The organism is Caulobacter sp. P1_D6 (genome assembly GCF_056406095.1).
Genome location: NZ_JBFUAW010000019.1, coordinates 1 through 113162 on the forward strand (window position 1 = coordinate 1; position 113162 = coordinate 113162).

Consider the following 113162-nt stretch of genomic DNA (forward strand, 5'->3'; position numbering starts at 1 on the left):
GGCCGCGCCTGGGAGACCGGCGACGGCAACCTGGCCGCCACCCTGCTGTTCGCCACCGACAAGCCGCCGGCCGAGGCCGCCCAGGTCTCGTTCGTCGCGGCCCTGGCGGTCGCCGACCTGCTGGCCGCCTACGTGCCCGCCAGCCTGGTCAGCCTCAAATGGCCCAATGATCCGCTGCTGGGCGGATTGAAGGTCAGCGGCATCCTGATCGAGTCCGGCGCCCGTCCGACCGGCGGCCTGTGGATCGCCGTCGGGGTGGGCGTGAACCTGGCCCGCAAGCCGATCGACAGCGAACGTCCCGCCACCGCCCTGACCACCTACCGGGACGCCCCGCCGCCGTCGCCGATCGAGGCGATCGAGATTCTGTCGGCCGCTTTCGCGCGCTGGGAGGACGTCTGGATGCGCCTGGGCTTCCCCGCCATCGCCGACGCCTGGACCGCCCGCGCCCATGGCCTGGGCGAGCCCTGCGTCGCCCGCCTGGGGACCGAAACCCTGGAAGGGATCGCCGAAGGGCTGGACGGCGACGGCGCGCTGCGTCTTCGTCTGGCGAACGGCCAACTTCGGCGGGTCACCGCCGGCGACGTCTTTTTCGGAGAGGCCTCCTGATGCTGCTGGCCATCGAACAGGGCAACACCAACACCATGTTCGCCATCCATGATGGCGCCGAGTGGATCGCCCAGTGGCGCGCCGCCACCGAGAGCACGCGCACGGCCGACGAATACGTCGTCTGGCTGTCACAGCTGCTGTCGATGCACGGCCTGGGTTTCCGGGCCATCGACGCCTGCATCATCTCCAGCGTGGTGCCGCAGTCGATCTTCAACTTGCGCAATCTTTCGCGCCGCTATTTCAACGTCGAGCCGCTGGTGATCGGCGAGAACGCCAAGCTGGGCGTCGACGTGCGCATCGACAAGCCGTCCGAGGCCGGGGCCGACCGCCTGGTCAACGCCGTGGGCGCGCACATGATCTATCCCGGCCCGTTGATCGTCATCGACAGCGGCACGGCCACCACCTTCGACATCGTCGCCGCCGACGGCGCGTTCGAGGGCGGCATCATCGCCCCCGGCATCAATCTTTCCATGCAGGCCCTGCACGAGGCCGCGGCCAAGCTGCCGCGCATCGCCATCCAGCGTCCCGCCCGCGACCGCGTCGTCGGCACAGACACCGTCAGCGCGATGCAGTCCGGCGTGTTCTGGGGCTATATTTCACTGATCGAGGGCCTGGTGGCCCGCATCAAGGCCGAACGGGCCGAACCCATGACCGTGGTCGCCACCGGCGGCGTCGCCTCGCTGTTCGAGGGCGCCACCGACAGCATCGATCACTTCGATTCAGATCTGACCATCCGTGGTCTCCTCGAAATTCATCGCCGTAACACCCATTTAGAGACTCAATGACCAAATATACCGACAAGCCTTCCCCCAAAGACGAGCTCGTCTTCCTGCCGCTAGGCGGGTCGAACGAGATCGGCATGAACTTCAATCTGTACGGCTATGGCCCGGCGCACGACCGCAAGTGGATCGTCGTCGACCTGGGCGTGACCTTCGGCGACCAGACCACGCCGGGCGTCGAGATCATCCTGCCCGACCCCGAATTCATCGAGGCCTACAAGGACGACATCATCGGGATCGTCCTGACCCACGCCCACGAAGACCACCTGGGCGCCGTGCACTGGCTGTGGCCGCGCCTGAAGGCACCCGTCTACGCCACGCCGTTCACCGCCTTCCTGCTGCGCGAGAAGCTGCGCGACGCGCGCCTGCTGGACGAGGTGCCGATCACCGAGATCCCGCTCAGCGGCAGCTTCGACCTGGGTCCGTTCCATCTGGAAATGATCACCCTGACCCACTCGATCCCCGAGCCGAACGGCCTGGCGATCAAGACGCCGCTGGGCACGATCCTGCACACCGGCGACTGGAAGATCGACCCTGATCCCCAACTGGGCGGCCCCACCGACATCGAGGCCATCCAGCGCCTCGGCGACGAGGGCGTGCTGGCCATGGTCTGCGACAGCACCAACGTCTTCGTCGACGGCGTGGCCGGCTCGGAAGCCGACGTCCGCGTGGCGATGAACCGGCTGATCAAGGGCCTGACAGGCAAGATCGCCGTGGCCTGCTTCGCCTCGAACGTGGCCCGCATGGACACCGTGATCCGCGCCGCCCAGGCCGCCGGCCGCAAGGTCTGCCTGGCCGGCCGCTCGATGCACCGGATGAGCGCCGCCGCGCGGCACGTCGGCCTGCTGGAGGGCCTGGAGCCCTTCATCACCGACGACCAGGCCAAGTACCTGCCCGAGAACGAGGTGCTGTTCCTGTGCACCGGCAGCCAGGGCGAGGCCCGCGCTGCCCTGGCCCGGATCGCCGAAGGCACCCACCCGCACGTCAAGCTCTCGCAGGGTGACCACGTGATCTTCTCCTCGAGGGTCATTCCGGGCAACGAGATCCCGATCCGCAACCTGCAGAACAAGCTGGCCGACCGCGGCGTGCGCCTGCACACCGAACGCGACACCCCCGGCATCCACGTCAGCGGCCACCCGTGCCGCGACGAGCTGAAGCAGATGTACCAGTGGGCCCGGCCGACGATCGCCGTGCCGACCCACGGCGAGCGCCGCCACCTGATCGAGCACGCCGCCTTCGCCAAGGACCTGCAGGTGCCGCACGCGGTCAGCCCGCGCAACGGCGACATGGTGCTGCTGGCCCCCGGCCATCCGCAGATCATCGACGAGGTCCCGTCGGGCCGCCTCTATGTCGACGGCGGCGTGGTGACGCCCGAGAACGGCGAGGCCCTGCGCGAGCGGCGTCACGCCGCGTTCAACGGCATGCTGGCCGTCTCGGTCGTGCTGGACGGCCGCAACAAGATCGTCTCTGGCCCGCAGGTCCGCGGCCTGGGCCTGGCCGGCGACGCCGAGTATCCGCTCGACGACGCCCTGGACGACCTGGCGGAGGAGGCCGAGACCGCCTTCAAGCGCCTGAGCGGCGACCAGTGCGAGATCGACGAGGCGATCGAAAGCGCCCTGTCCAAGGCCGTGAAGAAGGCCGCCTTCCGCATCTGGGAACGCAAGCCCGTGGTCGAAACCACGGTCCTGCGGATCTAGCCCCACGATGAGCGACGGACGGACCTCCGTTCCCGAGACCCCCCAGGATGCCCCGCGTCGCGAGACGATGTGGGGCAGGGGGCCGTCCATGCTCTGGTTCGAGGCCTGGCCTGTCCTGGTGATGACAGGCCTGCTCTGGCTGGTCTTCGCGGGCCAGCTGCTCGCCGACGCCTACGGCCAGGGCGACGCGGTCTTCGTGTTCGGCGCGCTGTCGAAGGTCGGGCTGGACTATGGCCTGTGGTGGACGCCGCTGACCCACATGTTCCTGCATGCGGGTTGGCTGCACATCGCCATGAACAGCGCCGCGTTGGTGGCCTTGGGGCCCGCGATCGCCCAGCGGCTGGGACGCGACGCCCTCGGCGGTCTGCTGTTCCTGGTCTTCTTCCTGGTCTGCGGCTTGGCCGGCGGAGCGGCCTTCCTGCTGCTGGCCCCGGCGAACGTTCCGGCGGTCGGCGCCTCGGGCGCGATCTTCGGCCTGTGGGGCGCCGTCGCCCGGCTGGCCGCTCCGGGACAGATCAAGCTGACGCCGCTGTTCTCACGCGGCGTCGCCCAGCAGGTCGGCTCGGCGATCGTCTCCAACCTGCTGGTCGTCGGTCTGGGCGCCGCCTATGGCCTGGCGTCGAACCAGGGGATCATCGGCATCGCCTGGCAGGCCCACCTGGGCGGGTTCGTCGCCGGAATCCTGCTGATCCAGGTCATGCCGGTGCGCTTCCACTGGCTGAAGGGCCTGCCCAAGGGCTCGCAGCCGTTCTGATCGGCTGCTAAGCTGTTTCCGTCGAAAAGGAGCCGGCGGGTCAGGTAAGCCCCGCCAGGCCGCAAGGCCCTCCGTCCATCCGGACCCTCGGCAAGCCCAGGCGCTCACGCGTCGCCGGGCTTGGCGAGGCCGTGTCCGGGCAGGAATCCGGCCGTCTCTCCAGGCCCCATTCCAGACCCATGTCGGAGAGACCACCATGCCCAGGATCATCGCCAATCTCGGCGTCGTCACCCAGATCAACGTCTTCACCGCGCCGCAAGGCGGACAGGACGCCCTGATCGACTTCCTGAAGGACGCTGCCCAGGCCGCCAGCGGCGTCGACGGCTGGCTGTCGGCCAGCCTGCACCGCGAGCTCGGCGGAAGCCGCGTCGTCAACTACGCGCAGTGTACGGACCAGGCCGCCATGCGCCGCGTCTTCCAGGCGTTGGACGCAGGCGGCTGGATCGACGGCAACAGGCGCCTCGGAAACGCCTCGCCGGGGCTCTATGAAGTCGTCTATACCCTCGAAAAATAGAACAGGGTCGCGCGGTCCTCACCGGACCGCGCAGCCTTCGCAGGACAGACGAACGCGCATGATCGGCAAGCTCAACCACGTCGGCGTGGCCACGCCCTCCATCGACGAGTCGGTGAAGATGTACCGCGACCTGCTGGGCGCGACCTCGCACACCGAGAAGTGGGCCATGCCCGAGCAGGGCGTGTGGGTCTGCTTCGTCAACCTGCCCAACAGCCAGATCGAGCTGATCGAGCCCTATGGCGAGGCCTCGCCGATCCACGGCTTCCTGGCCAAGAACCCCAAGGGCGGCCAGCACCACATCTGCTTCGAGGTGGAGAACATCTTTGAGGCCCGCGACAGCCTGGTCGCCAAGGGCGCCACGGTGCTGGGCGAACCGCGCATCGGCGCCCACGGCACCCTGATCATCTTCGTTCACCCGAAAGACATGGGCGGCATGCTTGTCGAGCTCATGGAAACCCCTAAGGAAGCCCACTGATGGGTCCCGTCACCTGCATCGCCGTCTATCTGACCATCTGGTGGACCACGCTGTTCGCCGTGCTGCCGCTGGGCAACCGCACCTTCAAGGAGATGGGGATCGAGCCGCCGCCCGGCGCCGACCCCGGCGCGCCGGTCAATCCGAACCTGAAGCGCAAGTTCTTCACGACGACCTGGGTGTCGGCCCTGGTCATGGCCGCGCTGCTGCTGGTCATCCACTTCGGGCTGATCCAGCTGCCGGCTCTGCCCGCCACCTATTGATCACAGGAATGGCGCCCAAGCCTTGGGCGGGCGACGTCATATTTGCCGGCATTCGCCCAATCCGTGGGCGAACTTCGCCAACTGGTCAGGCCAGACGCAATCGGGCGCCCCGAACAGTCGTTCGGGGCATAACCTCAGACTCACGAGGCCGGCTTTTCCGACCTTGCTCTGTGGCGTCTTCCCCGACGATGACTTGAAAGGCCGCGCGAGGACCGCGCGGCCTTCTTTTCTTTGTCCACAGCATTGGCTCAGCCATCTTTTMGCCGCGCGCGTTGCCAAGCTGACGCCCAAGCGGCTATCTCAACGCCTCGAATTACCCGGAGACGTCTCGTCCATGCGCCTGTCGCGCTATTTCCTGCCCGTTCTGAAAGAAGCCCCCTCCGACGCCCAGATCGTTTCGCACCAGCTGATGCTGCGCGCGGGCATGATCCGCCAGGAGGCGGCGGGCATCTACGCCTGGCTGCCGCTGGGCCTGAAGGTGCTCAAGAAGGTCGAGCAGATCGTCCGTGAAGAAATGGATCGGGCCGGCGCGATCGAACTGCTGATGCCGACGATCCAACTGGCCGACCTGTGGCGCGAGAGCGGCCGCTACGAGGCCTATGGCGACGAGATGCTGCGCATCACCGATCGCAACAAGCGCGATCTGCTCTACGGCCCCACCGCCGAGGAAGTCGTCACGGACATCTTTCGGGCTCACGTGCGGAGCTACAAGGAACTGCCCAAGAACCTCTACAACATCCAGTGGAAGTTCCGGGACGAGACCCGTCCGCGCTTCGGCGTGATGCGCGGCCGCGAGTTCCTGATGAAGGACGCCTACAGCTTCGACCTCGACGCCGAGGGCGCGCGCAAGGCCTACAACCGCATGTTCGTGGCCTATCTGAACCTGTTCTCGCGCATGGGCCTGAAGGCCGTGCCGATGCGCGCCGACACCGGCCCGATCGGCGGCGACCTGTCCCACGAGTTCATCGTCCTGGCCGACACCGGCGAAAGCGCCGTCTTCTGCCACAAGGACCTGGTCGAGATGGCCGCGCCCGGCCCGGACGTCGACTGGTTCGGCGACCTGCAGCCGCTGGTGAACCAGCGCACGGCGCTCTACGCCGCCACCGAGGAAATGCACGACGAGGCGGCCTTCGACGCCATTCCCGAGGGCGACCGCCTGTCGGCGCGCGGCATCGAGGTGGGCCACATCTTCTCGTTCGGGACCAAGTATTCCGAGCCGATGAAGGCCCTGGTCACCGGACCGGACGGCAAGGACGTGCCGGTCCAGATGGGCAGCTACGGCGTCGGCGTTTCGCGCCTGCTGGGCGCGATCATCGAGGCCAGCCATGACGAGGGCGGCATCATCTGGCCCGAGTCCGTCGCTCCGTTCGACGTGAGCATCATCAACATGCGCCAGGGCGACGCCGCCTGCGACGAAGCCTGCGAGACCGCCTACCAGGCGCTCAAGGCCGCCGGCCGCGATCCGCTCTATGACGACACCGACACCCGGGGCGGCGCCAAGTTCGCGACCGCCGACCTGATCGGCGTGCCGTGGCAGCTGATCGTCGGTCCCAAGGGCATCGCCGAGGGCCTGGTCGAGATCAAGAACCGCAAGACCGGGGAGCGCCACAGCGCCCCGCTGGCCGATGTGATCGCTCAGCTCTCTGGCCCCAAAACGGACCGGGCCGCCTGATGGCTCTCGGCGCCGGCCCGTTCGGAACCTGGGAACGCACCGTCGCCTGGCGGTACCTGCGCAACAAGCGCAAGAACGGCGGCGTGGCGCTGATCGCCATCATCTCGTTCGCGGCGGTGATGCTGGCGGTCTTCGCCCTGATCACCGTGATGAGCGTGATGAACGGCTTCCGGGCTGAGCTTCTGGGCCGGCTGCTGGGCTTCAACGGTCACGTCTATGCCCAGGGCCCGCTGCTGAACGGACCGGACCGCGACGGCGTCATCGGCCGCATCAAGGCCGTGCGCGGCGTGACCCAGGCCGCGCCGATGGTCGAGGCCCAGGCCATGGTCATCGGCCCGAGCCAAGTGTCCGGCGCCATCGTGCGCGGGGTCACCCCGGCCGACCTGCGCGGCATGAAGATGATCTCGACCAACATCAAGCGCGGCTCGCTGGCCGGGTTCGGCGAAGGCGAATACGGCGGCGACATCGTGCTGATCGGCGACCGCATGGCCCGCAACCTGGGCCTGTCGGTTGGTGACGCCATCACCCTGATCTCGCCCTCCGGCCCGGCCACGGCGTTCGGCACCTCGACGCGCGAGAAGGACTATACGGTCGGCGGCATCTTCAGCGTGGGCATGAGCCAGTTCGACGAGAGCTTCGTCTATATGGCGCTGCCCCAGGCCCAGCTGTTCTTCGGCCGCGACACCTCGATCGACTATGTGGAGATCAAGGTCACCGACCCGGACAAGGCCAAGGAGATCAAGCCGATCATCGAGCAGGCCTCCGGCCCGGGCGCCTTCGTCCAGGACTGGATGGACAAGAACTCCAGTTACTTCAACGCCCTGCAGGTCGAGCGCAAGGTGATGCGGCTGATCCTGTTCTTCATCGTCGCCATCGCCACCCTGAACATCATCTCGGCCCTGGTCATGCTGGTGAAGAACAAGGGCCGCGACATCGCCATCCTACGGACCATGGGCGCCAGCCAGGCTTCGATCCTGCGGATCTTCGTCATGGCCGGCGCCTCGATCGGCCTGTCGGGCACCCTGGCGGGCCTGCTGCTGGGCACGCTGTTCTGCGCCAATATCACCGCCATCCAGAACTTCGTGGAGTGGGTGACGGGTACGGCGGTGTTCAGTGCCGACATCTATTTCCTGGCCCACATCCCGGCCAAGATCGACTGGGCCGAGGTGGCCAGCATCGTCGGCATCTCGACGGCCATGAGCATCCTGGCCACCCTGCCGCCCGCCATCCGCGCCTCGCGGCTCGATCCGGTCGAGGCCCTTCGCTATGAGTGATCCCACCCAGCCCGTGGCCAGCCCCGTCCTGGCCCTGCGCGGCGTCGAGCGCACCTATGTCACCGAGGCCGGGGCTCTGAACGTGCTGCGCGGCGTCGACCTGGACGTCTATCCAGGTGAAGTCGTGGGCCTGATAGGACCGTCCGGTTCGGGCAAGTCGTCGCTGCTGCACGCGGCCGGCCTGCTGGAAAAGCCCAACGCCGGCTTGATCGCCCTGGACGGCCGCGACTGCTCCAAGCTGTCCGAGCGCCAGCGCACCAAGGTGCGGCTGTCGACGGTGGGCTTCGTCTACCAGTTCCACCACCTGCTGCCCGAGTTCAGCGCCGTCGAGAACGTGGCCATGCCGGCCATGATCGCAGGCAAGAGCCGGGGCGAGGCGCGGGCCGCCGCCACCGAGATGCTGAACCAGCTCGGCCTGGCCGAGCGGCTCAACCACCAGCCGGGCCAGCTTTCCGGCGGCGAGCAGCAGCGCGTGGCGATCGCCCGGGCCCTGGCCAATCATCCCAAGCTGCTGCTGGCCGACGAGCCGACCGGCAACCTCGACCCGACCAATTCGGCGGCGGTGTTCCAGGCGCTGTACGAGCAGGCCCGCCAACGTGGCGTCGCGGCCCTGATCGCCACGCACAACATGGAGCTGGCCCGCTATATGGACCGGGTCTTCGCCCTGAAGGACGGACACCTAGTGCCCCAGACCTTCTAGCTAGAACAGGTACCGCAGCGCGGTCTGCACCACCGTCTGGGTCTGCTGGGGCGCCTCGCCCAGGCGGACCCGTTCGGGCCGGTCGCTGTCGATGTGCAGGCCCTCGAACACCAGGTGGACGTCCGGCCGCACGTCCCAGCGATAGGCGACCAGCGCGGCCCAGCCGTGCTCGGCGTTGTTGTCGACCGCCTTGTTGGTGCGGTCGGTGGTCGAGAACTGATCCAGCCGCCCGGTCAACGAACCGGGCCCCAGATCCCGGGTCACCGAGACATAGGTCGCCTGGAAGCCGACATCGGTCCAGACGCCGTAGGCGGTGGACTTGCCCATCAGGGTCTCGCCCTGCATCGCCTGGGCGCGCAGGTGGGTGGCGGCGTCGATGTCCCAGCGGGCGCCCAGGTTGAAGAACCGCGTCTCCCAGGACCATTCGTGATTGTCGACGGTCGTCCGGTCGCCGTCGTTGTCGTAGGCGAACAGGTCCAGCATCAGGTTCGGGCTGGGCCGCCACTCGAGGCGCGCGTAGACGCCGGCGCGGCCGTCCAGCTCGCGCACCGGGGTCGTGAACGGCGCCTGCCGCTTGGCCATGAACGGGCTGAGCGGCGGCAGCGGGAAATCGCCCGTGGCGCTGGACTTCAGGTCGTGCAGCGCCCAGCCGCGGAAGGTCAGCAACGTGCCCGAGGTGTCGCCGTGGGTGAAGACGCCGACCGTCGCGGCCAGTTTCTGGCCGGCGAGCGCGCCGCGCGCGGTGGCCTCCAGCCCGACGACCTTGATCTCCTCCGCCACCCAGCTGTTGATCGCCGAGGGGGTGATCGTGTCGGGCACGGACCATTCCAGCCCGTCGTGCTCCAGCGAGATCGGCGGGTACATCAGGCCGGCGCGGGCGTTCAGCCTCACGCTGCCGGCCGTGTCGCCGCGATAGGTCAGATAGGCTTCGCCGGCGTCGACCACGCGGTCCTGGGCCTGCTGGCTCTGGGCGATGATCACCGCGCCGAGGCGGGAGGAGAAGCGCGGGTTCCAGACGATCGAGGATTCGCCGAGCGCGACCTCGCCGCCGTCCCCGAACCGCCCCTTGCCCAGGCCGCCGTCGATCCACGAGGTCTCGCCGTCGGCGGCGCCCAGGCGCAGGTCGATCAGGCCCGAAACGGTCTGGCGCGAGAACAGGTCGGCCTCGGCGCGGGCGTCGATCGCCGCCGACAGCCCGACGGTCGCGGCCATGAGCGCGACGAACTTCCGCAATGATTTCTCCCCCAACGGAGGAAAGCTAGTCCGACGCGTGCTGAGATTGAGTTAAGCGCCGCGGGTCAGAGCAGAGCGCGGCGCAAGGCCGCATGGAAGCCCGCCTGATCGATCTTCTTGATCACCCGCGCATTCGGCGCCCGGCGTTTCAGCGCCGGATCGGCCACCTCGATGTCGGGCAGGATCGTGTGTGAAACGCTCAGATAGCCGCGCGTCAGCTCGCCCATCGTCTCGACGTCGACCACGGCCATCTCGGCCTCCAGGATCAGGCTCTCGTCCAGCGCCACGGCGCAGGTCAGGGCGTCGGGGTGCAGGCTGCCGTCCAGGTGCTGGGTCTCCTGGGCGAAGGCCAGGGAGGTGCGGTTGACCTGGGTGAAGAACCTGGCGCGCGGCGTGCCCAGGGCGTCCAGCGCCGCCAGTTGCTCCAGGTCCAGCAGACCGTCGCGCAGGGTCTCCGTCCAGGTGACGATGGTCATCGGGAAGCCGGCGTTGATGACGATCTTGGCCGCCTCCGGATCGACATAGAGGTTGTACTCGGCCGCCGGGGTGACGTTGCCGACGCCGTTGTCCGTGCCGCCCATGATCCACAGGTGCTTGACGGCCTGGGCGATGCGCGGCTCGCGCAGAAAGGCCAGGGCGATGTTGGTCAGGGCGGCTTGGGCGATCAGGGTGATCTCGCCGGGCGCCGCCATCACCCGCCGCACGATCTCGTCGGCGGCGTGGCCGGGGGAGGGGCGCTGGACCGCTTTCGGAAAGCCGCTATCGCTCATGCCGTCGGCCCCGAACACATAGATCGCGTCCAAAGGCGCGCGGGTGAACGGCCGCTGGGCGCCCAGATAGACCGGAACTTCGCCGCCGCGCTCGCAGGCCTCCAGGGTGGCCAGGGCGTTCTCGGCGTGCTGCTCGAAGCCGACATTGCCGTGGGCGATGGTGATGGCCTCGACGCTCACGCCGGGACGGCGCAGGGCGAGCATCAGGGAGAACACGTCGTCCCCGGCGGTGTCGGTGTCGATGATCAGGCGCATGGGGCGATCTGCGCCGATCCGCCCGCCAAATCCACCGGAATCGCCGTTCTGGCCCGTTGGCGCGAGGCCGCGACAAAAAAGCTCGCAATCGAACAAGGGTCTCTTGCGCATGAGAACAAAAGTGGAATATAGAACAAACAAGCAACGACCGCAGGAGGGTTCCCATGGTCCGTATCGCGCGTGAGTCTTTGGCGCTTGTATCTGTCGCCAGCTTCGTCTGGATGATGTGCCAGGTCGCCCAGTTGGTGGCCTGAGTCGTGTAGCCATGAGGTGCGGTGATGTCGGGCAATGAAGGGCAGGGGTTCGTCCACCTTCGCGTGCGCTCGGCCTATTCGCTGCTGGAAGGCGCCATCAAGGCTGACAAGATCCCGGGCCTGGCCGCAGCGGCCGGCATGCCGGCGGCGGGTCTGGTGGATCGCAACAACCTGTTCGGGGCGCTGGAATATTCCGTCTATTCCAAGGACTACGGGGTCCAGCCGATCATCGGCTGCGCCCTGGCGGTCTCGGGGGTAGGGGCCGGGCCGACCGAACGCTGGGCCCGCACGCCGACCATCACCCTGCTGGCCCAGAGCGAGCGGGGCTATCTGAACCTCTCGGAACTTTCGTCCCTGGCCTATCTGGAAAGCGGCGAGATGGCCGAGCCGGTGGTGCCCTGGGCCAAGGTGGTCGCGCACGCCGAGGGGCTGATCCTGTTGTCGGGCGGCACCGACGGTCCGGTCGACGCCCTGCTGGCCGCCGGCAAGACCGCCGAGGGCGAGGCGGCCCTGGCCGAGATGCAGCGGGTGTTCGGCGACCGCTTCTATGTCGAGCTTCAGCGCCACGGCCTGCCACGCCAGGCCGCCGCCGAGCCGGGTCTGGTCCAATGGGCCTATGAGAACGACGCGCCGCTGGTCGCCACCAACGACGTCTATTACGCCAAGCCCGCCCTCTACGACGCCCACGACGCCCTGCTGTGCATTTCCGACGGCGCGTTTGTCGGCCAGGACGAGCGCCGGCGGGTGACGCCCGAGCATTGGTTCAAGCCGGCCGAGGACATGCGCAAGCTGTTCGCCGACCTGCCGGAAGCCTGCGACAACACCCTCGACATCGCCCGCCGCTGCGCCTTCATGGTGCAGAAGCGCGACCCGATCCTGCCCAGCTTCCCCACCGGCGACGGCCGCAGCGAGCCCGAGGAACTGACCCACCAGGCCCGGGAAGGCCTGAAGATGCGCCTGGCCGCCCTGGATAAGCTGGCGGTCGAGGAGCAGGTCTATTGGGACCGGCTGGACTTCGAGCTCTCCATCATCATCAAGATGGGCTTCCCCGGCTACTTCCTGATCGTGTCGGACTTCATCAAGTGGGCCAAGGAGCACGGCATCCCCGTGGGTCCCGGGCGGGGTTCGGGCGCCGGGTCGCTGGTCGCCTGGGTGCTAACCATCACCGACCTCGACCCGCTGCGCTTCGGCCTGCTCTTCGAGCGGTTCCTGAATCCCGAGCGGGTTTCCATGCCCGACTTCGACATCGACTTCTGCCAGGAGCGGCGGGAAGAGGTGATCGTCTACGTGCAGGAGAAGTACGGCCGCGACCGCGTGGCCCAGATCATCACCTTCGGCTCCCTGCAGGCCCGCGCCGTGCTGCGCGACGTCGGCCGGGTGATGCAGCTGCCGCTGGGCCTGGTCGACCGGCTCTGCAAGATGGTGCCCAACAACCCGGCCGCGCCGGTGACCCTGGCCCAGGCCATCGACATCGAGCCGCGCCTCAAGCAGGCCCGCGACGAGGACGGCAACGTCAAGGCGTGCCTGGACGTCGCCCTGCAGCTGGAAGGCCTGTTCCGCAACGCCTCGACCCACGCCGCCGGCGTGGTGATCGGCGACCGGCCCCTGACCCAGCTGACCCCGCTCTACAAGGATCCGCGCTCGGACCTGCCGGCCACCCAGTTCAACATGAAGTGGGTCGAGAGCGCCGGCCTGGTGAAGTTCGACTTCCTGGGCCTGAAGACCCTGACGGTGCTGGACCGGGCTGTGAAGCACCTGGCCAAGCGCGGCGAGATCATCGACCTGGGCAAGCTGCCCTTCGACGACACCAAGACCTACGAGCTTCTCGCCTCCGGCCAGACGGTCGGCGTGTTCCAGCTGGAAAGCCAGGGCATGCGCGACACCCTGCGCAAGATGCGCTGCGGCTCGATCGAGGAGATCACCGCGCTGATCTCGCTGTACCGCCCGGGTCCGATGGACAACATCGACACCTTCGTGGACTGCAAGTTCGGCCGAAAGCCCGTCGACAACCTGCACCCCTCGCTGGAGGTGGTGCTGAAGGAGACCTACGGCGTCATCGTCTACCAGGAACAGGTGATGCAGATCGCCCAGATCCTGGCGGGCTACAGCCTGGGCGAAGCCGACCTTCTACGCCGGGCCATGGGCAAGAAGAAGAAGGAGGAAATGGATCTCCAGAAGATCCGTTTCGTCGCTGGGGCCAAGGACAAGAACGTCCCCGAGGAGCAGTCCGGCTCGATCTTCGAACTGGTGGCCAAGTTCGCCGGCTACGGCTTCAACAAGTCGCACGCCGCCGCCTACGCCCTGATCGCCTATCAAACGGCCTGGCTGAAGGCCAATACGCCGGTCGAGTTCCTGGCCGCGTCGATGAGCCTGGATCTGTCGAACACCGACAAGCTGGCGGTCTTCCACCAGGACGCCCGGCGCTTCGACATCACCGTGCGGCCGCCGGACGTCAATCGCTCGGGCGCCGACTTCGAGGTCGAGAACGGCGAGGTGCTGTACGCGCTGGGCGCCGTGCGCAACGTCGGCCTGGAGGCGATGAAGCACCTGGTCGCCATCCGCGAGGAGGGCGGTCCGTTCCGCGACATCTTCGACTTCGTCGAGCGGGTCGATCCCAAGCTGGTCAACAAGCGGGCGATCGAGAACCTGGCGCGGGCCGGGGCCTTCGACTCCCTGTCCAAGAACCGCGCCCAGATCTTCGCCTCGGCCGACGTGCTGATCGCCCACGGCCAGAGCATCGCGGCCGATCGCCAGGGCGGCCAGCATGCGCTGTTCGGCGGCGACCCGGCCGCCGGCCGTCCGCGCCTCAAGAAGACCGAGCCCTGGAGCCAGGTTGACCTGCTGGACGAGGAGCTGGCCGCCGTCGGCTTCTACCTGACCGGCCACCCGCTGGACGACATGGTCGGCGTGCTGCGCCGCCGGCGCACCCACATGCTGACCGAGGTGATCCCGCGCGCCGAGGCCGGCATGGAGGCCTTCCGGATGTGCGGCGTGGTCCGCCGCCGCCAGGAGCGGGCCTCGCAGAGCGGCGAGCGCTTCGCCTTCGTCTCGCTGTCGGATCCCAGCGGCGAATACGAGGTGCTGTTCCCGCCCGAGGCCCTGCGCAAGTGCCGCGAGGTGCTGGAGCCCGGCAAGGCGGTGTCGATCAAGGTTCGCGCCAAGGCCCGCGACGGCGAGGTGCGGTTCTTCGGGGACGACGCCGAGCCCATCGAGAAGGCCATCGAGAACATGGTGGCGGGCCTGCGCCTGCACCTGTCGCCTTCGGCCACCGAGATCGAGGCCTTGCGGAAGCGGCTGGAACCGGCCGCTTCGCCGCGCGGCGGCGAGGTCAGCCTGATCGCCGCCCTGGGCGGCGGCCGCGAGATCGAAATGAAGCTGCCCGGCCGCTACACCCTGGACGCCGCCCTGCGCGGCGCCCTGAAGACCGCGCCGGGCGTGGCGCTGCTGGAAGACGTCTAGGATGGCCGCCCGACGGCGCTTGGGAGCGGGCTTCCGGCCCTTGGCGTTGACTGCGCTTGAGATCGGTTGGCCTGGTGTCGGTTCGGGCCGCTTTCTTACGTCTTGAAGAGAAGGCCGGGTCCACCGGCTCGCGTTCACATCACGCGCCGGGCTTTGGCGCGACTATCAGGGAGAGAGGCCATGGCCAGACACGAAGGCGGCTGCCAGTGCGGCGCGGTGCGATACGCGGTCGAGGTCTCGCTCGACAACCTGATCACCTGCAACTGCTCGCGGTGCGGCAGGCTGGGATCGGTGCTGGCCTTCGCGCCGGCCTCGGCGTTCGAGCTGAAGCAGGGGCAGGACGCCCTGACCGAATACCGCTTCAACACCCACAAGATCGCGCACCTGTTCTGCAAGACCTGCGGCATCGAGTCCTTCGGCCGCGGCGTCGGGCCGGACGGGACGGAGATGGCGGCGATCAATGTCCGCTGCCTGGACGACGTCGACGTGTTCGCGCTGGAACCGCACAAGTTCGACGGCAAGTCGCGCTAGGGCGATTCATAGTCGAGCCTGATCCCCGAGTTTGCTGTCCGCCACGAACACGTCTGTCGGCCGCCACCGACAATCGGTTCGCGCCATGATCCACGGGGCAGGTTTCGGGCTGGACGCCGGTGGCCGTTTCCGCCCCCTTCCGGTCCTTGGCGGGGTCGGTTTCTGGCACCTGCTGGAACCCTAGGCGATGTCCGAGACACCCGTTAGATGGCGCGCCAGCGGGCTCCCGCCGGATCGGTCATTTCGCCCCGGGCAATTTGATCCCCAGCAGGACCAGTCGGTCGCCAGTGATCCCGAACCAGTGAGGTACGCCCGCGGGGATCAGAATGACGTCGCCTGGGCCGAGTGTCCGTGTCACACCGCCCTCGATCTGGCTTCCCTCGATCAAGTTGGCGTTTTTGACCTTTGAATCGGCCATGGCCCCGCCCGAAACAAGCGTGCCAGAACCTTCCAGGACGATTGCGTATTCCGCTTCGGCGGGGTGAACGGCGGGGCGGCCCGGCTTCTTCCATATTTCGATCGCCGCCACGGTCGCGCCATCGCGAACCAGAGGGCGCCACATGAACCCCTGGTCGGGTTTCATCGTGGCGAGCATCTCGCGTAGTTGAGCTTGGACATCCGCGCCGCTCGCGAAACCGGAGGGGCCGGTTGCTTGAGCAGGGCTCGTCTGCGCGCAAGCGACGCCTGACGAGAGCGCAAGCAGCAACGACGTCGCGCAGATCGTGAAGGCTCTAGCCATTGTCTTCACCGCAGCTCTCCCTGGGTCGTGAACCATAAACGCGAATGGCCGCTTCCGCCTACGTTAGCTGCTCCCCCTCGGGGGGAGTGTCGCGGAGCGACCGAGAGAGCCATCGCCGCCGATTCAAAGCTAGCCCCGTCCGGCCCGCCAGGCCACCTCCGCCAGACGGTGAGGATTTGACCGCGTCGGCTAACCATCCCTGAGGGTCAAGCCGCCCCTACCAGGCCATGGCGCGGCAATTGGGCAGGCGGGCGCGGCTGAGGCGGCGATGGGCGGCCTTGCCGCAGCCGACGATCATCGGCGCGTCGGCCCCGCGCAGCAGCGGCAGGTCGTCGAGGCTGTCGGTGTAGGCATAGGCCCAGCGCTTGCCGTGGCCCGCCTCGGCCAGGGCCTGGCACTTGCGTTGGTTGCGGCAATGGACGTCGGCCACCCAGCCGCCGGCCCGGCGCTTGAGCGAGGTGCCCAGCACCACGATGGGCCGGTTCAGCGGGGTGATCAGGGCCTGGGCCAGCACGGTCGGCGCGGCGGTGACCACCACCACCTCGTCGCCATGGGCCAGATGCTCGTCGAGCGTTTCCATGCCCTGCCCGCGCCAGCGCAAGGGCAGGGTCTTGGCCTGGAACTGGCCGGCGAAGTCCGCGCAGGACTCGCGCAGCTTGCGCTCGCACAGCCCGACCGTGGCGATCCACAGCAGGATCGAGGCCCCGGCCCGGCGGGTGCGGGGCGCGATCACCATCGGAATGGCGACCGGGGCGACCAGCAGCGTGGCCAGAAGTCGGGGAACGGAGCGGCGAACCCGGCCCCACAGCCACAGCGCCGTGGAATCGCCATCCAGCAGAGTGCCGTCGAGATCGAAGACCGCGAGCATGGCCTTCTCCTAGCGTCCGAACCTGTCAGGCATGTGTCACGCCTGTGGGCAGGGTGTGTCGGTCTGTGGATAAAACGCGGTGAAAGCCGGTTTCGCCTCAGGGCGGGGAGGCGGCCGCCCGGCGCGAAATCGCCTTCGAAAGCGACCGCACGGGGCACGAACCCGCGCGTTGGGGCTTGCTTTCTGGTCCGTTCACGCCTATTTGCGCGGCCATTCCACACGTGGACGTGCGGCGACGCCGGGGAGACATCCCGTCGTTACCGTTCCGGTCCCGGTCCGAATCGTCGGAGCGGGGGTGTCCACGGAGGTTCAACCGGAAGAAGGAGACCTATCATGGCGCTTCCCGAATTCTCCATGCGTCAGCTCTTGGAAGCTGGCGCCCACTTCGGCCACCAGACGCACCGCTGGAACCCGAAGATGGACCGCTACATCTTTGGTTCGCGTTCGAACATCCACATCATCGACCTGTCGCAGTCGATCCCGCTCCTGCACCAGGCTCTGGTGAAGGTGCGTGAAGTCGCCGCCGCCGGCGGCCGCGTGCTGTTCGTCGGCACCAAGCGCCAGGCTTCGGACCCGGTCGCCACCGCGGCCAAGCGCTGCGCCCAGTACTACGTCAACCACCGCTGGCTCGGCGGCACCCTGACCAACTGGCGCACCGTCTCGGGCTCGATCGCGCGTCTGCGCGAACTCGAAGGCATCATGGGCGGCGAAGGCCAAGGCCGTTCCAAGAAGGAACTGCTGCAGCTGACCCGCGAGCGCGACAAGCTGGAGCTGTCGCTGGGCGGCATCAAGGACATGGGCGGCATCCCCGACATCATGTTCGTGATCGACACCAACAAGGAAGCGATCGCGATCCTGGAAGCCCGCAAGCTGAACATCCCGGTCGTCGCCATCCTCGACACCAACTGCGATCCAGACGGCATCACCTATCCGATCCCGGGCAACGACGACGCCGCCCGCGCGCTGCAGCTGTACTGCGACCTGATCGCCGACGCCGTCCTGGACGGCCTGGCCGCCGGCCAAGCCAACTCGGGCGTCGACCTGGGCGCCTCGATCGCTCCGATCGAACCGACCCTGGCTCGCGAACTGACCCCGGAACCGGTGGCTGAAGCCGCCGCCGCCCCGGTCGCCGCCGAGGAAGTCGCTGCACAGGAAGCGGCGTTTGAAGCCGCCGCTGCTCCCGAAGCGGCCCCGGCCGTCGAAGCCGCTCCGGAAGCCGCTCAAGAAGCGACCGCCGAAGCGATCGAAGCCGTCGCCGAAGAGCCGGCCGCGAGCTGATTTTCCGATCGCCGGGTCGGGATTTCGGTCCCGATCCGGTCTTCGTGAACCTGACATGCGACCGGGCTATCAAGCCCGGTCGTAATTTTGTTTCACGCGTTTCCTAAAAGGCGACCCGGTCGCGGTGGGAAACGCTCCGATATTCAATGGAGGAACTCATGGCTGAAGTGACCGCTGCGCTGGTGAAAGAGCTGCGCGAAAAGTCCGGCGTCGGCATGATGGACTGCAAAAAGGCCCTCGTCGAAAACAACGGCGACATCGAAGCGTCCATCGACTGGCTGCGCGAGAAGGGCCTGTCCAAGGCCGCCAAGAAGGCCGACCGCGTCGCCGCTGAAGGCCTCGTCGGCATCGCCGTCCGCAACGACGGCGCCGGCATGACCGCCGCCGCCGTCGAAGTGAACGCCGAGACCGACTTCCTGGGCCGCAACGAGCTGTTCCAGAACGCCGTCCGCAAGATCGCGGCCGTCGGCCTGGACAACGACGGCGTGGACGCCATCAACGCGGCCAAGACCGCCGACGGCGACGTCGTGTCCGACACCCTGACCAACCTGATCGCCACGATCGGCGAGAACATGGTCCTGCGCCGCGCGGCCAAGTTCACCGTCGCCCAGGGCGCGGTGTCGTCCTACATCCACAACGCGACCGCTCCGGACCTGGGCCGCATCGGCGTGCTGGTGGCCATCGAAGGCGCCGGCGACCAGGCCAAGATCCTGGAGCTGGGCCGCAAGATCGCCATGCACGTGGCCGCGACCGCCCCGCTGTCGCTGTCGCCGGACGACCTGGACCAGGCCGCCATCGAGAAGGAGCGCCAGATCTTCACCGCGCAGGCGCTCGAGTCGGGCAAGCCCCCGGCCGTCGTCGAGAAGATGGTCGAAGGCCGCATCCGCAAGTTCCTGGAAGAAGTCGTGCTGCTGAAGCAGGCCTTCGTCATGAACCCGGACCAGACCGTCGAGCAGCTGGTCGCCGAGACCGGCAAGGAACTGGGCTCGCCGCTCACCGTGAAGGGCTTCGTTCGCCTGGCCCTTGGTGAAGGCGTGGAGAAGGCTCCGGAAGGCGATTTCGCCGCCGAAGTCGCCGCCATGGCCGGCCAAGCCTAAGTCTCTTCCGCCGCCTTCAGGGGCGGCGGACTGGACCGCCTATGAAAAGGCGCGGCGCGCATCGAGCGCGCGCCGCGCCTTTTTTGCGCCCGGGTCGCGCATCTGCACGCGATCTGGCCGGTTTCAGCCCGGAAAACCGATCCCACTTTTTCGGAACGCGCACTATGTTGCGTCCCGACGACTCAGGAAGAGCCTCCGCATGTCCGAACCTCAGCACAGACCCTACCGCCGCGTGCTTCTGAAGGTTTCGGGCGAGGTGTTGATGGGCGACACGCCCTACGGCATCGACACCAAGACCGTCGAATCGGTGGCCGAGGACATCCGCGAGATCGTCCAGTCCGGCGTCGAGCTGTGCCTGGTGATCGGCGGCGGCAACATCTTCCGCGGCATGGCCGGCGCGGCCAAGGGCATGGAGCGCTCCAGCGCCGACTACATGGGCATGCTGGCCACGGTGATGAACGCCCTGGCCATGCAGGACGCCCTGGAGCGCATCGGCGTCTCCACCCGCGTGCAGTCGGCCATCCCGATGGCCACGGTCTGCGAGCCCTACATCCGCCGCCGGGCCCAGCGTCACCTTGAAAAGGGCCGGGTGGTGATCTTCGCCGCCGGCACCGGCAACCCGTTCTTCACCACCGACACCGCCGCGGCCCTTCGCGCCGCCGAGATGCAGTGCGACGCCCTGTTCAAGGGCACCAGCGTCGACGGCATCTACAGCGCCGATCCCAAGAAGGACCCGGCCGCCAAGCGCTACGACACGCTCAGCTACATGGACGTCCTGGCCAAGGACCTGCGGGTCATGGACGCCTCGGCCGTGGCGCTGATGCGCGACAACAACATTCCGATCGTGGTCTTCTCCATCAAGGGGCGCGGCAACCTGCTGAACGTCTTGAAGGGGCAGGGAACGCACACCGTCGTTTCCGGTGACCGCGCCGCTTAAACTTCCAGCGAAGAGAGCCCAAGCCATGGCCACCGCCGAAAAACCCGTCCTATCCGGTTACAAGGACCGCATGGACAAATCCGTCCTGTCCCTGAAAGAGGACTTCGCCGGTCTGCGCACCGGTCGCGCCTCGTCCAGCCTGTTGGACCAGATCATGGTCAACGCCTACGGCTCGATGGTGGCGCTCAACACCGTGGCCTCGATCAGCGTGCCCGAGCCGCGCCAGATCAACGTCAACATCTGGGACAAGGGCGTTGTCGCGGCGGTCGAGAAGGCCGTGCGCAATTCCGATCTGGGCCTGAACCCGGTTGTCGAGGGCAACAACCTGCGCATCCCGATCCCGCCTCTGACGGAAGAGCGCCGGAAGGATCTGTCGAAGATCGCCGGCAAATATGCCGAGGCCCAGAAGGTCGCGGTCCGCAACATCCGTCGTGACGCCAACGACGACCTCAAGAAGGCCGAGAAGGCTTCCGTCATCAGCGAAGACGAGCTGAAGAAGATGGAGACCGAGGTCCAGAAGATGACCGACGAGGCCATCAAACGCATCGACGAGGCCTTGAAAACCAAAGAACAAGAGATCATGCAGGTTTAGCATCGACCTGCGTTGTGGGGGGCGATGAGGGAAGGCTGAAGCGCATGGCGCCGACGACCGGCCTGCAGAATGTCTCGACGCGCCCCGGGGGCGCGAAGTCGGGGCAATCTCTGCATGTGGCCATCATCATGGACGGCAATGGCCGATGGGCGAAGCGGCGCAACCTGCCGCGCGTCCTGGGCCATCGGGCCGGCGTCAACGCCCTGAAGCGGACCGTCGAAGGCGCCGCCGACCTGGGCGTGGGCGTGATGACGGTGTTCGGTTTCTCCACCGAGAACTGGAGCCGGCCGCCGCAGGAGGTGTCGGAACTGATGGGCCTGCTGAAGGCCTATCTGGAGTCCGATCTCGAGCGCCTGGCCCGCGAGGGCGTGAAGGTTCGGATCATCGGCCGCCGCACGGGCCTGGCCGCCGACGTGCTGGCCGTGATCGATCGGGCCGAGAGCCGGACCAGCCACAACAGCGACTTCCTGCTGCAGGTGGCGTTCAACTACGGCGGCCGCGCCGACATCGCCGACGCCGCCCGCGCCTTCGCAGAGGCCGTGGAGCGCGGCGAGGCCCGGGCCGCCGACATGAACGAGGCCGTGTTCGAACAATACCTGTCCACCGCCGGCGCGCCGGCCCCGGACCTCATCGTGCGCACCAGCGGCGAGCAGCGGATCTCGAATTTCCTGCTTTGGGAATGCGCCTACGCCGAACTCGTGTATCAGGACGTTCTGTGGCCGGACTATGGGCCCGAACACCTGGCCGCCGCGTTGACGGAGTATCGCAGCCGCGACCGTCGCTATGGAGGTATCGCCGTCGATGACGTCGCCGTCGCCGGCTAAACGTTTTAACTGGAGCAACCTGCGGATCCGTGTCGCTTCGGCCACGGTGCTGGTGCCTACGGTCGTGGCCGCCGTGTGGTTCGGGAACGTCTGGTTCCTGGGCCTGATCCTGGTCGGCGTGGCGCTCCTGGCCCGGGAGTGGGCGGAGATGAGCGCCCGCCGCGCCGCGCTGGGCGTGGCGGTGGCCATCGGCGCGGCCGTGGCGATCTCGGTGATCGTCGCCTTCCTCGGCCACTACTACATCACCTGGCCCGTGGTGATCGCCGGCGCCCTGGCCGCGGCCCTGATGGCGCGCGGCGCCGTCGAGCGCCGGGCCGACGCCGCCTATGGCGTGATCTACATCGCCCCGGCCGTCATCGCGATGATCTGGCTGCGCCGCATGGACGCCGGCCTCAGCTGGACCCTGCTGCTGTTCACGGTGACCTGGTTCGCCGACATCTTCGCCTTCGCGGTCGGCAGCCTGCTGAAGGGCCCCAAGCTGTGGCCGCGCTATTCGCCCAACAAGACCTGGTCGGGCTTCTTCGGCGGTCTGGTCGCCGCCTCGCTGGGCGCGGTCGGCATCGTGGCCCTGTCCCAGGCGCTTCCGGCCTTGCCCGACCTGCATCTGCCCTGGCCCGTCGCGGCCGCGATCGGCCTGCTGGGCGGCTTGGCCACCATGGCCGGCGACCTCTGGGAATCGATGCTCAAGCGCCGGTTCGGCGTGAAGGATTCGGGCGACCTGATCCCCGGCCATGGCGGCATGCTCGACCGCGTCGACGGCCTGATGTTCGCCGCGATCGTGGTCGCCGGCGCGCGACTGCTCGACCAGTGGGGATGGCTGCCTTGACCCCCACAAGCGAGGGTAGGGCCCGCAAGGTGGTGGTGCTGGGGTCGACGGGGTCCATCGGCGTTTCGACGCTGGACCTGTTCGAACAGGCCGAGGTCGCCGTCGAGATCCTGGCCCTGACAGCCGGCCGCAACGTCGAGAAACTGGCCGAGCAGGCGCTGCGCTGGAAGCCGCAGGTCGCGGTCATCGACGACGAGACGTGCCTGCCCGAACTGCGCGAACGCCTGGCCGGTTCCGGCGTGCGGGCCGCCGCCGGCGCCGCCGCCGTCTCCGAAGCCGCCGCCATGGGCGCGGACTGGGTGATGTCGGCCATCGTCGGCGCGGCGGGCCTGGCCCCGACCCTTGCCGCCGCCCGCACGGGCGCGGTCATCGCCCTGGCCAACAAGGAAAGCCTAGTCTGCGCCGGTCCGGCCCTGCTGGCCATCGCCCGCCAGGCCGGCGGCTCGGTGATTCCCGTCGATTCCGAGCACTCGGCGATCTTCCAGGTGCTGCAGCGCGATTGTATCGACCAGGTATCGCGCCTGATCCTGACGGCCTCGGGCGGACCCTTCCGCACCTGGGACAAGGCGGCCATGGCCCTGGCCACGCCGGAGCAGGCGGTGGCCCATCCCAACTGGTCGATGGGCGCCAAGATTTCGGTCGATTCCGCGACGATGATGAACAAGGGCCTCGAGATGATCGAGGCATCGTACCTGTTCGAGACCCCGCAAGAGCGCATCGACGTCGTGATCCACCCGCAGTCCGTGATCCACAGCCTCGTCGAATACGCCGACGGCTCGACCCTGGCCCAGCTGGGCCCGCCGGACATGCGCAGCCCGATCTCCTGCGCCTTCTCCTGGCCCCAGCGCCTGTCCTGGCCCGCCAAGCCCCTGAATCTGGCCGCCTACGGCCAGCTGACGTTCGAAGAACCGGACCTGGACCGCTTCCCGTCGATCGCCATCGCCCGCGAGGCCCTGCGCCTGGGCGGAGGGGCGCCGGCGGCGATGAACGCCGCCAACGAGGTGGCCGTCGCGGCCTTCCTTGACCGCCAGATCGGCTTTCTGGATATTGCCGGCGCGGTGGCGGGGACTCTTGAGCGCATGAACGGCCTAGGAAATTTGGCTCAGAGCGACGACAACGCCCTCGAGAGCGCGATGATGACGGACGCTTCGGCTCGCCGCATTGCGGCCGAGGTTGTCGGTCAAGTTCGCCGTCCAAACTGAAGACGAGAAGAAATCCGACATGCTCGGCTTCATCCAGTCCGCCGCGACCTACCTTATCGCCTTCCCGTTGGTGATCCTGCTGGTCGTGACGATTCACGAACTGGGACACTTCTGGGCGGCCAAGGCCTGCGGCGTGGCCATCGACCGATTCTCGATCGGGTTCGGCAAGCCGATCGCCAAGTGGCGCGACAAGGCGGGCGTGCAATGGCAGCTCGGCTGGCTGCCCCTGGGCGGCTACGTGCGCTTCTCGGGCGACGAGAACGTCGCCAGCGTGCCTGACCAGGACGACCTGCAGGCCTTGCGCGCCGAGATCGAGCGCCGCGAGGGCCGGGAAGCGGTCGCCCGCTACTTCCACTTCAAACCGCTGTGGCAGCGCGCGATCATCGTCGCGGCGGGCCCTGTCGCCAACTTCATCCTGGCCATCGTGCTGTTCGCGGCCCTGGTGGGCGTTTTCGGCGACGTCATCCGCCGGCCGATCGTCACCGGCGTGAACGCCGGCAGCCCGGTCGCCGAGGCGGGCTTCCGGCAGGGCGACGTCATCCTGTCGGTCGACGGCCGCAAGCTGAAGGACTTCACCGACCTGGATCAGTACGCGATGCTTCGCAGCGCGGTGCCGATCGATTTCGAGGTCAAGCGCGGCGACCAGACTCTGGCCCTGACGGCGACGCCGGCGCTCGCCGAGATCCCCGACGGCCTGGGCGGCAGCCAGAAGGGCGGCGTCCTGGGCTTCGGCGTTCCGGCGGTCGTCGACGAGGTGCAGCCGGGCGGCGCCGCCGAGCGGGCGGGCTTCAGGCGCGGCGACGTCGTGCAGCGCGCGGACGGGACGGCGATCAACAGCTTCGAGGACCTGACGGCCTTCGTGAAGCGACGCGGCGCGGTTCCGATCACCTTCGACGTCTATCGCGGCGGACAGACGATCCAGCTGGTGGCGACCCCGGCCCTGGGCGACGCGCCCATGGCCAACGGCAAGACCGAACGCCGCCTGATGCTGGGCCTGAGCCGGATGATGCCCCGCCAGTACATCGAACGGGTGCGCTACAATCCGATCCAGGCGCTCGGCTTCGGAGTCACCCGCACCTGGGGCGTGCTCGACACGACCGTCTACTATCTGGGCCGCATGATCCGCGGCGAGGTTTCGGCCGACCAGATCGGCGGCCCCATAGGCATCGCCAAGACGTCGGGGCAGATGGCCCAGATGGGCGCGGCGGCCGGCACGAATCTGCCCACCATGCTGCTCGGCGCGGGGGTCAATCTTCTCCAACTCGCCGCGTTCCTGTCGGTGAGCATCGGCTTCATGAATCTGCTGCCGATCCCCGTTCTGGACGGGGGCCATCTGCTGTTCTACGCCTACGAGGCGGTCGCGCGGCGACCTCTGGGGGCGCGGCTGCAAGCGGCCGGTTATCGGGTTGGCCTTGCACTGTTGATGGGTTTCATGTTGTTCGCGACCTGGAATGATCTGCAGCGCTTGAGCGTGTTCAAATTCTTCGGCGGTCTGTTCTCTTGAGCGGTCGCCTTCCGTCCATGATTGGTCCCATGAGCAAAATTCGCGCCCATAGCGCCGCGTTCGCCACCGGCGTTGCGCTCCTTCTCGGTTCCACGGCGCTGACCGCGCCGCAGATCGCCTTCGCCCAGGCCCAGATGACGGGCGTGGTCCAGCGCATCGTGGTGCAGGGCAACGAGCGGATCGAGCAGGGGACCGTGCTGTCCTACCTGCCGATCCAGCCGGGCGAGACGGTCGATCCCCAGCGCCTCGACCTGGCGCTGAAGACCCTGGCCCGCACCGACCTGTTCGCCGACGTGAAGATCGAGCTCCAGGGCGGCGACCTGATCGTCAAGGTCGTCGAGAACCCGATCATCAACCAGGTGGTCTTCGAGGGGAACTCGGCGCTCAAGGAAGACAAGCTGAAGGACGAGGTGCAGATCCGTCCGCGCGGCATCTTCACCCGCGCCAAGGTCCAGGCCGACGTCCAGCGCATCATCGAGCTCTATCGCCGTTCGGGCCGCATCTCGGCCACGGTGACGCCCAAGGTGGTCGAACTGCCGCAAAAGCGCGTCGACCTGGTGTTCGAGATCAACGAAGGCCCCAAGAGCGGCGTGCTCGGCGTCAACTTCCTGGGCAACAGCGAGTTCTCGGACAACGACCTGAAGGACGTCATCGTCACCAAGGAGTCGCACTGGTACAAATTCCTGACCAGCAACGACAACTATGACCCGGACCGGATCGAGTACGACCGCGAGCAGCTGCGCAAGTTCTATCGCAACCGCGGCTATTTCGACTTCCGCGTCGTGGCCTCGGTCGCCGAACTGGCCACCGACAAGAACGGCTTCGCGGTCACCTACACGATCGAGGAAGGCCCCAAGTACAAGTTCGGCAAGATCACCGTCGAGACCGAGCTGAAGAAGCTGAACGGCGACCTGCTGGCCCAGATCCTGCCGGTCCGCACCGGCCAGCTGTACGAAGACGAGAAGATCGAGCAGGCCACCGACGCCCTGACCTTCGCGGCGGGCGCCGCCGGCTTCGCCTTCGTGGACGTGCGTCCGCGCTACGTGCCCAACCACGAGACCAACACCGTGGACGTGGTGTTCTCGGTGCGTGAAGGCCCGCGGGTCTACGTCGACCGGATCGACATCGTCGGCAACACCCGCACGCTGGACTACGTCGTGCGCCGCGAGCTGGAAGTGGCCGAAGGCGACGCCTACAACCGCGTCCTGGTCGACCGCTCGAAGAACAACGTCCGCGCGCTGGGCTTCTTCAAGGACGTCGACATCGAGGAAGTGCCGAGCGACCGGCCCGACCGCACGACCCTGCGGGTCAAGACCGAGGAGCAGCCGACGGGCGAACTGTCGTTCAGCGCCGGCTACAGCTCGGTCGACAAGCTGGTGCTGGACGTCGGCATCACCGAACGCAACTTCCGCGGCCGCGGCCAGAACCTGCGGGCCCGCGTCTCGGTCGGTTCGCTGCGTCAGCAGATCGACTTCGGCTTCACCGAGCCGCGCTTCCTGGGCCGCGACCTGCGCGCCGGCCTGGACCTGTATTCGTACCGCTACGACCTGAGCGACTACGCCGCCTACGACACCCAGTCGACCGGCGGCACGCTGCGTCTGGGCTTCCCGTTGACCTCGAACGCTTCGATGAGCCTGCGTTACCAGCTCCGTCAGGACAAGGTCAGCGTCGAGGACAATCTCTGCGCCAGCGGCCAGGTGTCGGACATCCTCTGCCTGCAGCGCGGTTCCTACATCACCTCGCTGTTCGGCTACGGCATGCGGATCGACAAGCGCAACGACCCGATCCAACCCACCCGCGGCTGGTTCGCCGACCTGAGCCAGGATCTGGCCGGCTTCGGCGGCGACGTGAAGTATCTGAAGACCGAGACCGACGGCGGTTGGTACTGGGGCTTCAACAAGGACTTCATCTTCAGCGCCACCGGTTCGGCGGGCTATATCGAAGGTTGGGGCGGCGACAACATCCGCATCAACGACCGCTTCTACAAGGGCGGTTCGACGTTCCGCGGCTTCGAGATCGCCGGCATCGGTCCGCGCGACACGACGACGCAGAGCAGCGCCCTGGGCGCCAAGCTCTATGCGATCGGCACGTTCGAATTGACGGTTCCGACCTTCCTGCCCGAGCAGTACGGCATCAAGGCCGCAGTCTTCTCCGACTTCGGTACGGCCGGCCAATTGGACGACATCGATCGTCTGAACTCGGACGGCACCATCAACCCGAACATCAAGGACAACCTGGCCTTGCGTGCTTCGGCCGGTCTGAGCATCGACTGGAAGTCCCCCATGGGTCCCATCCGGTTCGATTTCAGCCATATTCTCGCTAGAGAAGACTACGACAGAACCGAAACCTTCCGGTTCTCCACCTCCACAAGGTTCTAACCAACATGACCTCCAAGTTCCTCGCCGCGACCGTCTCGGGTCTGGCCGCTCTCGCCACGGCGTCGGGCGCTTTCGCCCAGGCCGCGCCGCCCGCCGCCGCTCCGGCGGTCACCCATGGCGCGCCGATCGCCGGCGTCTGCATCTTCTCGAGCCAGCGCGCCGTGGCGACCTCGCTGGTCGGCAAGGCTGTCGATGCTCGCCTGAAGGCCATCATCGCGCAGGTCAACGCCGAGCTGGGCGGCGAGCGCACCAGCCTGGACAACGACGCCAAGGCCCTGGAAGCCAAGAAGGCCACCCTGGACCAAAGCGCCCTGGAGCAACAGGCCGCCGCCCTGCAAGTGCGCGCCAACGCCTGGCAGCGTAAGGGCCAGCTGCGCCAGCGCGAAGTCGAGGCCACCGAGCAGAAGCAACTGGCTCGCGTGTATCAGGAACTCGACCCGGCCATCCGTCAGGCCTATCAAGCCAAAACCTGCGCGATCCTGATCGAGCGGGAATCGGTCCTGCTGGGCAATCCGGCCATGGACATCACCGACGGCGTCGTGGCGGCCGTGGACGCCCGCATCAAGACCCTGACCTTCGACCGCGAACGTCTGGACCAAGCGGCTCCGGGGGCTCAAGCTYTCCAACCGACCCCCAAGAAGCCGTAGTTGAGTCGGCTCGGGCCTAACGCCCGGGCCGCTCCCCCGAGAGGACCAATGCCGGACCCGCGCTTTTTCGAAGACATGGGTCCGGCGACCCTCACGGAACTGGCCAGCCTGAGCGGTGCTCGGCTGGCCGATCCGGCCGACGGCCACCACCTGATCTCGCACGTCGCTCCGCTCGAGAGCGTCGGCGCGGGCGCCGTCACCTTCCTGTCCGATCCCAAGCGCCTGGCCGACCTGGCCGGCCTGAAGGGCGCGGCCTGCTTCCTGCGGCCCGAGCACGCGGCCCAGGCTCCGGCCGGCTGCAGGCTGCTGCTGACCAGCCATCCGCAGGCCTCATGGGCCGCCGCGGCCGAAAGGCTGCACGCGCCGCGCCGTCACGACGGTTCGGTGCAGTCCATCCATCCCGATTGCGAACTGGAGGATGGCGTCAGGCTGTCTCCGGGCGTCGTGATCGGGCAGGGGGCCAGGATCGGTCGCGGGACCTATCTGGCGCCTGGCGTGGTGATCGGACCGGGCGTGGCGGTCGGCCGCGACTGCCGGATCGGCGCCAACGCCGTGATCGGTTTCGCGCTGGTCGGCGATCGGGTGTCGATCCACGCCGGGGCGGTGATCGGCGAGGCGGGATTCGGCGCGGCCGGCGGTCCTAAGGGCGTCGTCGACCTGCCGCAGCTGGGGCGGGTCATCCTGCAGGACGGGGTGACCATCGGCGCCAACAGCTGCGTGGATCGGGGCGCTTTCGGCGATACGACGATCGGCGAGAACACCAAGATCGACAATCTCGTCCATGTCGCCCACAACGTCCGGCTCGGTCGTAACTGCGTCGCCGCCGCCTTCACGGGCATTTCCGGCAGCACCGTGGTGGGCGACGGAGTCGCGTTCGGCGGCAAGGCCGGCGTGGCCGATCACCTGACGGTCGGCGCGGGCGCCCAGATCGGAGCCTCGGCGTCGGTCTTCAAGGACGTGCCGGCCGGCGAAACATGGACTGGGTTTCCGGCGCGACCGCTGAAGCGGTGGCTCCGAGAAACCGCATGGCTGTCGCGCAAGGCGGGCGGCCGGGGAATCAAGGGGCCAGAATGAGCCAATCCAAGACTGAAGAGCCCCAAGCCAGCGAGGGTTCGGCCAATATCGACATCGCCGAGATCCTGAACCGGATCCCGCATCGCTACCCATTCCTGCTGGTCGACCGGGCCGAGGCCTATCGCGCCCACCAGTCGATCGTCGGCATCAAGTGCGTGACGATCAACGAGCCGTTCTTCCAGGGCCACTTCCCGGGCAACCCGGTGATGCCCGGCGTGCTGATCATCGAGGCCCTGGCCCAGACCGGCGCGGTGCTGATGAGCAAGTCGCTCGAGGTCGACACCGACGGCAAGACCATCTTCTTCATGTCGGTCGACAACGCCCGCTTCCGCAATCCCGTGCGCCCCGGCGACGTGATCCGCATGGAAGTCGAGGTGGTCCGCGCGCGTTCGAGCATCTTCAAGTTCAAGGGCGTGGCCAAGGTCGGCGACAAGGTCGCGGCCGAGGCCGAGTTCGCGGCCATGGTGGTGGAGACGCCCAAGGCATGAGCCAGATCCATCCGACCGCCATCGTTTCGCCCGGCGCGCAGCTGGGCCAGGACGTCGAGATCGGCGCCTTCTGCACCGTGGGCCCCAAGGTCCAGCTGGGCGACGGCGTGCGGCTGGTCTCGCACGTGGTGATCGAGGGCGCGACGCAGATCGGAGCGGGTTCGACCATCTATCCGTTCGCGGTGCTGGGCGGCGCGCCGCAGCACCTGGCCCACAAGGGCGAGGACACCCGGCTGGTGATCGGCGAGCGCAACATCATCCGCGAGCACGTCACCATGCACACCGGCACGATGGGCGGGGGCGGGGTGACCAAGGTCGGCTCCGACAGCCTCTACATGGTCGGCGCCCACGTCGCCCACGACTGCATCGTCGGCGATCGCGTGACCTTCGCCAACAACGCCACGCTGGGCGGCCACGTGGTGATCGGCGACTTCGTGTTCATGGGCGGACTGTGCGCCGTCCACCAGTTCACCCGCATCGGCCGCTATTCGTTCGTCGGCGGCGGCGGCGTGGTGACCAAGGACGTCATTCCCTACGGCTCGGTGTGGGGCAACCACGCCCACCTCGAGGGGCTGAACCTGGTGGGCCTCAAGCGCCGCGGCTWCAGCCGCGAGGCGATCAACGCCCTGCGCGCGGCCTACCGCCTGCTGTTCGCCGACGAAGGCACCTTCCAGGAGCGCCTGGACGACGTGGCCGAAGCCCATGCCGACACGCCCGAGGTGATGGAGATCGTCGAGTTCATCCGCTCCGAGGCCAACAGGCCCCTGTGCCTTCCCGAGCGCGAAGTCTAGGAGGGCGACCATGCGCAAGCTTGGTCTGATCGCCGGAGGCGGCTCCCTGCCGGTGGAGCTGGCCCAGCACTGCGAGGCGGCCGGCCGGCCGTTCGCGGTGATGCGCCTGCGGTCGTTCGCCCAACCGGTCCTGGCCCGCTATCCGGGCGTCGAGGTCGGGCTGGGCGAGTTCGGCAAGGTGTTCAAGGCGCTGCGGGCCGAGGGCTGCGAGGTGGTGTGTTTCGCGGGCGTGGTCGATCGGCCCGACTTCGCGGCCATCAAGCCCGACCTGCGCGGCCTGACCGTGATCCCGGGCCTGGTCAACGCCGCCCGCAAGGGCGACGACGCCCTGCTGCGCCGCCTGCTGGCCGAGTTCGAGAAGGAAGGCTTCGCGATCGAGGGCGCCCACGAGGTGCGGGGCGAGATGACGCTGCCGCGCGGGGCGCTGGGCAAGCATGTTCCCAAGGACAGCCACGTCGCCGACATGGACCGCGCCCTCGACGTGGCCCGGGCCATCGGCGCGCTGGACGTGGGGCAGGGCGCCGTGGTCTGCGACGGCCTGGTGCTGGCCGTCGAGGCCCAGGAGGGCACCGACGCCATGCTCCGCCGGGTGGCCGACCTGCCTCAGGCCATCCGCGGCAACGCCGAGGCGCCGCGCGGCGTGCTGGCCAAGGCGCCCAAGCCGATCCAGGAGACCAAGGTCGACCTGCCCACCATCGGCGTCGCCACCGTGCAGCGCGCGGCCCGCGCCGGCCTGGCCGGCGTGGTCGGCGAGGCCGGACGCCTGCTGATCGTCGATCGCGAGCAGGTCATCGCCTGCGCCGACGACCTGGGCCTGTTCGTGTACGGGGTCGAACCACGGGCCGACGCATGAGCCCCGAGAGCCTCCCGAAGTCCGGACCGCTGACCGTGATGCTGGTGGCGGCCGAGGCCTCGGGCGACGCCCTGGGCGCCAAGCTGGCCCGCGTGCTGCGCGACCGGCTCGGCGCAGACAAGGTGCGCTTCGTCGGCGTCGGCGGGGCCAAGATGGCGGCCGAGGGCGTCGAGAGCCCGTTCGACATCGCCCAGCTGTCGATCCTGGGCATCGTGGAGAGCCTAAAGGCCTATCCCAGGGCCATGGCGCGCCTGAAGGACACCCTGGCCCTGGCGGCCCGCGAAAAGCCCGACGTGGCGGTGCTGATCGACAGCTGGGGCTTCAACATCCGCCTGGCCAAGGCGCTGCGGAAGCAGGATCCCGACCTGCCCCTGGTCAAGTATGTCGCCCCCCAGGTCTGGGCCTATCGCGCCAGCCGCGCCAAGGACCTGGCCGGGGCGGTGGACCTGCTGCTGTCGATCCAGCCGATGGACAAGCCGTTCTTCGACGCCGTCGATCTGCCCAGCGTCTTCGTCGGCAACTCTGCCCTGGCCCACGATTTCAGCCACGCCGATCCGGCCAGGCTGCGCGCCGCGATCGGCGCGGCGCCCGGCGAGCCGATCCTGCTGGTGCTGCCCGGCAGCCGTCCGTCCGAAATCCAGCGGGTCATGCCGCCGTTCGAGGACGCCGTGCGCCGGTTGAAGGCCGAGCGGCCGAACCTGCACGTCGTCGTGCCGGCCGCCTCGACCGTGGCCGCAAGCGTCAAGGCCCGGGTCGCGGCCTGGCCGTTCCGGGCCCATGTCATCGAGGGCGACGACCTCAAGGACGACGCCATGGTCGCCGGCACGGTCGCCCTGGCGTGCAGCGGCACGGTGACCACCGAACTGGCCCTGGCCGGCTGTCCGATGGTGGTCGGCTACGTCACCGGCAAGATCACCTACGCCTTGCTGAAATCGATGTTCAAGCCGCACTGGGTGACGCTGTTCAACATCGCCGCCGACGACACGGTCGCGCCCGAGCTGCTGCAGGAGGCCTGCACGGGCCGGGCCCTGGCCGCCGAGGTCGCCAGGCGGCTGGACGCCCCTTCGCTGCGCGAGTCCCAGATCGCCGCCCAGAGCGCGGCCCTGGACCGGATGGGGCGCGGCATGCCCGACCCTTCGGAAGCCGCGGCTTCGGCCCTGCTGGACTTCCTGAGGGCGCGCGGATGGGCCGTCTAGGCGGCCGCGGTCCCGAAGGCGTTAAGCAAGCCTTTAAGATACGCTTCACGGCTCTCCGCTAGGTTGGAAGCTCTGGCGATCCTCTCGTCGCCGGCTGGAGCCCTGGCGTGACGATCTTCCCGGTCGCCCCTTTGTCGCCCCTGGCGCCGTCCACTCCGGTGAACCAGGCGGCCGACGCGCTTGCCCGACTCGCCGTCATCCAGACGGTCGAGACCCTGGGCGCGATGATCGACCAGTCCGATTCCCAATCTCAAGAGGACCCGGTCAACCTGGCCAAGAACGCCGTGGGCGAAGGCGAGGCCAGCCGGGCCCGGTTGGCCGAGGCTCGAAGCGTCGCCGGTGGTCCCGAGGTTCTGGCCGACACGCCCGCCCGCGCCGTCGCGGCCGCCGCCGGCCGCGCCGCCGGCCGCCAGGCGGGCCTCGCGCCGCTGATGGCCGACATGGCCCAGGCCGCCGCCGAACCCGACACCCCGCGCCAGGTCAAGGCGGCCATCGCCCAGGTCATGGCGCTGAGCGCGCGCATGGACGGCCAGATCAGCGGCCCCGAGATCCGCCAGGCCTTGCAACGCTCCGGCCTGTTCCTGGAGGCCCGCCTGGCGTCCAGCGGCCAGGCCCAGCGCCAGCAGACCGGCACCCTGACCGCGCCGCCCAAGGCCGTCCCGACGCCGACGCCCAACAGCGACATGAAGGCGGCGCTGCTGGTGTTCCGCGAGGTGGTCAAGGCCTGGGCCGGCGGTCTGCCGCCGACCTCGGCCCAGGCCGGCCCCGTGCCGAGCGCCCCGCTGAACGCGCCGCCAGGCCCCGCCGCCACGGCGGCGGCCTCCGCGGCCCAACTCGCCGATCGCGGCACGCCCCACGCCCTGATCGCCACGACCACGTCGTCGACGAGCGCGTCGGTCGACCCGGTCGTCGCCGATCCGGAGACGCCGGTCCCGCCGCCCGCCGACGACGGCGCGCCCGCGCTGGCCAAGCCGGCCGGCGGCTGGCCGAACGTCAACGCGCCCTGGCAGGCCGTCCGTCCTCCCCCCGCGCCGCCACAGCCCCCGCCCTTGCCGGCCTTCGGGGCCATCGTGGCCGAGGACTTTCCGCCGACGCTCCTGGCCATGCCGCGCACGGCCTCGGCGGCCATGGCCTATGGCGGACCCGAGGCCGCGCCCGCGCCGCCGTCCCAGACCCCGCCGCCCTATGCCGGGGCCCCGACCCACGCCCAGGCGGCCGCCCAGCCGGGCCTGCCGACCGGCGCGGGCCCCCACGCCGTCGCCCAGCGCCTGTTGACCGAGACCAGCGCGGCCTTGGCCCGCACCGAGCTGCTGCAGATCGCTTCGCTGCCCGAGCCGCCGGCCGCCGGCCGTCCGGTGGACGACCACGCCCAGCGCTGGGTGTTCGACATGCCGTTCATGACCCCGCAGGGGCCCGCCGCCGCCCAGTTCGAGATCAGCCGCGACGGCGGCGGCTCGGGCGGGGAGGGCGGCCACGCCCTGGGGCGCACCTGGCGCGCCCGCTTCTCGCTGGACGTCGAGCCCATGGGTCCCGTCCACGCCCAGGTGGCCCTGACCGGCGACCGGGCCCGCGTGTCGCTGTGGGCCGAGCGCCCGTCCGCCATGGCCCGCCTGCGCACGGGCGAGGAGCGCCTCAACAGCGCCCTGCGCGAGGCCGCCCTGGAGCCCGAGGTGGCCTTCCACACCGGCCAGCCGCGCGCCTCGGCCGCCGCTCCCGGGCAATTCCTGGATCAAGCTACATGAGAGGGGCCACATGACCGGCCCGATCCGCTCCACCGGACCGCGCATCGCCGTGGCCCTGCAGTACGAGGAGCCGGGCGCCCCGCGCGTGGTGGCCTCGGGCCGCGGCTGGGTCGGCGACAAGATCATCGAGACCGCCCGCGAGCATGGCGTGCCGATCGAGGAGAACCCGGCCCTGGCCCAGGCCCTGTCGACCATCGAGCTCGACGAGGAAATCCCCGAGGCGCTCTACGTCGCCGTCGCCGAGATCCTGGGCTTCATCCTGCGCAGCGCCGAAGGGCGCTAAGAAAAAGGCCCCGCTTTCGCGAGGCCTTTTCCATTCAGCGATGCCGACGCGCTTAGCCGCGCGTTTCGACCGCCACGTAGTCGCGTTGCGTGGCGCCGGTATAGAGCTGGCGCGGACGGCCGATCTTGCGCGAGGGATCCTCGAACATTTCCTTCCACTGGCTGATCCAGCCGACGGTGCGGGCCAGGGCGAACAGCACGGTGAACATGTTGGTCGGGAAGCCCATGGCGCGCAGGGTGATGCCCGAATAGAAGTCGATGTTCGGGTACAGCTTGCGGTCGATGAAGTAGGGATCGCTGAGGGCGACCTTTTCCAGCTCCATGGCCACGTGCAGCAGCGGGTCGTTGATGCCCAGTTGCTCCAGCACCTCGTAGCAGGTCTTCTGCATGACTTTGGCGCGCGGGTCGAAGTTCTTGTACACGCGGTGGCCGAAGCCCATCAGCTTGTACTTCTTGTCCTTCACGCCCTGCACGAAGGCGGGGATGTTCTCGACCGTGCCGATCTCTTCCAGCATCTCCAGGGCTTCCTGGTTGGCGCCGCCGTGCGACGGGCCCCAGAGGCAGGCGATGCCGGCGGCGATGCAGGCGAACGGGTGAGCGCCCGACGAACCGGCCAGGCGGACGGTCGAGGTCGAGGCGTTCTGCTCGTGGTCGGCGTGCAGGATGAAGATGCGGTCCATGGCGCGGGTCAGGACGGGATTGGGGACCCAATCCTCGGCCGGCACCGAGAAGCACATGCGCAGGAAGTTCTCCGAGTACGACAGCTCGTTGCGCGGCGTCACGAACGGACGGCCTTGCGAGTACTGGAAGGCGCGCGCGGCGATGGTCGGCATCTTGGCGATCAGGCGATGGGCGCTGATCTCGCGTTGCTTGGGATCATCGACGTTCAGGCTGTCGGCGTAGAAGGCCGACAGAGCGCCGACCGCGCCGGTCATCACGGCCATCGGGTGGGCGTCGCGGCGGAAGCCCTGGAAGAAGCTGTCGAACTGGGCGTGCAGCATCGTGTGGTAGGTGATGTTGCGTTCGAACTTGGTGAATTCATCGGCCGTCGGCAGTTCGCCGTTCAGCAGCAGGTGGCAGACTTCCAGGAACGAGGACTTCTCGGCCAGCTGGTCGATCGGATAGCCGCGGTGCAGCAAAATGCCGGCGTCGCCGTCGATATAGGTGATCTTGCTTTCGCACGACGCGGTCGAGGTGAAGCCCGGATCGAAGGTGAAGTGGTCGGAGTCGGCGTAGAGCTTACGCACGTCCAGCACGTCCGGACCCGTGCTGCCCTTGAGGATCGGCAGGTCGTAGTTCTTTTCGCCGATCGTCAGCGTGGCTTTGTCGGTCATGCGAGAGACCCCTTCAAGAGTGGAACGGTCAGTCCAGTTTTCGATTTCGCGGTTGCGTTATAGCGCCTCATGCGCGCGACGCCAGGGCGTCGTCAAGTCGCCCCAGAGACTCGTCGCGGCCGAGGGCGGTCATGATCTTGTTCAGGTCGGGCGCCTGGGAGCCGCCGGTGAGGATTCCGCGCAGCGACGGACCGAACTTGCCAAAGCCCACGCCCTCGGATTCCGCGAAGGATTTCAACAGGGTTTCCAGCTCCGACACGCCCCAGACCGGCGCCGCGCCCAGCTGGGCGCGCAGGCGGATCAGCCGCTCGACGGTCTCGTCGGTCAGTTGCTTGACGGTCTTTTCCTCCAGCGCCAGCGGACGCACCTTCAGCGCGAAGGCGCAGTGCTCGGCCAACTCCAGGATGGTCTTGGCGCCTTCCTTGACCTGCGGCACCACGGCCAGCAGGCGCGCGGCGGCGTCGGCCGGCAGCTCGGCCTTCTGGGCCTGCAGCGCCTTTAGCGTCAGGTCGGCCAGGCGGCCGTCCTCGGCCACGCGCAGGTGCTGGCCGTTGATGAAGTTCAGCTTGGCCCAGTCCAGGCGGGCGGGGGCCTTGACCACGTCCTTGACGTCGAACCAGCTGATCGCCTGTTCGTCGCTGAACACCTCGTCGTCGCCGTGGCCCCAGCCCAGGCGGGCCAGGTAGTTGCGCATGCCCTCGGGGATGTAGCCCATGTCGGCGAATTCGCCGACGGCCTGGGCGCCGTGGCGCTTGCTGAGCTTGGCGCCGTCCGGGCCGTGGATCAGCGGGATGTGGCCGAAGGCCGGCAGGGTCCAGCCGTTGGCCTGGTAGATCAGGGTCTGGCGGGCGGCGTTGTTCAGGTGGTCGTCGCCGCGGATCACGTGGGTGACGCCCATGTCGTGGTCGTCGACCACCACGGCCAGGTTGTAGGTCGGAGCCCCATCCGCACGGAGCAGGACCAGGTCGTCCAGGTCGGCGTTGTTGAAGGTCACTGGGCCCTTGACCAGGTCGTCGACCAGGGTCGTCCCCTCGGTCGGACCCTTGAAGCGGATGACGTGCGGCAGGCTCGGGTCGTTGGGGGGCGGGGCGTCGCGCCAGGGCGAGCGCAGGGCCGGCCCGCCGGCCCGGGCGGCTTCGCGGGCGGCGGCCAGTTCCTCGACGGTCATCCAGCAGCGATAGGCGCGGCCGGCGGCCAGCATCTCTTCCACCACCGCGCGGTGGCGGTCGGCGCGGCTGTACTGGAAGACGACCTCTTCGTCGGATTTCAGGCCCAGCCAGTCCAGGCCCTCGAAGATGGCGGCGACGGCCGCCTCGGTCGAGCGCTCGCGATCGGTGTCTTCGACGCGAACAAGGAACTTCCCACCCGTATGGCGTGCATATAACCAGTTGAACAGCGCCGTGCGCGCGCCGCCGATGTGCAGGAAGCCGGTCGGCGACGGGGCGAAGCGGGTGACGACGCCGGAAGCGGTCGTGCCGGAAGTGGTCGGGGGGGAATTGGTCATAGAGATCAAGGCTGACGGACTGGAGGCCGGTGGAACGGCTAGGACCGCGACATCGGATAGATCCGCTGGCGGCTGGGCGGGGCGTCTTAGCACGCGTCTTCGCGCGCTTCCTAGCCTGGGAGCGGTAACAGCTTCGCTGATCGGTGAGATCGCCGCCAATCGCGAGCGCTGGATGCTGTGGTCGCCCGTGGCGCTCGGCCTGGGCGCGGCCGGCTATCTGGAACTGAAGGCCGAACCGTCCTGGGCGCTGCTGGTCGGAACGGCGGCGGGATTGGCGCTTCTGGCGTGGCTGGTCGGGCGACGCTCGGCCAGCGGCCTGTCGGTCTTGCTGGTGCTGGCGGCCTTCCTGGCGGCCGGGGCGGTGGCGGGCAAGGTCCGCTCGCATGCCGTCGCCGCGCCGATCCTGGCGGGCGAGCGGACGGTCATGACGATCGACGGCTTCGTGGTCGACGTGGTCAGCCCCGGCGCGGGCGGGCCGCGCCTGCTGATCGCGCCGGTCCAGATCAGTCGTCTGGCGCCCGAAGACACGCCCAAGCGGGTGCGGGTGACCGTCGAGGCCGAGGACATTCCCGCGCCGGGCCAGGCGGTCCGCCTGCGGGCCATGCTGGGACCGCCGCCGCCGCCGGCCGCGCCGGGGGCCTACGACTTCGCCCGCGACGCCTGGTTCCATGGCGTGGGCGGCGTCGGTTTCGCGATCGGCCAGTCGCGGCCCACGGCGCTGGACTCGCCGCCCTGGCGGCTGCGCGTGGCCATGGCGGTCAACGCCTTCCGCTGGCGGCTGGCAAGCCGCATCGTCGACGACATGGGCCCCGAACGCGGCGGCATCGCCGCGGCCATGGTCACCGGCCACGAGGCCTGGATCACCAAGGATCAGACCGAGGCCATGCGCGCCTCGGGCCTGGCGCACATCCTGTCGATCTCGGGCCTGCACATGGCCATCGTCGGCGGCTTCGCCTTCGGCCTGGTGCGCCTGCTGATCGCCGCCTGGCCGTGGGCGGCGCTGCGGGTTCCGGGCAAGAAGGTCGCGGCCCTGGCGGGCCTCGCCGCCGTCGGGACCTATCTGGTGATCTCCGGCGCGCCGCCGCCGGCCATGCGAGCCGCGATCACCGCCACCGTGGCCTTCGCCGCCATCCTGTTCGACCGCCAGGCCATCACCCTGCACGGCCTGGCGATCGCGGCGCTGATCATCCTGCTCGTCCAACCCGAATCCGCGGGCGCGCCCGGATTTCAAATGTCGTTCGCGGCCACCGCCGCTCTGGTGGCCTTGGCCGAGGCCTGGCCGCGCCCGGTGCGCGAGATCTCGGCGCCCTGGTGGATCCGGGCCATCCAGGGCTCCCTGAGCTGGCTGGCGGTCAGCGTCGGGGCCAGTTTCGTGGCGGGCATGGCGACGGGACCGTTCGCCATGCAGCACTTCAACCGCGTGGCCGTCTGGGGCTTGCCGGCCAACCTGGCGGTCGCGCCGCTGTCGTCGTTCGTGATCATGCCGTTCCTGGCGCTGGGCGCGGCCTTGGAGGGCTTCGGCCTGGGCGAGCCGTTCCTCACCGTGGCCGGCTGGGGCATCGGCGCGATGATGTGGATCGCCGAGGGTTTCGCCAACGCCGGCGGGGCCCAGCACGTGGTGGCCAGCGGCCCGCCGTTCACCCTGGCCCTGGCCTTCGTCGGATTGATGCTGCTGTGCCTGTGGCAAGGCCGCCTGCGCTGGCTGGGCGTGCCTCTGGCTCTGGCGGTGGCGCTGTGGCCGCGCGCGACGCCGCCCGATGTCTGGATCGCCCCGGACGGGACCACGGCGGCGGTGCGTCAGGGCCGCGAGGCGGTGTTGCTGCGTCCCGACGCCCGCCGCTTCGGGGCCGAGCTGTGGGGCCGCCGCCGGGGCCTGATCGTGCCGGAAAGCGCCGCGCCCAGCCCGCTCTACGTCTGCGAGCGGCGGTCCTGCGCCCCAGCCGCCGATGCGCTCGTGGCCTTGGCCCTGTCGTGGAGCAAGTCCGCCCCGGACTTCGAGACCCTGGCGACGATGTGCGCCGAGGCGGAGATCGTCGTCCTGCGCGGGGCCGCGCCGCCCATCCCGCCGGCCTGCCGCGATCGGATCGTGCTCGACGCCGACGACTTCGCGGCCGGCGGTGCGGCCGAGCTCTATCGGCGCGGCGGCGAATGGTGGATCGTTTGGGCCCAGCCGTTGCGAGGCGTCAGGCCCTGGACCGGTGTTTCGGAGCGCTAGACATGCTCGAGGCCAGATGTTGAGAGTTTGGGGCCGGCGCAGTTCGGCCAATGTCCAGAAGGTGCTGTGGCTGGTCGGCGAGCTGGACCTGCCGCATGAGCATATCCCGGCCGGCGGCGACTTCGGCGGGCTGGACGAGCCGGCGTTCCGGGCGATGAACCCGCACGGCAAGGTTCCGGTGATCGCGGACGGCAAGGTCATGGTCTGGGAGTCGCACGCCATCCTGCGCTACCTGGCGGCCGCCCATGGCGCGGACCGGTTCTGGGCCGCCGATCCGGCCGCCCGGGCGGCGGTCGACGGCTGGATGGACTGGGCGCAGACCGCGCTGCAGCCGGCCTTCCTGAGTGGCGTGTTCTGGGGCGGCTATCGCACGCCGAAGGCCCAGCGCGACGAAGCCGCCGTGGCCAGGGCCCTGGATCAAACCGCTCGTTGCCTGAGCCTGGTCGACGCACAGTTGGCGGACCGCCCCTTCGTCGTCGGCGAGACCCTGTCGCTGGCGGACATCGCCATCGGCGCGCACCTCTACCGCTATTTCGAGCTGGAGATCGAACGACCCGCCTTGCCGGGCCTCCAGGCCTGGTACGAGCGCCTGCGGGCCCGTCCGGCCTACCGGGAGCATGTGATGGTCCCGTTCGGCGAACTGAAGGGCCGGCTGGCTTTCTGAGCCCGAAGGCGAGGTCGGGCGTTAGGCCTGGAACGAACGACGGAGGCGATCATGGAGCGGCAAGGCGGCTGCGCCTGCGGGGCGGTGCGATACGTGGCTGAGGGCGGACCGCTGCGGGTGGGGCTGTGCCACTGCATGACCTGCCGCAAGCGCCACGGCGCGCCGTTCAACGCCTTCGCGGCGTTCCGGACAGACCGGGTGCGGATCGAAGGTTCGCCGGCGATCTGGGCCGGCGCCGAGCACGGCCTGCTCCACGGCTGTCCGACCTGCGGCTCGCCGCTGTTCTGGACGGCGGAAGGCGAGGGCGACGGCGAGATCGAGATCCATCTGGGCGGGCTGGACGACACCGGCCAGTTCACGCCGCAGTACGAGGTCTGGGTGAAGCGGCGCGAGCCGTGGCTGCCGCCGCTGAACGTGCCGCAATATGTGGAGAACCGGCCGGCGGGGATGGCGTCTTGAATGCCAAACCCCCGCTCATCCCGGCGAACGCCGGGACCCAGATGGGATGGCGGAGCGCTCAAATAGAAAGGCGCTGAGTCCGTCCAATCAGACTCAGCGCCTTACGATCTGGGTCCCGGTGTTCGCCGGGATGAGCGGATCGAAAACCTAATGATAGCGCCGGATCAGGCCCACCAGCTTGCCCTGCACCTCGACCTGGTCGGGGCCGAAGATGCGGGTCTCGTACTTGGGATTGGCGGCTTCCAGGGCGATCGAGCCGCCCTTCTTGCGCAGGCGCTTGAGGGTGGCTTCCTCGCCGACCAGGGCCACGACGATCTCGCCGCTGTTGGCGGTGTCGCCCTTCTTGATGATCACATAGTCGCCGTCGAGGATGCCGGCCTCGATCATCGAGTCGCCCTGGACCTCGAGCACATAGTGCTCGCCGCTGCCCAGCATGGTCTCCGGCACCGGCAGGCGCTCGCGTTCGTGCTGGATGGCGTCGATCGGGGTGCCGGCGGCGATGCGGCCGAGGATCGGCAGCTCGCGGGTGGTGTCGGCGGCGATCGGCGCGCCCGGCGCCGACGGCGGCTGGCCGCCGCCTTCCAGCACCTGTGGCTTGAAGGTTCCTCGACCCTTCGGCGGCGCGGCCGCCGTGGCCTGCTGGGGCAGCTTGACCACTTCCAGCGCACGGGCCCGGTGGGCCAGGCGGCGGATGAAGCCACGCTCTTCCAGCGCCGTGATCAGCCGGTGGATGCCCGACTTCGACGCCAGGTCCAGCGCCTCCTTCATCTCGTCGAAGGAGGGGGAGACGCCGGTCTCCTTGATCCGCTCGTGGATGAACATCAGCAGCTCGTGCTGCTTGCGCGTGAGCATGTCCGGCCTCGCCAGTCGTCGCGGAACAAACCGCAAACCTCTGTGAATGTTCTCTAGGTGTTCTTCGTTGATGTCAAGTTAACGGTGTTCGCCGGGAGGGCGGGCGAATTCCCGAGGAAATACAGAGGCCGGACTGGGGCGAAGCGGGGCGAACGGGTGATCAAGGCCGCCCCGGAGGGAATCAGGCGGCGTTGACCCCGCCTGGTGGGACCTGTCGCGGATTGCGGACCCTGACGGAGTCCGGCTACGGAGTCGGAACGCGCGGCAGGTTGGAGAACCGGATGGCGACGGGCGAGACGATCACGCTCAGGCTGACGATCCAGGACCCCGTTCCCGGATGCGCTTACAGCCTGCAGGACAAGAAGAGCCAGGCCGTCGGTCAGGTCGTCGCCGGCGGCGGACCACTGTCGTTCGACGTTCCCGTGCGCGTCGCGCCGGGACCGAAGTTCCTGGGGGAGTTCGTCCGCAGCGAAGGACCGGAACGGCGCTTCGTCTACATCGCCATCGGAGGCCAGGCGGGCGCGGGGGCGTCGCCCTGGAGCCGGCGCGCCAAGATCGACATCCACACGCTGCCGACCGACCTGCTGGATCAGGCGCTGGCCGGCAAGGTCTTGGAGGCCTGCTTGCCCGGAAGGGACAAGGACGGCGGTCCGGCCTGCGCGACGGTGCGCCCGCTACGACCCTGGCGGGTCGCGGACTGACCGGGTCCTAGCCCAGCAGCGCCTTCGTCGCCGACGCCACGTCGGCCTGGCGCATCAGGCTTTCGCCGACCAGCATGGCCTTGGCGCCGGCCGCTTCCATGCGCACCGCGTCGGCGGCGACGAACAGGCCGCTCTCGGTGACCAGCAGGGCGTCCTTGGGAGCCTGGGCGGCGAGGCGTTCGGTGACGGCCAGGTCGACCACGAAGCTCTTCAGGTCACGGTTGTTGATCCCGACCAGGGTCGAGCCCAGCTTGCCGGCCCGGTCCATCTCGGCCTCGTCGTGCACCTCGACCAGGGCGTCCATGCCCAGGCGCGCGGCCTCGGCCATCAGGTCGGCGGCCAGGGCGTCGTCGATCATCGCCAGGATGACCAGGATGGCGTCGGCGCCCAGGGCGCGGCTCTCGGCCACCTGCCAGGGGTCGACCAGGAAGTCCTTGCGGATGCAGGGCAGGGCGACCGCCGCGCGGGCGTCGATCAGGTAGCCGTCGGCGCCCTGGAAGCTGGGGCCGTCGGTCAGCACGGACAGGCAGGCCGCGCCGCCGGCGGCGTAGGCGCGGGCCAGGGCCGGCGGATCGAAGTCGGCGCGGATCAGGCCCTTGGACGGCGAGGCCTTCTTGATCTCGGCGATCAACGACAGCTTGCCGGGCGCGTGGTGCGCCTCCAGCGCGGCCTTGAAGCCGCGCGGGCCGTTGGCGGATCGGGCGGCGGCGTCGACCTGGGCGAACGACCGGCGACGCTTACGATCGGCCACGTCCTCGCGCTTGTAGGCGGCGATCTTGGCGAGGATGTCGGTCATGCGGTCACTACTTCGGTATTGGTGGCGGCGACCAATCCGGCCAGGGCGGCCTGGGCGCGGCCGTCGTCGAGCACGGTGCCGGCCAGTTCCACGCCTTCGCGCAGGGTCTCGACCCTGTCGGCCACCAGGAAGGCGGCGGCGGCGTTGAGCATGACGATGTCGCGATAGGCGCTCTTTTGGCCGCCCAGCAGGGCGGTCAGGGCGGCGGCGTTGAAGGCGGGATCGCCGCCGGTGATGTCGGCCAGGGCCGCGCGCGGTAGACCGACGGCTTCCGGGGTGATCGTGAACAGCCGCAGGGACCCGTCGCGCCATTCGGCGACCTCGGTCTCGCCGGTTGTGGTCAACTCGTCCATGCCGGCCCCGTGCACCGACCAGGCCCGCTCGGCTCCGAGCGCACCTAGGGCCTTGGCCACCGGTTCGACGAAGCGATGGGCCGAGACGCCCACCACCTGGCGCTTGGCGCCGGCCGGATTGGTCAGCGGGCCCAGCAGGTTGAAGATGGTGCGGAAGCCAAGCTGCTGGCGGATCGGCGAGACGTGCTTCATCGCGCCGTGGTGCGACTGGGCGAACAGGAAGCAGATGCCGGCCGTATCGAGCGCGTGGCGCTGCTGGGCCAGGCTGGCGTCGATATTGACCCCCAGGGCGGCCAGGACGTCGGCGGTGCCCGACTTGGAGGTGATCGCCCGGTTGCCGTGCTTGGCGACCTTGAGGCCGCCGCCGGCGGCCACGAAGCCCACGGCGGTGGAGATGTTCAGGGTGTGCAGGCCGTCGCCGCCGGTGCCGCAGACATCGATGACGTCATACGGGTGCTCAAGGTGGATGGCCGCGCGGCGCATGGCGCGAGCGCAGGCGGTGATCTCGCCCACGGTCTCGCCGCGCAGGCGCATGGCGGTGACCGCCGCGGCCACCTGGGCCGGGGTCGGCTCGCCGCGCAGGCAGGCGGCGAAGAAGATCTCGGCGTCGTCCTCGTCGAGGGTCTGGCCGTCGGCGAGCTTGGCCAGCAGAGGCTTGAAGGCGTCCGACATGATCTAGACCCAGATCGCCGCGTCGCGCTGGACCTTGGCCAGGTCCAGGAAGTTGGCCAGCAGCTGGTGGCCGCCCTCGGTGGCGATGGACTCGGGGTGGAACTGCACGCCGTAGACGGGACGGGTCTTGTGCTGCACGCCCATGATCTCGCCGTCCTCGGTCCAGGCCGTGATCTCCAGGTCGTCGGGCAGGGTGGCCTTGTCGACCGCCAGGCTGTGATAGCGGGTGGCGATGAACGGGTTGGGCAGGCCTTTGAACACGCCCTGGTCGTTGTGGAAGATCTTGCTGGTCTTGCCGTGCATCACTTCCTTGGCGCGGATCACATCGCCGCCATAGGCCTGGCCGATGGCCTGGTGGCCCAGGCAGACGCCCAGGATGGCCAGGTCGTCGGGCGCGCCGCGCAGCAGCGGCAGGCAGATGCCGGCCTGGTCGGGGGCCTTGGGGCCGGGCGACAGCAGCACCGCGTTCGGCCGCAGGCCCAGGGCTTCCTGCACCGACAGGTCGTCGTTGCGGTGCACGACGGTGTCCGCCCCCAGCTCGTTCAGGTAGTGGACGAGGTTGTAGGTGAAGCTGTCGTAGTTATCGATGACCAGGATCATGACGCCGCCAAGCTCTTGAATGGACCGCCCGAACGCTGCGGGCCCTGCGCGGTCGTGGACGCAGGGTACATCGTTCAGTTCAGCTCGGGTTGCAAGGCCTAGGGCTCGGACCTGGGCCAACGGGACGGCGGCGTGACGCCGCCCGCTGGCGGTGGTGATCCGGCGGCCGACCAATCAGGCCGGCAAGCCCTCGACATGGCGCGCCAGCTTTTCGAGCGTCTGATAGCCGTATTCGACGGCGCCGAAGCCGATGCCCGCGTCGCGCTGCGCCTTGGTCGGATGGATCTGACGCAAGGTGATCACGGTCTTGCCGTCGTCCTGTTCGTCGAACGTGATGGTCGTCCGGAAGCGGCCCGGATCGTCGTCGGTGTCCAGGCCGTGATCGAACTCGATCAGGGTCGGTCGCTCGATACGGAGGAACTGCATCCGGCTGGACCAGCACTGGCCGTCCGGCGCGGTCATGTCGAAGCGCCACAGGCCGCCGACACGGATGTCGATCTCCTTGGTCTCGATCTCAAAGCCGGCGGGGCCAAACCAGTGCGGCAGATGTTGCGGGTCGGCCCAGGCGGAAAACACGATGTCGCGCCGCGCATCGATGACCCGCGAGAGAACGATTTCGCGATCGAGCGCCCATTGCGAAAGCGCGGCGTTGGTGGACGAGGTCATGATCGGATCCTTCGATTGGGATGGATGTGTTGGGGCGTCGATGACGCTTTCGAACCCCGGAGATCGTGGTCGCGGCGAGCCCGCCGTTCGTGGAGCTCGATCGTTTCAGCCTTCGCTTCCGGGCTTCTTCTCGATTGTCTTCACATAGGCCTCGAGCTGATCCAGGCGGGCCTCCCAGACCGCACGGTGCTCGGCCAGCCAATGTTCGGCCTCGGTCATGGCGGCCGGCTTCAGGCGGCAGGTGCGGACGCGCCCGCTCTTCCGGGATTCCACGAGGCCGACGGCCTCCAGAACCCGGACGTGCTTCATCAGGCTGGGCAGCGCCATGTCGAAGGGGCGGGCGAGTTCGCCGATCGAGGCGTCGCCCTCGCCCAGGCGCGCCAGGACGGCTCTCCTGGTCGGGTCGGCGAGGGCGCCGAACACAAGGTCGAGACTCGATGATAAGTTATCCATGTGGCTAACTATCTGTGCGTGTCGACGGTTGTCAATAACAGTTATCTGATTGGCTAACTAAATCGCGCGGAGCGAGGCGGCCGCCTAGCCGCCTAGCCGCCTAGCCGCCTAGCCGCCAACCCGCTTCGCCAGAGCCGCCGCCATCGCCGCCACGACGCTGTCCCAATCGCCGTGCGTGGGCTGTCGGAACTGACGCAGGTCCGCGTACCAGGGGCTGTCCTCGCGCCCCAACTCCCACCGCCAGCAGGTGTCGAAGCGGTTCAGCAGCCAGACCGGCGTGCCGATGGCCCCCGCCAGGTGGGCGACGGCGGTGTCTACGGTGATCACCAGGTCGAGATTGGCGACCACGGCGGCGGTCTCCACGAAGTCGGTCAGGTCGTCGCAAAGGTCGAGCAGGGCCATGCCGGCCGGCGGGATCCTGGCCTGGGCGGCGGGGGCGTCCTTCTGCAGCGAGACGAACGAGACGCCGGGAACGGCGGCCAGGGGCGCCAGGGCCGCCAGGGTGACCGAACGCTTGCGGTCGATGGCGTCGGCGTGCGGCTCGCCCGGGCGCAGGCCGCCGGCCCAAACCAGGCCGACCTTCAGGCCCTTCAACGAGGTTAGGCGCTGCGCCCAGGCCGCCACGCGGTCCGGATCGGGGCGCAGGTAGGGCGCGCCGTCGATCGTCTGGTGGTTCTGGTCCAGCACGCCGGCCAGGCTGAGCAGCGGCAGGTGGGCGTCGAAGGCGGGCAGGGGATCGCCGCGCCCGATGACCTCGATCCCCGGCCATTGGCCGCGCAGCAGGGAGACCAGCGGCCCTTGCGTCTCGAAGACCAGCCGCGCGTCGGGCGCCAGGCGGGCGGCGGCCAGCGGAACCAGGCGGCAGAACTGCAGGGTGTCGCCCAGGCCCTGTTCGGCGTGGATCAGCAGGACGCCGCCGGGCAGGGACGAGCCGTCCCATTCGGGCTGGGCGAAGCCGCGCAGGCGAACCCGATAGCCGTCGGACTTCCAGCGCCAGTGATATTCCGCCCAGCCCTCCGGCAGCCGGCCAGCCAGCAGCAGGATCAGGCCCAGATTATAGTGCAGGTCGGCGTCGCCGGGCGTCAGGGCCAGGGCGGCGCGATAGACCCTCTCGGCGTCGGCGATCCGGCCCAGCGCGTGCAGCAGCACGCCCAGGTCGTTCATGATCCTGGCGTCGTCCTGCCGGCGGCGCAGGGCCTCCTGCAAGGCCTGGCCGGCGTCTTCCAGGCGCCCCTGAGCGTGCAGCGACTTGCCCAGATTGTGGCAGGCGTTGACGTAGCCGGTATCCCGGGCGATCGCGGCGCGGAAGCAGGCCTCGGCCTCGGCGTGTCGGTCCAGGCCGTCCAGGGCGATGCCGAGGTTGTCCAGGAACACCGGCGAGTCCGGCGACAGCGCGACGGCCCGCTGATAGGCGGCCAGGGCCTCGGCCTTGCGGCCCTGGCCGCGCAGCACGACGCCCAGGTTGCTGTGGACGTCGGCCAGGTCGGGATTGACGGCGATCATCCGGCGATAGCGCGCCTCGGCGTCGGCGAGGCGGCCGGCCTCCTGCAGGGTCACGGCTTCGGCGAACAGGTAGTGGAGATTGTCCGGCTCCAGCGCGACGGCCTTGCCGATCCAGTCCAGGGCCAGGTCGGGGCGGCCGAACTGTTCGGCCAGCAGGCTCATCCGTCGCCAGGCCTCGGCGTGGCGGGGATCGGCGCCCAGCACCTCGCTGTAGGCCTCCTGCGCCTCGGCGAAGCGCTGGGCCTGGTGATGGGCCAGGCCTTCCTGGAAGCGGGCGGCGATCAGGTCCTGCACGGCGACTCTCCGCGAACGGCGTACTCGAGCGGCGACTATTCCAGACTTGGGAGCCGGCGCACGCGATTTGCGACGATATGGGACATTGCGGCGCACGGGGGCTCGGGCATGCTGACGTCATGAACCCCGCTGATTCCGCCCTCGATTCCGCCGCGATCGCCTATGCCCGGGCCCTGCTGCGCAAACCGATGCGCCGGCAGAGGATGGGGCCGGTCCTGGCCGCCGCCGCCTTCGCGGCCTTGAGCGCGGTGACCTTCGCCACGGTGATGATCATCGCCCCGCCGGCGGTCGTGCAACATCTGCCGTCGGAGCGTCTGGGCGACTAACGACCCGACGGCGCCTGCTCATCGGGCGCCGGGACGCTGAGACGGCAAGCGTCGCCGCCGTCTATTGCCAGGTCTTGCGATTGCTCCTCCCATGCCTCGCGCAAAACGAGGGGACGATCATGGGCATTTCGCGACGCCGGTTTCTCAGTGCGGTCGGTTCGGCCGGCGGCTATGGGGCCCTCTACACCACCATGATGGGCATTGGCCTGCTGGCCGCGCCCCGCGCCTATGCCGGAGCGCCCAAGCTGGGCCTGGCCGGGGGCAAGGGCGCGTCGGTGGCGATCCTGGGCGCGGGCATCGCCGGCCTGGTCGCCGCCTACGAGCTGCGCAAGGCGGGCTACACGGTCACGGTGCTGGAAGCGCGCGAGCGGCCGGGCGGCCGGGCCTGGTCGGTGCGCGCCGGCTCGAAGATCATCCAGACAGGCCGGCCCGACCAGACGGTCGACTGGGCCGCCGGCAAGAACGACTACTTCAACGCCGGCCCCGCCCGCATCCCGCAGTGGCACCACGCCGTCCTCGGCTACTGCCAGGAACTGGGCGTGCCGCTGGAGGTGATGGTCAACGCCAATCGTTCGGCCAAGCTGGACTTCGCGGGCCAGGTGGTCACCGAGCGCCAGGCGGTCAACGACACCCGCGGCGCCTTCACCGAACTGCTGGCCAAGGCCGTCGACAAGGGCGCGCTGGACCAGGAGCTGACCGGCCTCGATAAGCAGAAGCTGCTGGGCTACCTGTCAGCCTACGGCGACCTTTCCAAGAATAGCTACGCTGGCTCCACGCGGGCCGGTTTCCTGGCCTCGCCGGGCGGCTACGACCACCCGCCCAAGGGCGGGCCGCCGCTGCGCATGGCCGACATGATGAAGTCCAACTTCTGGGGCGCCAGCCTGATCTTCGAGGAGATCATCGACATGCAGGCCACCATGCTGCAGCCGGTCGGCGGCATGGACCGGATCTCCTACGCGCTCTACGAGGCGGTCAAGCCGGCCGTGAAGTTCGAGGCGGTGGTCAAGGAACTGCGCAAGACTTCGAAAGGCGTGAAGATCGCCTATGCCGACAAGGCCGGCGCACAGACGCTGGAGGCCGACTACTGCATCTGCACGATCCCGCTGCCGGTGCTGGCCAAGATCCCGTCCGACTTCGCGCCCCGCGTGAAGCAGGCGATCGCGGCGGCCGAATACCACCACGGCACCAAGGTGGCCTGGGAGAGCCGACGGTTCTGGGAGCAGGACGATTTCCAGTACGGCGGCCTGGGCTGGACCGACGAGGCCAACGAGCTGGTCTGGTATCCCAGCGGCGGCATCGGCGAGAAGACCGGCATCCTGGTCGGCGCCTATTCGATCGGCTTCTCTGGTCCGGCTGCGCCGCCGAAATACGCGGCCATGTCGTTCGACGAGCGCTTCGCCCTGTCGCGCAAGGTGATCGAGAAGTTCCACCCTGGCCACGGCAAGGAGCTGACCAAGCCCTTCACGGTCTCGTGGATGCAGACGCCCTACAGCGAAGGCGTGGCCGTGGGCTGGAAGGAAGAACAGCGCGCCACAGACTATGCCGAGCTCTGCAAGCCCGACGGCGCCTTCTACTTCGCCGGCGAGCACATGAGCTATATCAACGCCTGGCAGGAGGGCGCGGCGCTGTCGGCGCACGAGGCGCTGAAGCTGATCCAGGCAAGGGTGTCGGCGGCCTAGAAGGGCGGTGGGCAGCGGAAACCTCGTCCTTCGACAAGCTCAGGATGAGGTTTCCTACTGTCGAGGCCTGCRAAATGGTCCTCATCCTGAGCTTGTCGAAGGACGAGGACCAAGCGTCGGCGTTGACAGCCGATAGGTTCCGAGAGCCGCCTGCCGCCCCTAAGCGAAGCGCCAGGCCTCTTCGGCCGCGCGCTTCAGGGCCCGCGACTTGTGCAGGGTCTCGTCGTACTCGGCGTCCGGGTCGCTGTCGGCCACGACGCCGCCGCCGGCCTGGACGTACATCATGCCGTCCTTGACCAGGGCGGTGCGCAGCACGATGCAGGTGTCGACCGAGCCGTCGGCGCCAATGTAGCCGACCGCGCCGGCGTAGCCGATGCCGCGCTTCTCGATCTCCAGCTCGTCGATGATCTCCATGGCCCGCACCTTGGGCGCGCCCGAGAGCGTGCCGGCGGGCAGGGCGGCCATCAGCACGTCGACCGGATCCACGCCGTCCGGCGCATCGCCCTCGACGTTGGAGACGATGTGCATGACGTGGCTGTAGCGCTCGATCTTGAAGCTGTCGGTCACCCGCACGTTGGCGTGCTTGCCCTTGGCGGCCGGATCGTTGCTGCCGGCGTGCTTGAGCATCGCCACGCGGCCCACGTCGTTGCGGCCCAGGTCCAGCAGCATCAGGTGCTCGGACCGCTCCTTGGGGTCGGCCAGCAGTTCCTTCTCCAGCGCCAGGTCCTGCTCGGGCGTGGCGCCGCGCGGACGGGTGCCGGCGATCGGGCGGATGGTGATCTTGCCGTCGCGCAGCCGCACCAGGATCTCCGGCGAGGAGCCGACCAGGTTGAAGCCGTCCAGGTCCAGGAAATACAGGAACGGCGACGGATTGGTCCGGCGCAGCGAGCGGTACAGCGCGAACGGCTCCAGCGGGAACGGCGCGCGGAAGCGGTGGCTGGGCACCACCTGGAAGATGTCGCCGGCCCGGATGTACTCCTTGGCCTTCTCGACGATCTCGGCGTAGTCGGCGCGGCTGACCGGGGTGGTGAACTCGGCCTGGCCGTGGCTCTGGCGCGGCGTCGACTGGGTCAGCGGGCCGCGCAGGTCGGCCATCACGCTCTCGATCCGGCCGCGAGCGGCGGCATAGGCGTCGGCGGCCGACACGCCGGCTTGCGGCCGGGCGGTGGTGACCAGGATGATCTCCTGGGCGATGGCGTCGAACACCGCCACGATCGACGGCCGGGTCATGATCCCGTCCGGCAGGCCCAGCGTGTCTTCGTTGACGTCCGGCAGGCGCTCGGCCAGGCGGACCATGTCGTAGCCCAGGGCCCCGAACACGCCGGCCGACGGCGGCGGCAGGCCGGCCGGCAGCTCGATCCGCGAGCGGGCGATCAGGTCGCGCAGGCTGTCCAGCGCGCCGCCCGCCTGGGGCGTGAAGCGGCCGGCGGCGATGTCGTCGCCCTCGGCGATCTCGGCCTGGTCGCCGCGGCAGCGCCAGACCAGATCCGGCTTCATCGCCACGATCGAATAGCGCCCGCGCCAGGCGCCGCCCTCGACGCTTTCGAACAGGAAGGCGTAGGGCCGTCCGTGACCGATCTTCAGATAGGCCGAGACCGGGGTCTCCAGATCGTCGATCAGCCGGGTCCAGACCACCTGCGGGCGGCCGGACTCGTAGACGGCGCCAAAGGCGTCAAGCGCGGGCTCCAGGCTCATTGAGCCTTGCCTTTTTCCTTGGCCTTGGCCGGAGCCTTGCCGTCTTCGGCGGGCAGGGTGCTGGTGTCGACGCCGATCGCCTGGCGGGCCAGGGTCAGGTTGACCTTGGTCTTGAGCTGGGTCTTGGCGGCGTCCTGGGCGGACTGGCCGACGTCGCGGAACAGGCCTTGCGAGGTCTGCGGACGCATGGCCTCGGTGATCTGGGCCATCTGCTCGGGCGCGCCCGGATGGACCTTCTCGACCACGGCCACCAGGTAGCCGCCCTGCGGGCCGCGCGTGACGAACGGCGCGCCCGGCTTGGCGCCGAACGTGCCCATCAGCAGGTCGCGGCCCAGGGCCTGGAACTGCCGGGCGTTCTGGCGGCTGATGTTGGGCACGCGCTGCACCTGGGTCTGGGCCGAGGCGGCGACCGCTTCCAGCGACTCGCCCTTCTTGACCCGCGCCGACAGCTCGTCGGCCTTGACCTTCATGCGGGCCAGCAGGGTTTCCAGCATCCAGCGCTGGGCCAGGGGCTCGCGGATCTCGGCCAGGGGCGGCATGGCCGACGGAATGACCCTTTCGACGCGGACGGCGAAATATTCGCCCTTGCCGGCCTCGATCAGTTCGCTCTCGCCGCCCGAGGGCAGTTCGAAGGCGGTCTTCAGCGCGTCCGGGGTCAGGGCCAGGGCCGGCTGGCCGGTCTGGTCGACGCCGTTGGCGGCGATCGGCGAGGTGGTCTGCACCAGGGCGCCGGCCTTGGTCGCCGCGTCGATCAGGTTGGCGCCGCCGTCGTGGGCGTCCTGATAGGTCTGGGTCTGCTCATAGGCCTTGGCCTGGGCGGCCTGGGCCTTCAGTTCGGCCTCGATGGCCGGGCGCTGCGATTCCAGGCTGGGCATGGCGGCCGGGTTGATCTTGACCAGCTTGACCACCGAGACGCCGAGGTCGCCGTTGATCGGCGCGCTGACCTGGCCCGCCGTCAGGGCGAACACCGCGTCGGCCACCTTGCGGTCGGGCAGGGCGGACTTCGGCTTGGAGTCGATCATCAACGGCTGCTTGCCGTAGGCGCTGGCGACGACGGCCGGCTGGTCGCCCTTGGCCAGGCGCTGGGCGATCACCGCGGCGGCCTTGGCGTCGGGGGCGACGATCTGGACGTACGAGCGCGTCTCGGCCGTGCCCAGGGTGTCCTTGCGGAAGTTGTAGGTCTTGACGATGTCGGCCTCGGGCACGGTCACCGTGCTCTCCAGGGCCTTGGCGCTGAAGCGGGCCACCGACAGGATCCGGGTCTCGGGCCGGGTCAGCTGGGCGGCGTGTTCCTTCATATAGGCCTGGAGCTGGGCGTCGGTCGGGGCGCCCGGCTTCTCGACGGTCGCGGGATTGATCGCGAAGGCGGCCAGGTCGCGGCCTTCCAGGCCGTAGGCGGCTTGCAGCGCCGAATAGATGCGCGGAGCGCGCAGGCCGGCGGCCACGGCGCTGAACAGATGGGTCTGGGCGATGTCGTCGCGCAGCGAGGCTTCGTAGCGCGCCGGGGTCAGCTCGTTCTGGGCCAGCAGGCGCTGGTACATCACCGAGTCGAACTTGCCGGTGATCGGATCGAACGGGCGCTGGCCCGGGGGCAGGCCGGCCAGCTGCTCGCGCAGGGTGTCGCCGACCAGCTTGTCGGACGGGCGCACGCCGATCTTGCGGACCAGTTCGGCCAGGGATTCCTGCAGGGCCAGCTGGGTCAGCATCTTGCGGTCGACGCCCTGTTGGACGGCGATGTCCGGCGTGATGATCTGGCCCTGGGCCTGCTCGCGCTTCCGATAGTTCTCGAACTGCGCCTTGAAGTCCTCCGGCGCCATGTTCCGCGACCCGGCCGCGATCACCCACTTGCCGGGGGGATGACGGAACACGTCGCTGATGCCGAACACCGCGAAGCTGACGATGAGCAGACCAAACAGGAGCACCGCGAACGGCGATTTGGCGAAGGAGCGGAAGCCGGCGAGCATGACTGGGAGAAACCTTCCTCGAAAATCGCGCGGATTCCACGCAGGGCGACGGAACAGACGCGAGCTGCGGGTATAGTAGAGCCGCGGGGGGCCGGGCAAGCGGTGGAGGGGCTCAAGCGGTCTTGACTTCCGACCCGCGTGGGGTCCCAAACCGGGCGCATGACCCTTTCGCTGACCACGCCCCGGCCTCTGATCGCCGGAAATTGGAAGATGTTCGGCCTTGAAGCCTCGCTCGACGAGGCCCGTGCGGTGGCGGCGGCGCTGGCCGCCAAGCCGCCCGCCGCCCGCGTCGCGATCTGTCCCTCGGCCACATTGCTGCACCGAATGGCCGAGGCCATGGCCGGCGAGGCGGTGATCGTCGGCGGCCAGGACTGCCATCCCGCCGTGTCGGGACCGCACACCGGCGACATCTCGGCGGCCATGCTGGTCGACGCCGGCGCCCGGCTGGTGATTCTCGGCCATTCCGAGCGTCGCGCCGCCTACGGCGAAAGCGACGCCTTGGTGTCGGCCAAGGTCGAGGCCGCCCTGACCGCCGGCCTGGAGCCGATCATCTGCTTCGGCGAGACCCTGGCCCAGCGCGACGCCGGCCAGGCCGAGGCGGTGGTCACCGGCATGGCGCGTGGGTCGCTGCCCGCTTCGCTGGCAGGGCAAGCTTTCGCGGTGGCCTATGAGCCGGTCTGGGCCATCGGCACGGGCCGCACCCCGACCACGGCCGACATTGAGCACATCCACGAGGCGCTGCGCGCGGTGCTGGTCGAGCGGTTCGGCGAGCACGGCGCGACCGTGCCGATCCTCTACGGCGGTTCGGTCAAGTCCGACAACGCCGGCCAGATCTTGGCCATGCCGGAGGTCGGCGGCGCCCTGGTCGGCGGCGCTTCGCTGAAGGCGGCCGACTTCCTGGCGATCATCGAGGCCGCCTAGGAGGCGAGGGCGATCGGCGCCGCGGGCCTGGCCTGCCAGGCTCCGATGCGCTTGGCCACCTCGCTGGGCCCGGCGGCGTCCAACGCTTCCTCGAAGGCGGCCAGGGCGGCCAGCAGGTCTTGCCCGAAGAAGGTCCCCGACCACTCGCCGCCAACGAACGCGGGGAGGCAGGCGTCGACCCGCCTGGCGGCCGCCTCGACGTCGGCTGTCTTGTTGGCCAGCAGGGACAGGTTCTGCAGGGTCACCCTGACCCGTTGAATCGCCAACGCCACCGTTCCGGCGACATCTTCTGGAGAGGTTTCGACGGCGATCCTGCGAACCGCCTTGAGATGATCAGAGATGTGTCGGGAACTCGTCATAGTATAACTCCTAGCGCGGAAACCCCATTTTCCGTCATTTCCTGATTTTGAAGATCGGGGAAAACCCTGGTCTCGGTCACAGCTTTCCCCCACTTTAAGTTGTGAAATGCGCGCGCTAGCGGCAAGGCTTGATTGATACCGCTCCCACCCGCTGTTCTCGATTTTGCTCAGCCGAGAGCGGATTTCATTCAAGCTCAGTGGTCGTCTCGGTCCATTCGACCCAAAGCGCGGGACTCCAAGCCTGCCAGGCTGAGCGGCTTCAGCGCCAACTTCGCACGGCATTTCTGGGTTAGCGTCCTGAAATCCCTGATTTCTATCCTCGATTCTCCGCAGTCACTCAGCCCGTCGTATCCTGATCCCACCTCGTTGCAGGGAAAGGGCGCATGGCCAGCGACCGATGCGGCGGCGGGGGGCGATCGAGCGGGAAGCTCTGTCGGCGGCGAGGTTCTCGTGCGTAGGAACCCCGTCAAACCTCATGTCTCTGGTGCCGGCTGGGCTCGGAACACGGATACAGCGTGATGTGGGGGCCGGCTTAGCAGCAGGCGGGCGGTGAAAGGCTCGCGGTCCGGGACCAGGTTTCGTTGACCTGGCCCGCCCGTCGGAGGCTTCAAGGCGGCGAGGCCCTAACAGGGCTCAGCGCCGCAGGCTTCCGGATAACGATGGCGCGGAGCGGCAGGCTTCGTCGAAACGGTATTCTTCTTCAAACTCCGGACGATGTCCGGCGCTCCGCGACCCTTTCCGTTCCCTCAGCGGCTCGCCGCGTGAGCTTGTGACGCCGTGCCCGCTAACACTTGCCCCCACCTGACCGCTTCGCGGTCTGTCCGCCCCCATAGGGGGCGGAGGACGCGCGCACCACACCTCTTCCCCCTGTGGGGGAAGACGACCGCGAAGCGGTCCGTAGGGGGCAAGTGCTCGCCGCACAGGTCTCGGGAGAAAGTCCCCGCCCCTAGAACAGCAACCCATAAAGCCGGCAGTCGCGGCGTTCGCCGTCGCGGTCGACATGGCCCTTCAGATAGCCTTCCTGCTCGAAACCCAGCTTCAGCAGCACCTTTTCCGCCCGTCCGTCGCCGACATGGGTGCGGGCGATCATCCGCTTGAGCCCCAGGGACGAGGCGCAATAGGCCAGCAGGGCGGCGGCGGCCTCGGTGGCGTAGCCCCGGCCCCAGGCGTCGCGCGTGATGATGAAGCCCAGCTCGCCGCGATAGTGCCGCCAATCCAGGTCCACCAGCTCGCAATAGCCCACGAACCAGCCGGTCTTGGTCTGGCGCATCCCCCAGTACATCGCCCGGCGCTCGTCCATCTCGGCCACCTGGGCGGCGACCGTCGCGGCGACCTCGTCGGGATCCTCGATGGCGGCGCGATCCCAGTGGGCCATCACCTCCGGATCGCTCATGAACGGGTAGACGAGGGGGGCGTCCTCAACGGCCAGCGGCGTCAGGCTAAGGCGTTCGGTCTCGAGGATCATGCGCGAGAATGGACCTGATGCGAGCGTAGGGAATGGTCTTGAGTGCGGCGGGTTCGTCCCCAGCTATGGCGCGGGCCCGTTGCAAGTGATAGAGGGGCCGCTTCGTTTTTCGCGGCGGAAGTGTCCGTCGCCCGGATCGAGATCGATTTACACATGCTCATCGGCGTTCTGCTGACCATCAACATCATCGTTTGCATCGCCCTGATCGGCGTGGTGCTGATGCAGCGCTCCGAAGGGGGCGCCCTAGGCATGGGCGGTGGCGGCGGCGGTTTCATGACCGCGCGCGGCGCCGGCGATCTTCTGACCCGCACGACCTGGATCCTGTTCTCGGTCTTCCTGATCATCAGCCTGGCCCTGACCATCCTGACGGGCCGCATGGGCTCCAGCAATTCGGTCGTCGACCGCCTGAAGCTGGACGGCCTGGACAGCAAGACCCTGAACGCCGCCCCGCTGCCGGCCGGTCCGACCGCTCCGGCCCCGACCCTGCCGGCTCCGGCCGCCGCCGGTCCGGCCGCGATCGAGGCTCCGACGCCGCAGATCAGCGCCCCGGCTCCGACCGTCTCGACGCCCAAGCCGGCCGCCAAGGCTCCGGCCCAGGCCGCGACCAAGGCGCCCGCCGCCGCCCCGGTCCCGGTGATCGACGCCCCGGCTCCGGCCGACCAAAAGCCGGCCCAGTAAGGGCCGGCTTCAAGTCTACCGTTGCTGCCGAGCCGCCTCCGCCGGGAGGGCGGCGCATTCTTTCTGTGAATGAACCTCGGTCTTTTCCCCGGCGACGTCGAATCACGGCTAATCTGATCGCCCATGACCCGGTACATCTTCATCACCGGCGGCGTGGTTTCCTCATTGGGAAAAGGCCTCGCCTCCGCAGCGCTCGGAGCGCTCCTGCAGGCTCGCGGCTACAAGGTTCGCCTTCGTAAGCTCGACCCCTATCTCAACGTCGATCCGGGCACGATGTCCCCGTATCAGCACGGCGAGGTCTTCGTGACCGACGACGGGGCCGAGACCGACCTCGACCTGGGTCACTACGAGCGCTTCACCGGCGTGTCGGCCACCAAGGCCGACAACATCACGACCGGCCAGATCTACAAGACGATCATCGAGAAGGAGCGTCGCGGCGACTATCTGGGCGCGACCGTCCAGGTGATTCCGCACGTCACCAACGAGATCAAGGACTTCGTCCTTTCACCGGCGCTGGACGAGACGGGCGAGAAGCCGGTCGACTTCGTGCTGGTCGAGATCGGCGGCACGGTGGGCGACATCGAGGGCCTGCCGTTCTTCGAGGCCATCCGCCAGCTGCGCCAGGACCTGCCGCGCGGCCAGAGCTGCTACGTCCACCTGACCCTGCTGCCGTTCATCAAGACGGCCGGCGAGATGAAGACCAAGCCGACCCAGCACTCGGTCAAGGAACTGCGCTCGATCGGCATCCAGCCCGACATCCTGCTGTGCCGCTGCGAGCAGGAGATTCCGGTCGAGGAAAAGCGCAAGATCGCCCAGTTCTGCAACGTGCGCCCCAGCGCCGTGATCCAGGCGATGGACAGCTCCTCGATCTACGCCGTGCCGATCGACTATCACAAGGAAGGCCTGGACGCCGAGGTGCTGGACGTGTTCGGCATGAGCGACGCGCCCAAGCCGAACCTGGCCCGCTGGGAAGCGATCGACCAGGTCGTCAACCACCCGGACGGCGAAGTGACCATCGCGGTGGTCGGCAAGTACACGGTCCTCAAGGACGCCTACAAGTCGCTGATCGAGGCCCTGCACCACGGCGGCCTGGCCAACAAGGTCAAGGTCAACCTGGACTGGGTCGAGAGCGAGACGTTCGAGGGCGACGAGGGCGCGGCCGCGGCCCGCCTGGAGAACGCCCACGCCATCATGGTGCCCGGCGGCTTCGGCGAGCGGGGGGCCGAGGGCAAGATCCGCGCCGCCCAGTTCGCCCGGGAACGAAAGGTGCCGTACTTCGGCATCTGTTTCGGCATGCAGATGGCGGTCATCGAGACCCTGCGCAACGTGGCCGGCATCAAGGACGCCTCGTCCAGCGAGTTCGGTCCCACCGAGCGTCCCGTGGTCGGCATCATGACCGAGTGGATCAAGGGCAACGAGACCGTCCAGCGGCGCAGCAACGACGATCTGGGCGGGACCATGCGCCTGGGGGCGTACGAGGCCGTCCTGACGGCCGGATCGAAGGTCGCCGAGATCTACGGCACCACCGACATCAGCGAGCGCCACCGCCACCGCTACGAGGTCAATATCGGCTACGCCCACCTGATGGAGGACGCCGGCCTGAAACTGACCGGCCGCTCGCCCAACGGCGTGCTGCCCGAGATCGTCGAACGCGACGACCATCCGTGGTTCATCGGGGTACAATATCACCCCGAATTGAAGAGCCGTCCCTTCGCCCCGCACCCCCTGTTCGCCAGCTTCATCGCGGCCGCGAAAGAGCAGGGACGATTGGTCTAACAAGCCCGGTTGCATCCTCGGGGAGTTTCAGGCATAAGCGCGCCCTCACACGGCGGCCTGGGTCTTCCCCGAGTCGCCGTCTCTAATTTTCAAGCTCAGCGAGCAGAGTCACTTCGATGGCCGTTCCCAAAAGAAAAACTTCGCCTTCTCGCCGGAACATGCGCCGGTCGCACCACGCCCTGGGCGCCAATTCCTTCGTGGAAGACAAGGACTCGGGCGAACTGCGCCGCCCGCACCACGTCGACCTGAAGACCGGTCTGTACAACGGCAAGCAGATCCTGACGCCGAAGGAAGACTAACCTTCGCGTCCGCTTCCGCCCGGTTCTTAGAACAGGGGCGGGAACGACGAGACAAAGCCTGAAAGGCGGCGGTCCCCGGMCCGCCGCCTTTTCGCTTTTCGGCGCAGCTTTCCCCAAGTGGCGCAACGGCTCCCGTGCTTGCCTGGATATGGATTTCGACAACGCTGTCGAAATAACCGTGTTATCTTGACGGCAGGGAGATTCACCCATGCTCACACGCCGAAACATCACGGCGGGACTGGGATTGTCGCTGATGGCCGACGCGGCCTGGGCTCGATCCGCGATGCCCGAACCGCTGCTGCAGAAGACCTCGCTGCAAACCTCGCCGACTCCATCGCCGGCGACGCCGCCTTCCGGCGTGCTTCCACCGGTCGAGGAGGCACCGCCGTTCTTCCTCGACACGGCGCTGGACGCCGGCGACCGCATGACGGTCGAGGTGTTCATCAACGGGCAGGGGCCCTTCAACTTCGTCGTCGACACCGGCGCCGACCGGAGCGCGCTGTCGACGCCCGTGGCGGCCCGGCTGGGCCTGGAGCCGGGGCCGAACGTGATGCTGCATGGCGTAGGCGGCTCGGCCCTGACGCCCACGGCCAAGGTGGCGCTGATGGTGGCCGGCGATTCCCGCATGAAGGACTCCGAGTTGCCGGTGCTCCCGCCCGAGCGTTTGGGCGTGGACGGCCTGCTGGGCGTCGACATGCTCGAGAACCGCAACGTCATCATGGATTTCAACAAGAAGCGCCTGGAGGTCCGTCGCAGCACGGCCCTGTCGGGCGCCTTCCCCGGCGTGCGCGAGGTCTCGGTGCTGGCCGACGCCCGTTTCGGCCGGCTGGCGGTCGCCAACGCCCGGGTCAGCGGCGTGCGCTGCGTGGCCTTCATCGACTCCGGCTCCGGCGCCAGCATGGGCAACATCGCCCTGGCCGAGGCCATCAAGCTGCGGGTTCGCCGCAAGCCCGAGCCCGCCATGGCCATCCGGCTGATCGGCGCGGCGGGGGAGGAGACGCTGGGCGAGATGCGTGTCGTCCGCTCGATCGAGCTGGGCGCGCTACGGATGACCAACTTGCCGCTGGTGTTGGCCGATCTGCATATCTTCGACGTCTGGAACCTCAACAGCCGGCCCGCCGTGCTGCTGGGCGTCGACGTGCTGAAGATGTTCGCCCGGGTCGAGCTCGACTTCGGCGCGGACCGGGTGAAGTTCCGGCTCGGCAAGGGCTGGGCGCCGCCCGTCCTCGAAGCCTAGGGGCGGCCTGAAGGCAGGACGCGCCGAACGTTCGTTCCGACGATCCGGCGAGCGCCGGTTGCGGTTCGCGGCACGCGCCGCTAAGGGGAAGCGCCTTTTGAAAGGGGAGCTCCCATGACCGAGATCGTCGACATCATCGCCCGCGAAATCCTGGACAGCCGCGGCAATCCGACGGTCGAGGTCGACGTCGTCCTGGAAGACGGCGCTTTTGGTCGCGCCGCCGTGCCGTCGGGCGCCTCGACGGGCGCGCACGAAGCCGTCGAGAAGCGCGACGGCGACAAGGGCCGCTACGGCGGCAAGGGCGTCAAGGCGGCCGTGGACGCGGTCAACAACGAGCTGTTCGACGCGCTGTCGGGCGTTGACGCCGAAGACCAGCGCCGCATCGACAACCTGATGATCGAGCTGGACGGCACGGCCAACAAGAGCCGCCTGGGCGCCAACGCCATCCTCGGCGTCTCGCTGGCCGTCGCCAAGGCCGCCGCCGAGTCGGCCGGCCTGCCGCTCTACAAGTACGTCGGCGGCGTCTCGGCCCGCGTCCTGCCGGTGCCGATGATGAACATCATCAACGGCGGCGCCCACGCCGACAATCCGATCGACATCCAGGAATTCATGATCCTGCCGACCGGCGCCCCGACCTTCGCCGAGGCCCTGCGGATGGGCGCGGAGATCTTCCACGGCCTGAAGAAGGCCCTGAAGGACGCCGGCCACAACACCAACGTCGGCGACGAAGGCGGCTTCGCCCCCAACCTCGGCTCGGCCGAAGACGCGCTGGCCTTCATCGTGAAAGCCGGTGAAGCGGCCGGCTACAAGTCGGGCGAGGACTTCGTCCTGGGCCTGGACGTCGCCGCCACCGAGTTCTTCAAGAACGGCAAGTACGAGCTGGAAGGCGAGGGCAAGAGCCTGGATCCGGCCCAGATGGTCGACTACCTGGCCAACCTGGCCGACAAGTTCCCGATCCTGTCGATCGAGGACGGCATGTCGGAAGACGACTTCGAAGGCTGGAAGCTGCTGACGGACAAGCTGGGCAAGAAGGTCCAGCTGGTCGGCGACGACCTGTTCGTCACCAACCCCAAGCGCCTGCAGCTGGGCCTGGACAAGGGCCTGGCCAACTCGATCCTGATCAAGGTCAACCAGATCGGCACGCTGTCTGAGACCATCGACGCCGTCGATCTGGCTCACCGCAACGCCTACACCAGCGTGATGAGCCACCGTTCGGGCGAGACCGAGGACAGCACGATCGCCGACCTGGCCGTCGCCCTGAACTGCGGTCAGATCAAGACCGGTTCGCTGGCCCGCTCGGACCGGCTGGCCAAGTACAACCAACTGCTGCGCATCGAGGAAGCCCTGGACGATCAGGCGGTCTATGCCGGCCGCGCGGTGCTCAAGGGCCGCTAGTTCCAGCGACGATCACGACGAAGGGCGGCGCCTCCAGCGCCGCCCTTTTTCGTTTCAAATGCTACGATTCTAGAGGTCGAGGCCCGGATCGCCCGATTTCGAGGCGCCGGGCGCCAAAATTCACCAACAATTTTTCTAAAAGCAAAATCGCCCGCGTGCCGCACTGCCGCAGAAAGCGCCGCCAAACGGTCGTTCAGATGCTGCGACGCGGTATCTAGATGCCCTTGAAACCATCTCAAATGAAAGCGTTAGGGCCCTGCTTTCGACATCTTGCCGCCACCTGCTCAAACCCCCCGTTTAGTAAGGCGTTAAGCATGGTCGGGCAGGGTAAACTACCCCTCCTGGGAATCGCTGATGTTCGCCCGACTGCAACCTTTTCTGCCGACCGCGGCGCTCCTCCTGTTGATCACTTACTTCGTGTTTCACGCCCTGACGGGCGAACGCGGGCTGTTATCAACGTCGCAGCGCAACGCAGATCTCGCCGCCAAGACGCTGGAGTTGAAGAAGATCCGCGCCGAAAGGATGGACCTGGAGGCCCGTGCTCGTCTATTACGCAGCGGCAGTTTGTCGGCGGACCTCCTGGAAGAACGCGCGCGTTCGCTCCTGGGATACGCCGACCCCAAGGACTACGTGATCCGCACCCCGCGCTGAGCGTTTGGGTAGGAGACCCGGTTCTTCGGCTCTGCCGGCGGATCAGGCGAACCTGGCCCGTTTCGGGTTTGACAAAGGACCCCCATCTACGCGGAACCGAAGGTTCATTCGGTCGGTGGGCGTCCAGGAGTAGGCCGCGATGAAGATTGGCCAGGGAGAGTTGAATGGCGCGTACGCGCAAGGGTGAAGCCCCCGCGGGGAAGGCTGATGCCACCGGTGTCAACGCCTTCGTCGGCAAGGACGAGCTTCTGAAATTCTACCAGGACATGCTGCTGATCCGCCGTTTCGAAGAACGGGCTGGACAGCTGTACGGCATGGGCCTGATCGGCGGCTTCTGCCACCTCTACATCGGTCAGGAAGCCATCGCGGTCGGCATGCAGTCGATCAAGGTCAAGGGCGACCAGATCATCACCGGCTACCGTGACCACGGCCACATGCTGGCCGCCGGCATGGATCCCAACGAAGTCATGGCCGAGCTGACCGGCCGCGCGGGCGGTTCGTCGCGCGGCAAGGGCGGCTCGATGCACATGTTCGACATCGAGACCGGCTTCTACGGCGGCCACGGCATCGTCGGCGCCCAGGTGTCGCTCGGCACCGGCCTGGCGCTGAACAACCATTATCGCGGCAACGGCAACGTCGCCTTCGCCTATTTCGGCGACGGCGCGGCCAACCAGGGCCAGGTCTACGAGAGCTTCAACATGGCCCAGCTGTGGAAGCTGCCGGTCGTGTACGTGATCGAGAACAACCAGTACGCCATGGGCACCAGCGTCGAGCGTTCGGCGTCGGAGACCGCCTTCCACAAGCGCGGCACCTCGTTCCGGATTCCGGGCGAGGAAGTCGACGGCATGGACGTGATCGCCGTGGCCGAGGCCGGCGCCCGCGCCGCCGAGCACGCCCGTAGCGGACAGGGCCCGTTCATCCTCGAGATGAAGACCTATCGCTATCGCGGCCACTCGATGTCCGACCCGGCCAAGTACCGGACCAAGGACGAGGTCGACAACGTCAAGCAGACGCGCGACCCGATCGACCACCTGAAGGAACGCCTGGCCAAGGCCGGCGTCACCGAAGACGACCTGAAGGTCGTCGACGCCGAGGTGAAGCGCATCGTGGCCGAGGCGGCCGAATTCGCCCGCACCAGCCCCGAGCCCGATCCTTCCGAACTCTACACCGACGTATACCTGGAGGCCGCCCAGTGACGGACATCCTGATGCCCGCCCTGTCCCCGACGATGGAAGAGGGGACCCTGGCCAAGTGGCTGGTCAAGGAAGGCGACACCGTCAAGGCCGGCGACGTGATCGCCGAGATCGAGACCGACAAGGCGACGATGGAAGTCGAAGCCGTGGACGAAGGCGTGATCGAGGCCATCCTGGTTCCGGCCGGCTCCGAGAACGTCAAGGTCAACACCCTGATCGCCAAGCTGAAGGGCGAGGGCGAAGCCGCTTCGCCGGCTCCCGCCGCCGCTCCGGCCGCCGCCGCGCCCGCCGCTGAAGCCGCTCCGGCTCCGGTCGCCGCGCCCGCCGCGGCGCCGATCTCGGCCGCCTCGACCTTCGCCGATCCGGAAATCCCGGAAGGCACGCCGCTGAAGAAGATCACGGTCCGCGACGCCCTGCGCGACGCCATGGCCGAAGAGATGCGCCGCGACGACAAGGTCTTCCTGATGGGCGAGGAAGTCGCCCAGTACCAGGGCGCCTACAAGGTCTCGCGCGACCTGCTGCAGGAGTTCGGCGACAAGCGCGTCATTGACACGCCGATCACCGAGCACGGCTTCGCCGGCCTCGGCGTCGGCGCGGCCATGGCCGGCCTGAAGCCGATCGTCGAGTTCATGACCTGGAACTTCGCCATGCAGGCGATCGACCAGATCATCAACTCGGCCGCCAAGACGCTCTACATGTCGGGCGGCCAGATCAAGTCGTCGATCGTGTTCCGCGGCCCCAACGGCGCGGCCTCGCGGGTCGGCGCCCAGCACAGCCAGGACTACGCGGCCTGGTACGGCAACGTCCCCGGCCTGAAGGTCGTCGCGCCGTACGACGCGGCCGACGCCAAGGGCCTGATGAAGGCGGCCATCCGCGATCCGAACCCGATCGTCTTCCTCGAACACGAGATGATGTACGGCCACGAGTTCGACATCCCGGACGTCGAGGACTGGATCGTGCCGATCGGCAAGGCCAAGATCCGTCGTTTCGCCGCCGAGGGCCATGCCGGTCCCAGCGTCACCATCGCCACCTATTCGCGGATGGTCGGCTTCGCCCTCCAAGCCGCCGAAGAGCTGGCCAAGGAAGGCATCGAAGCCGAGGTCGTCGACCTGCGCACGATCCGTCCGATGGACCACGCGACGATCCTGGAAAGCGTCAAGCGGACCAACCGTCTCGTGACGGTCGAGGAAGGCTGGGGCCCGATGGGCGTCGGCGCCGAGATCGTCGCCCGGATCACCGAGTTCGGCTTCGACTATCTGGACGCCCCGCCGCTGCGGGTGCACCAGGAAGACGTGCCGCTGCCCTATGCGGCGAACCTGGAAGCCCTGTCGCTGCCTTCGGTCCCCAAGATCGTGAAGGCGGCCAAGACGGTCTGCTACCGTTGATCGCCCGGCCCGCTCGCCTAGGCCCAGGCCTGTGTGAGCGGGCAGGGAGCCGCTCATGACCCAGACCCTCAACGGTTCCTGCCATTGCGGCGCGGTGCACGTGCAGCTCGACCCCGGCAAGCCGGTGGCCGAGTTGGCCCTGCGGTCCTGCCAATGCAGCTTCTGCCGTCGGCAGGGCTCGCGGACGACCAGCGATCCGGGCAGCCGCCTGCACATCACCGCCGCTCCGGGATCGCTGATGCGTTACAGGTTCGGGCGGCGGGCGGTGGACTTCCTGATCTGCCGGGAATGCGCCGTCTACGTGGCGGCGATGATCGAGGACGAGGGCCAGGCCTACGCCACCCTCAACGTCGTGGGGACCGACCTGCCGGGTTTCGCCGATCGCGAGCCTGAACGGCTGGACTATCACGACGAAACGGACGAACAACGCCTTGCCCGTCGCAAGGCCAAATGGACGCCGACCGTTCTGGTCGAAGCCGTCCCGAACGCTTGAGGAAGAAGCTCAATGTCGATCGACATCCTGATGCCCGCCCTGTCGCCCACCATGGAGGAGGGGACCCTCGCCAAGTGGCACGTCAAGGTTGGCGACACCGTCAAGGCCGGCGACGTGATCGCCGAGATCGAGACCGACAAGGCGACGATGGAAGTCGAAGCCGTCGATGAAGGCGTGGTCGAGGCCATCCTGGTCGACGCCGGCACCGAGAACGTCAAGGTCAACGCCCTGATCGCCAAGCTGGCCGGCGAGGGCGAAAGCCCGGCGCCCCCCCCTTCTAAGGAGGCGCCCGCGAAGGCCGCGCCCGCCGCTGAAGCGCCCAAGGCCGCTGCTCCGGCTCCGGCCGCCCCGGTCCAGGCCGCCGGCGAAACCGCCGCTCCGGCCAAGCCGGCTCCCGCCGCCGCCCCGGCGGGCGACCGCGTGTTCGCCTCGCCGCTGGCCCGTCGTCTGGCCTCGGCCGCGAACCTGGACCTGAAGTCGATCGCCGGCACCGGTCCGCATGGCCGCGTGGTCAAGGCCGACGTCGAAGCCGCCCAGAAGGGCGGCGCGCCCGCCGCCAAGGCCGCCCCGGCCTCGGCTTCCACCGCCGCCTCGGCCGCCGCCGCGCCGCGCGCCCACCTGTCGCTGGAGCAGCAGGGCATCCCCGCCGGCTCCTACGACCTCGTTCCGCTGGACGGCATGCGCAAGACCATCGCGCGCCGCCTGACCGACAGCTTCCGCGACGTGCCGCACTTCCCGCTGGTCATCGATCTGGAGATCGACGCCCTGCTGGCCGCGCGCGCCAAGATCAACCACCTGCTCGAAGGCCAGGGCGTGAAGGTGTCGGTCAACGACATCATCATCAAGGCCTGCGCCGTGGCGCTCAAGCGCGTGCCGGAGGCCAACGCCTCCTACACGCCCGAGGGCATCGCCCTGCACCACCACGCCGACATCGCCGTGGCCGTGGCCATCGACGGCGGCCTGATCACCCCGATCGTCCGCGCCGCCGAGACCAAGGGCCTGGCCCAGATCTCGGCCGAGGTGAAGGACCTCGCCGCCCGCGCCAAGTCCAAGAAGCTGAAGCCCGAGGAATTCCAGGGCGGCACCTTCTCGGTCTCCAACCTCGGCATGTTCGGCATCAAGCAGTTCGCCTCGATCATCAACGAGCCGCAGGGCGCGATCATGAGCGTCGGGGCCGGCGAGCAGCGCCCGGTGGTCAAGGACGGCCAGCTGGCCGTGGCCACGGTGATGACCGTCACCCTGACCTGCGACCACCGCGTGGTCGACGGCGCCATCGGGGCCAAGTTCCTGGCCGCCTTCAAGCCGCTGATCGAAGAGCCGCTGACGCTGTTGGTCTAGGCGGAGGGCAGGGCGATGTCGGTCTACGACTACTCCGCCAAGACGCTGGACGGCCACGACGCGAGCTTGGCCGACTATCGCGGCCAGGTGCTGCTGATCGTCAACACGGCCAGCAAGTGCGGCTTCACCCCGCAGTACGAGGGGCTGGAGACGCTGTACCGTGAGTACAAGGACAAGGGCTTCACGGTCCTGGCCTTCCCATGCAACCAGTTCGGGGCCCAGGAGCCCGGGAACGCCGAGGAGATCGCGAACTTCTGTTCGCTGACCTACGACGTGACGTTCCCGGTCCTGGCCAAGATCGACGTCAACGGCCCCTCGGCGCATCCGCTCTACGCTTACCTGAAGCACGAGCAGAAGGGCCTGCTGGGCACCGAGGCGATCAAGTGGAACTTCACCAAGTTCCTGATCGGTCGCGACGGCGAAGTCGTCGAACGTTTCGCGCCCACCACCAAGCCTGAAGACCTCAAGCTCGCCGTCGAGGCGCTGCTGTAACTCACTCCTGGACCGGCCCTGGGCCGATCGACCGACGCTGACCGGCTCCCTCCGATGGCGTCAAAGCTAGGATACGAAAGACATGTCCACGGAATTCGACGTCGTCGTCATCGGGGCCGGCCCCGGCGGTTATGTGGCCGCGATCCGCGCCAGCCAGTTGGGCCTGAAGACGGCGATCATCGAGCGCGAGAACCTGGGCGGCATCTGCCTCAACTGGGGCTGCATCCCGACCAAGGCGCTGCTGAAGTCCGGCGAGATCTACGAACAGCTGTCGCACCTGGGCGGCTACGGCCTGTCGGTCGAGAAGGCCTCGTTCGACTTCGGCAAGATCATCGAGCGCTCGCGCGGCGTGGCCAAGACCATGTCCTCGGGCATCGCCTTCCTGATGAAGAAGCACAAGATCGAGGTCGTCGAGGGCGAGGCCAAGCTCGAGAAGGGCAGCCCGTCGCCGAAGGTCGTCGTGGCCCTGAAGGCCGGCGGCAGCCGCACGATCCAGGCCAAGAGCGTGATCCTGGCCAGCGGCGCCCGGGCCCGCGAGATCGCCGCTATCGGCGCGGTCTCGGACGGCGACAAGATCTGGACCTATCGCGACGCCCTGGCCCCCAAGACCATGCCCAAGTCGCTGGTCGTCATCGGCTCGGGCGCCATCGGCATCGAGTTCGCCAGCTTCTACCGCGCCCTGGGCGCTGAAGTGACCGTCGTGGAAGCCGTCGACCGCATCATGCCGGTCGAGGACGCCGAGGTCTCCAAGGCCGCCCAGAAGGCCTTCGAGAAGCGCGGCATCACCTTCCGCATCGGCGCCAAGGTGACCAAGGTCGACAAGACCAAGGACGGCGTCTCGGTGGCCATCGAGGTCGGCGGCAAGGCGGAAGCCCTGACCGCCGCCGTCTGCATCGTCGCGGTCGGCATCGCCCCGAACACCGAGGGCCTGGACGCCATTGGCCTGAACATGGATCGCGGCCACGTCGTCACCGGCAAGCACGGCGAGACCAACGTCCCCGGCCTCTACGCCATCGGCGACGCCGCCGGCCCGCCCTGGCTGGCCCACMAGGCCAGCCACGAGGGCATCCACGCGGCCGAGCACATCGCCGGGTACAAGACCCCGGCCGTCAATTCGCCGATCCCGGGCTGCACCTACGCCAACCCGCAGGTCGCCTCGGTGGGCCTGACCGAAGCCGCGGCCAAGGCGGCGGGCATCGACGTCAAGGCCGGCCGCTTCCCGTTCCGCGTCAACGGCAAGGCCGTGGCGGCGGGCGAGATCGAAGGCTTCGTCAAGACGGTGTTCGACGGCAAGACCGGCGCCCTGATCGGCGCCCACATGATCGGCCACGAGGTCACAGAGATGATCCAGGGCTTCGTCACGGCGATCACCCTGGAAGCCACCGAGGAAGACCTGCACGGCATCGTCTACGCCCACCCGACCATGTCGGAAGCCATGCACGAAGCCGCGCTCGACGCCTACGGCCGCGTCCTGCACATCTAGGCCTGGCCTAGCGGCAAAAGAAAAGGGCGGCGCTCGATCCGAGCGCCGCCCTTTTTGTTTGGGCTCCATTCACCGGGCCCGGCGAACACCAGGTACAGGAACACGAAGCAGAACAGGATCGCCGCCTCGCCGCCGTTCAGCGCCGGCCAGAAACCTTGCGAGAAGTGGGCCAGGAAATAGGCCACGGCCATCTGGCCCGACAGGACGAAAGCGACTGGGCGCGTGAACAGGCCCAGCACGAGCATGGCGCCGCCAACGATCTCCAGCCAGGCGGCGGCGATCAACATGGGCGGCAGCGGATCGGGCGCCCCGGGCTGCGCGGCCGGAAAGTGGAAGACCTTCATCAGGCCGTGCTCCATGAAGAGCAGGGCGGCGATGATGCGCAGCAGGCTGAGGACGCGCGGCGCCCAGACGATCAGTCGTTCCATGTCGGTTTCCCCTCTGGTGTTGTCGACAACGCGCGACGGTCAAAACTGTCGCTCCGGTACGCACACTGTACTGAAGGTCAGGCCGGGGAACTGCGCGGACATGCGCATGCGCATGTCCCCAATCGCGATCACGCGGCCTTGGCGTCCTGGTCGGCCATCCGCTGGATGGCGACATAGTCGGTCTTGCCGCTGCCCAGCACCGGCACCTGCATGACCTTGAGGATCTTGCGCGGCACCGCCAACTCCGGCGCGCCGATGCTCTGGGCGTGGGCCACCAGCGAGGTCACGGCGGCGTCCTGGCGGTCGGTGACCAGGACCAGCTTCTCACCCTTCTTCTTGTCGGGCATCGAGATCACGGCGTGGCGGCCGTCGGGCCAGACGGCGCTGGCCAGGTCCTCCGCGGCGGTCAGGGAGACCATCTCGCCGCCGATCTTGGCGAAGCGCTTCACCCGGCCCTTGATGGTGATCCACAGGTCGTCGGTGACAGTGACTACGTCGCCGGTGTCGTGCCAGCCGCCCTCGGGGGCGTCGACGCCGCCGTCCTCGCGCAGATAGCCCGACATGATGTTGGGGCCGCGCACCAGCAGGCGGCCGCCCTCGGCGATGCCCTCGACCGGCTCGACCTTCCACTCCTGGCCCGGCAGCAGGCCGCCCACCGTGCCGCGGCGATTATCGTCGGGCTTGTTGACCGCGATGACCGGCGAGGCCTCGGTGGCGCCGTAGCCTTCCAGAACCGGCACGTCGCCGAACTTTTCCTGGATAAGGTTATGGGTCTCTTCCCGAACCTTTTCAGCGCCGCAGACGATGAACTTCAGGCCGCTGAGTTCGTCGCTTTCCGAAGCCCGGGCGTACTGGTTGACGAAGGTGTCAGTGGCCAGCAGCACCGAGGCCTTGGTGTCCTTGAGCAGCGACGGGATCTGCTTGGTGTGCAGCGGCGAGGGATACTGGAACGCCTTCATGCCGGTCAGCAGCGGCAGGATCACCCCACCTGTCAGGCCAAAGCAGTGGAACACCGGCAGCGGGTTGAAGAACACCCAGGCCGGGTCCAGTTCGATGTGGGCGGCGATCTGCATCGCGTTGGAAACCAGGTTGGCCTGGCTGAGCACCACGCCGCGCGGCGCGCCGAAGCTGCCCGAGGTGAACAGCACTACGCCCGGGTCCGACGGCCTGGCGTGGGCGCGCAACCGGCGGGGGAAGGCTCCGGCCACGGCGGCGAACAGCTTGTCGCCGATGCCGATCGTGCCGCGCACGTCCTCCAGATAGGTGATCGTCGCCTTGGCCTCGAGCGCGTCGACGATGTCGTGCAGCTTGCCGAGTTCAATGAACTTATGAGCGGTCAGCACGCGCTTCACGCCGGCCAGTTCGCAGGCGGCGCGCAGGTTCCGCAGGCCGGCCGTGAAGTTGAGCATGGTCGGCACGCGGCCGAAGGCGTGCAGGGCGAAGAAGGTCACCACGGCGCCCGAGCCGGACGGCAGCAGCACGCCGACATGCTCGCCGGGCTTGGTCATGGCCGCGATCTTGCGGCCGAGCGCGAAGCTCGCGCGCACCAGGTCGGTGTAGCTGAGCGGATTGCGATCCTGGTCCTCGAGGATCAGCTTCTTGGCGCCGTACTTGTCACGGGCGTCGAGCAGGGCGTCGAAGATGGCCTTCTGGCCGTCCTGCGCATTGAAAACTACCGGCATGCCGGCGAAACCTCCCGGAAGCGCGATGTCGCGCCCTCGTCTAATTGAAGCGGGACCCTAACGACGGCGTGTCGCTTTGCAAACACCCGTTACGCGCACGGAAGCGCACCGGTCTTTCTAAAATGCGCTCGGGCCCTTGTCGTTCAAGGGGTGGCGGGCGGAGAAGGCCTGGGAGACCGCAGGGTCTGGTCGATGGCCTTCAGCCAGGGATCGCGCACCGAATCTGTCTCCAGATGCAGGGCGTGGCGCGCCGTGGGGTAGCGAGTCTCGACGCAGCGGGGCAGGGCGGCGCAGACGACGCTCTGGGGGCGCGGCAAGGCTTTGACGTCCTGGCCGGCGTCCAGCATCACGACGGGGGCTCGCACCCGCTTCAGGTCGCGGCCGGTCGCGTCCACGGCGTCGTAGAAGGCCGCGTACCAGGCCAGACTGGGCGCGCCCATCCGCAGGTCGGGATTGGCCAATTGCCAGGCCTGCTGCACGGCCCCGCGCGTCCGGTCGTGGGTGAGCCTGACGCCGAAGCCGTCCTGTCCGTCGCGCTTCCAGCCGGCCTGTCCTGGGTAGCGCAAGAAGCCCAGCTTCAGGCCTCGGGCCCAGCGGGCGATGCGGATCAACTCGCCCTTGGCGCGCGGCGGATCGGCGAGATCGAAATTGGGCGAGGAGAGGATGACGGTGTCGGCCTGCAGCCCTTCCTCCAGGGCCCGCAGCGCGACCAGGCCGCCATCGCCGGCCCCCAGGATCACGAAGGGATCGTAGCCCTTCGGACGGATCACCGCCTTGACCATGGCCTTGGTCGCCGTGACGTCGGGGGCGAAGCTGGTCGCCTGGCCCAGGTCGCGCCAAGGCGTGGCCCGTTCGGATCCGCCCTGGCCCTGACGCTCCAGGATCCAGACGACATAGCCTCTGTCGTTGAGATCGCGTGCGGTCTCGAACCAGCCCTCCGCCGCCTCGCCATAGGCCGGCAGGATCAGGATCTGGCCCCTGGGTGCGCCGTGGGGGGCGGAAACGCCGTAGCGCTGCACCAGGTCGTCGCCGACCTTCACATAGCCCCAGGCCCAGCCCGCCGGCGGCTGGAAGCGCACGTCGAGGGAAGGGGGCGTCCGGCTCTCGGCGAAAGGCGCGCGGGCACCCTCGTCGCCACAGGAGACGAGCGGCAAGGCCAACAGGCAAGCCCAGGCTGCAACAGGGAGACGGCGACGCATTCCAGGCACTCATTTCGCGCCTTTGCGTCACATGCAAGAACACAAGCTTGATCTGGAGGCCAGGAAGGCCGATCTAGGCCTTTATGGTCACCCTGATCGACACGCTGAACCCCCGCGCTCCCGAGGCCTCGCTTTCTGGAGAGAGGGCTGTTCGCCACCCCGAAAAGCAGAACCGCCCCGATACGCCGGTTCTGCGCAAGCCAGACTGGCTGCGCGTCCGCGCGCCCGGCTCGGGTCAGTACAACGAGACCAAGAGCATCGTGCGCGAGCACAAGCTGACAACGGTCTGCGAGGAAGCGGCCTGCCCGAACATCGGCGAGTGCTGGAGCCAGAAGCACGCGACCATGATGATCATGGGCGAGATCTGCACCCGCGCCTGCGCCTTCTGCAACGTGACCACCGGCCTGCCCACCCAGCTGGATCCCGACGAGCCGCGCCGCGTGGCCGAGGCCGTCGCCAAGATGGGCCTCAAGCACGTGGTCATCACCTCGGTCGACCGCGATGACCTGATCGACGGCGGCGCCCGCCACTTCGCCGAGGTCGTGACCTCGATCCGCGCGGCCGCGCCGGGCACGACGATCGAGATCCTGACCCCCGACTTCCTGCGCAAGGACCGGGCCGAGAACGTGGTCATCGACGCCCGTCCGGACGTCTTCAACCACAACCTCGAGACCGTGCCGCGGCTCTATCTGAAGATTCGCCCCGGCGCCCGCTACTATCACTCCCTGCGCCTGCTGGAGCGGGTCAAGGAGCGCGATCCCTCCCAGTTCACCAAGTCCGGCCTGATGGTCGGCCTGGGCGAGACCAAGGAGGAGGTCATGCAGGTGATGGACGACATGCGTTCGGCCGGCGTCGACTTCATCACCATCGGCCAGTACCTGCAGCCGACCCGCAAGCACGCCGCCATCGACCGCTTCGTGACGCCGGACGAGTTCAAGGCCTATGAGGCCATCGCCCGGGCCAAGGGCTTCCTGATGGTCTCGGCCAGCCCGCTGACCCGCTCGTCGCACCACGCCGGCGAGGACTTCGCTAAGCTGCAGGCCGCGCGCCGGGCGCTGGACGCGAAAGCGGGCTAAGGCGCTTGCACTGTCACGTCGTCACCCGGGTGCTGCCCTATGCGCCCGAGCAGCTGTTCACGCTGGTCGGAGACGTGGAGGCCTATCCGCAGTTCGTGCCGTGGATCACGGCCATGCGCACCTGGAACGGCCGCGCCGACGCCCAGGTCTCGACCGTGGACGCCGAGGCCCAGGTCGGGTTCTCGTTCCTGCGCGAGAAGTTCGCCACCCGGGTCCGGCGCGACGCGGCGGCGCTGACGGTGGACGTCAGCCTGCTCTACGGCCCGTTCAAGCGGCTCTCGAACCAGTGGCGGTTCGTGCCGCATGAGGCTGGAACCACTGTGGAATTCGTCATCGACTTCGCGTTCAAGTCGAAGATTCTCGACGCCATGCTGGCCGCCAATCTGGATCGGGCGGCCAACACGCTGATCGGCTGTTTCGAGGACCGAGCCCGGGCGATCTACGGGCCTAAGGCGTAAGTCGGGGACATGCCGCAAGGGCGTGTCCCCATCACCGTCCTTTAAATGCCGCCGGGCGCTTCTGGAGAAAGGCGCTGACGCCCTCGATGAAGTCCTCGGTCTTGCCGGCGGCCTTCTGGGCGTGACGCTCAGCGTGAAGTTGTCCAACCCAATCGGCGTCGAGACTGTTCCAGACAAGCTTGCGGATCGCCGACAGCGCGGCGGGGCCGGCGGCCAGTTCCCTGGCGATGGTGGTGGCGGTCGCCATCAGTTCGCCGTCGGGCACGCAGCGATTGATCAGGCCCCAGGACAGCGCCGTGGCGGCCGGGATCTTGTCGCCCAGCAGCATCATCTCCATGGCCCGCGCCTTGCCGACCAGACGGGGCAGCAGGTAGGTCGAGCCGCCGTCGGGCACCAGGCCGATGCGGCGGAAGGCCTGCAGGAAATAGGCGCTCTCGGCGGCCACGACGATGTCGCCCAGCAGGGCGATCGAGCAGCCGACGCCGGCGGCCGGTCCATTGATCGCGGTGACGATCGGCAGGGGGAAGTCGCGCAGCAGGCTGACCAGCGGGTTGTAGGTGCTTTCCAGGGCCGAGCCGGCGTCCGGCTTGCCGTCGACATCGGCCTCTCGCCCGGCCGCGCCGCCGCCCGACAGATTGGCCCCCGAACAGAAGCCGCGGCCTTCGCCCGTCAGGATCACGGCGCGCGCCTCGACCTTGCCGCCCTCGATCTTATTGGCAGCCACGGAGCCGAAGGCGTGGGCCAGTTCGCGGGCCATTTCCAGGCTGGCGGCGTTGAGGGTGGCGGGGTCGGCGAGGGTGATGACGGCCAGACCGTCGGCGGCCTCGAGCCGGATCTTCTCGTAGGTCATGACGTCCTCCCAAGGCGTTGTCGCTGCACCCTGAGTCTAGGCGCGACTAACCTTGGGGAAGACCAGAAAAATCTGAGACGCCCCGTTTGGGGCTCTCAAAGTCAGGCCGCGTTGGCCGAGTCCGGCTTGCTCTCGGCGGCGGTGACGCGGTTGCGGCCGCCGCGCTTGGAGGTGTAGAGCGCCGCGTCGGCCCGTTCCATGACCGAGTGGCCGGTTTCGCCCGGACGACGCTCGGCGAAGCCCGACGAGATGGTGATCGCGCCCAGGTCTTCGTTGGTCGAGCGGCGCTTGAGCATGCGCGACGACACTTCGACGCGGATTTCTTCGAGGGTGCCGGCGACGATGGCGGCCGACTCCCGCGGGAAGATCATCGCGAACTCCTCGCCGCCGTAGCGGGCGGCGAAGCGGGGCGGGGCGGCCACGCGGCCGATGACGCTGGCGACGTAGCGGATGACCTGGTCGCCTGTCTGGTGGCCCCAGGTGTCGTTGAAGCCCTTGAAGTGGTCGATGTCGAGCACGGCCAGGCAGATGGTGGTGCCGGCTTCGTCGGCCTCGCTGCAGGCGCGGTCGAGCTCTTCGTCGAAGGCCTTGCGGTTGGCGAGGTTCGTCAGGCCGTCGGTGGTGGCGTCGCGGCGGACCTGTTCCAGGTGCTCGCGCAGACGGTCGACCTCGGCGGTGGATTCCGCCAGGCGCGTCTCCAGCGACTTGTTTTCCTTCTGGACGCGGCGGGTGGCGTCGGCCAGTCCGGTGACGACGGCCTTCAGCTTGCCGACGTCCTGCGAGGCGTCGAGGTCCTTGACCGCGCCATTCAGGGTCTTGCCGTAGGCGGCGTTGCTCTTCTGGGCGTCCTGGATGGCCTTGGAGACCGACTCCAGTTCCTTGCTCAGCAGGTCGCCGGCGTCGCGGATCTGTTCGTTCAGCTTGGCCTTGGGCAGGTAGGTCGCGGCCAGTTCTTCGCTGAGCAGCTCGGTCAGCGGCTCGCCCAGCGAGATCAGGCGGGTGAGTTCACGGGCCAGGGCGCCGTCGGGATCGGCGACGAAGTGGGTCCACAGCTCGAAGTTCAGCGCGGTCGGCCACACCTGATGGCGCTCCATCAGGCTCAGGGCGCGGCCGGCGATCTTGTAGGCCTCAGGGCCGCGCAGCGTGGTCTCGACGTCCGACATCTTAAGTCCCCCAACAGCGTCGCATCGCCCCGGATGCTCGCTTGGAGCTTCAATCTAGGCCGAAGAGTTCAAACGAGCCGTTAAGAACGAACGACGTTCACTTGCGTGTTCCCTCCACCGCAAGCATTGTGAACAGCGATAAGATGAGCCTGTAGGCCGCTGGGAGGAACTTGACCGTGAATGCCCCCGCCAATCTCAACCTGGAATTCTCCCCGGAATCCTCCAAGGCTTCGCTCCTGCGAATCCTGGAAGCGCAGAAGGCCGCGCACCTGCGACAAGGCGCCCCGACGGCCGAACGTCGCATCGATTGGCTGGATCGCTGCATCGGCCTGCTGGTCGACCACCAGGCCGAGATCGCCGACGCCCTGAACGCCGATTTCGGAGCGCGTTCGAAGGACGCCACGGGCCTGACCGACATCGCCGGTTCGATCGGACCGCTGAAATACGCCAAGGAAAACCTCGCCAAGTGGATGCGCCCGGAGAAGCGCAAGACCACGCCGGCGATCCTGGGGCTGTTCGGGGCCAAGGCCGAGGTCCAGTACCAACCCAAGGGCGTGGTCGGGGTGATCAGCCCCTGGAATTTCCCGGTCAACCTGACCTTCGCGCCGCTGGCCGGGGTGCTGGCGGCCGGCAATCGGGCGATGATCAAGCCCTCCGAATTCACGCCGCTCACCTCCGAGCTGATGAAGACGATGTTCGCCAAGGTGTTCTCCGAGGAGGAGATCGCGGTGATCACCGGCGGGCCCGAGGTCGGCCAGGCCTTCACCAGCCTGCCGTTCGACCACCTGGTCTTCACCGGCGCGACGTCGGTGGCGCGGCACGTGATGCGGGCGGCGGCCGAGAACCTGGTTCCGGTGACCCTGGAGCTGGGCGGCAAGAGTCCAGTGATCCTGTCGCGCGGCGCCGACATGGCCACGGCCGCGGCGCGGATCATGAACGGCAAGACGCTCAACGCCGGCCAGATCTGCCTGGCGCCTGACTATGTGCTGGCCCCGGCCGACCAGATCGACAGTTTCGTGGCCGAGGCCAAGGCCGCCGTGGCGCGGACCTTCCCGACGCTCAAGGACAATCCCGACTACACCGCCGTCGTCGCCCAGCGTCACTACGACCGGATCAAGGGTCATGTGGACGACGCCCGGGCCAAGGGCGCGACCATCGTCGAGATCAATCCGGCCGGCGAGGATCTCAGCCAGCAGGAGCATCGCAAGATCGCGCCGACCCTGATCCTCAACCCCACCGACGACATGACAGTGATGCAGGATGAGATCTTCGGGCCCGTGCTGCCGGTCAAGACCTACGGCAAGGTCGAAGAGGCGGTGGACTACATCAACGGCCGCGACCGGCCTCTGGGGCTCTATTGGTTCGGGACCGACACGGCCGAGCGCGACATGGTGTTGGATCGCACGACCAGCGGCGGGGTGACGGTCAACGACGTGATCTTCCACGTCGCCCAGGAGGACTTGCCGTTCGGCGGCGTCGGGCCGGCCGGCATGGGCAGCTACCACGGTCGCGACGGCTTCCTGGAGTTCAGCCACAAGAAGGCGGTGTTCCAGCAGTTGAAAAAGGACATCGCGCCGATGCTGGCCTTGCGTCCGCCCTACGGCGCGGCGATCCGCAAGTATCTGATGGGGCAGATCAAACGCTGAGCGGCTGATTGCCTCGCGGCGATTCCCGTGTTCGAAAGCCGGATGCGCCAGGCCACGCCGCTCCGGATCATTGACGAGGCTGACGTCCTGCCCGCCGTGGACGCCGAGGCGTTCGCGGCGGCGACGGCCGCGTCGGGGCCTCCCGCACGGTTCGAGTTGCCGGAACGCGACGGGGTGATCACCGCGGCGGTCGAACTCCGCGGCCCGGCGTTGGACGCCTGGCCCTTCGACCCCAACCGGCCGCCCGCCGCTCGGCCGGTCAGCCTGTGCCTGACCCGGAACGTGGTCCACCTGCCGGGTTTCGGCGCGATCCTTTCCGAGGAGGGGACCGTGCTGAGGGCTTCGGCCCGTGAAGCCATGGAGCGCTGGCCTGATCTGTCGGGTCTGCCTGGGGGTGAGTTCCGGGACGGTGTCACCCATCTGGCCATTCCCGACACGGCGCCCGTGCTGGAGCGGGCGGCGGTGTTCCTGGCCTGGGGCGGGACCTTCAACTACGGGCATTTCGTGCTCGATTGCCTGCCGTCCCTGGTGGCGCTCGACGAGCAGGGCCTGCTGGAGCGTTTTCCACCGATCGCGCCGGGCCTGAAGGCTTGGCAGCGCGACCTGATCGCCATGGTGACCAGCACGCCGGTGCGTGAATTGAAGGACACGGTGGTGCGGATCGGCGCGGCGGTCCACGCCACCAGCATGGATCACTACTTGCACGGCCCGGGCGACCTGCTGGCCCGGACCCGGACGCGGATCCTGGCGGCGGCGCCGCCGCCCCGAACTCGCGGCCGCCGCCTCTACTTCTCGCGGCGCGGCCATTCGATGCGGGTGATGATCAACGAAGCGGCGCTGGAGAGGGCGCTGCGGGCGAGGGGCTTCGAGATCGTCAAGCCCGAGCGGTTGAGCGCGGCTTCGCAGGTCCAGATGATGCAGGAAGCAGACGTTGTGGTCGGCCCGACCGGCGCGGCCATGACCAACGCCCTGTTCGCGCCGGCCGGCACGCGGATCGTCGAGATCCAGCCGGAGAACTTCATGAGCCAGTGGGTTTGGGCCGCCAGCCGCCAGGCGGGCGCGGCGTGGCGCGGCTATGTCTGCGCCTCGCCCGTTTCGCCCGGACGCGTGAGCTGGCGCCACCGTATTCGCCGAGGCTTCCGCTTCGGCTACGAACTGCCGCTGGACGACTTCCTGACCTTTGTCGACGCCGCGCTCTAGCGATCGGGTCGGCGGAAACGAGAACGCCGCGCCCTGGGGCGCGGCGTTTCGGTGTTTCTAGTCTTCGCTGTCGCTGGCCGGAGCCAGGCGCGGCGGGGCGCGCATCAGGAAGGCCGGGGTCTCGTTGCCGAAACCCACCACGCGGCGATCATCGTCGTCTTCGCGGCCGCGGATCGGCTGGACACCGCGCACCGGCAGCGGAGCGTTGGCGCGCGGCCGTTCGCCTTCGGGGCGGTCGGGCGTGCGTTCAGGTGTGCGCTCGGGACGGGGCCCGCGGTCGGCCTCGGCGCGGGGCTGTTCGCTGCGCTCGGGACGACGGTCGCGATCACGGCCGCGCTCGCGACGGGCCGGACGCTCACCTTCGGTGCGTTCAGGGGCGCGTTCCGGACGCGGGGCGCGCTCGGCGGTCGGGGCGGCCTCGACGGCGGGTTGCTCGGCGACGGCGTCTTGCTCGACACGCGGCTGGCGGCCGCGATCGCGCGAGGAGCCGCCACGGTCGCGGCGACCGCGCTCGGCGGCCGGGGTCGCTTCGGCGGCGGTCGGGACTTCAGCTTCGACAGCCGCGACGGCGGCCTTCTCGCCGCGCGGCTTGCGCGAACGGGCAGGGCGCTTTTCCACCAAGGCTTCGCCCGGAGCCGACGGGATCGGCTCGCCGGCGATGGCGGCTTCGAGGTTGGCGGTGGCGACGGCCGACGGCTCGGTCGGGGCGCGGTTGCGATCGCGATCGCGGCCGCGTTCGCCGCCACGGGGCGAGCGGTCGCGGTCACGGCCGCCGCCACGCTTGCTGTCGCCTTCGCGACGCACGGTCACGGCGTTGGAGTAATCGAGGTCCAGCTTCTCTTCGTCCGGGGTCGAGCCGATCAGCTTGACCACCTTGTCGAAGCCCTTGTCGTCGGCAGGGGTCACCAGCATGTAGGTGATGCCCGAACGCCCGGCCCGGCCGGTGCGGCCGATGCGGTGGACGTAGTCGTCGGCGTGGTGCGGGACGTCGTAGTTGAACACGTGACTGACGGCCGGGATGTCCAAGCCGCGCGCGGCGACGTCCGAGGCCACCAGGATCTTCAGCGAACCGTCGCGGAAGGCCGCCAGGGTCTTCATGCGCTGGCTCTGGTCCAGGTCGCCGTGGATGGCGGCGGCGTCGAAGCCGTGGCTCTTCAGCGACTTGGCGACGACATCGACTTCGGTCTTGCGGTTGCAGAACACGATGCCGGTCTCGATCTTGGCCTTCTCGATCAGGGCCCGCAGCGCCAGGCGCTTGGCCTTGGGATCGGACGACGGCACCTTGACCATCAGCTGGGTGATGTTCTCGTTGGTCGTCGCCGGCCGCGCCGCCTCGATCCGCACGGGATCCTTGAGGAACTGCTTGGTCAGGCGGGTGATTTCCGGCGGCATGGTCGCCGAGAAGAACAGGGTCTGCTTCTTGGGCGGCGTCATCTTGAAGATGCGCTCGATGTCCGGGATGAAGCCCATGTCCAGCATACGGTCGGCTTCGTCGACGACCAGGAACTGCACGCCGGTCATCAGCAGCTTGCCGCGCTCGAAGTGATCCAGCAAGCGGCCGGGCGTGGCGATCAGCACGTCGACGCCGCGATCAAGCTTCTTTTCCTGGTCGCCGAACGACACGCCGCCGATCAGCAGCGCCCAGGAGAGCTTGGTGCCCTTGGCGTACTTCTCGAAGCTGGAGGCGACCTGGTCGGCCAGTTCGCGGGTCGGGGCGATGACCAGGGCGCGCGGCATGCGGGCCTTGGCGCGGCCCGTCATCAGCTTGTCGATCAGGGGAAGGGTGAAGGCGGCGGTCTTGCCGGTGCCCGTCTGGGCGATGCCCAGGACGTCCTGGCCGGCCAGGGCCACCGGGATGGCGGCGGCCTGGATGGGGGTGGCCGTGGTATAGCCGGTGTCGGCGACCGCCTGGAGGGTCGTGGGCGAAAGCCCGAGTTCGGAAAATTCTGTCATGTCATTCTGGCTGAAATTCAGAGCCACCCGTATTTGGGCGAACGGGTGGCGCGGATTCGCCTGACCTGCTCCGAAGGTGGGGATAAATAGGCTTTGGTCAGCCAAAGTCAATCGTTGGCGATTTCGGCCGCCAGCGCGGAGCTGAGGTCGCCGCTGGCCGCAACCGCAACGCCCGCAAGGCCCAGCCACGCGGCCATGAGCCGCAGTTCTGTCGCCAGGGCGGCGGGCGTCGCGGCGTTGGCGCCCAGCTCACGATGGGCGGAGAGAACCCGCAGCAGGCCCGCCTTGCGATCCGCCTTGAGATCGACACGAGCGGTGATCGCCTCGCCCTGCAGGAAGGGCAGCACGTAGTAGCCGTGGGTGCGCTTGTGGGCGGGGGTGTATATTTCCAACCGTATACGGACGTCGAACAGGCGCTCGGCCCGTTCGCGGAACCAGATCAGGTTGTCGAACGGGGAGAGCAGGGCGTTGGCGGTGATCTTGCGCGGCCTGCGGACGTCGGGCGCCAGATAGGCCGGCTGGCCCCAGCCCTCCACCTCGACCGGGACCAGGTCGCCGATCTCGACCAGCTCGGCGACGCCGCGTCGGGCGTCGCCGAGGGCCATGCGGAAATAGTCGCGCAGGTCGCGCTCGGTGGCCACGCCCATGGCCCGGGCCGCGCGGCGCAGCAGCACGCGATGCGCCTCGGCGCGCGAAGGTGTCGGCGCCGACCAGATCGCCTTGGGCAGCACCTCTTCCGGCAGCCCGTAGACACGTTCGAACGTCCCGCGCCGGGTGGCCGTGGTCAGCTCTCCCGCCCAGAACAGGCATTCGGTGGCCCGCTTGGCCTCGCTCCAGCCCCACCAGCCGCCCTGGCCACGCTCGCCCAGCTCCAGTTCGCCGGCCGACAGCGGGCCGCGCTCGTGGATGGCCGCCAGCGCCTTGTCGATGAACGGCCGGTGCTCGGCCAGGAACCTGGCGACGCCCTTCCAGACCCCGACGCCCTGGCGCGCGTCGTCCATCCGCCAGCGCAGCAGCGGCTGCAGGTCCAGCGGCATCAGCGAGGCCTCGTGACCCCAGTATTCGAACAGCGTCGGCTTCTTGCCCCAGGCCAGGTCTTCCAAAAGGGGGCGTGGATAGGCGCCCAGACGCGAGAACAGCGGCAGGTAGTGCGAGCGCGAGACGACGTTGACGCTGTCGATCTGCAGCAGGGCCAGTCGCTCGATGACGGCGGTCAGGTGGCGGCGGGTCGGTTTCTCGGGGCGGCTGTCGGCGAACCCCTGGGCGGCCAGGGCGATGCGACGGGCTTGCTTGTGCGACAGGGTTTCGACCATGGACCGAGTGAGCATGGCCGCGCGTCCGGTGACAAGCTACCGGGCCGCGCACTGCTGACGGATGAAGTCGCCCTGGGCGGGCAGGGCGGCCGCGCCGTCGGCGGTGATCTTGCGTAGATCGGCCAGGAAGCCCCGCAATTGGTCGTCGGTCAGTTGACCGGTCATCGGGTGACAGCCGCCCGGCACAATGCCCTGACCGACCAGCACCTGCAGCCAGCTGGCCTCCAGGAACAGGTCGTCGGGCTCGCGGAACAGCCGGCCATGGGTGCGGAAAAGCTCGACCTTGCGGGTCAGTTCGGCGGGGGCGGCCATCTCGCGACAGGCCTTCCAGAACGGCTCTGTGCGCTGGTTGGCCCAATAGTGCAGCACCAGGAAGTCGCGGATGCGTTCGAACTCCAGCCCGGTCTGGCGGTTGTACTCGTCGATGTCACGCTGGGCGAAGTGCTTGTCGGGGAACAGGTTCAGCAGGCGTGACAGGCCGGACTGGATCAGGTGGATGCTGGTCGACTCCAGCGGCTCCATGAAGCCGCTGGCCAGGCCCAGGGCCAGGACGTTCCTGTTCCAGAACCGCTTGCGGCGGCCTGTGACGAATTTCAGCGTCCGAGGCTCGGCCAGCGGCTCGCCTTCCAGGTTGGCCAGCAGTTGGGCGACGGCCTCGTCCTCGCCGACGAACCGGCTGCAGAACACGTGGCCGTTGCCGGTGCGGTGCTGCAGCGGAATGCGCCACTGCCAGCCGGCGGGATGGGCGATGGCCTGGGTGTAGGGGCGGGGCGGTCCGACATTGACGGTGGGCACGGCGACGGCGCGGTCGCAGGGCAGCAGGTCGGACCAGTCCTCGTAGCCGGTCTTCAGCGCCTGTTCGATCAACACCCCACGAAAACCCGAGCAGTCGATGAAGAAGTCGCCCTCGACGACCTCGCCGCTCTCGAGCGTCACGGAGCGCACGAAACCGTCGGGCTCGCGCAGCGTGGTGTCCAGGATCTTGCCCTCGATGCGGACCACGCCCAGGCGCTCGGCGTGGACGCGCAGAAAGCGGGCATAGAGGGCGGCGTCGAACTGGAAGGCGTAGGTCAGGGGCTCGGGCGGGCCGCCGGCTTTGCGGACCGCGCGGTCGAAGCGTCCGGCGAAGGCGGCCCGGGCGTTCAGCGAATAGTCCCACAGCGAATGGTCGTCGCCCTGCTGTCGGCCCGCCAGCCAATAGTGGTGGAATGGTACGGCGCCCAGCGGGCGTCCGATCTCTCCGAAGGCGTGGATGTAGGATTGGCCGGGCGAGCGCCAGTCGACGAACTCGATGCCCAGCTTGATCGTGCCCTGGGTGGCCGCGAGGAACGCGTTCTCGTCCAGACCCAGGAAGTTGTTGAAGTTGCGGATCTGGGGGATCGTCGCCTCGCCGACGCCGACGGTTCCGATCTCCTCGGACTCCACCAGGCGGATATGGACGGTGTCGCCCATGGCCCGGGCCAGCAGGGCTGCGCTCATCCAGCCCGCCGTGCCGCCGCCGACCACGACCACGGACTTGATCCTGTTGTCGCTCATCCCTGCGTCTCTTCCATTCCAGGCCCCTCTCTTTGGAAGAGTCCCCAATGCATCTTCCCTGAAAGAAAATCCCCGCCGGACGGAGCCGGCGGGGAGGTCGCAGGGGAGATGCTTTAGAACCGGTACGAAACGCCGACCATGTAGGTGGTGCCGTACTTCTGGTAGTCGACGGTCCGGCGAGAATCGCCGTTCTCGTAGGTCTTGAACGGCTCGTCGGTGATGTTGTTGGCCTGCAGCAGGATCGACAGGCCGTCGAGCGAGCCCTCGCGGAACTCGTAGCCGATCTGGGCGTCGAGCACGGACTCGGTGTCGACGGTCCGATAGATCCGCGCCGCGCTCAGGCCGGCCACTTCGCCCAGGAACTTGCTGCGATAGCGGTTGCTGATCCGGGCGTTGAAGCCGTTGTTCTCGTAGTAGAACGTGGTGTTGACCACCTTCTTCGAGAGGCCGGGCATGTCGATCGCCGCCGAGTTCTCGTCCAGCTTGACCGAGCTGTCGGTGTACGAGCCGCTGATGATCAGGCCGAAGTTGCGCAGGGGTTCGAAGAAGATGTCGCCGGTGACCGAAGCCGACAGTTCGATCCCGCGGATATAGCCGCCCTTGCCGTTCTGGGGCGCCTTGGCCAAGCCCTGGGTGGTGCCCAACAGGGCTTGCTGGGCCGGCGTCAGCAGCGACAGGAAGGGCGAGAAGTCCTCGATGGTCGAGGCGCTGGAGTTCACGAAGTTCGACAGCTTCTTGTAGTAGGCGGCGGCCGAGATGTAGGCCGAGCGGCCGAAGTACTTCTCCAGCGACAGGTCGACGCCGTCGGCGATGTAGGGCCGCAGCTCCGGATTGCCGCCTTCGGTGCTGAAGTAGGACGTGTTCGGGTCGGTCGATTGCAGGTTGGCCAGGTTCTGGTTGAACGACTGGCTGGCGCGCAGTTCGTCCATCCGGGCCCGGGCCAGGGTGCGGGCCGCGCCGAACCGCAGGAAGGTCTCGTTGCTGAGGTCGAACGTCAGGTTCAGGCTGGGCAGCAGGTAGGTGTACTTGTCGCCGCCGTCGTTGGTGGTCGGATGGGCGGTGTCGGCCGGGTTGACGCGCACCCCGGTCGACGACTGGTCGGTGTAGACCACCTGCAGGCCGGTGTTGCCCTTGACGGGGATCGAGCCGACCGTGCTGTCGATGTCGAACTTGGCGTAGGCGATCTGCACGTCTTCCTTGACGCCCCAGTTGCGGGTCTGGACCGCCGGGCTCTGGTCCGCGATCAGCGTGTAGACGCCGTTGTCGAGGAGATAGGTCGGGTCATAGGCCAGCATGGCCTTGATGCCGATCAGTTCGAGGCTGACCGTGCCGATCAGCGCCGCCTGCGGGATGGGGCGGCTGAGCGGTGCGCCCTGGGCGATCGTGCCGCCGAACGTCAGGAAGCTTTCGTGCACTTCCTTGGACTTCTCGCGGCGGCTGGCGTTGTAGCCGAACTCGACCTTGTTGATCGGACCCCAGGCGAGTTCGCGCTCGGCTTCCAGACGGATGGCGTTCAGTTCGTCCTTGATCGCAGGCGTGTTGTAGAAGCCCGCCTGGGTCAGGGCGCCGCCCGTGGCCGCGCCGCCGTTGGCGCCCGCGCCCCAGCCCTGCGGATCGGTCAGCATGAACAGGGTGGAGTTGGTGTAGTCGAGGGTCGAGCCGAAGGTGGTGCCCGCGCCCGGCGTGGTGTTGAAGGTCATGGTGTCGGTGGCGCCGACGCCGGCGGGACCCGTGCCCGAATAGGACTCTAGGATCACGTCGCGACGCTTGGCGTCGGAGTGGCTCAGATCGGCCGACAGCGTCCAGCCGTTGTCGGTGTCGTAGGCGATGTTCCAGCCTGCCGACTTCAGCTTGGTGTTGCGGGTGTTGAGGTCGTTGCGCATGACCCCCTTCACGCCGGTGTACGTGCCCTGGGTGATCAGGCCGCCCTGGGCGGTGTAGCCGGGCTGCAGCACGGCCGAGCTCCAGTACAGGGGCAGCTCGATGCCGCGCAGGATCTGCTTCTCGCGGAACTCCGAATAGTAGAGGTCGAGCGAGGTGCGGAACTTGTCGGTCGGGGCGTATTCCAGCACGCCGATGACGCCGGTGCGCTTGAGGTTGTTGGACTGCACATACGGCTTGGCGCCGCCGATGACCAGGTCGCCCGAGGCGGTGGTCGGATAGCCCCATGCGTTGAAGCGACGGCTCTGGGTCGGGGTCGAGATGTCCGAGACCGCGACGGCGACGCCCAGCGTGTCGTTCAGGAACTGGTCGACATAGGTGGCGCTGAAGCGATGGCCGGTGTCCTTGGCGTCCGGGTTCAGCTTGTCTTCGCTGTTGAACTCGTAGCGGGCGTTGGCCGACAGGACGCGCTTGCCGTACTTCAGCGGGCGGATGGTCTGCAGGTCGGCGGTGCCGGCCAGGCCCTGGCCGATCAGGGCGGCGTCGGGGGTCTTGTAGACCAGCACGCCGCTCAGGATTTCCGACGGATACTGGTCGAACTCGACGCCGCGGTTGTCGCCGGTCGAGACCTGCTCGCGGCCGTTCAGCAGCACGGTGTTGTAGTCGGGACCCAGGCCGCGGATCGAGATCGACTGGGCGCGGCCGTCGAGGCGCTGGGCGGTCAGGCCGGGCAGGCGGGCCAGGGACTCGGCGATCGAGGTGTCGGGCAGCTTGCCGATGTCCTCGGCCGACACGGCCTCGACGATCGAGCTGGACGTCTTTTTCATCGCGATGGCGTTTTCGATGCCGGCGCGAATGCCGGTGACGGTGATTTCCTCAACCGTGTCGGCGCTCGGCTTGGCCGCTTCCTGAGCGTGCGCGACGCCGGCGGTGGTCAAAAGCAGCGCGAGGCCGGTGGCCGCTCCGCCCATCAGCCGCGCTCGGCGCGGCATGGAATTGGTCGTCATCTGATGCTCCCTCCCAATCGGTTCCCGCAGTTTCGCCGCGGTGATCCAAGCTTCGTTGTGAAAATTACTGCAAATAAATGCATTCGATTGCAACTGGAAAAATGGACAAAATGTCATGTGTGGCTTTTTGGTCGAGGCAGCTGCGCTTCAGATATTCATATTCCGGCAAAATTCGCTTGTTTTAAGCGGTGAGAGGCTGATTGACAGGCTTGCTCGGTTTCTGCAAAAGATTGCAAACAATGGATCGGCGCGATGTCGGACGATCCTGGACAGCAGGGAAGGGGCAGGGGGCGTGGCAGTTTCGGGGGCATGGATGAGTCGATCGGCGGGCGCCGCGTTCGTCGCCGCCGCGATCACGACCGCCGGTTTCGCGCAGCCCGCGACGCCCGTTCATCCGGTCAATTCGGCGGCGTATCGGGATCGCGCGCCGCGGGACGAGGTGATCTATTTCGTCTTGCCCGACCGCTTCGCCAACGGCGACGCGGCCAATGATCGCGGTGGTCTGGTCGGCGATCGCCTGAAGACGGGCTTCGATCCCGCCGACAAGGGCTTCTATCACGGCGGCGACCTGGCCGGCCTGACCGGCAAGCTCGATTACATCCAGGGCCTGGGCGCCACGACGATCTGGCTGGGGCCGATCTTCAGGAACAAGGTGATGCAGGGACCGCCCGGCCAGGAGTCCGCCGGCTATCACGGCTACTGGATCACCGACTTCACCGACGTGGATCCGCACTTCGGAACGCGGGCCCAGATGAAGACCTTCGTCGACGCCGCCCATGCGCGCGGCGTCAAGGTCTATCTGGACATCGTCGCCAACCACACCGCCGACGTGATCCAGTATCGCGACTGTCCGGCCAGCGGCTGCGACTACCGGTCCAAGGCCGATTATCCGTTCGTCCGGAAAGGCGGGCCGCGAGGGCCCGTGATCAACGACGGCTTCCTCGGCGACCAGGCTGGCCAGCAGACGACCGAGAATTTCGCGCGGCTGACGCGGCCCGACTTCGCCTACGAACCCTACGTCCCCAGGGAAGAGGCGGCGATCAAGAAGCCGGCCTGGCTGAACGATCCCGTCTGGTACCACAACCGCGGTAACAGCCGTTTCGTGGGCGAAAGCTCGACCTATGGCGACTTCTCGGGCCTGGACGACCTGGCCACCGAGAACCCGCGCGTTGTCCGGGGCTTCATCGACATCTACGGCCAGTGGATCGACGACTTCGGGATCGACGGCTTCCGGATCGACACCGCCCGCCACGTCAATCCCGAGTTCTGGCAGGCCTTCGTGCCGGCCATGCTGGCCCGGGCCAAGGCGCGGGGGATTCCCAACTTCCACATCTTCGGCGAGGTCGCTGAAACCACGCCCGGAATGCTGGCCAGGTTCACGCGGGTGGACGGCTATCCCGCCGTGCTGGACTTCGCCTTCCAGGGCGCGGTGACCGACGCCGTCAACGGCAAGACCGGGACCGAGGTCCTGGTCCAGTTGTTCGCGCAGGACGCGCTCTACGAGGGCGGCGCTCCAGCGGCGCTGCAACTGCCGACCTTCCTGGGCAATCACGACATGGGTCGGATCGGCCATTTCGTGCGGGCCGCTCATCCGGACGCCTCGGACGACGAGGTCACCCGGCGGGTGATCCTGGCCCACGCCTTCCTGATGTTCACCCGCGGCGCGCCGGTTCTCTATTACGGCGACGAGCAGGGGCTGGTCGGCGTGGGCGGCGACAAGGATTCCCGCCAGGACATGTTCGCGACGAAGGTCGCTGAGTACGCCTCCGCCCGGCTGGTCGACGGCGCCCCGGCGGCCGGCGATCACTTCAAGACCGACGGGGCGCTCTACAAGGCGATCTCGGCCATGGCCCGACTGCGCGCCGCCGAGCCGGCCCTGCGCGGCGGCCGCCAGGTCGTGCGCGCCGCCAGCGACAAGCCGGGCCTGTTCGCCGTCTCGCGGATGACCGACGCCGGCGAGACCCTGGTGGCGTTCAACACCGGCCTGACGTCGGTCGCGGTCCAGATCGAGGTCGACTCGACCTCGCGGGCCTGGCGTTCCGCTCACGGGTCCTGCGCGCCCGCCGCCACGGCGCCCGGCAGCTATCGGGTCGAGATCGGCCCGCTCGATTACCTGATTTGCGTTTCGGAGGTTGGCCAGTGACGGTCGAGACACTTTCAAAGCCGTCGGCCCCTCTGACCCACGACCGCGACTGGTGGCGCGGCGCGGTCATCTACCAGATCTACCCGCGCAGCTTCGCCGACTCGAACGGCGACGGCGTGGGCGACCTGCCGGGCGTCACGGCCCACCTGGAGCACGTCGCCTCGCTGGGCGTGGACGCCGTCTGGCTGTCGCCGTTCTTCACCTCGCCGATGAAGGACTTCGGCTACGACGTCTCGAACTACGAGGATGTCGACCCGATCTTCGGGACCCTGGCCGACTTCGATCGCCTGATCGAGAAGGCCCACGCCCTGGGCCTGAAGGTGATCATCGACCAGGTGTTCTCCCACACCTCCGACGAGCACCCGTGGTTCAAGACCAGCCGCCAGGACCGCGCCAATCCCAAGGCCGACTGGTACGTCTGGGCCGACGCCAAGCCGGACGGCTCACCGCCCAGCAACTGGCAGTCGGTGTTCGGCGGTCCGTCCTGGACCTGGGACGCGCGCCGTCGCCAGTACTATCTGCACAACTTCCTGTCGGCCCAGCCCGACCTCAACGTCCACAGCCCGCAGGTGCAGGACGCCTTGGTCGCCACGGCGCGGTTCTGGCTGGATCGCGGGGTCGACGGCTTCCGCTTCGACGCGATCAATTTCGCGATGCACGACCAGGCCCTGACCGACAATCCGCCGATCCTGAACGGCGAAGGCAAGCGCACGCGGCCGTTCGACTTCCAGCATCACTTCCACAACCAGTCGCACGACGACATCCCGGCCTTCCTGACCCGGCTGCGCCAGCTGGGCGAGGCGTACGGCGGCCGCTTCATGGTGGCCGAGGTCGGGGGCGAGCGGGCCGACAGCGAGATGAAGCTGTACACCCAAGGGCCCGACCGCCTGCACAGCGCCTACGGCTTCCTCTACCTCTATGCCGACACCCTGGCGGCCGACCTGATCCGGCAGGGCACGGCCATGTGGTCGGGCGAGGACGGGCAGGGCTGGCCGTCCTGGACCTTCTCGAACCACGACGCGCCGCGGGCGGTGTCGCGTTGGGCCCGGGGTCGCGATCCCAAGGCCTTCGCCGAGATGTCGCTGCTGCTGCTGGTCAGCCTGCGCGGAAACGTCTTCATCTACCAGGGCGAGGAGCTGGGCCTGCCCCAGGCCGAGGTGCCCTACGATCGGCTGCAGGACCCCGAGGCGATCGCCAACTGGCCCGAGACCCTGGGTCGCGACGGGGCCCGCACGCCGATGCCGTGGGTGGCGGTCGCCGCCCACACCGGGTTCTCCAAGGTCGAGCCCTGGCTGCCGATCGATCCCTCGCACATCGACCTGGCCGTCGACCGCCAGGAGCGCGACGGCGACTCCACCCTGAACCTGACCCGCCGCGTCGTGGCCCTGCGCCGCCGGCTGCCCGGCCTGCGGACGGGCGGCATGACCTTGGTCGACGCCCCCGAGCCGCTGCTGGTGTTCCTGAGGGGCGAGGGCGCGGACCATGTGCTGTGCGCCTTCAACCTGGGTTTCGAGACCGCGGCCTGGGACCTGCCGGCCGGCTGGCGCATCGTCGAGAGCGTCAACCTGGCCGGGGAGGGCGCGCTGCCGCCGATGGCCGGGCTGGTGGCCGTGAAGGCCTAGCGCCGCCGCCCGCCGCCGCGCATGCCGCCCATGTGACCGCCGAAGCCGCCGCCATAGGCTCCGCGATCGAACGAGGGCCGGCTGGCGGCCTGGCGCTCGAAGCCGCCGCCCGAACTGCGGTCGCGTTCGAAGCCGCGGTCCCGGCTGGCCCGCTCGGCGTCCAGCGACGGGTCGGGACGGTCGGCCTTCTTGAACTGGCCGCCGTTCCTCGCCTGCTCCCAGCCGTCGGCGCCGTGCTTGTAAACATTGCCGTCCTTGCCGGCGTAGATGTTGCCGTTGACGTCGACGACCCCGCCCTTGGAGATGTCGCCGGTGTCGCGGTCGTAGCGGATGTAGCCGGCGCCGGCCGCCTGGCCGCCGCCGGGGCCCTGGGTGTTGAACCCGCCGATCGCGCCCGCGCCTTCCTGGCCGCGTCCGGCGACTCCGGCTTGGTTGGTCACCCGGCCGGTGTTGGTGTTGACCACCGTGCGTGACCCGCCCGCCACGCCCTCGCCGGTATAGATGTTCGAGACCGAGCCGCCCTGGCCCGCCACGACCCGCCCGGTCTGGGGATTGTAGCGCACCCCGCCGGCCGCCGCCGTCGAACGACCCGTATAGGCGTTGGTGTTGCGCCCGGCATAGCCGTAGCCCCGTCCGCCGGTGGCGGTGTTGTAGTAGCCGCCTTGGCCCGCCCGGCCGTAGTTGCCCGTATAGGGATTGGCCCAGGCCGCCCCGGTGCCGGCCACCACGCTGTTGCCCCAGCGGCCGTAGACGTTCCCGGCGACGGCCCCGCCGCCCCAATAGCCGGGGTAGTAACCCGGATAGTAGCCCCAGGGCCCCCACCACGGGTCGTACCAGGGATCGTACCAGCCCCATCCGAACGACAGCGCCCAGCCCAGGGCCACGCCGTAGCCGAACGCGGCGCCGTAGCCGTAGGGGGTCGGGCAACCGTACCAGTAGGTTCCGGTCCAGCTGGAGCAGGGGTAGCCGGTGCCGTAGACCACGACCCCGTCGCTGACGACGGTGCCGTAGTAGCCGGGGGTGTAGCCGACATAGACCTCATCGCCATTGGTCCCGTAGATGCTGACATAGGTCACGTAGTGCAGCGGCGAGCTGCTGGGGATCCGATAGATCTCGGCCGGCACCTGGGTGGCCGCCGCCCACGGGCCGGTCGAGGCCGGCGCGCTGAACCAGACGCCGTTCTGCAGGGCGTAGTAGCCGTCCGCGCCGGCGCTGATCACCGGGGCCTGCGAGTTGATGGCGTAGCTTAACCCCGTGCCCTCGATCGGTTTGAACTGCGGGGCGCCGTCGTACTGGGGCTGGAAGCGGGCCTCCTTGCGGCTGACGGTCGCCGTCTGCGGCACGGCGTTGGCCACCAGCGACTCCCGGGCTTCCGGCGTGCCGGGGATCGAGGCCAGCACCGCGCCCTTGGGGCCGTCGCTGGGGATCTTGGCGAAGTCGGCGGGCAAGGTCTTGGGATCGACCCAGCGCCATGGCCCCTTGGAGGAGGCGGCGGTGAACCAGCGTCCGGCGATCAGCACGTACCAGCCGCCCGAGGGGTCGATCAGGACGTCGGCCGGCGTGTTGGAGACGTACTTCAGCGAGGTGCCGGGGAGGGCGGCGAAGGCGGGGTCGCCGTCGACCATGATCAGTTCGGCGGGGTGGGTGCGAACGGCGATCTTCGCGCCGGGCAGGGTGGCTGGAGACTTGGGCTGGGCCTCGGCCTGAGCCGAGGGCGGCTTGGCCGGCGCCAACTTGGCCGCGGCCTGGGTCACGGCGGCGGGCGGTTTGGCGGCGGCGGTCCACGGCCCGTCCAGCGACGTCGCCGTCGCCCACTGGCCGCCGCGCGACAGATAGAACGCGCCCTGGCTCTTCAGCAGCACGGCGCGGGTGTTGATCACCCGCTCGACGCCGGTCACGCCCGAGGGCTTCAGGACCGGCTCGCCGTCGATCAACACCAGGATGGTCGGCGCGAAGGCGAACAGGATCTCGGGCGGATTGTTGTTCACCGGTTGCGAGGCGCCCGCCGCGGCGCCGGCCTGGGTCAGGGCCAGGGAGGCTTCCAGCTGATTTAGGCTGGCCACCAGGCTGGTGGTCGGCGCCACCTTGCGGGCCAGGGCCAGATAGCGTGCTTCCTGATCCTTGGCCGTCGGGAAACTGGCGCGGTCGATGGTCAGGTTGCTGAGCACCACCTCACGGGCTTCCTTGTCGGTTTCCGTTCGGGCGGTCAGCCACAGGACGCCGAATTCCTGCTGAGCGATCGCCTTGCCGGAGGCGTCCTTGGCCTCGCCGGTCTTCACCGCCATGACGGCGCGAGCCTTCAGCGCGTCGCCGTTCCAGGAGTCGATCTCCGGGCGATAGAGCGAGAACTCCACGCCATCGACCTGATAGGGGCGGGGCCAGGGTCGGGCGTCGATGGTCTTGGGCGCCGTATCGGCCGGTTCGGCCGCCATCGCCAAGCTCAGGTTCCACGCGCCGCCGGACAGCCCGGCGAGGCCCGCCTCGGCCGTCATCGACAACGCCAAGCCCACTGCCAGCCAGTTCTTCACGCCTGCCTCGCTCACGGTTTCCAGACCAGGCCTTCTGGGCCCCGTCGCCGGTTGAGCGCGCAGTTTTGTCTTGCCCTAGGAGGGGCTCCATAGGGTCATCGCCTCAGGCCCGACCCCGTAAATCGCCTAGAGCGCGGCGCCCGAAAGTGGATGCCGGTTTCGGCGTCCGCCACGCTCCAGGTGTCAGCCCCCGCAGGACTCGCGGATGATCAGGTCGGTCGGCACGCGCTCCGAGCGGCTGGCGCCCTGGCCGCTGGCGTCGAGCAGCTTGGAGACCATCAGCCGGCCGGCCTTGGCGGTGTCTTGCGAGATGGTGCTGAGCGCCGGGCGCGAATAGCGGGCGAACGGCACGTCGTCATAGCCGATCACCGAGACGTCGCGCGGCGTCGACAGGCCCGCGTGCTGCAGGGCGCGGATGGCGCCCAGGGCGATCAGGTCCGAGGCGGCGACCACGCCGTCGAACTTCACCCCGCGCTGGATCAGGGAGTCGACGCTGGCCTCGGCCGACTCGACCTCGAAATGGGCCGGAACGATCAGCTCGGGATCGACGCCCAGGCCGAACTGTTCGACCGCGTCCAGATAGCCGCGATGGCGCTGCATGGCTTCGGGCGCCTCGGTGTCGCCCAGGAAGACGATGCGTTTGCGGCCCAGCCGCGCCAGATGCAGCGTCGCGCGCTTGGCGCCCAGCGGATTGTCCGAGCCCACCGAACAATAGGCCTGGTCGGGCAGTTGCGCGCCCCAGACCACGAAGCGGCCTTCCGTCTCTGCCAGGCGGTTGAAGGCGGTGTGCAGCCAGCTCTGGCCCAGGAAGATCACGCCGTCGGCCCGGCTGGTGGTCATGGCCGCCGACAGGTCCTCGAAACTGGTCGGAGCCACGTGGCTGATCATCAGGTCGCAGCCACGCTCGCGCGCCGCCTCGCCGACGCCGGCCAGCAGTTCGAGGAAGAACGGGTCTGACAATCGGCCTTCGCGGCCCTGGGGGCGGGGAACGACGATGGCGATCGTGCCCTCGGCCCCGATCGGGCCGGCGGGCATGTAGCGGCGGAACGGATAGTCCATCTCGCGCGCCAGCTTCCAGATCAACTGCTTGGTGCGCGTATTGACGGCCGGGCTGTCGTTCAGCGCTCGCGAGGCCGTGGAAATGGATACGCCGGCCAGTCTGGCCAGGTCTTCAAGCCGCGTCGCGCCCTTGGTCACTATCCCGCCCCGTCCGTGAGTCGCTGCAAATTTTGCCGCAAATCTTTTCAGACCTTTGTTAAGGCGCCGTGGCCATGGTTTTCAAGCGCCGTCGAGGGCGGATCACGCGCCTTGATCGGCCGGGATCCGAAGCCGTCGGCGGGCAAGACTCCGCGAAGCTCGGGCAAGGTGTCGGCAAGTCTTGAAAATTTATGCAATCTTTTGCCGACTTAACGGTGATCCGAGCGTCTCTTTGCATGACACCTCGCGGTGTTTCGGTGTCAGGCTGCCGAAACACGATCCTGAAAATGCCGGGAAATCCTGGAAAATCTCGTTGCCAGGGAGAGCGCCGCGTGCACAAATGCACGCACACAAAGCGCTGAAAAAATTTGCGCAAAGCTCTGACGAAACGGAGCTACCAGGGGGAGCGGATGGCGACCAAGGCCCGGCTGAATTTCTTCCAGATCTGGAACATGTGCTTCGGGTTCTTCGGGATCCAGATCGGCTTCGGCCTGCAAAACGCCAACACCTCGCGAATCTTCCAGAGCCTCGGCGTCGAGGTGAACCATCTGGCCATCCTGTGGATCGCCGCCCCGGCCACCGGCCTGCTTGTGCAGCCGATCATCGGCTATCTCAGCGACAAGACCTGGGGGCGTCTGGGCCGGCGTCGTCCGTACTTCTTCTGGGGCGCGATCCTGACCAGCGCCGCCTTGCTGGTCATGCCCAATGCGCCGGTGCTGTGGATCGCCGCGGCCGCCCTGTGGGTGATGGACGCCTCGATCAACATCACCATGGAGCCGTTCCGCGCCTTCGTGGGCGACAACCTGCCCGACGAGCAGCGCGCCTCGGGTTACGCCATGCAGAGCTTCTTCATCGGTACGGGCGCGGTCCTGGCCTCGGCCTTGCCGTGGATCCTGACGAATTGGTTCTCGGTCAGCAACGTGGCGGCGGACGGCGGCGTGCCGCCCGCGGTGCACATCGCCTTCTACGCCGGCGCGGCGGGCCTGCTGCTGTCGGTGCTGTGGACGGTGTTCACCACCCGCGAATACAGCCCCGAACAGCTCACCGCCTTCGAGGCGTCCGAGCGGGCGCTGAAGGGCGAGGCCCTGGCGGCCGACGCCCCGACCCGCACCGCGCGGGCCTACGTGGTGGGCGGCGTCGCCTGGACCCTGGCGGGCGCCGTCCTGGCCGGCGCGATCTTCGCCACGCGGCTGGAGAAGGAAGTCTACGTCCTGGCCGCCATGATCGGCCTGTTCGGCGCCGCCCAACTCGTGGCCGGCCTGCTGCGCCAGCGCGGGCGGACCGCGAACGGCTTCTCCGAAGTCGTCGAGGACCTGTTCCGCATGCCCGCCACCATGAGGCAGTTGGCGGTGGTGCAGTTCTTCTCGTGGTTCGGCCTGTTCGCCATGTGGATCTACACGACCCCGGCGGTCACCGCCTTCCACTACCATGCCGCCGACACCGCCTCGCGGGCCTATAACGACGGCGCCGACTGGGTGGGGTTGCTGTTCGCCCTCTACAACGGCGTGGCCGCGTTGGCGGCCCTGGTGATCCCGCTGATCGCCCGCGCCTTCGGCCGCAAGGCCTGCCACGCCCTGTGCCTTGGGCTGGGCGGGCTGGGCCTGGCGGCGTTCCCGCTGATCCGCGAGCCCGGCCTGCTGTGGATCCCGATGATCGGCGTCGGCTTCGCCTGGTCGTCGATCCTGTCGGCCCCGTACTCGATCCTGTCGGGCGCGCTGCCGGCCCGGAAGATGGGCGTCTACATGGGCATCTTCAATTTCTTCATCGTCATTCCGCAGCTGCTGGCCGCGACCATCCTGGGCCTGCTGCTCAAGGCGCTCTTCGGCGGCGAGGCGATCTGGGCGCTGGTGCTGGGCGCGGGCTCGATGCTGGTCGCCGCCGCCTGCGTGTTCCTGGTCCGCGACGTGGGCGAGCCCAAGGCGGCGCCGGTCCAAGCCCTGTCTTCCGAAGCGCTGTCAAAAGCCTGATCCACGTCGTTATCGACGCCATCATTTCACGAGGTAGTTCCATGCGTTGCCTGAAGATGCTCGCCCTCGCTTCGGTCGCCTCCACGGCCCTGGACGCTGTCGCCCACGCCGAGACGCCGACCACCTGGGCCTATGCCGCCAAGACCGGCGTCGGCGCGTCCTACGAGGCCTATGTCGACGGCGCCTACAAGGACGGCGGCCCGACCGGCGCGGTGTCGAAGGTCTGGTTCTCGATCGCCGACGGAACCCTGACCGAGACCATGTACGGCCTGATCCACGAGGCCCAGATCAAGCAACTTCGGGTGGCGGTGAAGACGTCGACCGGCCTGGCCGTCGAGGGCGCCGACACCACCAGCAAGACCGAATACCTGCACCTCGACGCCGCCGGACGGCCGCTGTCGCCGGCGTATAAGGTGACGACCACGGACAAGCAGGGCCGTTTCGAGATCGAGAAGCGGATCTTCACCGACCCGGACCGCAACGCCCTGTTCGTGCGGGTGACCGTCCGCGCCCTGAAGGGGCCGGTGACACCGTTCCTGGTGCTGGAGCCGCACATGGCCAACACCGGCGGCGGCGACACGGGCGCGGCGACCACCGCCGCCCTGACCGCCTTCGAAGGCAAGGCGTTCCTGAGCCTGAAGGGCGGCAAGCCTTTCGTGAAGGCCGTCGCCGCGCCGCTGGGCGCCGACGCCCTCGCGGCGGTGAAGTCGGGGAGCGGCGCCGCCTCGGCCAAGGGCGCCATCGTCCTGACCGCCGAGCTGCCCCGGCAGGCCTCGGGCGAGGCGACCTACGACTTCGCCATCGGCTTCGGCGGCGACGCGACGGCCGCCGACCAGGCCGCCTCGGCCACCCTCAAGACCGGCTATGACGAGGTGCTGGCCCGCTACAACGGCGAGGGCGACCGTGTCGGCTGGGAGGACTATCTGGCCTCGCTGACCGAGCTGCCGCGCCTGCGCGAGGCCTCGGAGGACGGCGGCAAGCTGGTCCAGGCTAGCGCCCTGATGCTGAAGGTGCAGGAGGACCGCACCTATGCCGGCGCCCTGATCGCCTCGCTGTCCAACCCGTGGGGCGACACGGTCGACGCCTCCAAGCCTTCCACCGGCTACAAGGCCGTCTGGCCGCGCGACTTCTACCAGTGCGCCATGGCCCTGGCGGCGTTGGGCGACAAGGAAACGCCGTTGGCGGCCTTCCACTATCTGCCGCAGGTGCAGGTCAAGGCCGACACCAAGGGCAATACGGGCGTCGGCGGCTGGTTTCTGCAGAAGACCTGGGTGGACGGCACTACCGAATGGGTCGGCGTTCAGTTGGACCAGACCGCCATGCCGATCATGCTGGGCTGGAAGCTGTGGAAGCTGGGCTGGCTGCCCGAGGCGGACCTGAAGGCCTACTATGGCAAGATGATCAAGCCGGCGGCCGACTTCCTGGTCGACGGCGGCAAGGTCGGGGTGGGCTGGAACCACGAGACCATCACGCCGCCGTTCACCCAGCAGGAGCGCTGGGAAGAGCAGGGCGGCCACTCGCCCTCGACCACGGCGGCGACCATCGCCGGCCTGGTGACGGCGGGCGACATCGCCGAACTGGCCGGCGACACGGCGGGCGCGGCCCGCTATCGCGCCACCGCCGACGCCTATTCGGCCAAGGTCGAGGCGCGGATGGTCACCACCAAGGGCCCGTTCGGTGACGGGACCTATTATGTGCGCCTGAACCAGAACGAGGACCCCAACGACCACGCCCCGATCGGCGCGGCCAACGGCCAGATCGCCCCGCCCAAGGACCAGGTGGTCGACGGCGGGTTCCTGGAACTGGTCCGCTACGGCGTGCGCCGGGCCGACGACGCCGCCATCGTCGGCAGCCTGCCGGAGCTGGACGACACCAGCCGGGCCGACCTCTACCGGGTGCGCTATGACTTCAAGTTCCCCGGCGTCGAAGGCGAGTTCCCCGGCTGGCGGCGCTACGACGTCGACGGCTACGGCGAGGACGCCAAGACCGGCGCCAACTACGGCGTGGACGGCAAGATGACTCCGGGCCAGCGCGGCCGGGTCTGGCCGATCTTCACCGGCGAACGGGGCCACTACGAGCTGGCCCTGGCTGGGCTGCACGGCAAGCCCGACGCGGCGGCGATCCAGAAGATCCGCGACCGCTACGTCAAGGCGATGGAACTGTTCGCCAACGATGGCCTGCTGATCCCCGAACAGGTCTGGGACGGCATCGGCCCCAACCCACACGGCTATGCGCGCGGCGAGGGCACGGACTCGGCCACGCCCCTGGCCTGGTCGCACGCCGAATACGTCAAGCTGTTGCGCTCGGTCAGCGACGGCCAGGTGTGGGATCGCTACGCGCCGGTGGCGGCCCGCTACGCGAAGTAGGGCGGGCAACCGCCCGGTGGTTCGGGCGTTTCCTGGTCGTAGCTTAACCGTGAAGAGATCGCCATGACCGACGCCTCGCCCCTCAGGAACAAGGCGTCGGCGGCGCTGAGCCTCGCGCTGGTCGGGACCGCGATCCTCGGCGCGGGCCGCGGACTGGTGGTACGTCAACCAGGGGCAGGACCGGGTGATGCTGGTCGACGTGGCGTCGATCAAGCCCGGCAAGGGCGGCGTGCTGAGCTACTGGAACACCCAGGTCGTGGCCGACGGCGCGGCGGACGGCGTGCGAATGATCAAGAGCTACATGCTGGCCGACTGCGCCAAGACGCGGGGTGGTTGGGGGCTGATCGTCCGCTACGACCGCGACGACCGGCAGCTCGATGTCGACAGCTTGGCCAAGCCGGTCCTGGCGACGGTGGAGCCCGACACCCTGGGAGAGGCCGAGTTGAAGTTCGTCTGCGCCAGTCCCGGCGATCGCGAAGCGGCCGGAGCGTTCGCGGTGGCCGTCGACACGCGGACCTTCGCCGACGCCCTGATCGCCGCCGGTGATGCGGCGCCCCGCGCGGTTTACGACCGCCTGGCCGGCGACCCCGCCACGCCGATCGTCCGCTCCACCGCGCCCGGGACCGAGACCTTTGGCCGCCGCCAGACGGCGAAGGTCGGCCAGCCCCTGGTTCCGCCGCGCGACTACGCCAAGGGGATCGAAGTCCCCAAGGCGGCCGACTACCCGGCGGCCACCTCCGGCGACGCCTACGACGTGACCTTCGAAGGGCTGACGGACGGCGAACTGAAGTTCGAGGTGCGCGGCTATGACGTGGATGACCTGATCCATCCCGCCTCGGGGCAGACCGAGGGCTTTCCCGTGGGCGCCAAGGCGATCCACATCCGAGACCTGGCCATCGGCATCGAGGCCGTGACGCCGGAAGCCATCACCTATCGGGTCCGGGTCGAGAAGGCGGCTGCGCCCGACTAGCGCCTATCGCGCCAGCCTAGGCCAGCGGCAGTTCGAACAATGTCCCCTCGGCAGTGTCGGCGCCGCGTCCGATGGCCGCGATCGCCGCAGACATGCTACCGTTTCGACCCAGGGCCGCGTCCGCCAGACCGACCAGCAGCGGGTTGGGCGTCGCATAGGGCGCAGCCGCACGCAGGGCCTGGGCGATGTCCGCCTCGGCGCGCTCGGGCGCGCGCTGGCAGGCGATGACGTAGGCCGCCGCCGTCGAGCGGCTGACCCCGGCCCAGCAATGGACCAGCATCGGCCGCGCCGCGTCCCAGCCAGCCGCGAAGTCCAGCAGCCGGGCGACCAGGGCCGCGTCGGGCGCCGTGAAACCGTCTCTCGGCTCGGCGATGTCATGGAAGGCGAGCTTAAGGCAGGCCTCGTCGCCGGTCGCTCGGGGCCAGGCCTCGGGGGGCGAGGTCGGCGACAGCAGGCTGACCAGGTGCGACGGCTGGTGCCGGGACCGCGCGACGTCGACCTGGCTGAGCGGACAGACCAGCAGGGTCATCGCGCCACCAGCATCGTCGAAGCGCCCAGCAGCACCCCCAGCTCGCAGGCCTGCTCCACCCCGCCCAGCACGTCGCCGGTGTAGCCGCCGATCAGCCGCCGGGCCGTCAGGGCCAGCGCCGCCGCCAGGGTCGCGCCGACCGCCGCGCCCGCCAGGCCTGACCAGCCCAGCAAGGCCAGCGGCCAGAGGCCGAGCAGGGCGGCGATCAGCAGTTCGAACGGTCGCACGCCGTCGGGCGCGGGCTTGTACTTGGCGTCGTCGCGGTCGCTGACATGGCGTCCCAGCACCATGACCACCACGGCGGCGACGCGGCCCGCGCCATGGGCGGCGACCAGGGCCAAGGCCGCCGCCGCCAGGGGCAGGGTCGTGAGCGCCGCGACCTTGATCGCCAGCACCAGGCCCAGGGCCAGGACGCCGTAGGTCCCGACCCGGCTGTCCTTCATGATCTCCAGGCGACGCGCGGGCGTCTGGCCGCCGCCCAGGCCGTCGGCGGTGTCGGCCAGGCCGTCCTCGTGGAAGCCGCCGGTCACCAATACGCCCGCCGCCACGGCCAGCAGGGCCGGCAGCAGGCCGCTCCACAGCTGTCCCGTTGCCAGCAGCACGCCGGCGCAGATCGCGCCCACCAGGATCCCGACCGGCGGGTAGTAGCGGGCGGCGCGGGTGATCCAGTCCGGCTGGAAGTCGGCGAACGAGGGGGCCGGCAGCCGGGTCAGGAACTGCAGGGCGCAGAAGAACAGCTTCAGCTGGCGCGGCATCAGTCGGGCCCGGCCAGGACGTCGGCCAGGGCGGCGACGTCGGTCAGCAGGTTGGCGGCCGCCACCAGCAGCGGGGCGGCCAGGGCCGCGCCGGTGCCTTCGCCCAGCCGCAGGTCCAGATCCAGCAGCGGACCCGCGCGCAGGGCCTTGAGCATGGTCGCATGGCCGCGCTCGGCCGAGCCGTGGGCGAAGACGCAGTAATCGAGGGCGGCGGGCGCCAGGCGGACGGCCGCCAGGGCCGCGGCCGTGCTGATGAAGCCGTCGACCAGCACCACGCGTCGCATCGAGGCCGCGCCCAGCACCGCCCCGACCATCATGGCGATCTCGCAACCGCCGAACTGGGCCAGCACGTCCAGGGGCTCGGAGGCGTCCGAACGCTGGGCGGCGCGGGTGATCCCCGCGCGCTTGCGGGCCATGCCCTCGGCGCCATGGCCCGTGCCCTGGCCGATGCAGTCGTCGAGCGGCGCGGGCGCAAGGCGGTGCATGATCAGGGCGGCGGACGAGGTGTTGCCGATGCCCATCTCGCCCAGGGCGATGACGTCGGCCCCGTCAGCCGCTGCTTCGCGCGCGATCTCGGCGCCCTTGGCGATGGCGGCCTGCACCTCTCGCGCGGTCAGGGCCGGCTCGCGGGCCGCGTTGGCGGTTCCGCGCCGGATCTTGGCGACGATCAGGTCGGGATGGTCGGGCAGGTCGGCGTCGACCCCGGCGTCGACCACGTGGACATGGACGCCCGTGGCCCTGGCCAGGGCGCCAACACTGGAGCGGCCCGACAGGAACAGTCCCACCATGGCGGCGGTGACGCTGGCCGGATAGGCCGAGACGCCCTCGTTGGTCAGGCCGTGGTCGCCGGCGAACACATAGAGGTCGGTGCGGGCTATGCGCGGGTCCAGTCGGTTCTGGATCAGGCCGATCCGCACGGCCAGGTCCTCCAGTCGCCCCAGCGATCCTGGCGGCTTGGCCTTGCCGTCCAGCAGAGCCCGCAGCGCCGGCTCGAGCGCGGCGTCGACGGGGGTGATGGCGGCCTGGAGAACGGAAAGGACGATCATGACGGGGTCCTGGATAGACGAGCTAGGGTCGAGGGGCGAGGGCGACGATCAGGCCGATCGCCAGTGGGATCAGCCAGAGCAGCAGGCAGGCCCGGCGGTAGAGGCGCAGGCCGCGTTCGAGGTCGGCGGGCGTCGGGCGCGGTCCGTCGCCGAACGTCGGCCGGTCTGTGAGCACGCCGTCGTAGCGGGCCTCGCCGCCCAAGCGGACGCCCAAGGCGCCGGCCATGGCCGCCTCGGGCCACCCGGCGTTGGGCGAGGCGTGCAGGCGGGCGTCGCGGACCATGGTGCGCCACCCCCTGGCTTGGTTTTTGGCGTCGGCCAGGGCGATCAGCGCGCCGGCCGCCCGCGCCGGGATCAGGTTCATCAGGTCGTCGGTGCGCGCGGCCGCCCAGCCGAACATCCGCCAACGCGCTTCCTTGTGGCCGATCAGGCTGTCGGCGGTGTTGACGCTCTTGTAGGCGAACAGGCCCGGCAGGCCGCCGACCAGCAGCCAGAAGGCGGGGGCCACGACGCCGTCGTTGAAGCTCTCGGCCAGGCTCTCCAGGGCGGCCGCCGCCACGCCTTCGGCGTCGAGCGGTTCGGTGTCGCGGCCGACGATCATCGCCACCGCCGCGCGGGCGGCCGGCAGGTCGCCGGCCTGCAGCGGCTCCAGGACGGCCGCGACATGGTCGTGCAGGCTGCGCTGGGCCAGGCCGGTCGTGGCGATCAGGGCGACCAAGGTCAATGCCGGAAGGCTGGAGCCCAGGACGCCCCGGATCGCCGCGCCGAGCAGGACGGCGGCCGCGACCAGCAGGGCGACCAGGACGACGCCCAGCCATCTACGGCGCGGACCGGACGCCGTCGGCTGGTTCCAGCGCCGCTCCAGCGCCTCGATCATCGCCGCGGGCCAGGCCACCGGATGCTTCAACGCCGCCGGATAACCCAGCACCGCTTCTAGCCCCAAGGCCAGGGCCACCACCCAGGGCCAGGGCGCCGTCTCAGCCATCCACCCGTCCGATCAGTTCGATCAGCGGACCCCACGCGCCGGCCACGATCGCCGCCTTGACGCCATAGGCCTGCTCCAGCACCGCGGGCGTCAGGGCCTCCAGCGGCGCGGCGTCGGCGATCAGCGCGCCGTCGCGCAGCACCAGCACCCGGTCGGCCAGGCGCAGGGCAACGCCCAGGTCGTGCAGGGTCATGACCACGCCCTGGCCGTGCTCGACCGCGAAGGCGCGCATCAGGTCGACGGTGTCCAGCTGGTGACCGGGGTCCAGCCCCGCCAGCGGCTCGTCGGCCAACAGCCACGACGGCTCGCCCGCCAGCACCCGGGCCAGCAGGGCGCGGGCCCGCTCGCCGCCGGACAGGGTTGTGACGTCGCGATGCGCGAAACCGGTCATGCGGGTGCGGACCAGCGCGGCCTGGACGGCGGCGTGGTCGGCGTCGCTGAGGCCGCGCGCGCCGCTGTGCGGGATGCGGCCCAAGCCCACCAGGGTCTCGACGTCCACCGCCCAGGCCACCTCGGGCGTCTGGGGCAGGAAGCCGACGCGGCGGGCCCGCTCGCGATGCGCCAGGGTCAGGATCGGCTCGATCCCCAGCGACACCTGGCCGGCGTCGGGTCGGCGCAGCCCGGCCAGGCAGGCCAGCAGGGTCGACTTGCCCGCGCCGTTGGGGCCGACGACGGCGGTGACCTCGCCGGGACGGAAGCGCGCCCCGACCCCGGCCAGCACGTTTCGGCCGCCCAGGGCGACGGTCAGGTTGTCGGCGACCAGATCGCTCATGCCAGTCTCCTTCGGGCCAGTCTCCTTCACGCGAGCCTCCGGCGCATCGAGATCAGAAGGGCCAGGAAGAACGGCCCGCCCACGGCGGCCATGGCCACGCCCAGGCGGACCTCGGCGGCCGAGGGCGTCAGTCGCACCAGGATGTCGGCGGCCAGCACCAGGGCCGCTCCGGCCACGGCGCTGGGCGCCAGCAGGGCTCCCGGCTGGTGGCCGACCAGCGGCCGCATCAGGTGCGGCACGATCAGGCCGACGAAACCGATCATGCCGGTCACCGCCACGCTGGCGCCCGAGGCCAGGCCGACGCCGACGGCCAGCAGCACCCGGGTCAGGTTCAGGTCGACGCCCAGCGCCTTGGCCCCGGTCTCGCCCAGGGTCAAGGCGTTCAGCGCCCGACCCAGCATCAGCATCAGTCCGCTGCCCACGACGATGAAGGGCAGGGCCCGCCAGACATCGTCGGCGCTGCGGTCGGCCAGCGAGCCCAGCAGCCAGTTGATGATCTCCTGCGCCGCCCAGGGGCTGGGGGCCAGGCTCAGCGCAAGAGCGACCCCGGCGCTGGCCACGGTGTTCAGGATCACGCCGGCCAGGATGAAGGTGATGGTCCCGCCCGTCCCGCCGGCCAGGACCAGCATGACGGCCACGCCGATCACCGCGCCGATCATCGCCGCCGTGAACAGCAGCCAGGGCGTGGAAAGACTCATGCTCAGATACATGGTCATCACCGCGCCCAGGGCGGCCATGGACGAGACGCCCAGCACGCCGGGGTCGGCCAGCGGGTTGCGGGTGTAGCCCTGCATGACCGCGCCCGACAGGCCCAGGGCCGCGCCGATCGCGATGGCCAGGATCGTCCTGGGCAGCCGCAGTTCGAAGATGATCGCCCAGCGGGGATCTTGGGCGGCCGACGACCAGGCGCTCCACGGAACCCAGACGCGGCCGGCCATCAGCGACAGGCCGCTCAGGAGCAGCACGAGCAGGCACAGGCCGCCCAGCAGCAGAAGGCGCTTGGTCATGCGGCGGCTCCAAGGACTTGTCGGCGGGCGGCGGCCAGGGCGGCGGCGGTGTCCATCAGGCCGGGACCGCCGCAATAGAGCAGCCGCTCGGGGAACACCGCCCGGGTCATGCGCGGCGAGACGCGGGCCAGGGCCGGGTGGTTGAGGATGCGTTCGGCGAAGGTCGGGGCGTTGGGCGCGGCCTGGCCGGCCAGCAGCACCTCGGGGGGATCGTCCAGCAGGCGCTCCAGCGAGACGTTGCCCCACGTCTTGAGGCCATAACGCTGGGCGACGTTCACGAAGCCGGCGCGGCGCATCATCTCGTCGACCAGGGTGCCGTGGCCGGCCGCGAAGCCGTTGGGCTGGAATACGAGAGCGGTGATCGGGCGGGTCCCGGGACGCGGCGCGCCCTTGGCCATCGCCGCCTCGACCTGGCCGATCAAGATTTCCCCGCGATCAGGGTGTCCGGCGGCCTCGGCGATGCGGCGGATCTGGGCCTGGTTCTCGACCCAGCTGTTGGGCACCTTGAACAGCTCGGTGCGGATGCCGAGCTTCTTCAGAGCCGCGCGGGTGGCGGGCGAGGAGTGGGCGGCGGTCAGCACCACGTCGGGCCGCAGGGCGATGACCTCCTCGGCGCTCTCGTAGGTCATCGGGTAGGTCAGGGCGATCCTGGCGATGCTCGACTGCTGCGGATCGCGGGCGTAGTGGCTCAGCGCCACGATCTGCGCGCGGTCGGCCACGTGGACCAGCACCGAGTCCAGGCAGGGGTTCAGCGAGATCACGCGGGGCAGGGCGCGGGCACTGGCGACCCCGCCCGACAGGCCGGCCGCCAGACCCGTTCCGACCGCCGCGCGACGGGTGAGGCCAGCCAGGCTCGGGTGGGTCAAAACTCGACCCCCCGCTGGGCCTTGAAGCCCTGCTCGAACGGGTGCTTGACCAGGGTCATCTCGGTGACCAGGTCGGCGATCTCCAGCAGTTGGGGCTTGGCGTTGCGGCCGGTCAGGCAGACGTGCTTGTCGTTGGGGCGGGCCTTCAGCACCGCCGCCACCTCGTCGATGTCCAGATAGTCGTAGCGTAGCGCGATGTTGATCTCGTCCAGCAGCACGAAATCCAGCTTCGGATCGGCGATCATCTCTTGCGACACCAGCCAGGCGGCCTGGGCGGCGGCGATGTCGCGCTCGCGGTCCTGGGTGTCCCAGGTGAAGCCCTCGCCCATGACCTCGTAGCGGACCTGGTCGGGGAACTTCTTGAAGAACAGGCGCTCGCCAGTCTTCCACTTGCCCTTGATGTACTGGACGACGCCGACCTTCAGGCCCCAGCCCAGGTGACGGGCCACCATGCCGAAGCCGGCCGAGGACTTGCCCTTGCCGTCGCCGGTGTGGACCAGCAGCAGGCCCTTCTCGAGGGTCTTGGTCTCCATCATCGCGTCGCGCTCGGCCTTGAGGGCCTTCATGGCTTCGGCGTGCTTGGCGTTCAGGTCTTCGCTCATCAGAGGTTCTCCAGGGCGTCGGCGAGGCGGAGCCAATCCTGGTCGGGCCCGGGCAGGCCAAAGCGGATCAGCGTCTCGTCCCAGGGGAAGGGACGGGTGAGGATTCCGGCCTGGGCCAGGACCTCGAAACGGCGCGGCGCGTCGGCGGCGCTGGTCAGGCGGAACAGCCGGGTCCCGCCGATGATCTCGAACCCGGCCCTGCGCAGCAGGCCATCCAGCTGCACGGTGCTTTCGATCAGGCGGCGCCGGGTCTGGCGGGCCCAGTCCGGATCGGCGTAGGCCGCCAGGCCGGCGGCGATCGCCGGACCGGACACCGGCCAGTCGCCCAGCGCCCGGCGGACGCGCGCGGCCAGGGCCGGCTCGGCGACCAGGAACCCCAGCCGCGCGCCGGCCAGGCCGTAGAACTTGCCGAACGACCGCAGGACCATCAACGACCCGTGGCCCGGTCCGCCGGCCAGGGGCGCAACGGAATAGGCCGGATCGACGTCCATGAAGGCCTCGTCGACCAGCAAGGGGCCTTCGGTCAGATCGACGACCTGGTCGGGCGACAGGACGCTGCCGCTCGGATTGTTCGGATTGACCAGCACCCGCAGGTCGGCGGCCGGATCGCCCGGGTCGACGATCCGCGCGCCCGCCGCGCGCCAGGCGTCGGCGTGGCCGCCGTAGGTCCTTGTCGAGATCGCGACCCGTCCGGACGCGAGCAGGCGCGGCAGCAGGCGGATCAGCGCCTCGCTGCCGGCCGCCGCGACCACCCTTGCGGGATCCTCGACACCGAACGCGGCCGCCGCCGCCGTCTCCAGGGCCCGCAGGGACTCCGGATCGGGCAGGCGCGACCAGGTCTCCGGCGAGAGGGCCGGGACCGGATAGGGGCAGGGGTTGATCCCCGTCGACAGGTCGAGCCAGGGCGTCGGCGCGTCCGGCCAGGCCGTCCGCGCCGCGCCGAGGCGTCCGCCGTGGCCGAGAAGGGCCGCCGGCGTCGCCATGGCTAGAACCTCGCCCGCACGCCCGCGAAGGCGCCCCGACCCAGGGTCCCGTAGCGGTAGAGGGTCTCGTACTGCTGGTCGAACAGGTTCTCGACCCGGCCGTACAGCTCGAACGTGTCGTTGATCGGATAGGCGATCCGCACGTCGGTCAGCACGTAGCTCTTCAGCCGCCGAGTGTTGGCGGCGTTGTCGAAGCTGTGGCCGACATACTGCATCGTCACGCCGGCCGTCAGGCCGTTCGTGAGGCTCAGTTCCGCGTCGGCGTTGGCTGTTTCACCGGCCCGGCGCACCAGGTCCTTGCCGTAGTTGGCGCCGGCCGACTTATTGACCGCGTCCATGTTGGTGTAGTTGGCCGACAGGGTCAGCAGCGAACTGACCTCGAAGCTGCCCTCCACCTCGACGCCGTCGGCCTGGGTCTTGGCCGTGTTGGCGTACCCGCCGAAGTTGGGCGGGGTGTTGTTCGACAGGAAGTCGATCTGGTTCTTGGTGTCGCGGCTGAAATAGATGATCGCACCACGCAGTCGGCCGTCCAGGATGCTGTGCTCGACGCCGATGTCCCAGCTCTTGGCCTCTTCCGGCTTCAGAGCGGTGTTCCCGTAGTCGCTGTACAGTTGGTACAGCGACGGGGCCTTGAAGCCCTCGCCGTAGTTGGCGCGGAGGACCGTGGCGCCGTCGTTCAGGCTCCAGGCCGCGCCGGCCTGGTAGGTGGTCGCGCCGCCGAAGGTGTCGTGGTCGTCGTGGCGGACGCCGCCGGTCAGGGTCAGGCCCTCGACGAGCTTGGCCTGCAGCTGGCCATAGACGCTGTCCATGCTGGCCGCATGCCGGCCGGGCGTGGGGTTCGGGTCGAAATCGGACGGCGCGGCGCTGCGGAACCAGGAGCGCTCGGTCTCGGCCCCGAACACCGCGCGCCAGACCGGATTGATCGTCCAGGTGCCCTGATATTCCAGGCTGTTGTCGGTGCCCCGGGCGTCGAAGGTCTTGGTGGTGACGGCCTGGTCGGGGTTGTAGTTGTCGCGGTCGGTCTGGGTGTACGAATAGCCGATGCGGCTGTTCAGGGCGCCGTCGAAGTTGGACAGGCGCGCGCCCAGATAGCTGACCAGTTCCTTGGTCTTGCCGTACTCGGCGGTGTCGGCGAAGGCGAAGGCGGGGGCGGGGAAGCCGTCGAACTCGTTGCGGCCGGCGGCGTAGGAGACGCGGGCGTCAAGGCTGGCCCAGTCGGTGACGTTCAGGTCCACCCGGCCGCTGACGGCGGTGTTGTGGTAGCCGTCCTTTTCCTTGCCGCCCATGGCCTCGTCGAAGTTGGAGACGCCGGCGGTGGTGTAGGACCCCGCCGCCAGTCGCCAGCCGCCCCAGGCGCCGCCGGCCCCGACGCCCACCCGGGCGTAGGCCGTGGCGCGCGAGCCGCCCTCGACCGTGGCGTCGCCCGACAGCGCGCCGTCCGGGGTCTTGGTGATCATGCTGACCACGCCGCCGATGGCCTGGCTGCCCCACAGGGTGGATTGCGGGCCGCGCAGCACCTCGATGCGGTCGACGTCGCCGGCCAGCAGGGTGGCGAAGTTGTAGCCGCCGCCGGTCGCCGACGGATCGTTCAGCTTGACGCCGTCGATCAGCACGGCGGTCTGGTCGCTCTCGGCGCCGCGGATGCGCACCTGGGTCGAGCCGCCCACGCCGCCGTTGCGGGTGACGGTGACGCCGGGCGTGCGCGACAGCAGGTCGGAGACCACGACGGCCTGGCGCCGGCGCAGGGTCTCGGCGGTGATCACGGTCATGCTGACCGGCGTTTCGGACAGCTTGTCGGCGGCGCGGCCGGCGGTGACGACCACCTGGTCGACCTCGCTGGGCGCGTCGACGGCGTCGGCGGCCAACACCTGGCTGGGCAGGGCGAGAGCGGGAAGGGCGGCCACCAGGGCCAAGACGGAAATCGAGCGCATATTCAAATCCTCCGTGCGCGGCAACGAAGGCTGGCCCGAGAATTCGGACCGGCCTGACGATGTCGCCTCGGGGGAAAAGAACCCCATCGTACGGCGCACCCCGGCCGGACGAAGGACGACCGCGACGGGCAGGTCTCCTGGCTCGCGGGTCAATGCCGGTGCGTGTCGCCTTCCCAGCCGTTTTCCCCAGTTGCTCTTGGAGAGAAAGGCCAGTGGCTCATGACACGCGGGCTCGCCGCTTACAGTTGCGGGGGCAGCCCGGGTTTCACACCCGAGTTCCCTTTTCATCCTCTTTCGAGGAACCTGTCGCGAGAGCTGCACTATATGTTGCGCCGCACACGGTCAATCTGACTGGGCAATCTGGAGCGCGCCTTGCCGTTTACCCTCGTCCTGGGCGGAGCCCGATCCGGCAAGAGCGCCTTCGCCCAGGCGGCCGCCGAGGCGCTGGCCGCCGAATCCGGCGGTCGGCTGGTCATGGTGGCCACGGCCCAGGCCTTCGATTCGGAGATGGTCGAGCGCATCGACCGGCACCGCCAGGATCGCGGTCCGGCCTGGATGACGCTCGAGGCCCCGCTGGACCTGGCGGGCGCGCTGGACGGCCTGGGGGGCGGCGACGTGGTCGTGGTCGACTGCCTGACCCTGTGGCTTTCCAACCTGATGCTGGACGAGCGGGACGTGGCGGCGGCCATGGCCCAGCTGGTCGTCGGCGTGGAGCGGTTCGAGGGGAGGCTGTGGCTGGTGTCCAACGAGGTCGGGTTCGGCATCGTGCCCGACAACGCCCTGGCGCGGCGGTTCCGCGACGAGGCCGGGCGGCTGCACCAGGCCCTGGCCCAGGCCGCCGACGCGGTGACCCTGGTGGTGGCGGGGCTCACGCTGCGCCTGAAGTGAGAAAAACTACGTTGAGCGCTGATATCCCACGTCTAAGGTGTGGATAACAGCAGCCGCCCGCGCGGACGGGTGGCGCTCCGGGAGGACGCCATGAACGCCATTGCCCCCATCACCGCTTCCGAAACGCCCGACTACGCCGGCCTGACGGTGACCCCCGCCGGCCCGGTTCTCGGGGCCGAGATCTCGGGCCTGGACATGCGCCAGCCTTTGGCGCCGGAGATCGTCGCGGCGATCCGGACGGCGCTGCTGCGGCACAAGGTGGTGTTCTTCCGCGATCAGGACATCAGCCATGAGGACCATGTCCGTTTCGGTCGTTATTTCGGGGACTTGGAGGGGCATCCTGTCACCGCTCACGTGCCCGGTTTCCCCGAGATCCTGCACATCGAGGCCGCCGACGGCATGAAGCTGCGCGAGGAGATCGTGCCGATCGTCCGCGTCGCCAACAAGTGGCACACCGACGTCACCTTCCGCCCCGCGCCGTCGATGGGCGGGGTGCTGCGCATGCGGCACATGCCGCCGCTGGGCGGCGACACCCTGTTCGCCGACACGGCCGCCATCTATCGCGACCTGCCGCAGACGCTGAAGGACCAGCTGGCGACCCTGAGCGCCGAGCACGACATCCTGCAGAGCTACGGCTACCGGGTCGACGAGGCCAAGCGGCAGGAGCTGCGCGCGGCCCACCCGGTGCAGGCCCATCCGGTGGTCCGCACCCATCCGGAGACCGGCGAGAAGCATCTGTTCGTCAACAAGGTCTTCACGACCCGGATCCTGGGCCTGCCCGAGGACGAGGCCGCCAAGCTGCTGGCCGACCTGCTGGAGCGGGTGAAGACGCCCGAATACCAGGTCCGCTTCCGCTGGACGCCCAACGCCATCGTCTTCTGGGACAACCGCGCCACCCAGCACTACGCCATCCTCGACTACTGGCCGCAGGAACGCATCGTCGAGCGGGTGACGATCCAGGGCGATGTCCCGTTCTGAAGCGACCTTAGCTTGGCTATGAAATCGGCATGGAAGCCAGTGGGTTGTCGCGAAGTCCGGTGGGCGATCAGGAGCGCGAGGCGCGCGTGTCGACCCGGCGTTCCATCAGCAGCAGGCTGAGCATCACCAGGAAGGCGAACACCAGCAGCGCGCCCGCAAGCTGGTGGGCCTTGGTCCACTCCAGGGTCTCGACCAGCCGATAGATCTCGATCGACAGCACCTCGGTCTGGCCCGGAATGCCGCCGCCCAGCATCATCACCACGCCGAACTCGCCGATCGTGTGGGCGAAGACCAGCAGGGCGGCGACGGCGTAGCCCGGCAGGGCCAACGGCAGAGCCACCTTGCGGAACGCGCTCCAGGGCGAGGCGCCCAGGGTGGCGGCGGCTTCCAGCGGCTCGTCGCCTATGGCGATGAAGGCGTTGCGCAGCGGCTGGACCGCGAACGGCAGCGAATAGATCAGCGAGCCGATCACCAGCCCCTGGAAGGTGAAGGCCAGGGTGCGGACCCCGAACGGATGCAACAACGCGATCAACGGGCTCTGCGGGCCCAGGGCGATCAGCAGGTAGAAGCCCAGGGCGGTCGGGGGCAGGACGATCGGCAGGGCGACCAGGGCCCCGACCGGGGTCCTCCACGGCGAGCGTCCCCGCGCCAGCCACCAGGCCAGGGGGGTGGCCAGGATCAGCAGCAGGATGGTGGTGATCCCAGCCAGCTTGGCCGTCAGCCACGCGATCTCGAGCATGGTCAGCGGACCTCGAGCTTGATCGACGGCGGGCGGGTCGGCATGGCTTCGGCGCGCTCAGTTATGCAGTGCGTCTACATAACGGGCTTTCAAGCCCAGGTCACGCGCGGCCGGCCAAGCTTTGGAGCGCTAGTGGAGGGTCGCCCGCTCGGGCGGCGGTTCGCCCGGTCCAGCGCCTTGCTCCCCGCGCAGGCGGACGGGCAGGGGATAGCCGTCGACCCTCAGGGCCGCGTTCAGGGCGCGCGCCAGCACCATGGTCGGCTGCGAATCGACCAGCAGCGGTTCGAGCAGGGCCTCGCCGGCCGCGGTCGCGGTTCCCGCCAGCCCGCACGACACCATCAGCCGCTGCTCGTCGGTCGAAATGCCGCCGCAGGCCGGACATTCCACCTGGATCGGCCGGCGCAGGCTGGCCTCGACCGCCTGCATCCAGGCGACGAACAGCCCGCCTGTCCGGTTGGACGACCGAAACGCCAGGGCCTGGGCGACCAGGCGGGTGGGGTGCTCGCCCGCCGACCTCAACGCCGCCCATTGCCGCATGGCGCTCAGGAGCAGCCTTTCGCCGACGGTCGGGCCGGAAGTCCATCGAAGCGCTGCGGTGTCGGGAGTCATGGCGACCTCTGCCGGGTGGATGTCGCGTCCATTGTTGCGACAGGTTCGCAACATCTAGTCCCTGAAGTAGTTGCGAGTCAATCGCAACAACAACATCCGGTATGCTGGACCGGCGACCGTCAGCGGCCTAGGTTAAGGAGCCGTCGCAACCTGTTCGCCGCACTGAGTCTTTGGAGCCCGCGCTGTCCGCCCCACCTTCGACGACCACGCCGATGACCCGGCTGTACGGCGAGAAGCGGGCCAATCTGGTGCGCGTCTTCGCCGTGAAGCTGCGCTCGGTGAGCGAAGCCGAGGACCTGATCCAGGATCTGTTCCTCAAGGTGCAGGCGCTTGGCGACCTCGAGGTCGAGGGCGACGGCTCGGCGTTGCTGTTTCGCATGGCCAACAACCTGATGCTGGACCGATTGCGCAGCCAGAACCGCGCCAGCGCGCGTGACGGGGGATGGCGCAGCCTTCAGGGCGCGGTGCTGGGCGACCAGCAGGTGGCGGACGTTCCCTCGGCCGAGGAGGTCGTGGCCAGCCGGCAGCGCCTGAAGCTGATGATGGCGGCGCTGGAGACCCTGCCGCCGCAGGTGGCGCGCGCGTTCAAGCTTCACAAGCTGGAAGGTCTCAGTCACGCTGAGACCGCCGTCGCCATGGGAGTCAGCCGCAGTTCGGTCGAAAAGCATGTAAGCGCGGCCTTGAAGGCGCTGATGGCTAAGTTGTCATGAGGGCGATTATTGTTTCTGGAACGGCTTTTGGAGGTTCCGCGGCCTTGGTGACGTCTTATCCTTGCGAGGACGCTGAGCGGCGTCAGGACGGAGCGAAATGACGCGTCCCCAAACGGACATCGACGCCGAGATCGCCGAGGCCGCGATCGACTGGCTGGTCCGCCTGCAGGGCGAGACGGTCACCGAGCGCGACTGGCTGGATTTCGACGCCTGGCTGACGGCCTCGCCCGTCCATGCCCAGGCCTATGACGCCGTGCTCGCCTTCGACCACCGCCTGGATCTGGACGCCCGCCTCGCGGAAGGCGCGCCGACCGGCGCTCCCCTGGTCGCCTCCAACGTGGTCCCGCTTCGGCCGGCGCGACGCGCCTGGCTCTGGTCGGCGGGGGCGGCGATCGCCGCGACCTTCGTCGCCGGCGCGATCCTGCTGCCCAACAGCGGCCTGATGGGCGTGCACGAAACCACCTATTCGACCGGCGTCGGCGAGCGCCGGACGATCGCGCTGGAGGACGGCTCGCGGATCGAGATGAACGCCGCCTCGCGCCTGACGGTGCGGTTCGAGCGCAATGCGCGCCGCGTCCACCTGGGCGACGCCCAGGCGTTCTTCGACGTGGCCAAGGATACTTCGCGTCCGTTCCTGATCTCGGCGGGCGACACCCAGGTGCGCGTCGTCGGCACGCAGTTCGATGTCCGGCATCGCGACGGACAGGTGGCGGTCAACGTCCAGCGCGGTCTGGTCGAGGTGCGTCCCAACCTGCCCAGCGACGCCGCGTCGTTCCGGCTGCGGCCAGGGCAGGGGCTTTCCCACCGCAAGGGCCGGACCGACGATGCGCGGCTCTCGACGGTGGCCGTCGAAGAGGTCGCGGGCTGGCGTCAGGGCCGGCTGATCTATCGCGATCAGCCGCTTTCGCAGATCGCCGGCGACATGAACCGGCTTTTCCCGCGTCCGGTGAAGCTGGGCGACGCCGAAGCCGCCAATATGCGACTTTCCGGCGTGTTGATCGTCGATGAACAGGATGCGATGGTCGATCGACTGTCACACCTGCTTCCCGTCCGAACGACGACGACCAAAGACGCTATCGTGATCCGGGCGCGCTAAGCCTTGCTGACGGGCCTGGAATCGTTCGATGCGCG

General features: G+C 68.7%; 100 protein-coding genes, 3 pseudogenes and 1 riboswitch. Of the genes and pseudogenes, 63 read left to right on the plus strand and 40 right to left on the minus strand.

From position 1 onward, the window contains the following. The 10 genes from AC1DYP_RS12010 to AC1DYP_RS12055 form a co-directional block, all read left to right on the plus strand. Nucleotides 1-606, plus strand: a 606-nt coding sequence (locus AC1DYP_RS12010) for a biotin--[acetyl-CoA-carboxylase] ligase (protein ID WP_477046528.1), incomplete at its 5' end; no start/stop codon positions are given. Continuing rightward, nucleotides 603-1391 (plus strand): type III pantothenate kinase, encoded by a 789-nt coding sequence (locus AC1DYP_RS12015; RefSeq protein ID WP_477046619.1) that lies wholly within the window; start codon nucleotides 603-605, stop codon nucleotides 1389-1391. The genes AC1DYP_RS12010 and AC1DYP_RS12015, both read left to right, overlap by 4 nt. Then, complete coding sequence (locus tag AC1DYP_RS12020; RefSeq protein ID WP_477046529.1) at nucleotides 1388-3082, plus strand: ribonuclease J; 1695 nt, start codon at nucleotides 1388-1390, stop codon at nucleotides 3080-3082. The genes AC1DYP_RS12015 and AC1DYP_RS12020 overlap by 4 nt, the downstream gene beginning before the upstream one ends. Before the next feature lie 88 nt (nucleotides 3083-3170). Beyond that, nucleotides 3171-3836 carry a rhomboid family intramembrane serine protease gene (locus AC1DYP_RS12025; RefSeq protein ID WP_477046530.1) on the plus strand — a complete coding sequence of 222 codons (666 nt, stop codon included), beginning with the start codon at nucleotides 3171-3173 and terminating at the stop codon, nucleotides 3834-3836. Between the two features lie 196 nt (nucleotides 3837-4032). After that, complete coding sequence (locus AC1DYP_RS12030; RefSeq protein ID WP_477046531.1) at nucleotides 4033-4350, plus strand: antibiotic biosynthesis monooxygenase; 318 nt, start codon at nucleotides 4033-4035, stop codon at nucleotides 4348-4350. 58 nt (nucleotides 4351-4408) lie between these two features. Continuing rightward, nucleotides 4409-4825, plus strand: coding sequence for a methylmalonyl-CoA epimerase (gene mce, locus AC1DYP_RS12035; protein WP_477046532.1), 417 nt, complete (start codon nucleotides 4409-4411; stop codon nucleotides 4823-4825). Beyond that, complete coding sequence (locus AC1DYP_RS12040; protein WP_477033914.1) at nucleotides 4825-5085, plus strand: DUF1467 family protein; 261 nt, start codon at nucleotides 4825-4827, stop codon at nucleotides 5083-5085. Before mce ends, AC1DYP_RS12040 begins: the two co-directional genes overlap by 1 nt. A 334-nt stretch (nucleotides 5086-5419) precedes the next feature. After that, nucleotides 5420-6757, plus strand: a complete 1338-nt coding sequence (proS, locus tag AC1DYP_RS12045) for a proline--tRNA ligase (protein WP_477033913.1) — start codon at nucleotides 5420-5422, stop codon at nucleotides 6755-6757. Continuing rightward, on the plus strand, nucleotides 6757-8031 hold the full coding sequence (locus tag AC1DYP_RS12050; protein WP_477046533.1) for a lipoprotein-releasing ABC transporter permease subunit: 1275 nt from the start codon (nucleotides 6757-6759) through the stop codon (nucleotides 8029-8031). The genes proS and AC1DYP_RS12050 overlap by 1 nt, the downstream gene beginning before the upstream one ends. Before the next feature lie 13 nt (nucleotides 8032-8044). Further along, nucleotides 8045-8731: an ABC transporter ATP-binding protein gene (locus AC1DYP_RS12055; RefSeq protein ID WP_477046620.1), complete on the plus strand. Its 687-nt coding sequence runs from the start codon at nucleotides 8045-8047 to the stop codon at nucleotides 8729-8731. Here the strand turns inward: AC1DYP_RS12055 and AC1DYP_RS12060 are convergent, their stop codons facing one another. Together AC1DYP_RS12060 and AC1DYP_RS12065 are read right to left on the minus strand one after the other, a co-directional pair. Beyond that, the gene (locus tag AC1DYP_RS12060) at nucleotides 8732-9964 is read right to left on the minus strand and encodes a hypothetical protein (RefSeq protein WP_477046534.1); all 1233 of its coding nucleotides are present in this window, start codon (nucleotides 9962-9964) and stop codon (nucleotides 8732-8734) included. 65 nt (nucleotides 9965-10029) lie between these two features. Next, the gene (locus AC1DYP_RS12065) at nucleotides 10030-10989 is read right to left on the minus strand and encodes a nucleoside hydrolase (RefSeq protein WP_477046535.1); all 960 of its coding nucleotides are present in this window, start codon (nucleotides 10987-10989) and stop codon (nucleotides 10030-10032) included. Nucleotides 10990-11153: 164 nt separating this feature from the next. Here AC1DYP_RS12065 and sidA point away from each other — a divergent pair, with 164 nt between their 5' ends. The 3 genes from sidA (at nucleotide 11154) to AC1DYP_RS12080 (ending at nucleotide 15233) form a co-directional block, all read left to right on the plus strand. Next, nucleotides 11154-11243 (plus strand): cell division inhibitor SidA, encoded by a 90-nt coding sequence (gene sidA, locus AC1DYP_RS12070; protein ID WP_035018457.1) that lies wholly within the window; start codon nucleotides 11154-11156, stop codon nucleotides 11241-11243. Nucleotides 11244-11267: 24 nt separating this feature from the next. After that, nucleotides 11268-14702 carry a DNA polymerase III subunit alpha gene (dnaE, locus tag AC1DYP_RS12075; protein ID WP_477046536.1) on the plus strand — a complete coding sequence of 1145 codons (3435 nt, stop codon included), beginning with the start codon at nucleotides 11268-11270 and terminating at the stop codon, nucleotides 14700-14702. Between the two features lie 180 nt (nucleotides 14703-14882). Further along, entirely contained in the window at nucleotides 14883-15233 is a 351-nt protein-coding gene (locus AC1DYP_RS12080; protein ID WP_477033908.1) for a GFA family protein, read from the plus strand. A gap of 238 nt (nucleotides 15234-15471) precedes the next feature. Here AC1DYP_RS12080 and AC1DYP_RS12085 read toward each other — a convergent pair whose 3' ends face one another. After that, complete coding sequence (locus tag AC1DYP_RS12085; RefSeq protein ID WP_477046537.1) at nucleotides 15472-15972, minus strand: cupin domain-containing protein; 501 nt, start codon at nucleotides 15970-15972, stop codon at nucleotides 15472-15474. A gap of 217 nt (nucleotides 15973-16189) precedes the next feature. Next, on the minus strand, nucleotides 16190-16840 hold the full coding sequence (locus tag AC1DYP_RS12090; RefSeq protein WP_477046538.1) for a haloacid dehalogenase-like hydrolase: 651 nt from the start codon (nucleotides 16838-16840) through the stop codon (nucleotides 16190-16192). Nucleotides 16841-17173: 333 nt separating this feature from the next. Here AC1DYP_RS12090 and rpsB point away from each other — a divergent pair, with 333 nt between their 5' ends. The 17 genes from rpsB to AC1DYP_RS12175 all read left to right on the plus strand — a co-directional run bounded on the left by rpsB (nucleotide 17174) and on the right by AC1DYP_RS12175 (nucleotide 34552). Beyond that, nucleotides 17174-18118, plus strand: a complete 945-nt coding sequence (rpsB, locus tag AC1DYP_RS12095) for a 30S ribosomal protein S2 (protein ID WP_477046539.1) — start codon at nucleotides 17174-17176, stop codon at nucleotides 18116-18118. A gap of 158 nt (nucleotides 18119-18276) precedes the next feature. Then, nucleotides 18277-19215 (plus strand): translation elongation factor Ts, encoded by a 939-nt coding sequence (gene tsf, locus AC1DYP_RS12100; protein WP_477033904.1) that lies wholly within the window; start codon nucleotides 18277-18279, stop codon nucleotides 19213-19215. Between the two features lie 199 nt (nucleotides 19216-19414). After that, nucleotides 19415-20152: a UMP kinase gene (gene pyrH, locus AC1DYP_RS12105; RefSeq protein ID WP_477033903.1), complete on the plus strand. Its 738-nt coding sequence runs from the start codon at nucleotides 19415-19417 to the stop codon at nucleotides 20150-20152. A gap of 25 nt (nucleotides 20153-20177) precedes the next feature. Continuing rightward, nucleotides 20178-20744 carry a ribosome recycling factor gene (gene frr, locus AC1DYP_RS12110; protein ID WP_477033902.1) on the plus strand — a complete coding sequence of 189 codons (567 nt, stop codon included), beginning with the start codon at nucleotides 20178-20180 and terminating at the stop codon, nucleotides 20742-20744. 44 nt (nucleotides 20745-20788) lie between these two features. Next, on the plus strand, nucleotides 20789-21568 hold the full coding sequence (gene uppS, locus AC1DYP_RS12115; RefSeq protein ID WP_477033901.1) for a polyprenyl diphosphate synthase: 780 nt from the start codon (nucleotides 20789-20791) through the stop codon (nucleotides 21566-21568). Beyond that, the gene (locus AC1DYP_RS12120) at nucleotides 21546-22394 is read left to right on the plus strand and encodes a phosphatidate cytidylyltransferase (RefSeq protein WP_477033900.1); all 849 of its coding nucleotides are present in this window, start codon (nucleotides 21546-21548) and stop codon (nucleotides 22392-22394) included. The genes uppS and AC1DYP_RS12120 overlap by 23 nt, the downstream gene beginning before the upstream one ends. Continuing rightward, nucleotides 22391-23596 carry a 1-deoxy-D-xylulose-5-phosphate reductoisomerase gene (locus AC1DYP_RS12125; protein WP_477046540.1) on the plus strand — a complete coding sequence of 402 codons (1206 nt, stop codon included), beginning with the start codon at nucleotides 22391-22393 and terminating at the stop codon, nucleotides 23594-23596. The genes AC1DYP_RS12120 and AC1DYP_RS12125 overlap by 4 nt, the downstream gene beginning before the upstream one ends. 19 nt (nucleotides 23597-23615) lie before the next feature. Beyond that, nucleotides 23616-25100 (plus strand): RIP metalloprotease RseP, encoded by a 1485-nt coding sequence (rseP, locus tag AC1DYP_RS12130; RefSeq protein ID WP_477046541.1) that lies wholly within the window; start codon nucleotides 23616-23618, stop codon nucleotides 25098-25100. A gap of 17 nt (nucleotides 25101-25117) precedes the next feature. Further along, the gene (bamA, locus tag AC1DYP_RS12135) at nucleotides 25118-27478 is read left to right on the plus strand and encodes an outer membrane protein assembly factor BamA (RefSeq protein ID WP_477046542.1); all 2361 of its coding nucleotides are present in this window, start codon (nucleotides 25118-25120) and stop codon (nucleotides 27476-27478) included. A gap of 5 nt (nucleotides 27479-27483) precedes the next feature. Then, complete coding sequence (locus AC1DYP_RS12140) at nucleotides 27484-28125, plus strand: OmpH family outer membrane protein (RefSeq protein ID WP_477046543.1); 642 nt, start codon at nucleotides 27484-27486, stop codon at nucleotides 28123-28125. A 48-nt stretch (nucleotides 28126-28173) separates the two neighbouring features. Beyond that, nucleotides 28174-29199 (plus strand): UDP-3-O-(3-hydroxymyristoyl)glucosamine N-acyltransferase, encoded by a 1026-nt coding sequence (gene lpxD, locus AC1DYP_RS12145; protein ID WP_477046544.1) that lies wholly within the window; start codon nucleotides 28174-28176, stop codon nucleotides 29197-29199. Further along, nucleotides 29196-29687: a 3-hydroxyacyl-ACP dehydratase FabZ gene (fabZ, locus tag AC1DYP_RS12150; RefSeq protein WP_477046545.1), complete on the plus strand. Its 492-nt coding sequence runs from the start codon at nucleotides 29196-29198 to the stop codon at nucleotides 29685-29687. Before lpxD ends, fabZ begins: the two co-directional genes overlap by 4 nt. Then, nucleotides 29684-30478, plus strand: a complete 795-nt coding sequence (lpxA, locus tag AC1DYP_RS12155; RefSeq protein ID WP_477046546.1) for an acyl-ACP--UDP-N-acetylglucosamine O-acyltransferase — start codon at nucleotides 29684-29686, stop codon at nucleotides 30476-30478. Before fabZ ends, lpxA begins: the two co-directional genes overlap by 4 nt. 10 nt (nucleotides 30479-30488) lie before the next feature. Then, complete coding sequence (gene lpxI / locus AC1DYP_RS12160; RefSeq protein ID WP_477046547.1) at nucleotides 30489-31331, plus strand: UDP-2,3-diacylglucosamine diphosphatase; 843 nt, start codon at nucleotides 30489-30491, stop codon at nucleotides 31329-31331. Then, nucleotides 31328-32527: a lipid-A-disaccharide synthase gene (gene lpxB / locus AC1DYP_RS12165; RefSeq protein ID WP_477046548.1), complete on the plus strand. Its 1200-nt coding sequence runs from the start codon at nucleotides 31328-31330 to the stop codon at nucleotides 32525-32527. The genes lpxI and lpxB overlap by 4 nt, the downstream gene beginning before the upstream one ends. A 107-nt stretch (nucleotides 32528-32634) precedes the next feature. After that, nucleotides 32635-34269: a flagellar hook-length control protein FliK gene (gene fliK, locus AC1DYP_RS12170; protein ID WP_477046549.1), complete on the plus strand. Its 1635-nt coding sequence runs from the start codon at nucleotides 32635-32637 to the stop codon at nucleotides 34267-34269. A gap of 10 nt (nucleotides 34270-34279) precedes the next feature. Next, entirely contained in the window at nucleotides 34280-34552 is a 273-nt protein-coding gene (locus AC1DYP_RS12175; protein ID WP_477046550.1) for an EscU/YscU/HrcU family type III secretion system export apparatus switch protein, read from the plus strand. Nucleotides 34553-34604: 52 nt separating this feature from the next. Here AC1DYP_RS12175 and gltA read toward each other — a convergent pair whose 3' ends face one another. Together gltA and gltX are read right to left on the minus strand one after the other, a co-directional pair. Further along, complete coding sequence (gltA, locus tag AC1DYP_RS12180; protein WP_477046551.1) at nucleotides 34605-35885, minus strand: citrate synthase; 1281 nt, start codon at nucleotides 35883-35885, stop codon at nucleotides 34605-34607. Between the two features lie 67 nt (nucleotides 35886-35952). Continuing rightward, on the minus strand, nucleotides 35953-37389 hold the full coding sequence (gene gltX, locus AC1DYP_RS12185; RefSeq protein ID WP_477046552.1) for a glutamate--tRNA ligase: 1437 nt from the start codon (nucleotides 37387-37389) through the stop codon (nucleotides 35953-35955). Nucleotides 37390-37561: 172 nt separating this feature from the next. Here gltX and AC1DYP_RS12190 point away from each other — a divergent pair, with 172 nt between their 5' ends. Genes AC1DYP_RS12190 through AC1DYP_RS12200 form a run of 3 tightly spaced genes read left to right on the plus strand, consistent with a single transcriptional unit; the run spans nucleotide 37562 to nucleotide 40727 of the window. Beyond that, the gene (locus AC1DYP_RS12190; RefSeq protein WP_477046553.1) at nucleotides 37562-39604 is read left to right on the plus strand and encodes a ComEC/Rec2 family competence protein; all 2043 of its coding nucleotides are present in this window, start codon (nucleotides 37562-37564) and stop codon (nucleotides 39602-39604) included. A 16-nt stretch (nucleotides 39605-39620) separates the two neighbouring features. Next, on the plus strand, nucleotides 39621-40268 hold the full coding sequence (locus tag AC1DYP_RS12195) for a glutathione S-transferase family protein (RefSeq protein ID WP_477046554.1): 648 nt from the start codon (nucleotides 39621-39623) through the stop codon (nucleotides 40266-40268). Between the two features lie 51 nt (nucleotides 40269-40319). Further along, nucleotides 40320-40727: a GFA family protein gene (locus tag AC1DYP_RS12200; RefSeq protein WP_477036271.1), complete on the plus strand. Its 408-nt coding sequence runs from the start codon at nucleotides 40320-40322 to the stop codon at nucleotides 40725-40727. 147 nt (nucleotides 40728-40874) lie between these two features. On the opposite strand, the gene lexA is transcribed toward AC1DYP_RS12200, so the two are convergent. Then, nucleotides 40875-41579, minus strand: coding sequence for a transcriptional repressor LexA (gene lexA, locus AC1DYP_RS12205; RefSeq protein WP_477036272.1), 705 nt, complete (start codon nucleotides 41577-41579; stop codon nucleotides 40875-40877). A gap of 281 nt (nucleotides 41580-41860) precedes the next feature. Between lexA and AC1DYP_RS12210 the strand changes: the two genes are divergently transcribed. Further along, a complete protein-coding gene (locus tag AC1DYP_RS12210) occupies nucleotides 41861-42280 on the plus strand; it encodes a DUF5990 family protein (RefSeq protein WP_477046555.1) in 420 nt (139 codons plus the stop codon). Between the two features lie 7 nt (nucleotides 42281-42287). Here the strand turns inward: AC1DYP_RS12210 and trpC are convergent, their stop codons facing one another. The 6 genes from trpC to AC1DYP_RS12240 all read right to left on the minus strand — a co-directional run bounded on the left by trpC (nucleotide 42288) and on the right by AC1DYP_RS12240 (nucleotide 47617). Then, the gene (trpC, locus tag AC1DYP_RS12215; RefSeq protein WP_477046556.1) at nucleotides 42288-43076 is read right to left on the minus strand and encodes an indole-3-glycerol phosphate synthase TrpC; all 789 of its coding nucleotides are present in this window, start codon (nucleotides 43074-43076) and stop codon (nucleotides 42288-42290) included. Further along, nucleotides 43073-44101, minus strand: a complete 1029-nt coding sequence (gene trpD / locus AC1DYP_RS12220; RefSeq protein ID WP_477046557.1) for an anthranilate phosphoribosyltransferase — start codon at nucleotides 44099-44101, stop codon at nucleotides 43073-43075. The genes trpC and trpD overlap by 4 nt, the downstream gene beginning before the upstream one ends. 3 nt (nucleotides 44102-44104) lie before the next feature. After that, a complete protein-coding gene (locus tag AC1DYP_RS12225) occupies nucleotides 44105-44701 on the minus strand; it encodes an aminodeoxychorismate/anthranilate synthase component II (RefSeq protein ID WP_028037584.1) in 597 nt (198 codons plus the stop codon). 174 nt (nucleotides 44702-44875) lie between these two features. Then, complete coding sequence (locus tag AC1DYP_RS12230) at nucleotides 44876-45367, minus strand: SRPBCC family protein (protein WP_477046558.1); 492 nt, start codon at nucleotides 45365-45367, stop codon at nucleotides 44876-44878. A gap of 105 nt (nucleotides 45368-45472) precedes the next feature. After that, the gene (locus tag AC1DYP_RS12235; protein WP_477046559.1) at nucleotides 45473-45790 is read right to left on the minus strand and encodes an ArsR/SmtB family transcription factor; all 318 of its coding nucleotides are present in this window, start codon (nucleotides 45788-45790) and stop codon (nucleotides 45473-45475) included. Nucleotides 45791-45928: 138 nt separating this feature from the next. After that, nucleotides 45929-47617, minus strand: coding sequence for a tetratricopeptide repeat protein (locus tag AC1DYP_RS12240; RefSeq protein ID WP_477046560.1), 1689 nt, complete (start codon nucleotides 47615-47617; stop codon nucleotides 45929-45931). 119 nt (nucleotides 47618-47736) lie between these two features. On the opposite strand from AC1DYP_RS12240, the gene AC1DYP_RS12245 reads away from it, so the two are divergent. After that, entirely contained in the window at nucleotides 47737-47943 is a 207-nt protein-coding gene (locus AC1DYP_RS12245; protein WP_477036279.1) for a hypothetical protein, read from the plus strand. A gap of 119 nt (nucleotides 47944-48062) precedes the next feature. After that, nucleotides 48063-49622, plus strand: coding sequence for a flavin monoamine oxidase family protein (locus AC1DYP_RS12250; RefSeq protein WP_477046561.1), 1560 nt, complete (start codon nucleotides 48063-48065; stop codon nucleotides 49620-49622). 159 nt (nucleotides 49623-49781) lie between these two features. Here AC1DYP_RS12250 and trpE read toward each other — a convergent pair whose 3' ends face one another. Then, entirely contained in the window at nucleotides 49782-51317 is a 1536-nt protein-coding gene (gene trpE, locus AC1DYP_RS12255; RefSeq protein WP_477046562.1) for an anthranilate synthase component I, read from the minus strand. After that, nucleotides 51314-53281: a peptidylprolyl isomerase gene (locus AC1DYP_RS12260; protein ID WP_477046563.1), complete on the minus strand. Its 1968-nt coding sequence runs from the start codon at nucleotides 53279-53281 to the stop codon at nucleotides 51314-51316. Before AC1DYP_RS12260 ends, trpE begins: the two co-directional genes overlap by 4 nt. A gap of 159 nt (nucleotides 53282-53440) precedes the next feature. Here AC1DYP_RS12260 and tpiA point away from each other — a divergent pair, with 159 nt between their 5' ends. Further along, entirely contained in the window at nucleotides 53441-54202 is a 762-nt protein-coding gene (tpiA, locus tag AC1DYP_RS12265) for a triose-phosphate isomerase (protein ID WP_477046564.1), read from the plus strand. Here tpiA and AC1DYP_RS12270 read toward each other — a convergent pair. Together AC1DYP_RS12270 and AC1DYP_RS12275 are read right to left on the minus strand one after the other, a co-directional pair. Beyond that, nucleotides 54199-54561 (minus strand): hypothetical protein, encoded by a 363-nt coding sequence (locus AC1DYP_RS12270; protein WP_477046565.1) that lies wholly within the window; start codon nucleotides 54559-54561, stop codon nucleotides 54199-54201. The two genes, tpiA and AC1DYP_RS12270, sit on opposite strands and share 4 nt — an antisense overlap. Before the next feature lie 946 nt (nucleotides 54562-55507). Beyond that, nucleotides 55508-56026 carry a GNAT family N-acetyltransferase gene (locus AC1DYP_RS12275; protein WP_477036285.1) on the minus strand — a complete coding sequence of 173 codons (519 nt, stop codon included), beginning with the start codon at nucleotides 56024-56026 and terminating at the stop codon, nucleotides 55508-55510. 153 nt (nucleotides 56027-56179) lie between these two features. Here AC1DYP_RS12275 and secG point away from each other — a divergent pair, with 153 nt between their 5' ends. From secG to lpdA, 13 genes and pseudogenes are all read left to right on the plus strand, one after another. Next, entirely contained in the window at nucleotides 56180-56704 is a 525-nt protein-coding gene (secG, locus tag AC1DYP_RS12280) for a preprotein translocase subunit SecG (RefSeq protein WP_477046566.1), read from the plus strand. A 123-nt stretch (nucleotides 56705-56827) separates the two neighbouring features. Beyond that, nucleotides 56828-58480 (plus strand): CTP synthase, encoded by a 1653-nt coding sequence (locus AC1DYP_RS12285; RefSeq protein ID WP_477046567.1) that lies wholly within the window; start codon nucleotides 56828-56830, stop codon nucleotides 58478-58480. Nucleotides 58481-58596: 116 nt separating this feature from the next. After that, nucleotides 58597-58779: a 50S ribosomal protein L32 gene (gene rpmF, locus AC1DYP_RS12290; RefSeq protein WP_007671126.1), complete on the plus strand. Its 183-nt coding sequence runs from the start codon at nucleotides 58597-58599 to the stop codon at nucleotides 58777-58779. 208 nt (nucleotides 58780-58987) lie between these two features. Beyond that, on the plus strand, nucleotides 58988-60016 hold the full coding sequence (locus tag AC1DYP_RS12295) for a retroviral-like aspartic protease family protein (protein WP_477046568.1): 1029 nt from the start codon (nucleotides 58988-58990) through the stop codon (nucleotides 60014-60016). A gap of 114 nt (nucleotides 60017-60130) precedes the next feature. Next, a complete protein-coding gene (gene eno / locus AC1DYP_RS12300; protein ID WP_477036289.1) occupies nucleotides 60131-61411 on the plus strand; it encodes a phosphopyruvate hydratase in 1281 nt (426 codons plus the stop codon). A 354-nt stretch (nucleotides 61412-61765) separates the two neighbouring features. Then, entirely contained in the window at nucleotides 61766-62062 is a 297-nt protein-coding gene (locus tag AC1DYP_RS12305) for an FtsB family cell division protein (protein ID WP_029917040.1), read from the plus strand. A 164-nt stretch (nucleotides 62063-62226) separates the two neighbouring features. Further along, the gene (gene pdhA / locus AC1DYP_RS12310) at nucleotides 62227-63258 is read left to right on the plus strand and encodes a pyruvate dehydrogenase (acetyl-transferring) E1 component subunit alpha (RefSeq protein WP_056462099.1); all 1032 of its coding nucleotides are present in this window, start codon (nucleotides 62227-62229) and stop codon (nucleotides 63256-63258) included. Beyond that, complete coding sequence (locus AC1DYP_RS12315) at nucleotides 63255-64640, plus strand: pyruvate dehydrogenase complex E1 component subunit beta (RefSeq protein WP_477046569.1); 1386 nt, start codon at nucleotides 63255-63257, stop codon at nucleotides 64638-64640. Before pdhA ends, AC1DYP_RS12315 begins: the two co-directional genes overlap by 4 nt. A gap of 55 nt (nucleotides 64641-64695) precedes the next feature. Beyond that, nucleotides 64696-64980, plus strand: a pseudogene (locus AC1DYP_RS12320) (GFA family protein); the annotation flags it as partial. A gap of 69 nt (nucleotides 64981-65049) precedes the next feature. Further along, nucleotides 65050-65133, plus strand: a pseudogene (locus tag AC1DYP_RS12325) (aldehyde-activating protein); the annotation flags it as partial. Nucleotides 65134-65145: 12 nt separating this feature from the next. Then, nucleotides 65146-66471, plus strand: coding sequence for a pyruvate dehydrogenase complex dihydrolipoamide acetyltransferase (locus AC1DYP_RS12330; protein WP_477046570.1), 1326 nt, complete (start codon nucleotides 65146-65148; stop codon nucleotides 66469-66471). 15 nt (nucleotides 66472-66486) lie between these two features. After that, on the plus strand, nucleotides 66487-66963 hold the full coding sequence (locus AC1DYP_RS12335) for a glutathione peroxidase (RefSeq protein ID WP_477046571.1): 477 nt from the start codon (nucleotides 66487-66489) through the stop codon (nucleotides 66961-66963). Nucleotides 66964-67045: 82 nt separating this feature from the next. Continuing rightward, nucleotides 67046-68446: a dihydrolipoyl dehydrogenase gene (lpdA, locus tag AC1DYP_RS12340; protein WP_477046572.1), complete on the plus strand. Its 1401-nt coding sequence runs from the start codon at nucleotides 67046-67048 to the stop codon at nucleotides 68444-68446. Here lpdA and AC1DYP_RS12345 read toward each other — a convergent pair. From AC1DYP_RS12345 to AC1DYP_RS12355, 3 genes are all read right to left on the minus strand, one after another. After that, entirely contained in the window at nucleotides 68443-68874 is a 432-nt protein-coding gene (locus tag AC1DYP_RS12345) for a DoxX family protein (RefSeq protein ID WP_477046573.1), read from the minus strand. The genes lpdA and AC1DYP_RS12345 overlap by 4 nt on opposite strands. A 128-nt stretch (nucleotides 68875-69002) precedes the next feature. After that, a complete protein-coding gene (locus AC1DYP_RS12350; protein ID WP_477046574.1) occupies nucleotides 69003-70556 on the minus strand; it encodes an AMP-binding protein in 1554 nt (517 codons plus the stop codon). A 143-nt stretch (nucleotides 70557-70699) separates the two neighbouring features. Continuing rightward, nucleotides 70700-71716 (minus strand): alpha/beta fold hydrolase, encoded by a 1017-nt coding sequence (locus AC1DYP_RS12355; protein WP_477046575.1) that lies wholly within the window; start codon nucleotides 71714-71716, stop codon nucleotides 70700-70702. 122 nt (nucleotides 71717-71838) lie between these two features. Here AC1DYP_RS12355 and lipA point away from each other — a divergent pair, with 122 nt between their 5' ends. After that, nucleotides 71839-72831 (plus strand): lipoyl synthase, encoded by a 993-nt coding sequence (gene lipA, locus AC1DYP_RS12360; protein WP_477046576.1) that lies wholly within the window; start codon nucleotides 71839-71841, stop codon nucleotides 72829-72831. A 5-nt stretch (nucleotides 72832-72836) separates the two neighbouring features. After that, nucleotides 72837-73289, plus strand: coding sequence for a type II toxin-antitoxin system RatA family toxin (locus tag AC1DYP_RS12365; RefSeq protein WP_477046577.1), 453 nt, complete (start codon nucleotides 72837-72839; stop codon nucleotides 73287-73289). 31 nt (nucleotides 73290-73320) lie between these two features. Here AC1DYP_RS12365 and AC1DYP_RS12370 read toward each other — a convergent pair whose 3' ends face one another. Beyond that, nucleotides 73321-74139, minus strand: a complete 819-nt coding sequence (locus tag AC1DYP_RS12370; protein ID WP_477046578.1) for an enoyl-CoA hydratase/isomerase — start codon at nucleotides 74137-74139, stop codon at nucleotides 73321-73323. A 101-nt stretch (nucleotides 74140-74240) separates the two neighbouring features. Then, nucleotides 74241-75302 carry a GGDEF domain-containing protein gene (locus tag AC1DYP_RS12375; protein ID WP_477035914.1) on the minus strand — a complete coding sequence of 354 codons (1062 nt, stop codon included), beginning with the start codon at nucleotides 75300-75302 and terminating at the stop codon, nucleotides 74241-74243. A 176-nt stretch (nucleotides 75303-75478) separates the two neighbouring features. Here AC1DYP_RS12375 and AC1DYP_RS12380 point away from each other — a divergent pair, with 176 nt between their 5' ends. Both AC1DYP_RS12380 and AC1DYP_RS12385 read left to right on the plus strand, forming a co-directional pair. Then, nucleotides 75479-76948, plus strand: coding sequence for a coniferyl aldehyde dehydrogenase (locus AC1DYP_RS12380; RefSeq protein WP_477046621.1), 1470 nt, complete (start codon nucleotides 75479-75481; stop codon nucleotides 76946-76948). A 27-nt stretch (nucleotides 76949-76975) separates the two neighbouring features. Further along, a complete protein-coding gene (locus AC1DYP_RS12385; RefSeq protein WP_477046579.1) occupies nucleotides 76976-78148 on the plus strand; it encodes a glycosyltransferase family 61 protein in 1173 nt (390 codons plus the stop codon). A 408-nt stretch (nucleotides 78149-78556) separates the two neighbouring features. On the opposite strand, the pseudogene AC1DYP_RS12390 reads toward AC1DYP_RS12385, so the two are convergent. The 4 genes and pseudogenes from AC1DYP_RS12390 to AC1DYP_RS12405 all read right to left on the minus strand — a co-directional run. Then, nucleotides 78557-80101: pseudogene (locus AC1DYP_RS12390) on the minus strand (DEAD/DEAH box helicase); the annotation flags it as partial. A 107-nt stretch (nucleotides 80102-80208) separates the two neighbouring features. Further along, entirely contained in the window at nucleotides 80209-81429 is a 1221-nt protein-coding gene (locus AC1DYP_RS12395; RefSeq protein ID WP_477046580.1) for a winged helix-turn-helix domain-containing protein, read from the minus strand. A 21-nt stretch (nucleotides 81430-81450) separates the two neighbouring features. Further along, a complete protein-coding gene (locus tag AC1DYP_RS12400) occupies nucleotides 81451-82950 on the minus strand; it encodes a tryptophan halogenase family protein (RefSeq protein ID WP_477046581.1) in 1500 nt (499 codons plus the stop codon). 113 nt (nucleotides 82951-83063) lie between these two features. Continuing rightward, on the minus strand, nucleotides 83064-85838 hold the full coding sequence (locus AC1DYP_RS12405; protein ID WP_477046582.1) for a TonB-dependent receptor: 2775 nt from the start codon (nucleotides 85836-85838) through the stop codon (nucleotides 83064-83066). Between the two features lie 313 nt (nucleotides 85839-86151). Between AC1DYP_RS12405 and AC1DYP_RS12410 the strand changes: the two genes are divergently transcribed. Both AC1DYP_RS12410 and AC1DYP_RS12415 read left to right on the plus strand, forming a co-directional pair. After that, nucleotides 86152-87981: an alpha-amylase family glycosyl hydrolase gene (locus tag AC1DYP_RS12410; RefSeq protein ID WP_477046583.1), complete on the plus strand. Its 1830-nt coding sequence runs from the start codon at nucleotides 86152-86154 to the stop codon at nucleotides 87979-87981. After that, nucleotides 87978-89603, plus strand: coding sequence for an alpha-amylase family glycosyl hydrolase (locus tag AC1DYP_RS12415; RefSeq protein WP_477046584.1), 1626 nt, complete (start codon nucleotides 87978-87980; stop codon nucleotides 89601-89603). Before AC1DYP_RS12410 ends, AC1DYP_RS12415 begins: the two co-directional genes overlap by 4 nt. Here the strand turns inward: AC1DYP_RS12415 and AC1DYP_RS12420 are convergent. After that, the gene (locus tag AC1DYP_RS12420) at nucleotides 89600-92146 is read right to left on the minus strand and encodes a hypothetical protein (protein WP_477046585.1); all 2547 of its coding nucleotides are present in this window, start codon (nucleotides 92144-92146) and stop codon (nucleotides 89600-89602) included. The genes AC1DYP_RS12415 and AC1DYP_RS12420 overlap by 4 nt on opposite strands. 168 nt (nucleotides 92147-92314) lie before the next feature. Then, complete coding sequence (locus AC1DYP_RS12425) at nucleotides 92315-93328, minus strand: LacI family DNA-binding transcriptional regulator (protein ID WP_477046586.1); 1014 nt, start codon at nucleotides 93326-93328, stop codon at nucleotides 92315-92317. A 410-nt stretch (nucleotides 93329-93738) separates the two neighbouring features. Between AC1DYP_RS12425 and AC1DYP_RS12430 the strand changes: the two genes are divergently transcribed. The 3 genes from AC1DYP_RS12430 to AC1DYP_RS12440 all read left to right on the plus strand — a co-directional run bounded on the left by AC1DYP_RS12430 (nucleotide 93739) and on the right by AC1DYP_RS12440 (nucleotide 98631). Further along, nucleotides 93739-95295 (plus strand): MFS transporter, encoded by a 1557-nt coding sequence (locus tag AC1DYP_RS12430; RefSeq protein ID WP_477046587.1) that lies wholly within the window; start codon nucleotides 93739-93741, stop codon nucleotides 95293-95295. Between the two features lie 41 nt (nucleotides 95296-95336). After that, nucleotides 95337-97661, plus strand: coding sequence for a glucan 1,4-alpha-glucosidase (locus tag AC1DYP_RS12435; protein ID WP_477046588.1), 2325 nt, complete (start codon nucleotides 95337-95339; stop codon nucleotides 97659-97661). A gap of 187 nt (nucleotides 97662-97848) precedes the next feature. After that, a complete protein-coding gene (locus tag AC1DYP_RS12440; RefSeq protein ID WP_477046589.1) occupies nucleotides 97849-98631 on the plus strand; it encodes a hypothetical protein in 783 nt (260 codons plus the stop codon). A gap of 16 nt (nucleotides 98632-98647) precedes the next feature. Here AC1DYP_RS12440 and AC1DYP_RS12445 read toward each other — a convergent pair whose 3' ends face one another. Genes AC1DYP_RS12445 through AC1DYP_RS12490 form a run of 10 tightly spaced genes read right to left on the minus strand, consistent with a single transcriptional unit; the run spans nucleotide 98648 to nucleotide 108107 of the window. Then, the gene (locus AC1DYP_RS12445; protein WP_477046590.1) at nucleotides 98648-99160 is read right to left on the minus strand and encodes a tyrosine phosphatase family protein; all 513 of its coding nucleotides are present in this window, start codon (nucleotides 99158-99160) and stop codon (nucleotides 98648-98650) included. Beyond that, the gene (gene cobS / locus AC1DYP_RS12450) at nucleotides 99157-99915 is read right to left on the minus strand and encodes an adenosylcobinamide-GDP ribazoletransferase (RefSeq protein ID WP_477046591.1); all 759 of its coding nucleotides are present in this window, start codon (nucleotides 99913-99915) and stop codon (nucleotides 99157-99159) included. The genes AC1DYP_RS12445 and cobS overlap by 4 nt, the downstream gene beginning before the upstream one ends. Further along, nucleotides 99915-100961: a nicotinate-nucleotide--dimethylbenzimidazole phosphoribosyltransferase gene (gene cobT / locus AC1DYP_RS12455; protein ID WP_477046592.1), complete on the minus strand. Its 1047-nt coding sequence runs from the start codon at nucleotides 100959-100961 to the stop codon at nucleotides 99915-99917. Before cobT ends, cobS begins: the two co-directional genes overlap by 1 nt. A gap of 22 nt (nucleotides 100962-100983) precedes the next feature. After that, complete coding sequence (cbiB, locus tag AC1DYP_RS12460) at nucleotides 100984-101946, minus strand: adenosylcobinamide-phosphate synthase CbiB (protein WP_477046593.1); 963 nt, start codon at nucleotides 101944-101946, stop codon at nucleotides 100984-100986. Then, a complete protein-coding gene (locus AC1DYP_RS12465) occupies nucleotides 101939-102718 on the minus strand; it encodes an ABC transporter ATP-binding protein (protein WP_477046594.1) in 780 nt (259 codons plus the stop codon). Before AC1DYP_RS12465 ends, cbiB begins: the two co-directional genes overlap by 8 nt. Before the next feature lie 26 nt (nucleotides 102719-102744). Next, nucleotides 102745-103725, minus strand: coding sequence for a FecCD family ABC transporter permease (locus AC1DYP_RS12470; RefSeq protein WP_477035897.1), 981 nt, complete (start codon nucleotides 103723-103725; stop codon nucleotides 102745-102747). Continuing rightward, nucleotides 103722-104591, minus strand: a complete 870-nt coding sequence (locus AC1DYP_RS12475; RefSeq protein WP_477046595.1) for an ABC transporter substrate-binding protein — start codon at nucleotides 104589-104591, stop codon at nucleotides 103722-103724. The genes AC1DYP_RS12470 and AC1DYP_RS12475 overlap by 4 nt, the downstream gene beginning before the upstream one ends. Next, nucleotides 104588-105193, minus strand: coding sequence for a cob(I)yrinic acid a,c-diamide adenosyltransferase (gene cobO, locus AC1DYP_RS12480; protein ID WP_477046596.1), 606 nt, complete (start codon nucleotides 105191-105193; stop codon nucleotides 104588-104590). The genes AC1DYP_RS12475 and cobO overlap by 4 nt, the downstream gene beginning before the upstream one ends. Then, the gene (gene cobD / locus AC1DYP_RS12485; protein WP_477046597.1) at nucleotides 105193-106176 is read right to left on the minus strand and encodes a threonine-phosphate decarboxylase CobD; all 984 of its coding nucleotides are present in this window, start codon (nucleotides 106174-106176) and stop codon (nucleotides 105193-105195) included. Before cobD ends, cobO begins: the two co-directional genes overlap by 1 nt. A gap of 2 nt (nucleotides 106177-106178) precedes the next feature. Then, nucleotides 106179-108107, minus strand: coding sequence for a TonB-dependent receptor plug domain-containing protein (locus AC1DYP_RS12490; protein WP_477046598.1), 1929 nt, complete (start codon nucleotides 108105-108107; stop codon nucleotides 106179-106181). Nucleotides 108108-108217: 110 nt separating this feature from the next. Then, nucleotides 108218-108429: riboswitch (cobalamin riboswitch) on the minus strand. 50 nt (nucleotides 108430-108479) lie between these two features. On the opposite strand from AC1DYP_RS12490, the gene cobU reads away from it, so the two are divergent. Together cobU and AC1DYP_RS12500 are read left to right on the plus strand one after the other, a co-directional pair. After that, nucleotides 108480-108995 (plus strand): bifunctional adenosylcobinamide kinase/adenosylcobinamide-phosphate guanylyltransferase, encoded by a 516-nt coding sequence (gene cobU / locus AC1DYP_RS12495; protein WP_477046599.1) that lies wholly within the window; start codon nucleotides 108480-108482, stop codon nucleotides 108993-108995. 90 nt (nucleotides 108996-109085) lie between these two features. Beyond that, nucleotides 109086-109973 (plus strand): TauD/TfdA dioxygenase family protein, encoded by an 888-nt coding sequence (locus AC1DYP_RS12500; protein WP_477046600.1) that lies wholly within the window; start codon nucleotides 109086-109088, stop codon nucleotides 109971-109973. 67 nt (nucleotides 109974-110040) lie between these two features. Here AC1DYP_RS12500 and modB read toward each other — a convergent pair whose 3' ends face one another. Next, on the minus strand, nucleotides 110041-110712 hold the full coding sequence (modB, locus tag AC1DYP_RS12505; RefSeq protein ID WP_477046601.1) for a molybdate ABC transporter permease subunit: 672 nt from the start codon (nucleotides 110710-110712) through the stop codon (nucleotides 110041-110043). Between the two features lie 129 nt (nucleotides 110713-110841). Continuing rightward, complete coding sequence (locus tag AC1DYP_RS12510; RefSeq protein WP_477046602.1) at nucleotides 110842-111321, minus strand: hypothetical protein; 480 nt, start codon at nucleotides 111319-111321, stop codon at nucleotides 110842-110844. Between the two features lie 212 nt (nucleotides 111322-111533). Here AC1DYP_RS12510 and AC1DYP_RS12515 point away from each other — a divergent pair, with 212 nt between their 5' ends. Together AC1DYP_RS12515 and AC1DYP_RS12520 are read left to right on the plus strand one after the other, a co-directional pair. Continuing rightward, the gene (locus AC1DYP_RS12515) at nucleotides 111534-112031 is read left to right on the plus strand and encodes an RNA polymerase sigma factor (protein WP_477035888.1); all 498 of its coding nucleotides are present in this window, start codon (nucleotides 111534-111536) and stop codon (nucleotides 112029-112031) included. Nucleotides 112032-112128: 97 nt separating this feature from the next. Next, nucleotides 112129-113127 (plus strand): FecR family protein, encoded by a 999-nt coding sequence (locus AC1DYP_RS12520; protein WP_477046603.1) that lies wholly within the window; start codon nucleotides 112129-112131, stop codon nucleotides 113125-113127. Nucleotides 113128-113162: the final 35 nt, after the last annotated feature.

Excerpts from the sequence above, each read along its gene's own strand:
- AC1DYP_RS12020 (WP_477046529.1), top strand. The coding sequence starts at position 1,388 with ATGACCAAATATACCGACAAGCCTTCCCCCAAAGACGAGCTCGTCTTC.
- AC1DYP_RS12025 (WP_477046530.1), top strand. The coding sequence starts at position 3,171 with ATGCTCTGGTTCGAGGCCTGGCCTGTCCTGGTGATGACAGGCCTGCTC.
- AC1DYP_RS12030 (WP_477046531.1), top strand. The coding sequence starts at position 4,033 with ATGCCCAGGATCATCGCCAATCTCGGCGTCGTCACCCAGATCAACGTC.
- mce (WP_477046532.1), top strand. The coding sequence starts at position 4,409 with ATGATCGGCAAGCTCAACCACGTCGGCGTGGCCACGCCCTCCATCGAC.
- AC1DYP_RS12040 (WP_477033914.1), top strand. The coding sequence starts at position 4,825 with ATGGGTCCCGTCACCTGCATCGCCGTCTATCTGACCATCTGGTGGACC.
- proS (WP_477033913.1), top strand. The coding sequence starts at position 5,420 with ATGCGCCTGTCGCGCTATTTCCTGCCCGTTCTGAAAGAAGCCCCCTCC.
- AC1DYP_RS12050 (WP_477046533.1), top strand. The coding sequence starts at position 6,757 with ATGGCTCTCGGCGCCGGCCCGTTCGGAACCTGGGAACGCACCGTCGCC.
- AC1DYP_RS12065 (WP_477046535.1), bottom strand. The coding sequence starts at position 10,989 with ATGCGCCTGATCATCGACACCGACACCGCCGGGGACGACGTGTTCTCC.
- sidA (WP_035018457.1), top strand. The coding sequence starts at position 11,154 with ATGGTCCGTATCGCGCGTGAGTCTTTGGCGCTTGTATCTGTCGCCAGC.
- dnaE (WP_477046536.1), top strand. The coding sequence starts at position 11,268 with ATGTCGGGCAATGAAGGGCAGGGGTTCGTCCACCTTCGCGTGCGCTCG.
- AC1DYP_RS12080 (WP_477033908.1), top strand. The coding sequence starts at position 14,883 with ATGGCCAGACACGAAGGCGGCTGCCAGTGCGGCGCGGTGCGATACGCG.
- AC1DYP_RS12085 (WP_477046537.1), bottom strand. The coding sequence starts at position 15,972 with ATGGCTAGAGCCTTCACGATCTGCGCGACGTCGTTGCTGCTTGCGCTC.
- AC1DYP_RS12090 (WP_477046538.1), bottom strand. The coding sequence starts at position 16,840 with ATGCTCGCGGTCTTCGATCTCGACGGCACTCTGCTGGATGGCGATTCC.
- rpsB (WP_477046539.1), top strand. The coding sequence starts at position 17,174 with ATGGCGCTTCCCGAATTCTCCATGCGTCAGCTCTTGGAAGCTGGCGCC.
- tsf (WP_477033904.1), top strand. The coding sequence starts at position 18,277 with ATGGCTGAAGTGACCGCTGCGCTGGTGAAAGAGCTGCGCGAAAAGTCC.
- pyrH (WP_477033903.1), top strand. The coding sequence starts at position 19,415 with ATGTCCGAACCTCAGCACAGACCCTACCGCCGCGTGCTTCTGAAGGTT.
- frr (WP_477033902.1), top strand. The coding sequence starts at position 20,178 with ATGGCCACCGCCGAAAAACCCGTCCTATCCGGTTACAAGGACCGCATG.
- uppS (WP_477033901.1), top strand. The coding sequence starts at position 20,789 with ATGGCGCCGACGACCGGCCTGCAGAATGTCTCGACGCGCCCCGGGGGC.
- AC1DYP_RS12120 (WP_477033900.1), top strand. The coding sequence starts at position 21,546 with ATGACGTCGCCGTCGCCGGCTAAACGTTTTAACTGGAGCAACCTGCGG.
- rseP (WP_477046541.1), top strand. The coding sequence starts at position 23,616 with ATGCTCGGCTTCATCCAGTCCGCCGCGACCTACCTTATCGCCTTCCCG.
- bamA (WP_477046542.1), top strand. The coding sequence starts at position 25,118 with ATGATTGGTCCCATGAGCAAAATTCGCGCCCATAGCGCCGCGTTCGCC.
- lpxD (WP_477046544.1), top strand. The coding sequence starts at position 28,174 with ATGCCGGACCCGCGCTTTTTCGAAGACATGGGTCCGGCGACCCTCACG.
- fabZ (WP_477046545.1), top strand. The coding sequence starts at position 29,196 with ATGAGCCAATCCAAGACTGAAGAGCCCCAAGCCAGCGAGGGTTCGGCC.
- lpxI (WP_477046547.1), top strand. The coding sequence starts at position 30,489 with ATGCGCAAGCTTGGTCTGATCGCCGGAGGCGGCTCCCTGCCGGTGGAG.
- lpxB (WP_477046548.1), top strand. The coding sequence starts at position 31,328 with ATGAGCCCCGAGAGCCTCCCGAAGTCCGGACCGCTGACCGTGATGCTG.
- AC1DYP_RS12175 (WP_477046550.1), top strand. The coding sequence starts at position 34,280 with ATGACCGGCCCGATCCGCTCCACCGGACCGCGCATCGCCGTGGCCCTG.
- gltA (WP_477046551.1), bottom strand. The coding sequence starts at position 35,885 with ATGACCGACAAAGCCACGCTGACGATCGGCGAAAAGAACTACGACCTG.
- gltX (WP_477046552.1), bottom strand. The coding sequence starts at position 37,389 with ATGACCAATTCCCCCCCGACCACTTCCGGCACGACCGCTTCCGGCGTC.
- AC1DYP_RS12190 (WP_477046553.1), top strand. The coding sequence starts at position 37,562 with ATGCTGTGGTCGCCCGTGGCGCTCGGCCTGGGCGCGGCCGGCTATCTG.
- AC1DYP_RS12195 (WP_477046554.1), top strand. The coding sequence starts at position 39,621 with ATGTTGAGAGTTTGGGGCCGGCGCAGTTCGGCCAATGTCCAGAAGGTG.
- AC1DYP_RS12200 (WP_477036271.1), top strand. The coding sequence starts at position 40,320 with ATGGAGCGGCAAGGCGGCTGCGCCTGCGGGGCGGTGCGATACGTGGCT.
- lexA (WP_477036272.1), bottom strand. The coding sequence starts at position 41,579 with ATGCTCACGCGCAAGCAGCACGAGCTGCTGATGTTCATCCACGAGCGG.
- AC1DYP_RS12210 (WP_477046555.1), top strand. The coding sequence starts at position 41,861 with ATGGCGACGGGCGAGACGATCACGCTCAGGCTGACGATCCAGGACCCC.
- trpC (WP_477046556.1), bottom strand. The coding sequence starts at position 43,076 with ATGACCGACATCCTCGCCAAGATCGCCGCCTACAAGCGCGAGGACGTG.
- trpD (WP_477046557.1), bottom strand. The coding sequence starts at position 44,101 with ATGTCGGACGCCTTCAAGCCTCTGCTGGCCAAGCTCGCCGACGGCCAG.
- AC1DYP_RS12225 (WP_028037584.1), bottom strand. The coding sequence starts at position 44,701 with ATGATCCTGGTCATCGATAACTACGACAGCTTCACCTACAACCTCGTC.
- AC1DYP_RS12230 (WP_477046558.1), bottom strand. The coding sequence starts at position 45,367 with ATGACCTCGTCCACCAACGCCGCGCTTTCGCAATGGGCGCTCGATCGC.
- AC1DYP_RS12245 (WP_477036279.1), top strand. The coding sequence starts at position 47,737 with ATGAACCCCGCTGATTCCGCCCTCGATTCCGCCGCGATCGCCTATGCC.
- AC1DYP_RS12250 (WP_477046561.1), top strand. The coding sequence starts at position 48,063 with ATGGGCATTTCGCGACGCCGGTTTCTCAGTGCGGTCGGTTCGGCCGGC.
- trpE (WP_477046562.1), bottom strand. The coding sequence starts at position 51,317 with ATGAGCCTGGAGCCCGCGCTTGACGCCTTTGGCGCCGTCTACGAGTCC.
- AC1DYP_RS12260 (WP_477046563.1), bottom strand. The coding sequence starts at position 53,281 with ATGCTCGCCGGCTTCCGCTCCTTCGCCAAATCGCCGTTCGCGGTGCTC.
- tpiA (WP_477046564.1), top strand. The coding sequence starts at position 53,441 with ATGACCCTTTCGCTGACCACGCCCCGGCCTCTGATCGCCGGAAATTGG.
- AC1DYP_RS12270 (WP_477046565.1), bottom strand. The coding sequence starts at position 54,561 with ATGACGAGTTCCCGACACATCTCTGATCATCTCAAGGCGGTTCGCAGG.
- AC1DYP_RS12275 (WP_477036285.1), bottom strand. The coding sequence starts at position 56,026 with ATGATCCTCGAGACCGAACGCCTTAGCCTGACGCCGCTGGCCGTTGAG.
- secG (WP_477046566.1), top strand. The coding sequence starts at position 56,180 with ATGCTCATCGGCGTTCTGCTGACCATCAACATCATCGTTTGCATCGCC.
- AC1DYP_RS12285 (WP_477046567.1), top strand. The coding sequence starts at position 56,828 with ATGACCCGGTACATCTTCATCACCGGCGGCGTGGTTTCCTCATTGGGA.
- rpmF (WP_007671126.1), top strand. The coding sequence starts at position 58,597 with ATGGCCGTTCCCAAAAGAAAAACTTCGCCTTCTCGCCGGAACATGCGC.
- AC1DYP_RS12295 (WP_477046568.1), top strand. The coding sequence starts at position 58,988 with ATGCTCACACGCCGAAACATCACGGCGGGACTGGGATTGTCGCTGATG.
- eno (WP_477036289.1), top strand. The coding sequence starts at position 60,131 with ATGACCGAGATCGTCGACATCATCGCCCGCGAAATCCTGGACAGCCGC.
- AC1DYP_RS12305 (WP_029917040.1), top strand. The coding sequence starts at position 61,766 with ATGTTCGCCCGACTGCAACCTTTTCTGCCGACCGCGGCGCTCCTCCTG.
- pdhA (WP_056462099.1), top strand. The coding sequence starts at position 62,227 with ATGGCGCGTACGCGCAAGGGTGAAGCCCCCGCGGGGAAGGCTGATGCC.
- AC1DYP_RS12330 (WP_477046570.1), top strand. The coding sequence starts at position 65,146 with ATGTCGATCGACATCCTGATGCCCGCCCTGTCGCCCACCATGGAGGAG.
- AC1DYP_RS12335 (WP_477046571.1), top strand. The coding sequence starts at position 66,487 with ATGTCGGTCTACGACTACTCCGCCAAGACGCTGGACGGCCACGACGCG.
- AC1DYP_RS12345 (WP_477046573.1), bottom strand. The coding sequence starts at position 68,874 with ATGGAACGACTGATCGTCTGGGCGCCGCGCGTCCTCAGCCTGCTGCGC.
- AC1DYP_RS12350 (WP_477046574.1), bottom strand. The coding sequence starts at position 70,556 with ATGCCGGTAGTTTTCAATGCGCAGGACGGCCAGAAGGCCATCTTCGAC.
- lipA (WP_477046576.1), top strand. The coding sequence starts at position 71,839 with ATGGTCACCCTGATCGACACGCTGAACCCCCGCGCTCCCGAGGCCTCG.
- AC1DYP_RS12370 (WP_477046578.1), bottom strand. The coding sequence starts at position 74,139 with ATGACCTACGAGAAGATCCGGCTCGAGGCCGCCGACGGTCTGGCCGTC.
- AC1DYP_RS12375 (WP_477035914.1), bottom strand. The coding sequence starts at position 75,302 with ATGTCGGACGTCGAGACCACGCTGCGCGGCCCTGAGGCCTACAAGATC.
- AC1DYP_RS12395 (WP_477046580.1), bottom strand. The coding sequence starts at position 81,429 with ATGCTCACTCGGTCCATGGTCGAAACCCTGTCGCACAAGCAAGCCCGT.
- AC1DYP_RS12400 (WP_477046581.1), bottom strand. The coding sequence starts at position 82,950 with ATGAGCGACAACAGGATCAAGTCCGTGGTCGTGGTCGGCGGCGGCACG.
- AC1DYP_RS12405 (WP_477046582.1), bottom strand. The coding sequence starts at position 85,838 with ATGACGACCAATTCCATGCCGCGCCGAGCGCGGCTGATGGGCGGAGCG.
- AC1DYP_RS12410 (WP_477046583.1), top strand. The coding sequence starts at position 86,152 with ATGAGTCGATCGGCGGGCGCCGCGTTCGTCGCCGCCGCGATCACGACC.
- AC1DYP_RS12430 (WP_477046587.1), top strand. The coding sequence starts at position 93,739 with ATGGCGACCAAGGCCCGGCTGAATTTCTTCCAGATCTGGAACATGTGC.
- AC1DYP_RS12435 (WP_477046588.1), top strand. The coding sequence starts at position 95,337 with ATGCGTTGCCTGAAGATGCTCGCCCTCGCTTCGGTCGCCTCCACGGCC.
- AC1DYP_RS12440 (WP_477046589.1), top strand. The coding sequence starts at position 97,849 with ATGCTGGTCGACGTGGCGTCGATCAAGCCCGGCAAGGGCGGCGTGCTG.
- AC1DYP_RS12445 (WP_477046590.1), bottom strand. The coding sequence starts at position 99,160 with ATGACCCTGCTGGTCTGTCCGCTCAGCCAGGTCGACGTCGCGCGGTCC.
- cobS (WP_477046591.1), bottom strand. The coding sequence starts at position 99,915 with ATGCCGCGCCAGCTGAAGCTGTTCTTCTGCGCCCTGCAGTTCCTGACC.
- cobT (WP_477046592.1), bottom strand. The coding sequence starts at position 100,961 with ATGATCGTCCTTTCCGTTCTCCAGGCCGCCATCACCCCCGTCGACGCC.
- cbiB (WP_477046593.1), bottom strand. The coding sequence starts at position 101,946 with ATGGCTGAGACGGCGCCCTGGCCCTGGGTGGTGGCCCTGGCCTTGGGG.
- AC1DYP_RS12465 (WP_477046594.1), bottom strand. The coding sequence starts at position 102,718 with ATGAGCGATCTGGTCGCCGACAACCTGACCGTCGCCCTGGGCGGCCGA.
- AC1DYP_RS12470 (WP_477035897.1), bottom strand. The coding sequence starts at position 103,725 with ATGACCAAGCGCCTTCTGCTGCTGGGCGGCCTGTGCCTGCTCGTGCTG.
- cobO (WP_477046596.1), bottom strand. The coding sequence starts at position 105,193 with ATGAGCGAAGACCTGAACGCCAAGCACGCCGAAGCCATGAAGGCCCTC.
- cobD (WP_477046597.1), bottom strand. The coding sequence starts at position 106,176 with ATGGCGACGCCGGCGGCCCTTCTCGGCCACGGCGGACGCCTCGGCGCG.
- AC1DYP_RS12490 (WP_477046598.1), bottom strand. The coding sequence starts at position 108,107 with ATGCGCTCGATTTCCGTCTTGGCCCTGGTGGCCGCCCTTCCCGCTCTC.
- AC1DYP_RS12500 (WP_477046600.1), top strand. The coding sequence starts at position 109,086 with ATGAACGCCATTGCCCCCATCACCGCTTCCGAAACGCCCGACTACGCC.
- modB (WP_477046601.1), bottom strand. The coding sequence starts at position 110,712 with ATGCTCGAGATCGCGTGGCTGACGGCCAAGCTGGCTGGGATCACCACC.
- AC1DYP_RS12510 (WP_477046602.1), bottom strand. The coding sequence starts at position 111,321 with ATGACTCCCGACACCGCAGCGCTTCGATGGACTTCCGGCCCGACCGTC.
- AC1DYP_RS12515 (WP_477035888.1), top strand. The coding sequence starts at position 111,534 with ATGACCCGGCTGTACGGCGAGAAGCGGGCCAATCTGGTGCGCGTCTTC.
- AC1DYP_RS12520 (WP_477046603.1), top strand. The coding sequence starts at position 112,129 with ATGACGCGTCCCCAAACGGACATCGACGCCGAGATCGCCGAGGCCGCG.